We start from the raw sequence: 112515 nt of genomic DNA, 5'->3' as shown, positions 1-112515 counted from the left end.
GTCCGCCGATCTCGATCGGGGCGCTGAAGCGCGCGCTCAGATACACGCGGATGCCGTACGGACGCAGCGCCGCAGCCAGCGCCGCGGTCTTGTCCAGGTACGCCGGGGTCAGGCTCCAGGCGTTGGCATTGACGTTGTTCAGCACCGCGCCGTTGATACCGATCGAGGCGTTGGCGCGCGCGTAGTCGGTATAGCGCGGGTCCACGTAACCGGGCAGCTTCTGCCAGTCCCACAGCGAGGCGCCGGCGTAGCCGCGTTCGACCACGCCGTCCAGGTTGTCCCAGTGGTCGAGCACGCGCAGCTTCACCCGCGGCGCATCGCGCAACGCGAGCGGCGCCGGCGCCTGCCCGGTCTGCAGCAGGCGCAGGAAGCGGAAGGCCGCATACAGCGCGCCGCGCTCGCCGCCGCCGACGATCGCGGTCGCGGGGCGCCCGTCCACCACCACGCTGCGGATCAGGTAGCCCTCCTCGCCCAGGCCGCGCGTGTCCAGCCGAAGCCGCGCGATCGCCGGCGTGGCCGGGGTGCCGAGCACGATCGCGCCGGCGCGGTCGGCGCTGGGGGCAAGCGGCGGTTCTGCGCCGAGCAGGCCGCCCAGGCCGCGGCGCAGCTCATCGCGCGCGGCCACCTGCATCGGCGTGTCGGCGCTGGCCACCAGTTGCGTCGCCGCCGCGCGCCACGGCGCGGCCTGCGCCTCTGGCAGCGGCTGGTAGCGCAGCCACAGGTCGTAGCCATCCTCGGCCTGCGCCGCGGCGGCCGGCAATAGCAGCGCCAGCCACAGGACGGCGCAGCGCAGCCATCCGCCGCGCGCGGGGCGCTGCGGCGATTGCGCGCGCTGCGGCGTGACGATGGCGCTCATGCGTGCGCCCCGCTGCGCGGCGCCGGCGTCCGCCGGCGGTCGCCGCCCACCCGGCTTCCCGGTACCATGCAGGCCTCACTCGCATCGGGATCCACACCGTGCCGCGGCGCCGCCGCACACGGGGCTTGCGCAGGACGTCCCCGGTCGAGATCCACGCCCGCAAGCCAGCGAAGAGGCACATCTTGGAGAAGGTCAGGAAATCGGTTCGCCGCAAGAGCCTTGCCGTGACCATCGACGAGGTGGCCGCGCTCGCCAAGGTCTCGCCGATGACCGTGTCGCGGGTGATCAACGGCCAGGGCAACGTGCGCGACACCACCCGCGAGCAGGTCATGCGCGCGGTCGACACGCTCGGCTACACGCCGAACCTGGCGGCCAGCGCCCTGGCCGCCGCGCAGAGCACGCGGGTCGCGCTGATCTACAGCAATCCCAGCGGCGCCTACCTGGGCGAGCTGCTGGTCGGCGTGCTGCGCGCCGCCTCGCGCACCTCGATCCAGGTGGTGGTGGACTACTGGGACGACCTCGGCGCCGAAGTCGAACGCAAGGCCGCGCGCAAGCTGGCCAAGAGCGGTGTGGCCGGGGTGATCCTGCCGCCGCCGCTGTGCGAATCGGAGGCCGCGATCCACGAACTGGTGCGTGCCAAGGTGCCGGTGGTGGCGATCGCCTCCGACCGTTTCAGCGACCGGGTGGCCTGCGTGCGCGTGGACGAGTTCAACGCCAGCAAGGACATCACCGCCTACCTGATCGCGCAGGGCCATACCCGCATCGGCTACATCGCCGGCCGCTCCAACCTGTCGGCCAGCGCGCGCCGTTTCGAAGGCTTCCAGGCGGCGCTGGCCGAGGCCGGCCTGCGCCTGGACCGGCACCTGCTGCAGCCGGGCGACTACACCTACCGCTCCGGCCTGGACGCCGCCGAGAAGCTGCTGTCGCGGCGCCAGCGGCCCAGCGCGATCATCGCCAGCAACGACGACATGGCCGCCGCGGCAATCTCGGTCGCGCACCGGCGCGGCCTGGACGTGCCGCGCGACCTGTCGGTGGTCGGCTTCGACGACACCTCGGCCGCGACCGCGGTGTGGCCGGAACTGACCACCATCCGCCAGCCGATCGCGGCGATGGCCGACGCGGCGATCGACATCCTGCTGCGCAGCATCCGCAGCAAGGAACACACGGCTCGGGCAAGGATCGATCATGTGCTCGCTCATCAGCTGGTCAAGCGCGATTCGGTCGCCGCACCGGCCACCGCGCGCGCCGAGCGGCGCTGACGCGGCGGCGGTCGGCCTGCTCCGCATCAGCGAATCAGGTACTGGTTGATCAGGTTCTCGTAGGCTTCCTGGCGGCCGCTGGCCTGCTGGGGCGCGCCGGCCTTGGCCGCGTGCGCCGCCAGGTCCGCCAGGGTGCTGCTGCCGGCGGCGAACGCCGCGCCGGCGCCGCTGTCGAAGCTGCTGTAGCGCTCGGCGCGCCACTGCTCCAGCGGCGAGGCCGTCAGCAGCGCATGCGCAACCTCCAGCCCGCGCGCGAACGCGTCCATGCCGCCGATGTGCGCCAGGAACAGGTCCTGCGGATCGGACGACTCGCGCCGCACCTTGGCGTCGAAGTTCAGCCCGCCCGGCGCCAGCCCGCCCTGCCGCAGCACCACCAGCATCGCCCCCACCGTGTCGTACAGGTCGGTCGGGAACTGGTCGGTGTCCCAGCCGTTCTGCGGGTTGCCGCGGTTGGCGTCGATGCTGCCCAGCAGGCCCGCATCGGACGCGACCTGCAGGTCGTGCTCGAAGCTGTGGCCCGACAGCGTGGCGTGATTGGCCTCGATGTTGAGCTTGAAGTCCTGGTCCAGGCCGTGCTGGCGCAGGAAGCCGATCACCGTGGCGCTGTCGAAATCGTACTGGTGCTTCATCGGCTCCATCGGCTTGGGCTCGATCAGGAAATTGCCGGTGAAGCCGATGCTGCGGCCGTAGTCGCGCGCGATGGTCAGGAACCGCGCCATGTTGTCCTGCTCGCGCTTCATCTGCGTGTTGTGCAGGCTGGCATAGCCTTCGCGGCCGCCCCAGAACACGTAGTTCTCCCCGCCCAGCTCCACCGTGGCGTCGAGCGCGGCCTTGACCTGCACCGCCGCGCGCGCGACAACGTTGAAGTCCGGGTTGGTCGACGCGCCGTTCATGTAGCGCGGGTGCGAGAACAGGTTGGCCGTGCCCCACAGCAGCTTGATGCCGGTGTCGGCCTGGCGCTGCTTGGCGATGCCGACCATGTGCTGCAGATTCTTCTCGTACTGGCCGACGTCGTCCGCGTCCGGCGCCAGGTCGATGTCGTGGAAGCAGTAGTACGGCACGCCGAGCTTGGTGAAGAACTCGAACGCCGCGTCGGCCTTGGCTTCGGCGCGGCCCAGCGCATCGCTGCCGGCGTCCCACGGATAGGCGCGCGTGCCCGGCCCGAACGGATCGGCGCCGTTGCCGCAGAAGCTGTGCCAGTACGCCACCGCGAAGCGCAGGTGCTCGGCCATGGTCTTGTCGCCGATGCGCTTGGTCGCATCGTAGACCTTGAACGCCAGCGGGTTGTCCGAGGCCTTGCCTTCGAACGCGATGCGGCCGATGCCCGGGAAGTATTCCTTGGCGCCGATATAGACGGAGTTGCTCATGGGAGATGGAGTCCTGTGCAGTGGGAGGAAGAAGAGGACGCGCGTTGCCGCCGCCGGGCCGGCACGATGCCGGCAGCCGAGACGGCGGCCGACGCGGCCGCGAATGGATGGGGCAGTGCGCACAGCCACGGCTGGTGAGCGCCAGCGGCGACGCGCGGATGTTCGATACAGATGGCGCAGGCACCTTGCCCGCCGTGGCGGCGCGGCCTGGTGCCAGCGCAGGCGATGCCGAACGACGACCGACGGCCGCTGCCGCGAGCGAACCGTGACGGACGCAACGTTATGGTAGCGCTACCAGAAACCGGACTAAAAAAAGCTTCACTGCGGAGGGAAGCCGACGGGGCCATCAGATGCGTTCGCAAGCCGGGGACACGCCGACTTTACCCAGCCCATCGGCGAAACGCTTGCTGCGCTGCGCCATCCATGCGCATCGCGTGCGCACCACCCCGGTGCCGTGCCGTTGTCGGGATCACGCGCAGCGCCTCCTGAGCGCGGTGCGTGCTTCCATTGCAACGCGCCCCGCGTCGCGCCGACTACAATGCGCGCCGATGCCGTCCACGCCCCTGCCCCTGCCGCAACGCCTTGCCGATCCCGCCCCGCGCGAGCGGCGTACGCCGTCGGCGTTGGGCAAGCGCCTGTGCCGGCAGGTCGGCCAGGCGATCGCCGATTTCGGCATGATCGAAGCCGGCGACAAGGTGATGGTGTGCCTGTCCGGCGGCAAGGACAGCTACACGCTGCTGGACATCCTGCTGCAGTTGCAACGCAAGGCGCCGGTGCCGTTCGAGCTGGTGGCGGTGAACCTGGACCAGAAGCAGCCCGGCTTTCCCGAGCAGGTGCTGCCCGACTACCTGCGCGCGCTCGGCGTGGCCTGGCACGTGATCGAGCAGGACACCTATTCGGTGGTCAGCCGCGTGGTGCCCGAGGGCAAGACCCTGTGTTCGCTGTGCTCGCGGCTGCGCCGCGGCGCGCTGTACCGCTACGCCGCCGAGAACGGCATCAGCAAGATCGCGCTGGGCCATCACCGTGACGACCTCGTCGCCACGTTCTTCATGAACCTGTTCTTCCACGCAAAGCTGGCGGCGATGGCGCCCAAGCTGCGCAGCGACGATGGCCAGCACGTGGTGATCCGGCCGCTGGCCTACGTGCGCGAGGCCGACATCGCCGAGTACGCGCAGGCACGCGGCTTCCCGCTGATCCCGTGCACGCTGTGCGGCAGCCAGGACAACCTGCAGCGGCGCCAGGTCGGGCTGATGCTGCAGCAGTGGGACCGCGAGCATCCGGGCCGCATCGAGCAGATCGCGCGCGCCATGGGCAACGTGCAGCCGGCGCAGCTGGCCGACCCGGCCCTGTTCGATTTCCGCACGCTCGGCGCCGCCGCTGGCGGGTCCGCCGCCGGCTGGCCGCTGGACGACGGGGCCTGACGCATCGGCCGCTGAACCGCGCGTTGCGGTATCGGGGCGGGAGCGATGCGACAATGCCCGCTGCCCCACCCTGCGCCTGGCGCCGGGCCGTTCCGTTTTCCTTCTGCTGGATGCTCGATGTTCTTTCGCAACCTGACCCTGTTCCGCTTCCCCACCACCCTCGACTTCTCCGAGATCGACAAGCTCCTGCCGGAGGTCCAGCTCAAGCCGGTCGGCCCGCTGGAAATGAGCTCGCGCGGCTTCATCTCCCCGTTCGGCCGCGACGAGCGCGAGGTGCTGTCGCACCGCATCGCCGAGTTCCTGTGGCTGACCGTCGGCGGCGAGGACAAGATCCTGCCCGGTTCGGTGGTCAACGACCTGCTCGAGCGCAAGGTCGCCGAGATCGAGGAGAAGGAAGGGCGCCGGCCCGGCGGCAAGGCGCGCAAGCGGCTCAAGGACGACCTGATCCACGAGCTGCTGCCGCGCGCCTTCGTCAAGACCTCGCGCACCGACGCGATGCTCGACCTGCAGCACGGCTACGTCGCGGTAGACACCTCCAGCCGCAAGAGCGGCGAGAACGTGATGTCCGAGATCCGCGGCGTGCTGGGCAGCTTCCCGGCGCTGCCGCTGAACGCGGAAGTGGCGCCGCGCTCGATCCTGACCGGCTGGATCGCCGGCGAGCCCCTGCCCGAAGGCCTGAGCCTGGGCGAGGAGTGCGAGATGAAGGATCCGATCGAAGGCGGCGCGGTGGTCAAGTGCCAGCACCAGGAACTGCGCTGCGACGAGATCGACAAGCACCTGGAAGCCGGCAAGCAGGTCACCAAGCTGGCGCTGATCCTGGACGACCACGTCTCCTTCGTGCTCGGCGACGACCTGGTGATCCGCAAGCTGAAATTCCTCGACGGCGCCCTGGACCAACTGGAGAACGCCGACCAGGACGGCGTGCGCGCCGAACTGGACGCCCGCTTCGCGCTGATGAGCGCCGAAGTGCGGCGCCTGTTCCTGCTGCTGGAAGAGGCGCTGAAGCTGAGCAAGGCAGAGGCCTGAGGCAAGGCCGGCAGCGAGTCGCTCGACCTGGCGGCTCCCCTCGTCGCGACTGAAGTCGCTCCCACAAGGGAGCCCCAGCATGCCCGCTGGGTGCACTGTAGGAGGGACTTCAGTCCCGACTGCCGGAGCCGAGCAATTTTCCGGCCGCGTTCGTCGCGGCTGAAGCAGCTCCTACACAAGCCGCGCCTGCTGGTTGGGTGCACTGTAGGAGGGGCTTCAGCCCCGGCCAGCAGCTACCGAAGCCGGACAACTTCCTGACTTCGCTCGTCGCGACTGAAGTCGCTCCCACAAAGGAGCCCCAGCATGCCGGCTGGGTGCACTGTGGGAGGGACTTCAGTCCCGACTGCTGCCGGAGCCGAGCAATTTTCCGGCTGCGTTCGTCGCGGCTGAAGCCGCTCCTACACAAGCCGCGCCTGCTGGTTAGGTGCACTGTAGGAGGGGCTTCAGCCCCGGCCAGCAGCTACCGAAGCCGGACAACTTCCTGACTTCGCTCGTCGCGACTGAAGTCGCTCCCACAAAGGAGCCCCAGCATGCCGGCTGGGTGCACTGTGGGAGGGACTTCAGTCCCGACTGCTGCCAAACCGGCCGGCTTCCTGACTTCGTTCGTCGCGGCTGAAGCCGCTCCTACACAAGCCGCGCCTGCTGGTTAGGTGCACTGTAGGAGGGGCTTCAGCCCCGGCCAGCAGCTACCGAAGCCGGACAACTTCCTGACTTCGCTCGTCGCGACTGAAGTCGCTCCCACAAAGGAGCCCCAGCATGCCGACTGGGTGCACTGTGGGAGGGACTTCAGTCCCGACTGCTGCCAAACCGGCCGGCTTCCTGACTTCGTTCGTCGCGGCTGAAGCCGCTCCTACAGGGGCCGTGGCATGCGCTGCTCGGATCCCCTGCCGAACGATCGGGGGCGCCCGTGACGGAATTCAGCTGAAGCATGCGGCGCGATCGGTGCGCGCAGTCACCGTGCACGCACGCATGAGCGGTATGCTGTGCGCATGCCCGATTTCCTTCGTCGCCTGATCGCGCCGCCTGCCGCGGCGGTCGAACGCGACCTCGTCCGCCTGCGGTTGGACGAGCGCGAGATCGAGGTGCTGCGCGTGCGCGACCCGCGCGCGCGGCGGATCAAGCTCAGCGTCGACGAACGCGGCGCGCGCCTGACCCTGCCGCTGCGCGCCAGCCTGGTGTCCGGCGAGCGGTTCCTGCTCGAGCACCGGCACTGGCTCGGCGAGCAGCTGGCGCGCTACCAGGACGAAGACAACGAACCGGGCCTCGAACGCGGCGTGCCCGGCTGGCTGCCGCTGCGCGGCGAGCGCCTGCCGCTGCGCTGGAGCGAAGGCCGCTACGCGCACCTGCAGGTCGATGCCGAGGGCGCGCAGCTGCAGCTGCCGGCGCGCGCCGGCGATGCGGCCATCGCGCGGGCGCTGCGCGAGTTCTATGAAGCGCAGGCGCGCGCCGACGTCGGCCGCTGGCTGCCCAGGTACCTGCCGTCGCTGCCGCGCGCGCCGGCGCGGGTGCGGCTGAAGGTGATGTCCTCGCAATGGGGCTCGCTGGCGCCCGACGGCTCGATGGCGCTGGACCTGGCGCTGGTGCTGGGGCGGCCGTCGGCGTTCGAGTACGTGCTGGTCCACGAGCTGTGCCACCTGATCCAGGCCAACCACTCGCCCGCGTTCTGGCGCGAAGTGGAAGCGCGGTTCCCGGCCTGGCGCGCCGAGCGCGACTATTTCCACGCGCACGGGCGGCGCCTGAAGGCGCAAATGCGACGGTTGTTGAGCTAGCCGGGCATTCGGCTCCGGTCGCAGCAGGCTTTCTCGGCAACGCCGGTCGCGACGATGGTCCGGGGCGACCCGGGCCGCTCCCGCATGCCGTCATCGGCATCGGCCCAAGAACCGGCAGCGCCGACTTTGTTGCGTCGCTCACCGGGCCGGACTGCAGCGCGCGTGGATGCCGGGCAACGTCGGCCTGCAGATGCGACCGTACCGTCGGCCGACCGCTCGATCGGCGGTCGTTGGGCCAGCCGGGTGTGCGGCTCCGGTCACAGCGGGCCTTCGCACACCGGGCACGACCGGCGGCCCAGGGCGACCCGGCGCCTCGCCGTCATCAACTCAAGCCGACAACGGCAAGGCGCGCGGATGCCGGCAACGCCGGCCTGCAGATGTAGCCAGCCGTTCGCCGACCGGGCAGTCGGCCCACAGCGCGATGCCGCCGGGCTGATCCGGCAAACCTGTTCGGAGTGGGTGTTCGTCTCGATGCGACGCAGCGGCGTCGACAATGCAGCGACGGGTCGGATCGGCGGATTTCGCCTCAGCGCTGCGGAAGAAGAACTCCACGCGCAGCGCCCGGCAGGCCCCCTCTCCCCGCCTACCTCACACCTGGCGCGGCCTCCGGCGCCAGCGAGCGATACGGTCCGAGCGGCACTACGCCGGCATGTCATGACGCCGGGATCGGGCCGCGTACGCAAGACGTATCGCGTCTATGCCTGTTTTGTCGGCAGGCGTGGCGGGAACTTAAGCGAAATCTTTTCTACACACAAGCTTCACGGAGATTGTGCAGGTTCGTCATTCAGCGATAGGGAGCCTAGCCGGGCGGCGCAGGCCGGCGGCTCAGAGGAAGTCGCGCAGCAGCGCCGCCACCGCGGCCGGCTGTTCCATGTGCAGGTGGTGGGTGCCCGGTAGCACGTGCACGCGGCCGTGGCGCAGCCGCGCCGCGCGCTCGCGCCGCAGCGGCTCGGGGAAGTACGGTTGCGCCGGATCGGCGTAGATCACCTGCGTCGGGCACTCGATGCCGGCCAGCAGCGCCTGCACCTGCGCCTCGCTCAACCGCACCGCGGTGGGCAGGGTCAGGCGCCGGTCGCTGCGCCAGACGTAGCCGCCCTCGACCGGTCGCACCCCGCGTTCCACCAGCAGGCGCGCCGCCGGCTCGCTGAGCTGGTTGGCCTGCATCCGCGCGCGCACCGGCGCGGCCAGGTCGGGGAACACGCGCAGCGGCGCGGTGTTCGCGCGTCGCGTCGCGTCGACGCTGTCGCGCAGCCGCTCCAGCGTGCCCTCCACGGTCTCGGCCAGGCCGCCGAGCATCTCGATCGCGACCAGCTTGGCGACCCGCCGCGGCACCGCCGCGGCCAGGGTGCTGGCGATCGCCGCGCCCATCGAATGGCCGATCACCGCGAAGCGCTCCCAGCCCAGCGCGTCGGCCGCGTCCAGCAGCGGATGCAGCGCGCCGGTCAGCAGGTAGTCGGCGCCGGCAGGCAGCGGATCGCTGTGGCCGTGGCCGGGCAGGTCCAGCAGCACCAGGTCCAGCTGCGGCAGCTGCGCGCTCAGCGGCACGAAGCTGGCGGCATTGTCCAGCCAGCCGTGCAGCGCCAGCACCTTGGGGCCCTGCGGATCGCCGCTGCGCAGCCCGGCCAGCATGCCCACCCGCGACGGGCAGGCGAACGGACGCAATGTCATGCGGCGCGCGCGGCCAGCTGCGCCAGCGCGCGCGCGTGCGCCGGGGCGTCGTTGAGACAGGGGATGTAACGCACCTGCATGCCGCGCGCGGCGCAGGTCTCGACGAAGCCCATGGCCACTTCCTCCAGCGTTTCCAGGCAGTCGGTAGCGAAGCCCGGGCAGATCACGTCGACCCGCTTGGTGCCCTGCTCGGCCAATTGCCACAGGCTCGGCTCGGCGTAGGGCTGCAGCCAGCGCTCGGCGCCGAAGCGCGACTGGTAGCCGAGCTGCCACTCGCCGGCGTCCAGGCCCAGCGCTGCGGCGATCGCCTGCGCGCTGGCCTCGCAGCGTTGCGGGTACGGATCGCCGTTGTTGGCCACGCGCTGCGGCAGGCCATGGAAGGAGAAGAACAGGGTCTCGCCGCGGCCGTGCTGCGCCCAGTGCGCGCGCACGCTGTCGGCGACCGCTTCGACCCAGCCCGGGTCGGTCGGATAGTCCTCGATCAGGGTCACCGGCAGCTGCGGATTGCGCGCCTGCCAGGCCTGCACCACGTCCTCGATCGAGGCGGTGGTGGTGGTCGAATACTGCGGGTACAGCGGCAACACCACGATCCGGCGCACGCCGCCGTCGCGCAGCGCGTCCAGGGCCGGCGCCAGCGCCGGCGTGCCGTAGCGCATCGCCCAGGCCACGCGGTGGTCGGGCAGTTCGCGCTGCATGCCCTCGGCCAGGCGCCGGGTGTACACCGCCAGCGGCGAGCCTTCCGGCAGCCACACCAGGGCGTACTTCTCCGCCGAGCGCGGCGAGCGGCGCGGCAGGATGATCCAGTTCAGCAGCGGCCACCAGAACAGCTTGGGAATCGCCACCACGCGTTTATCGCCGAGGAATTCGGCCAGGTAGCGGGCGACCGCAGGCGCGGTCGGCGCCTCGGGCGTGCCTAGGTTCACCACCAGCACGGCGGTATCGGGTGCGTCGGACATGCACGCATTGTGGCAGAGGCGCCCGTCGCGCGCGTTGCGATCGTGTCTATCGAAACGATCGGCATGCCCGCACGCGCAGCGCCATCGCTCATTGCCGATTCATTGCGCTGTGACTAAGTTCAAGGACTTGCAGTATCTTGCTGCGGACCTATTTCGGAAGCCCGCCATGCCTCGCCTGCCGCGCATCGCCCTGTTGTTGAGCACCACGCTGTTCGTCGGCCATGCCGTGGCCGGCCCGGAAGAAGACGAGCGCGCGCGCAACGCGCTGCGCGTGCTGAGCGACATCCAGGAGATCCCGGAGCAGTCCATCCCCGACAAGCTGCTCGACGAGGGCCGCGCGATCGTGGTGATCCCGGACACGCTCAAGGCCGGCCTGGTGATCGGCGGGCGCCGCGGCCACGGCCTGATGTCGGTCAAGCGTCCCGACGGCACCTGGTCCAACCCGGTGTTCGTCAAGCTCACCGGCGGCAGCATCGGCTTCCAGGTCGGCGTGCAGTCCTCCGACGTGGTGCTGGTGTTCCGCAACGACCGCAGCCTGGACAACATCGTCAACGGCAAGTTCACCCTCGGCGCCGATGCCGGCGTCGCCGCCGGCCCGGTCGGGCGCAACGCCTCGGCCGCCACCGACGGCCAGCTCAAGGCCGAGATCTGGTCGTGGTCGCGCGCGCGCGGCCTGTTCGCCGGCGTGGCGCTGGACGGCGCCGCGCTGCAGATCGACGATGCCGCCGATCTCAACGTGTACGGCAGCAACACCACCCCGCGCATGATCTTCGAAGGCCGCACCACCAGCCTGCCGTCCAACGACGTGGTCGCGTTCCGCGACAAGCTCGAGGAAGCCACCTACGCGGCGCGGCAGAGCCGCGGCACCGACGGCGGCGCCACCCGCACCGCCAGCGCCCCGCCGCCGCGGCCGCAGCCCTCGGCGCAGGCCGCGCCAGCGACTGGTGCCGAACCCGCCGACGGCGCCAGCACCGCGCCCTTGCAGGCGCCGCCGCAGACGCCGCCGCCGCAGGGCGGCTTCCAGCCGGTATCCGAAGGCGAGATCCGCACCGAATCGCTCGACGGCAATCGCTAGGCGCCCATTCATTCCCGAATAGGCGGCGACGGCCTGACAGGCCGTCGCCCGGTGCCGCGTGGCGCAGTGCCTGACTGTGGCCAGTCGATTCCAGCCGCGAGCGCGGCTGACGGCCCGCCAGGCCCGCATCCGGCAGGGCGGCGGTGGCATGCGCCGGCCGCCGCGTCAGCGCCAGGTGTGGACAGCGCCACGTCTCCCCCTGTTCCTTGCCGCGTGCACGCGCAACAGCGGCACAGCCCACTCCGGAAATGCGTTGACACGCCTTCGGCGCGCCGCACCGAACGCACCGCGGCGCGGTGCGTTATCCTGCGCGTTCCTTACGACTTCTCTGCGAGCGGATCATGGGCGGTTTTAGCATCTGGCACTGGCTTGTGGTGCTGGTGATCGTGCTGCTGGTGTTCGGCACCAAGCGGCTGACCAGCGGCGCCAAGGATCTCGGCAGTGCGGTCAAGGAATTCAAGAAAGGCATGCGCGACGAAGACAAGCCCGCCGGCCAGCTCGGCGACGAGTCGCGCAGCGAACAGTCCCGCGAGACCCAGGCCGAACGCGACCGCGACGCGCGCTGATCGGAAGCCGCTGGCGTGTTCGATATCGGATTCAGCGAACTGCTGCTGATCGCTGTGGTGGCGCTGGTGGTGCTCGGCCCGGAACGGCTGCCCAAGGCCGCGCGCTTCGCCGGGCTGTGGGTGCGCCGCGCGCGCGCGCAGTGGGACTCGGTGAAGCAGGAACTGGAGCGCGAACTGGAAGCGGAAGAACTCAAGCGCAGCCTGCAGGACGTGCAGGCCTCGCTGCGCCAGGCCGAATCGCAGTTGCGCGACGGCGGCCAGCAGCTGCAGCGCGAGACCGAGGCGCTGCGCCGCGAGATCGACCCGACCGGGCCGGAGCCGTTCGCCGACGCCGCATCCGCCGAACCGCAGGCCCCGGCGCAGCCGGTGGAGCAGCTGCCGCCGGCCGGCGTGCCCGCCGTTGCGGAGCCGTCCGCGGCGCCGCAGCCCGCTGCGCCCACGCACGCCTCCACCGAACCGCGGCCCGTCCCGCACGACGCCGCGCCCGCAGCACCGGCACCTGGCGCCACACCGCCCAACGGCACTCCTGAGGCGCCGCGATGAATCCGGAAGCCGAAAGCAGCCTGATCGAACACCTGGTCGAATTGCGCGCGCGCCTGGTGCGCGCGCTGCTCGGCCTGGGCGTGGTGGTGCTGGCGCTGCTGCCCTTCTCCAAGCCCATCTACACCTGGTTGGCCGCGCCGATGCTGGCGCAGCTGCCGATCGGCCAGAGCGTGATCGCCACCCACCCGGCCGGCGCGGTGTTCGCCCCGCTCAAGCTGACCTTCTTCGTGGGCGTGTTCATCGCCGTGCCGTGGCTGCTGTACCAGGCCTGGGCCTTCGTCGCCCCGGGCCTGTACCAGCGCGAGAAGCGCCTGGCGCTGCCGCTGCTGGCCTCGGCAGTGCTGCTGTTCTACGTGGGCTGCGCCTTCGCCTATTTCCTGGTGCTGCCGGCGGTGTTCCACTTCCTGACCACGTTCAAGCCGGACATCATCCAGCTCACCCCCGACGCCGGCGCGTACCTGGATTTCGTGCTGGCGATCTTCTTCGCCTTCGGCGCCAGCTTCGAACTGCCGGTGGCGCTGGTGATTCTGGCCCTGCTCGGCTGGGTGACCCCACAGCAGCTGCGCGAAGGCCGCGGTTACGCGGTGGTCGGCATCTTCGTGCTGGCCGCGGTGCTGACCCCGCCGGACGTGGTCTCGCAGCTGATGCTGGCGATCCCGATGTGCCTGCTGTACGAACTGGGCATCATCGCCGCGGCGGCGGTGACCAGGAAGCCGCCGGAAGTGGAAGTCCGCGACTAGCGGATTTCCCGCTTGGCGCTGCCTAGCGTCAGTGCGTCTGCCGTGACCAAGCAGCTCCGGTAAAGCCCGTCGCGACTGAAGTCGCTTGTGTCTTACGCAGGTCTATCGTTGAGGTGAGAGCGGAGTGCGGCAGGCCGCTAAGTCGCAGTGCCTCACGAGCACGAGTAGGAGTCAGGGCCGCCGCACTCCGTTTCTCCTGCCAGCAAGCCCGAACAGTTGCCTGAGCCGCGAGCTCGAACCTACAAGCATGGGCATCGGCAGGAGATCTCTCGTCCCTGAGTTTACTGCGGAGAACGCCTATGTCTATGCAGCGCTTTGTCGGGATCGATGTCTCCAAGGCCGAGCTGGTCGTTCACGTCTTGCCGGATGGGCTGACCTGGACTCAGGCCAATACGCCCGAGGGGCACGCCGGCCTGGCCGAACGCCTGGCCTTGCTGGGATGCGAGCGGATCGTGCTGGAGGCCAGCGGTGGCTACGAACGGGCGATAGTGCAGGTGCTGACGCAGGCTGGTCTGCCCGCGGTCCGGCTGCCTGCCCAGCGTCCTCGTGCGCTGGCGCACGCGTTGGGACTCAAGGCCAAGACCGATGCTCTGGATGCGCGGTTGCTGGCTGTGGCGGCCCAGTGCATCCACGCTCAGCCCACCGCGGTGCTCCCTGCGCCGCTGCAGGCGCTGCGCGAACTGCTCCACCTGCGCAGCACCCTGGTCGCCCAGCGCGATGCGCAGCGCCGCTGCATGGAGCACGTGACCTGCAAGGCGGTGCGCGACCAATGGCTCGAGGTGATCGCGCTGCTGCAGCAGCGCATCTGTAACGTGTCCCGGCAGATCGCACAGGCGGGGGCTGCCTGCTCCAGCCTGCCCAAATTGCCTGGGCTTGGCCCGATCCTGCGCGCCACCCTGGCAGCCCGGCTCCCCGAGCTGGGCACCGTGCATCCGCGCAAGATCATCGCCTTGGTCGGGCTGGCGCCGTTCAATCGCGATAGCGGCCGCTGGCGCGGCCAACGCCGCATCCAGGGCGGACGCGCCGACGTGCGACGAGTGCTGTACATGGCCACGTGGGCCTCCATCCGCACCGGCTCCCCGCTGTCACACACCTACGCCCGCCTGACCGCCGCAGGCAAACCCGCCAAGGTCGCCATTGTCGCGTGCATGCACAAGTACCTGCGATGGCTCAATGCCATTGCCCGAGACCAGGCGCCTTACGCTCCTCCGGAGATCGCTTCTGCATGACAGTTGACTCCTACAGAGAGCGGGAGCCCCGCTTTTCCGAGTCCCCGGTCCCGAGTCCCGAGTCCCGGCTGCTCAGGCCACAAACACATTGGAAGGCGGCGGCGGCACCGCCGGCGCGGTATCGCCGGTGTGCACGAACATCTGCTTCCATGCCGCGTACACCGCGCCGGCCAGCGCCGGCATCGCCAGCGCCATCAGCAGCAATTGCGCGACCAGGGCCGCGATCGTCGGCCCGGCCAGCGCCTGCACCAGCAGGATCACCAGCACCAGGGCGAAATACAGCGCGAACATCGCGATGAAGGCCAGGATGAAGAACACCAGCATCGCCGGCAGGTTGTGCAGGCAGGCGCGCAGGCTGTTGCGCATCGCCGCCAGGCCACCGCGACCGTCGAACATCACCTGCGGGGCGAGCACGAACAGGGTCAGGGTCACCGCCACGAAGCCGACGAACACCAGCAGCAGCCACAGCAGGATGCGCATCGCCGGCAGCGTCGCCACCAGCTGCTCGACCTGCGCCGGATCCGGCTGGGCGCTGGACTGACCGAGTTCGTTGAGCTTGGTCATCACCGTCGCCAGCTGCTCCCAGCCGCTCTGGCCGACCACCACCAGGGCCAGGGCGCCCAGCGCCAGGCCGACCACCACCTGCGGCAGCAGCGCCACCAGCAGACTCGGCGCGCGGCCGTCGTGCACGCCCTGCAGGAGGTGCGCCGGCTGCGCGGTGCGGCCCTGGTCCACTTCGCGTACCGCCCACACCAGCCCGCCGAACAGCAATGGCCCGGCCAGGCCCAGCAGCAATTGCGCCAGCATGCCCAGGGTCGGGCTCAGCGCGCCCATCAGCAACGCCAGCAGCGCCGCCAGGCCCCAGATCACCCCCAACAGGCCCAGCGCCAGCGGCGCGCGGCGCAGCAGCGCGATCCCGCTCAACAGCCATTCCGCGCCGGCCGAGGCCGGCAGCTTGCGAATCTCGATCATTGCCAATCCGAAGTGGGGGGCGCCGTACGACGCGGCGCCTGCACAGATTATCGCGGTTTTGCCTGGCCGCCGGCGGTTTGCTGGCCGCGCGCGTGCTGAACGAAGCGCCGCAGCAGCTTGCGCGCCAATGGCGCGGCGCTGACCTCGCGGGCGATGGTACGGGCGCAGCGGCCGGCGCTGCGTAGACAGTCGGCGCGGGCGTGCACGTAGCCGCGCATGTGGTGGGTGGCGAATTCCGGGTGGAACTGCACGCCCCAGGCTGCCTCGCCCCAGCGGAAGGCATGGCACTGGTCCTGCGCCGAGCGCGCCAGCACGGTGGCGCCGACCGGCGCGCGCAGCACCGTCTGCAAGTGCGTGGCGTGGGCCGGGAAGCGTTCGGGCAGGCCGGCGAACAGCGGATCGTCGAACGCCGGCGGGTGCAGGTCGATATGCACGGTGCCCGATTCGCGCCCGGCCGGGTTGTAGGCGACCTCCCCGCCCAGCGCATGCGCCAGCAGCTGGTGGCCGTAGCAGATGCCCAGCAGCGGCGTGCCGTCGTGAGCGGCCTCGCGCAGCCAGTCGGCCGAGCGCTCGCTCCAGTCGGCGCGGTCGGTGACGAAGGCGGCCGAGCCGGTGACGATGATCCCGGCGAAGCCCGCGCGCGCGGGCAGCGCGGCGCCAGCGGCGACATTGGCGACCACGGTGTCGCGCTCGGCCAGGCCGGCGGCGACGCGGATCCAGTGCGGGAAGCGCCCATAGCGCCGCATCGTCGCCACCGGCTCGCCGGTCTCGAGGATCAGGAAGGGCGCGGCGGACGGACGGTAGGATCCCAGCGGCATGACCCGATTTAGACAGCATCGGCAGGCGCTTTTCAAGCCTCGCCGCGTCCGGCGCTATCATCGGAGCAGCATCGACTGCTGCGGCGCCATGGCCATTTCATCCTCTGCGATCGACCTGCCGCTCGTCCAGGCCTGGCTGCATGCGCGCTCGGTAGGGCGCGAACTGCCCCTGCCGGTGCCCGATCATGGCGGGCTGCGGGTGGATACCGGCCAGGCGCAGGAACGCATCCGCTACGTCTTCGCCGAACCGGTTGCGGGGCTGGCCGCATTGGCCGCGCGCATCGAGCAACCGCGCGTGTTCCTGAAGTTGTGCGGCAGCGCGCGGCAATTGGCCGAACACCTGCCGCCGCGTTGGCAGCTGCAGCCCATGCGCTGGGTGATGCAGAGCCGGTCGGCGGCGCCGCCTTGCTGTACCTTGCCGGCCGGCTATCGCATGGAACGGTCGGCGCAAGGCCCGGTCTGGACCGTGGCGATCCTGTGCGGCGGCGATGTCGCCGCCAGCGGCTACGCGATCGCCGCGGCGGGCGTGTTCGTCTACGACCGCATCGCCGTCGCGCCGGCACACCGCCGCCGCGGCCTGGGCCGCTGTCTGATGCAGGCGCTGGGATCGGCATGCCGCACGCCGGATCAGCAGATCCTGGTCGCCACCGACGAAGGCCGTGCGCTCTACCGCGCGCTGGGCTGGCAGGCACTCTCGCCGTTCGCGACCGCGGTGATCCCGGGGTAGGCGCCGCCTACTCGCGCGGCGGCAGCACCGACAGCACTTCCTCGATGGTGGTCAGCCCGGCGGCGACCTTTTCCAGGCCGGCGCGGCGCAGGCTGCGCACGCCTTCGGCCTGCGCGGCGCGGCTGAAGCCGGCCAGGTCCATGTCGGCGCGGATCAGCGTGCGCAGGCGCGGCGTCACCGGCAGCAGTTCGTACAGGCCGACCCGGCCCAGGTAGCCGGTGCGGCGGCATTCCAGACAGCCGACCGGAGCGTGCGTGTGCAACTCCTCCGGCAGCGCTTCGCCCGGCTCGCGCAGCGCGTCCCACTCGATGTCGCTGAGCGCGTGCGGGCGCTTGCAGTGACTGCACAGGGTGCGCACCAGGCGCTGCGCCAGCACGCCGTTGAGGGTGGAGGCGACCAGGTAGTGCGGCACGCCCAGGTCGAGCAGGCGGGTGATCGCCGAGGGCGCGTCGTTGGTGTGCAGGGTGGACAGCACCAGGTGCCCGGTCAGCGAGGCCTGCACCGCCATCTGCGCGGTTTCCAGGTCGCGGATCTCGCCGATCATGATGATGTCCGGGTCCTGCCGCAGCAGGGTGCGCACGCCGCTGGCGAAGTCCAGGTCGATGTTGGTCTGCACCTGCATCTGGTTGAACTCCGGCGCGATCATCTCGATCGGGTCCTCCACGCTGCACACGTTCACGTCGGGGGTGGCCAGGCGCTTGAGCGTGGAATACAGCGTGGTGGTCTTGCCCGAGCCGGTCGGGCCGGTGACCAGCACGATGCCGTGCGGGCGCTCGACCAGCGCCGACCAGCCGGCCGCCTCCTGCGCGCTGAAGCCAAGCTGGTCCACGCTCTTGAACGCCGCGTCCGGGTCGAAGATGCGCATCACGCACTTCTCGCCGAACGCGGTGGGCATCGTCGACAGGCGCATCTCGGTCTCGCGTCCGCCCGGCGAGCGGGTCTTGATGCGCCCGTCCTGCGGGCGCCGGCGCTCGGCCAGGTCCATGCGCCCGAGCACCTTGATCCGGCTGACGATGGCGGTCATCACCGCCGGCGGCACTTCCAGCACCTTGTGCAGCACGCCGTCGATGCGGAAGCGCATGCGCCCGGCCTCGCGCCGCGGCTCCAGGTGGATGTCGCTGGCGCGCTGCTCGTAGGCGTACTGCAGCAGCCAGTCGACGATGTGCACGATGTGGTGGTCGTCGGCGTTGACGTCGCCGCCGCGGCCCAGTTCCACCAGCTGCTCGAAGCTGGGCAGGCCGCTGCTCTGCTCGTTGCGCCCGTCCTTGGCGCCGCGCACCGAGCGGGTCACGCCGAAGAACTCCATCGTGTAGCGGTGCAGGTCCAGCGGGTTGACCACCGCGATCTCGATCCGGCGCCGCGCCAGGTGCTGCACGTCGGCCAGCCAGTCCAGCGCCAGCGGCTCGCTGGTCGCCACCAGCACGCGCTCGGCGTCCAGCGCCAGCGGCAGGATGCGGTGGCGGCGCGCGTAGGCGTGCGAGACCACGGCGGTGACCGCGGCCACGTCGACCCGGGTCGGGTCGATGCGCAGGTAGCGCAGGCCGCAGCGCTGCGCCAGCCATTCGGTCAGCCGTTCAAGGCCCAGTTCGCTGCCTGGCGGGCGGGTCGCGGCCAGTTTCAGGTTGGACAGCAGCACCAGCGGATGCACGTCGCTGACGGTGCGCGCGGACTGCGCCGAGAACTGCATGCGGCCGCGCTCGGCCGGCGCGACCAGGCCGTCGGCGAGCAACGCGGCGGCCACGCGCTCGAAACTCAGGCGCCCGGGCGGCAGCGACACGGCAGCGGGTACGGGCACGGCGGGCGGCTGCGCGGCAGGTCGCGAATCCATGGTCAGGTCCGGTGCGCGGAAGTCCCCGCAAGTCGGTCGCTATACTAGCGCACCCCTTTTGCCGGCCTTTGCTGCATGCCCGTCTCCCGGTCCGTTCCGATCACGTTCCAGGGTCTGATCCAGACCCTCAACCAGTTCTGGGCGCAGCACGGCTGCGTGCTGATCCAACCGCTGGACCTGGAAGTGGGCGCCGGCACCTTCCATCCGGCCACGTTCCTGCGCGCGCTCGGGCCGGAGCCGTGGAACGCGGCCTACGTGCAGCCCTGCCGCCGCCCCACCGACGGCCGCTACGGCGAGAACCCGAACCGCCTGCAGCGCTACTACCAGTACCAGGTGGCGATGAAGCCGAACCCGGACAACATCCAGCAGCTGTACCTGGATTCGCTCAAGGCGCTGGGCATCGATCCGCTGGTGCACGACCTGCGCTTCGTCGAGGACAACTGGGAATCGCCCACGCTCGGCGCCTGGGGCCTGGGCTGGGAGGTGTGGCTCAACGGCATGGAGGTCACCCAGTTCACCTACTTCCAGCAGGCCGGCGGCCTGGAATGCAAGCCGGTGCTGGGCGAGATCACCTATGGCCTGGAGCGGTTGTGCATGTACCTGCAGAACTGCGACAACGTCTACGACCTGGTGTGGACCTACGGCCCGGACGGTACGCCGGTCACCTACGGCGACGTCTACCACCAGAACGAGGTGGAGCAGAGCGCGTACAACTTCGAGCACGCCGACGTGGCCGAACTGTTCCACCGCTTCGACGCCTGCGAGCGCGAGGCGCAGCGCCTGGTCGAGCTCGGCCTGCCGCTGCCGGCCTACGAGCAGGTGACCAAGGCCAGCCACGCCTTCAACCTGCTCGACGCGCGCCGCGCGATCTCGGTGACCGAACGCCAGCGCTACATCCTGCGCGTGCGCGCGCTGGCGCAGGCGGTGGCCAAGGCCTACCACGCGCAACGCGAGAAGCTGGGCTTCCCCGGCGTGAAGCGCTGAGGCTGTAAAGCCCCTCTCCCTCCGGGAGAGGGGTTGGGGTGAGGGTCCGGGGCGAAGCCCTGCAGACCTGAATTTCCCAGAGCTCCGCCCGTACCCTCATCCGCCCCTTCGGGGCACCTTCTCCCGCAGGGAGAAGGGAACTGCTAGCAAGGTCCGACACATGAGCGCACTACATCCCCTGCTGATCGAACTGGGTACCGAGGAACTGCCGGTCAAGGCGCTGCCGGGCCTGGCGCAGGCCTTGTTCGACGGGGTGATCGCCGGGCTGGAGAAGCGCGGCATCGCGGTCGAGCGCGGCGACGCCAGGCCGCTGTCCACCCCGCGCCGGCTGGCGGTGCTGCTGCCGGGCGTGGCTGCGGAACAGCCGGAGCAGCGTTCGGAAGTGCTCGGCCCGTATCTCAACATCGCTTTGGACACCGATGGCCAGCCGACCAAGGCGCTGGCCGGCTTCGCCGCCAAGGCCGGCATCGACTGGACCGCGCTGGAGCGCACCAGCGACGCCAAGGGCGAACGTTTCGTGCACCGCGCGGTGACCCCGGGCGCGCAGACGACCGCGCTGCTGCCGGAGATCCTGCGCGAGGCGATCGCGGCGATGCCGATCCCCAAGCCGATGCGCTGGGGCGACCACGATTACGGATTCGCGCGGCCGGTGCACTGGCTGGTGCTGCTGTTCGGCAGCGAGGTGGTGCCGGTGCAGTTGTTCGGCGTGCAGGCCGACCGCATTAGCCGCGGCCACCGCTTCCTGCACGACGCACCGGTCGCACTGGCCCAGCCGGGCGACTACGTGGCCGCATTGCAAGCCGCGCAGGTGCTGGTGGATCCGGACGCGCGCCGCGCGCGCATCGTCGCCGAGGTCGAGCAGGCCGCGCGCCAGGCCGGCGGCAGCGCGCGCATTTCCGACGACAACCTGGAGCAGGTGGTGAACCTGGTCGAATGGCCGTCGGCGGTGCTGTGCCATTTCGAACAGGCGTTCCTGGCGGTGCCGCAGGAAGCGCTGATCGAGACGATGGAGAGCAACCAGAAGTTCTTCCCCGTACTCGACGCCGGCGGCAAGCTCACCGAGCACTTCATCGGCATCGCCAACATCGTCTCGCGCGACGTGGCCGAAGTGGCCAAGGGCTACGAGCGGGTGATCCGCCCGCGCTTCGCCGACGCCAAGTTCTTCTTCGACGAGGACCTCAAGCAGGGCCTGGTCGCGATGGGCGCAGGGTTGGCCAGCGTGACCTACCAGGCCAAGCTCGGCAGCATCGCCGACAAGGTACAGCGCGTGGCCGCGCTGGCCGAGGCGATCGCGCCGCTGGTCGGCGTGGACGCGGCGCAGGCGCGCCGCGCCGCCGAATTGAGCAAGAACGACCTGCAGTCGCGCATGGTCAACGAATTCCCGGAACTGCAGGGCATCGCCGGTCGCCACTACGCCAAGGCCGCCGGCGAACCGGGCGAGATCGCCCTGGCGATCGACGAGGCCTACCAGCCGCGCTTCGCCGGCGACGACATCGCGCTGTCGCCGCTGGGCAAGGTGCTGGCGATTGCCGAACGCCTGGACACGCTGGCCGGTGGCTTCGCCGCGGGCCTGAAGCCGACCGGCAACAAGGACCCGTTCGCGCTGCGGCGCAATGCGCTGGGGTTGGCGCGGACTATCATTGAGAGTGGATTTGATCTGAATCTGCGAGACGCATTAGGCGCAGCGGTTCATTCTTCCAGTACTGCCATGTTGTTCTCCAAAGCAGCCAAACAGCAGGCTGAGGCCGATAGTGCCAAGCGCAAGGGCGTAAAAGTCGCTGACGTACAAGTCGGAGGCGGGCACATGGCAAATGACCATGAAGTCGCAGCAGAAGTCTTTGACTTCATCCTCGACCGCCTGCGCGGCTACTACACCGACAAGGGCGTGCCGGCGACGCATTTCAACGCGGTGGCCGCCTTGTTCTCGGTCGGGGCTGAAGGAAGCGCGGCTTCTGTAGGAGCGGCTTCAGCCGCGACCGCCACCCACGGATCGCTGTACGACTTCGACCGCCGCATCGACGCGATCGGCATCTTCGCCACGCTGCCAGAGGCAGAGGCGCTGGCTGCGGCCAACAAGCGCATCCGCAACATCCTGCGCAAGGCAGAAGGCGCGATTCCTGCGCAGATCGACCCGACCCTGCTGCGCGAGCCGGCCGAAAGCGCACTGGCCGAAGCGGTGGAAGCGGCGATCGTGGAAACCGACGGCGCGCTGCGCCAGCACGACTACGTCACCGTACTGAACTTCCTGGCGCGGCTGCGGCCGCAGGTGGACGCGTTCTTCGACGGGGTGATGGTCAACGTCGACGACCAAGAGCTGCGCGGCAACCGCCTGGCCCTGCTCAAGCGCCTGGGCGACCGCCTCGGCAGCGTCGCGGCGATCGAGCACCTGTCGTCGTAAGCAGGCCTGCGGACAGTACATGTAGAGGCTGCGAAAGCGGCCTCTTCTTTTTTGTGGGAGGGACTTCAGTCCCGACGCTCGAAGCTGGCAGCGGCCAAGTGAAACAACGTCGGGACTGAAGTCCCTCCCACAGTGCCCGCGGCTAGCTATTACCAAGCACCTGCCGAGCGACTCTACTCGAGAGAGCCGCAGCCTCTGGCAACACCGCTTCCTGTGGGAGCGACTTCAGTCGCGACGAACGAAGCAGGCAGCAGCCACGGCCAAGTGAACCGCGTCGGGACTGAAGTCCCTCCCACAGTGCACCCAGCCAGCTACTTCCTAGCGCCCGCCGAGCGACTCTGCTCGAGGGAGCCGCAGCCTCCGGCGACACCGCTTCTTGTGGGAGCGACTTCAGTCGCGACGCGCGAAGCTGCAATCCCCGTCGTGCTGAGAAAAAAGCGTTCGGGGCTGAAGCCCCTCCTACAGTGCACTCGACCGGCCATGTAAAAGCACCGGGTTGAGCCCCTCTCCCCTCGGGAGAGGGGTTGGGGTGAGGGTACGGCGCGAAGCGTCTCGCGGAGTTTGGGGGCACGAGGCTGCGCTCGTACCCTCATCCGCCCCTTCGGGGCACCTTCCCCCGAAAAGGGGGCCGTGGTCCCGCAGGGAGAAGGGGACTCCAGCACATACGCACGCTACATCACAGTACCCGCCAATCGCGGCACGGTGCACAACCGCCGCTACGAATCCCCAATCCCCACTCCCCAATCCCCGCCTTCAATCAAACAACGCCTGGATCGCTGCCAACCCGGCCGTGGCGCGCTCCTTCTTGCGCTCGGCGTCGGCCACGGGGTCGGCGCCGTCGCGCTGCATCTCCTCGGCCGGGATCTCGTCGAAGAAGCGGCTGGGCTTGAGCCGGATGTGTTCGCCGAACTTGCGGGTCAGCTTGCTGTAGCTCATCCACAGCTGCTCCTTGGCACGGGTGATGCCCACGTATAGCAGCCGCCGCTCTTCCTGCAGGTTGCCTTCCTCCAGGCTGACCTCGTGCGGCAGCACGCCGTCCTCGCAGCCGACGATGAACACGTAGCGGAACTCCAGGCCCTTGGACGCGTGCATCGTCATCATCCGTACCTGGTTGCCGCCGTCGTCCTTGTCGTTGCGCGACAGCAGCGCCAGCTGCGCGGCCAGGTCGCCGACGGTGGCGCCGCGCGGGCCGCCCTCGAACCACTTGGCCAGTTCTTCCAGGTTGCCGCGGCGGCGCTGGAAGGTGGTCTCGTCCTTGCACTGGCTGCGCAGCTCGCGGATCAGGCCCGACTGCTCGGCGAGCTGGCGTACCACGTCGGCCGAGGACAGGGTCAGCGAGGCGGTGCGCAACTCGTGCAGGACGTCGACGAAATCGCTCAGGCCGTTGGCCGCGCGCGGCGGCAGCTGCTGCAGCGCACCCATCGACTCGGCCGCGCGCGACATCGGCAGATGCTTGGCCGACGCCAGTTCCGCCAGCTTGGCCAGCGAGGTGGCGCCGACTTCGCGCTTGGGCGCCTGCACCGCACGCAGGAACGCGGCATCGTCGTCGGGATTGACCAACAGCCGCAGCCACGACAGCACGTCCTTCACTTCCTGCCGCTCCAGGAACGCGGTGCCGCCGGTGATGTGGTACGGCACGCCGGCGATCTGCAAGGCCTTTTCCAGCGGCCGCGACTGGAAATTGCCGCGGAACAGGATGCAGAAATCGCTCCACGGCGCCTGCTTGGCGGCGCCCAGGTAGGCGATCTCGGCGGCGACCTTCTCCGCCTCGTGCTCGCTGTCGCGGCATTCCCACACGCGGATGCGCTCGCCGTCGGCCTGGTCGCTCCACAGGGTCTTCAGGTGTTCGTGCGGGTTGTGCGCGATCAGCGCATTGGCCGCGCGCAGCACGCGGTTGGAACAGCGGTAGTTCTGCTCCAGCTTGACGATCTGCAGCGCCGGATAGTCGCGGCCCATCTGCATCAGGTTTTCCGGGTTGGCGCCGCGCCAGGCGTAGATGCTCTGGTCGTCGTCGCCCACGCAGGTGAAGTTTCCGCGCGGGCCGGCCAGCATCTTCAGCAACCGGTACTGCGCGTCGTTGGTGTCCTGGCTCTCGTCCACCAGCAGGTAGCCGATGCGCTCGCGCCAGGCCATGACGATGTCCTCGTTCTCCTCCAGCACCTGCACCGGCAGGCGGATCAGGTCGTCGAAGTCCACCGCGTTGAACGTGCTCAGCCGCGCCTGGTAGCGCTCGTACAGGCTGGCCGCTTCCTGCTCGCGGTTGCTGCGCGCCGCGGCCATCGCCTGCTCCGGCGATAGCCCGGCGTTCTTGGCGCGCGAGATCAGGTTCTTGGCATCGTCGATCGCATCGGGCTTGGCGCCGTGCATCAGGTCCTTGATCTGTGCGGCGGCATCGTCGGCGTCGAAGATCGAGAAGCCGCGCTTCAGGCCGACCGCGGCGTGCTCGATCTGCAGGAACTTCAGTCCCAGCGCATGGAAGGTGCAGATGGTCAGGCCGTCGGCGGCGTCGCCGCGGATGCGCTTGGCCACGCGCTCGCGCATTTCCTTGGCCGACTTGTTGGTGAAGGTGATCGCGGCGATGCGCTTGGCCGGGTAGCGGCCGGTGGCGATCAGGTGCGCGATCTTTTCCACGATCACGCGGGTCTTGCCGCTGCCGGCGCCGGCCAGCACCAGCAACGGGCCTTCGCAATGCAGCACCGCGGCGCGTTGGGGGGGATTGAGACCGTGCATGAAGACTTCCCTGGGCCGCGCATTGTAACGGGCGCCGGCGGGCGGCGATGCCGGTGCGGGCGCGCCGGCGCTGAACGGGTTTTACCGGCCGCGGCCGGCCTGCGGCGGGGCCGGCCGCCGCGCTAGAATCGCAGCATGGCGAAACTGTATTTCTACTATTCGGCGATGAACGCCGGCAAGACCACGACGCTGCTGCAGTCGGCGCACAACTATCGCGAGCGCGGCATGCGCACCGCGATCCTGACCCCGCGCCTGGACCACCGCGACGGCAGCGGCGTGGTCGCCTCGCGCATCGGCCTGCGCGCCGATGGCAACACCTTCGTGCCGGACACCGACCTGCTGGCGCTGCTGCAGGACGACATCGCGCGCGACGGCGCGCTGCATTGCGTGCTGGTGGACGAGGCGCAGTTCCTCAGCCGCGCGCAGGTCTGGCAGCTCAGCGAGGTGGTCGACCGGCTGCGCATCCCGGTGCTGTGCTACGGCCTGCGCACCGATTTCCGCGGCGAGCTGTTCGAGGGCAGCCAGTACCTGCTGGCCTGGGCCGACGAGCTGCAGGAGATCAAGACCATCTGCCACACCGGCAGCAAGGCGACGATGACCGTGCGTGTGGATGCCGACGGCCATGCCGTACAGGACGGTCCGCAGGTGGAGATCGGCGGCAACGAGCGCTACGTGTCGGTGAGCCGCGCCGAGTTCAAGAAGATCATGCGCGGCGAAGGCCGCATCGATCCGCTGCAGATCGCGTTGCCGATTTAGCCTTCTGCGCTCGAGATAGCGCGTCAGGGCGTCGGCCGGTAGGACGATCGCCCCCGGTTGCGCGCGTTGGCCGCATGCGTAGGCGACAACCGCCGCGAGCGATGCACTGACTTGGTGCTTACCTCCGCGGCTTCGGCGCGACTGCAGGCGCGGATGCGCCGATCATGAACGGCGATTGACGACGCATGCGGGGCACGGGCCGCATAGGCCATCAGTCTATGGATCGCCGCCGCTGCGCACGTCTAGAATCGGCGGCGATCGCACTCATGGGAAGAGTTCTATGCATCAGTTCAAGGGATATGCCGTCGGCGGTTGCACCGCCCTGGCCATGGCGGTTCTGCTGGCGCTGCCCGGCACGGCCGCCGCCGCCGCCGACAATGCGCGTACGTTCGAGGACATTCCGGCGCAGGTGATGACCGACGGCTTCCTCGAGGCGCACTTGGACCTGTTCTACCGTCGCGCCGGGATCCGCGCCGACAAGAAGGGCGAGTTCGCCGAGGCCAAGAAGAACTACCAGCTCGCCGCGCGCTATGCCGACAAGCCGTCGCAGGCGCGGCTGGGCGAGATGTACTGGGAAGGCCAGGGCGGAGCGCAAGATCGCGCGATGGGGTTCCTGTGGATGGCACTGGCCTCCGAGCGCGGCTACGACGCGTTCAAGACGCGCAAGATGGAGTATTGGGAGCAGCTGACGCCCGAAGAGCGGCAGCGCGCGATCAAGCAGGACAAGAAGATGCTGGCCACGTATGGCGATGCTGTGGCCAAGCCGCGCCAGGAAGCAGTGCTGCGCCGCGAAGCCAAACGCAGCACCGGCAGCATGCTCGGCTACTCCGGCGCCTCCGGCGTGCAGATCAACGGCCCGCGCGGCGGCAGCATCGATCCGGAAGTGTTCTACGCCAAGGAATTCTGGGAACCGGCGGCGTACTGGAAGCTGCAGGACCGGGTCTGGGATGGCCGCACGCCCGGCCGCGTGGATATCGGCGATGTCGAGGACATCACCCAGGAAACCGCGCCGAAGCCGCAGGAGCCGGCCAAGCCTTGAGGCGCCCCGACGGCGCCGCTCCGTGCGCGGCGTTGCTGAAGCGTCGGGACTGAAGTCCCTCCCACAGTGCACCCAGCGGGTTGTCCGCGCGCCTCCTGTAGGAGCGGCTTCAGCCGCGACGAGCGAAGCCGGCCACTGTGCAGCGGCGCGAAAGTGTCGGAACTGAAGTCCCTCCTACAGTGCACTCGGCATGTTCGCCGCGAGCCCTTTGTAGATACCGTCTTCCCGTCTAACAGGCAATGGCCTTTTGAGGATCGAAGGGCGTGTTTGATTTGAGGACGCCGTAGGCAAGATGCAGCAACTTGCGCATGGCGGCGCAGACGATTTGCTTGCCGGCTTTGCCGCGTTCGCGCAGGCGCTGCTTCAGCGCACGGACGACCGGATTGTGGGTCATGGCGACCAGGGCCGGCATGTACAGGCCCGCGCGCAGCCGCGGGGAGCCGGTGCGGGAGATGCAGACCTGGCCCTGGCGCTTGCCGGACTCCTGCAGCCGGGGGTTGAGCCCGGCAAAGGCGGTCACCGCCGAGGCGTGGGCGAAGCGCTCCACATTGCCAAGTTCGGCCAGCATCAACGCCGCGCTGGTGTCGGCGATCCCATCGATGCTCACCAGCAGGTCGCGCTGCCCGCGCAAGGTCGGGTCCTGGTCGATCTGGTCGTCGATGGCCCGTTCAATCTGCGCGATGCGCGCCTGCAACTGGCCGATGTTCTCCAGGAGCGAGTCGCGCACCACCGGCGCGGCCACGTCCAGGCGGTTGCGCTCCATCTGCAGCATTTGCAGCAGGTCGTCCCGGCGCCGCACCAGCGCCTTGAGCTGCTTGAGCGCCGGCGGGTCGGGCTGCCAGGGCCGCAGCTGCGCCGCATGGCGCTGGCCGTAGCTGGCGATCAGCTTGGCATCGCTGCGGTCGGTCTTGACCCGGGTCAGCTGGCTGCGTGCATACAGCGCCATCTGCGCTGGGTTGAGTACGCACACGCGGTAGCCCAACCCATGCACGAACTCGGCTAGCGCCTCGTGGTAGGTGCCGGTGGCTTCCATCACGATCCAGCTGTCCGCCTGCGCGTGCGTCTGCAGCCACGCGTGCAGGGCCTGGAAGCCCTTCGGATCGTTGGGAAGCTTGGCCTTGGTGCGGTACTTGCCGTTGGCCAGGTCGATGGCCAGATCGAAACTGCGCTTGGCGACGTCAATGCCGACGACTGGGGACATAAGGACTCCTCCATCGGATGGGTGATCACGATCATCGCTGCGCCCGGTCCTGCCTTGTGGATGCGAGTTCACGCCAGCGGCGGACTCTGGATACCGTGCGGACACCACAGGGCCAGCAGATGGAGGGCGGGAGCCGATCTACAGCACAAGCTCGAAGCTTCAGGAGCGACTGGACTTCCCGCACCTCCCCCGATGATCAGTCGGAAGACATAACGCCTTCAGGGGCGCCATGTCCAGATACAAGGAGCGGCTTCAGCCGCGACAGGCGTTACCGATAGATCCTGTCGCGGCTGAAGCCGCTCCTACAGAGGCTGGTGAGACGGCACAACCCGCCAACCGGCAGGCTGTGCCATCGCGGCGCTGGCCACCCGAGGCCAGCCGGCGCCGCGTTACAGGAATACCGGCCTTTTGCGCATCAATGCCAATGCACGTCGACCGATACGCCGACGATGCGCGGCTCGTTGTACACCGCCGCCATGTAGTTCTCGATCACGCCCTTGAGGTTCTTCTCGTTGGTGATGTTGCGCGCGAACGCCGCCACTTCCCACGCGCCGTAGTCGCCGCTGTAGCCCAGCTTCAGCCCGCCCTCGAAATTGCCCTTGGACTTGAACTCCGCCGTGTCGTACAGCACGAAGTTGGTCTTGCCCTGCTTGTTCCAGTCGGTGGCGACGAAGAACGTGCCGCCGTCGGACACCGGGATGTCGTAGCGCGCGGCCAGGTTCACGTTGTAGGTCGGCGCGTTCGGCAGCGGGTCGCCGTCGATCTGGGCGAAGGTGTTGGCGCCGACCTTGATCGTCGGATCGTTCACCGTGCACACCACCACGCCGTTCAACGCGCACACCTGCGCATACACGCGCTTGTCCTGGATCTCGCTGTGCAGCAGGCTCAGGCCGGCGCTCAGCGACAGGTTCGGGATCGGGCGCCAGTCCAGGTCCGCTTCCAGGCCGTAGGCCTTGGCCTTGTCGGCATTGAACAGCACGCCGTTGCCGTTAGAGTCGTTGCCGTTGAGCTGGATGTCGTCGACGGTGTAGGTGAAGCCGGTGACGTTCAGGCGCAGCCGGTTGTCGAACAGGCTGCTCTTGATGCCCGCTTCCCACGACAGGATCGTCTCCGAATCGGCGGTGGTGAAGTCGGAGTTGAACACCGCCGAGCGGCCCTGGATGGTCGGGCCGCGGAAGCCGCGGGCGACCTTGGCGTACACGCTGACGTTGTCGTCGATCGCGTACATCGCGCTGAAGTCCCAGCTCGGCTGGGTGTCGGCCATGCGCACGTCGGTGCGGCCGCGGTAGGTGACTACGCCGGCGGCGGTGTCGGCGGTCTTGAGCAGCCGGGTTTCCTTGCTGTCGCGGGTCTGGCGCACGCCGGCGGTCAGGGTCAGCGCGTCGGTGGCCTTGTAGGTCAGCTGGCCGAAACCGGCCCACGAGGTGTTGCTGTTGCGCAGGCGCACCCAGTTGTTCGGGTTGCGCGCGGCGGTCTGCAGGAAGTACGCGCGCTGGTAGAAATCGGTGGTGTCCTTGCCGTCGAAGTAGAACGCGCCGGCCTGCCACTGCAGCGCCGCATCGCCTTCGCTGGCCAGGCGCAGCTCCTGGGTGTACTGGTCCAGATCGCGCACCTGGCCCATCGACTGGCCGAAGCCGTTGGCCACACCGTTGACCGGATAGTTCGCCGCCGCGCCGCCGTCGGTATCGCCGCGGCTGTAGCCGGAGGTGGTCTCGTAAGCGCTGATCGAGGTCAGCGACACGCCGCCGAAGTCGTACACCGCCTTGACCGAGCCGCCGTGGGTCTTGTACGCCTGCGGATTGTCGTGCGCCTCGTCGTAGGCGACCTGATCGCGCGGCACGTCGACCTTGTCCGAACCCTTGGTGATCGCATTGCGGAGAAACAGCGTGGAGGTGCCGTCGTAGTCGCGGGTGTGCGCCGAAGCCAGCAGCGAGAAGTTCTCGCTCGGCTTGAGCAGCAGCTGCAGGCGCGCGTTGCGGTCGTTGTAGCCGCCCATCGCGTCCTTCTTCGGGGTGACCGTGCCGTCGGCGCTGGGGCCGCTGTAGGTGTTGTCCACCCAGTCGTCGCGGTGCTGGTACAGCGCCGACACGCGGAACGACAGCACGTCGTTGACCGGCCCGCCGAAGCCGCCGTCGAGCGAGGTGGTGCCATAGCTGCCGTAGCTGGCGCTGAGCCGGCCGCTGTAGTCCTCGCTGGGCTTGATGCTGTCGAACTTGACGATGCCGGCGGTGGTGTTGCGGCCGAACAGCGACCCCTGCGGACCGCGCAGCACTTCCACCTGGTCCAGGTCATAGACCGGATTGGACTTCAGCACCACGTGCTCCAGCACCACGTCGTCCTGGATGATCGACACCGGCTGCGAAGCGCCGAGATAGAAATCGATGTTGCCCAGGCCGCGGATGTAGAAGCGCGGGAAGATGCGCCCGGTGGTGGTCTCGGCATAGAAGCTGGGCACCCGGCCGGACAGCGCCAGCAGCGTATCGTCGCCGCCGGCGGTGTAGTTGCGCATCGCATCGCCCTGCACCACGCCGACCGACACCGGCACTTCCTGCAAGTTCTGCTCGCGGTGCTCGGCGGTGACAGTGATGGTATCCAGCGAGGTCGCCGCATCGCCCGCCGCCGCGCCGCGCGCGGCCTGCGGTGCGGTACCGGCCAGCGACGGCGCCGCATCCTGCGCCACGGCCGCGCTGGCGATCGACGCCAGCAGCAGCCCAGCGCAGGCCTGCGCCAGGCGATGGCGGACCGGGGTGCCGGACAGGCGCGAGGAACGCGCGGCCGGACGGCTCGCGGAGAGATGAGGGTGCAACAGCATGAGGATTCCTTTGGGCGCTGGATGACGATTCCGTTCGGCTTGCGCAGCAGCCCGCGACGGCGCGCCATGATATGGCGTAGCGCGGCACGATATGTCATGTGTATTGCATCCCGGTTGCAATGCGGACGGGTGCTCGACGCTCGGCGCAGTCCCGTTGGCCATCGCCGCCGCACACGTGTGTTCGTGCGGCCTCGACCCGCTCGCGACCTGGCGACGACACGACGGCGACGGACGTTTCACCCGCGCAGGCCGATGCTCGGAGCGATCGTGCCGTCCCGCTGGAGACACCGCATGCGCACCACCTTGCTGGCCCCACTGCTGCTCGCCCTCGCCGCCTGCTCGCGCGACAATACCGAACCGGCCACGCACCCGCCGGGCGCCGAAGAGACCGCCAAGACCGACATGCTCGAAGCCGGCGCCAAGGCGCTGCAGGGCAACGGCCCGCTGGCCAAGCTCGACATCCACCTGGTCGGCTTCCACCCGATGAAGGACCACCCGCACCAGCAGATGGAAGCGCACCACTTCTGCCGCCAGGTCAACCAGGATTTCGCGCAGTGCGCCCTGTTCGACGGCGACAGCGCGCAGGCCAACCTGACCGGCGTCGAGTACATCATCTCCGAGACCCTGTTCCAGCGCCTGCCGCCCGAGGAGCGCGGCTACTGGCATCCGCACAATGGCGAGATCCTGTCCGGGCAGCTGTCCGCGCCCGGCTTGCCGCTGGCCGCGGAAAAGGAACTGATGCGGACCAAGATGAACAGCTACGGCAAGACCTGGCACACCTGGCATACGCGCGACGGCGCCGCTCCCGGCGACGCGATGCCGACCGGCGAGGCGATGCTGGCCTGGTCGTTCAACCGCGACGGCGAACTGCAACCGTCGCTGCAGGCGCGCCGCGACAAGATCGCCACGCACAGCGCGGCCGAACTGCGTGCCGACCGCAAGGATCTCACTGGACTGGCGAAGCCGCAGGAAGGCGTGGACCTGCTGCGCCCGGCGTTCCCCAACGCCACGCCGATTCCTGGCGTGGTGGATGCGCGGGCATCGAAGCCAAAGTGACGTGCGGTGCGGGCACGCGTCGTCGGGCAGGCGGAGCGGCCGATGGCGCGCGGCGCACGTGCGGATCCGATTCGGATGCGGATAGTGACGTGCTCTAGTGATGCTGCAGGAGCGGCTTCAAGCAGTCCCCAACCTCGGCATCGCACGGAGAGATGGAGTTGTTCGGATGCCTCCGCCGATGGCGTGTCCTCGGCCCAGTGTGGCCGACTCAGTCGCTATCGACGCCAACCACCGTCAACCGCAACGCAGGTTCCCCCTCGCCGGCCGCGACCTGCGACAACATGCCGGTGACCCGCACGATCTGGCCCGCCCCCTCCTCGCCCAGGTGCGCCGCCTGGTCGGCGCTCAGCGCCAGGCGCAGGCGACGCACCTCGTCATGGCCCGCCATCCGGCCATCGGCCGAAGGCGCCACGCACAGCCGCGCCGGCAGCACCAGCACCTCCTCGCGCGTCGCCGCGCCGTCGCCTGGTGCGGCACTGGCATGGTCATGGGGCGCAGCCCGCGCCCGCTCCAAGGTGCCGGACAAGGTCACCTTGATCGGCCCATAGGGCAGGCAATGCTTTTGCGCCGCCTGCGCGCCCGGTACGGCGCCCAGCAACAGCAACGAGAACAGCGACAACACGCGGATCGGCATCGGGCTACACGTCGGCAGGAAAGACCGCGCGAGCATACCCAAGCTTGATGGCGGTGGTACTGCAGATGCGGACACTACCGGTCCATCGCGAACGGCACAGGACAGCGCTAACGGGCGATCTGGAGAAGCAACAGGCCGGCAACCGAAGCCATCAGCGCTGCAACCAGCACCCGCTGGCCACGATAGTGACGCCGGATCGCGATGTGCTCGGGATCCGACAGATCATGGGTCGCGGGGATCTTCCGCAGGCGGAACAGGTTGACCGCGATCCCGAGCGGCGAGCCGCCGAACCTGTAGCCGTCGAGATCCGGCGACCGCAGCCGTTGCGGCGCTATCGCACTGCGGATCTTCCTGGCCAGCAGCCAGTCGTTGGCGATGATGGCGCCGAACAATGCGACGGACAGGCAGCTCAACAGCGGTATAAACATTTGAATGACCCCATTTTTGCGAAACCGGGCCGCGGGCGAAGAGGGTTCAGCGGAAAGTGCAGATGCGACCGTGCCGGCGCAGCCCATCGACATACTCACGTCGCGCGGCATCTTCGACTTCGGCGCAGCGGTTTGTAACCTGTCCAGGCTTGCGCGCACTTGTCACGCCATCCGCTCCGTTTTGAATCGGCAATCCCAGCATGAAAGACGATCAAGCGCGCTACGGAACTTCAAAGCGTTCGAGCGCCTGCTCTGCCGCCTGGCCCGGGAGAAAGATCTCCACGTTAAAAGGGGCGGAATCCGAGGAGGCGATGACCATCTTTTCGCCATGCAGGCCCTCGATCAGAACGCCCGCCAGAACCCTAGCGCTCACGATTGCATCAAGGGAGGCCGGGCCTCGTCCGGCATGGTGCGTCCATGGGTCCTCGCCCAATGTTGCGTGCACTGCGCCGCGTACCGCCCACTCATTACGCCGGAGCGCGGTGGCATTTTGAATGACGATGGCATGCGGCAAAGCACGCCAAACATGCTCGCTCGTCGCCTCACGCGCCATGGCGATTGGGAAGACATCAAATCGCGGACCGGCAAGCATCTCTACCGTGGTGAAGACAAGAGGGTCGCCTCCGATGTCGCGAAGCGCGACGAAGAAGTGCCAGTACCCATCGTGCTGGGCATAGGCGTCCACCGTGATTCCAATCAATGAGGAGGGATCGATCTCGGTGCAGAACGTTGCGGATGGCATGGGCGGCTTGAACTCCTAACGCCTGAAGCGAATCTTGCGTGATCGATGTCCATCAAAGCGCCACGCTACGCACATCGGTAGAAGACGTGCTGCGGCGCGACGCCAGCACCGACAGCAAGCCGTACGCTGCAGACTCGACAGCAGCGGACTTGGCCTGCGCGACAGATCAGATCTCATCGTCACGCAGGTCTGCCAGCCGCGCGATCCCGGTCGCCAGGAAACTGACCCCAACGAGGACCAAGGCCGCCTTGACGAAGGGCGAGTGCAGCGCGGTGAGCAGGGAGACAAGGCCGAGCGACAACAGGGGCAGCGATTGCGCCAAGGCACCGAAGTTCGATGCCGCTCGACCGAACAGCTTCCAGCGCGCGCAGCACAAGGGCCGCAAGCGGGATCGAGGATTGATCCATGTGACATGGATCATTCCGTACCCCAGCGCGAAGAAGACGGCGCTGCCTGCAAGGGCATAGGCGGAGGATTGCGTCATGCGGCGAGTGGCGGTCGGACCACGTGTCGCGGCATCGCCACTTCCTCGTCGAGCCGGCGGACGACTTCACCGCCGGCAGCCGCACCAGCCGCGCGCCAGGGTCTGCACGGGAGCGGGTTCATCGCCGGCCTCCTCAGACAGCGCTCGCGCGCAGCTGCACGACATTGCCTTCCGGATCGTGGCCGTCCAAGTGGAGTTGATCGCGCCACCGCCACGCCAAGTCGATGGGCTTGAAGGCGCCGCCGGCCGCTTCGGCGGCGGAACATGCGCGTTCCAGGCTCTCGACCAGGAACGAGCCCTTGATTGGCGTCTCGGCCCGCAGATGGTGCGAGCCGGACTCTGGACCCCGCGCGCGCTCGCCGGCCGCATGGACCACCGCGATCTCGTAGTGCGCATTGCCCACCACCACGAAGCAATCGCCCTGCTCCACCAGTTCCAGCGACAGCGTGCGCCGGTAGAACTCGGCCACCCGCTCCATGTTCCTGGCATAGATCACGGTCAGCGCGTGGACGGGCCGGGGCGCGTTCATGCGCTGCGCTCCGGCTCGAACGCCTGGTTCGGCAGGTCGTGGCCGCACCACGGGCAGAACCGCGCGAACGAATAGTCGCCATTGATGCACCAGCTCGGATCTTCGCCGCGGAACATCTCGAACGAAAACCGGACCTCGGCGTCGGGGCTCACCACCGCATGGAACATGTGGCTGCAGCAGTATTTCTGCGGGCGTTCGCGATGGGCCACGCGCTCCGGGAACTGCGCGTCCAGCCAGCTGCCGACCCAGCCCTGGCACGCCGGGCACGCTTCGATGTGCGTCGCGGCCACGTACGTCGCCTCGTCCGGGAAATGCTCCCGCTCGACCGCGATCATGCCCTCGATCGTCAACATGAGGGTGGCATCCTCGTCGATCCGGCTACGCAGTTGCACGAAGGTGTGCCTGGCGGTGCGGCATACATCGTCGGTTGTCATGGCGGCGTACGTCCAGTGCGCGGGTTTGGCCAGAGGCGATGCGCCGGGTCCGGCACACCGGATGCGGCGCGTCGGGACAAGATTACGACCAGCGCGACGACAGTGCCACCGGCGCTTCAGGCACCGCGCTCGCGAGGCGATCGATCGCGGCCGGCGGCCACGCTATGGATGAGCCGCCAGCGCTGTGGCAAGGAGCGCGCGAACCGGCAGCCCGGGAATCGCGCCGATCAGCGTGCGTACGGCGGCGCCCGTCCGCGCCCAGTCACCATTTTCCGAAGTACGACGAGATGTCGAAGTAGATCTTCCGCTCCTCGCCGGACGGCAACGACAGCGTGATCTCATCCATGACCGGCGGCCCGAACAGGAGCGCCTGCCCGGTCACCCGCGCGCCGGGATAGTGCCGATCGAGCCATTCTTTCTGTGCCCGCATGCCGGCGCCTTCGCTGTGCGCGCTGGACAGATCGACCGTCCGCTCCGGAGAAGAACCATCCCCATGCACGACAGCGGCGCGCGGTGCCGAGACGGGTGCGACGGATTGACACGCGGCAAGCGCGACCACCATGCCCACCGCGATGAAAGCGTTTCGCATACGTTTTCTCCCATGTGATTCGACCACGCCTGGCAGCACCCCTGCCGCCAAGCCTGACACGGCGCGGATGCCCGTCAATCCGCAGGCTCGGCGCGGCGGTAGGCCACGTGCTGCAGCCCGCACAGCGGCGCGGGCGCGGGCACAGACACGTGCACTTCGTCCAGGTCCCAGCCGTCCGGGAAATCGGCGATCACCTCGGTGGCGGCGCACGAGCAACTGTCGCGCGGCACTTCCCCCGGCGGGCCGTCGTACTCGAAGCGCAGGCGGACCACGCGATGCGCACGGTCGGCCTCGATCGAGGCCTGGCGCAGTTGCGGATGCACCTCGCCGAGCAGGCCACGCTGCAGGCTCAGCAGCAGCGCCACGGGGCTGGTGTAGTCGTCCATGACGCAAGACCTGGCGGGCCGCCGACTGCGGCATGCACGATCGTCTCCGAGCCGGCGCATGCCGTCAATCGCGCATGCGGATAGCGCCGCTCGACTGGCCGATAGGCAGCCCCAGCCCGTGTCAGCCCAGTCCCAGCGGATGGTGGAGATCAACGCCCATCGCGCACCAGCACCGCCACATACGACGCACAGATCGACCCGGCTACTGCGCCAGGTGTCCGTGTTCCACTAGCAGAAGCCTCCAGTGTCGCCAACGCCGGCAAGTGCCTGATGCCGCCAACCGCCGCTACGCTCGGCGCGCCTGCATCGGCAGCCACCCTTACTTCGGTTTCGCGCCAGCGTCAGCGCCCGGCTCGCCAGCCCAGGCTTTGAACAGCGCGTTGTCGCGCAGCGGCCGGTAGATCGGGTCCTGCAGTTCGATCCTCGCCCAGACCGGATTCTCGGATGCGAACACACCGAGTTGGGCGAGGGCATCGTCCAGCGCACCGAGCCGCATCGAGAGCCGGGCGGCGCGGCGCCAGATGCGGTCCCAGTGCCAGCTCAGATGCAGCGCCTCGGCGAGCGCCAGCTTGGCCTCGGCGATCTTGCCCCGACCGGCCAGGCGCTCGGCCTTGATCATCGCCTGGTGCGCGTAGTAACGGTCCAGCAGCCGGCGCAGATCCGGCACCGGGGATGCCGAGGCATCGACACGCAGGTCGATGTCTTCCCATCCGCCGCCCGGCGTTCGCACCAGCAACGCGGCGGACAGCCTGCCGGTGGTCTGGCCGCCCGCCTGCTCGCCCGCTTCCAGCGCCGACATCAGGCAGTTGGCCAACGTCGCGCGGCACGACAGGAATGCCGTCTCCATCGCCGCCAACACGCGCGCCGATGCCAAGCCGTTGCCCTGGACCGCGTATCCCTTTCCATGGCGGGCGCCCGCCCAGGCCGAAGCTGCCGCTTCCTCGCCCGTGTAGGTCGCCGACTCACCAGCGGCGCTCACGATGCCGACCTGGCGCGCGGCAGTCGTGGTTCCGTCGAAATTCCCGTCGTTCGCCAGCAGGTCGGACATCACGTCCGCAGGTGCCGAGCCGGCGGCAAGCCGCTCAAGCCCGCGCGGGCCATAGGTCGGATTGGTTTCGTACTGGGTCGCCAATGCCCCCACGCCGGCCTTGGCATGGATGACGCTCGCGCCGACCGCCAGGTTGTTGGTGGCCACTGCGGCGCCGCACGTTCCGTCCGGCGCGCACGCCACGACCGAGAATGTCGCGTTCGCGGCGAACGGGAACGCCAGGCAGCCCAGCGCGATGATCCATCGGGAACGAGCGTTCATTGCGGCGGCTCCGGAAGGCGAACGATGGGGAACGTCACCCGGATTGTGCATCCAACGCACGATCCCGTGAGCCGATTGCCTGTGCCGACGATCAGATCAGGAACTGGCCGCCGTGATTGTCGGACCAGTGGAACGACGCCCGGATCGCGTCAGCGTTGCCCTGGTATATCTGCAGACCAATGCGCAGCGGCCGGATCAACGCGTGCCGCGTACCGGCTTCAGGTTGCCTGGGCGGTGTCCGTCGCACTGGAAGCCGTACGACCGGTACGCCGCGGCCTGCTCTGGCGACATGTGCTTGAGCATCACGCAGACGGTGAAGCTGCCATATTGCTTGCCGTCGCGTTGATAGCCCCAGTCGCTGATGCCCGCGCGCGCGAAGCGCACCGTCTGCCCCGACTGCACGTTGCGCACGGTCTGCGGCTCGTTCGCCAGCACGCCACTGAACCCCTTCCCGTTCTGCTGGAACGGGATGACCCACATGTGTTCGGCCCCGTGCGCGTCGGAAAACTTCACCTTGAGCTTGAAGGTGTCGGCGCCGCTGGGCGGATTGCGCGCCAGGGCGAGGAAGTCATCCAGGGACGCCTGCGCCTGCGCGATCGCCTGGTTCATCTCCGCATCGTCGCTGCGTACCCGTGTGATCTGATCCGCCTTCGGCTGCGCAGCGGCAAGTGCGGGCAAAAGGGCCAAGATGGCGACGGCGATGAGACGCATGAACTCTCCTTAGGTCATGTAGATCGGGCGACGCCGCCGACGCGGCGCCGGGGCGGATGATGCCACGAACGCCGACACCACCGTGGTGCCATACGGCACCAACGGCCATCGCTACGTGGATCGCTCACCCATGTTTTCCCGCACATCTGCTGTGTAATGGAGCGGATGAAACGCCACCGCCGCATCCAACCCTGCCAGGCAGACGGCACTGGTGTACCGCGCGAGGAGCGCTTAGCCGAGCAGTTCGCCGGCAATCACCTTTTCTTGCCGGCAGCGGAGGCAAGGCACGCCTTGCGTAGCACGCGCTCCGAACGCATGACGTGCAGGACGAACACCTTGTGTCCATCGAACCGGTAGAAGACGCGGCAGGGCGGCTCGACGATCTGACGGTGGCGGGAACGGCCCAACTCCGGCGGGCGGCTGCCGCTCTCAGTCGGTCGCCTGGCGCTTGAGAGTGGTGACGAGTTCGGTACGCATGGAGTGACACTACAGTGTCACTTTGGGCCACAACAAGACGGACCGCCTCATGGCCATCCGGGCAACCGCAGTGGCTCGGAGCTCATGGCGCGCCTGAAGGCGCGGGATACCACGCCTCCAGCCCGACGGCGGATTGAGAGGCATTGGAGGTCGGTCCGCAGCTGGCCAGCGAGTAGTTGTCGTAGTTGACGCTCATGGTGCAGTAGAAATGCGTGGCAACCGGCTTCGTCTCGTAGCGGACCTCCAGCAGCGGTACCTTGTCCGGTCCGCACAGCACCGCCCAGGCCTCGCCTGGGACAGCGGCACCATCGGCCTCGCGCACCAAGACGTAGCGCCCCTGCAAGAACCGCGCGGACAACGAACCCGCATACAACCTGCCGCTCCGCGGTTCCTTGCCGATGACCGTGTACGACACGTCTACGGGTGCCGGCAAGTGCTCACGGGAGGTCCTGGCGCAGAACGCCTGAGGCTGCACAGGCGGCGCGGGAGGGTGTTGTGCCGCGGAGTGAAGCAAGAGGAGGAGCGGGATCATGTGCGCGTCCTTATCCGTGGATCATGCCGTGCCGTATGCAGCGGCGGGTTGGAAGCTTGTCACGCCTCGGATGGTACCGGGGAAGAGACGGATGGTGCGCTCTGCTGCTTCGGCGCCGTATTTGAACTGTCCATGTCGGAAAAGATCAACCACGGCCCGTCGGGCGCATCACGATGCAAAGTTAGGGTGAATTTTCCTGTGTCGTTGGGAGAATTTCCATATCCGTACGCGCCGATGATGTAGCCGCTCGTGTCTCCGGCATGAAACGCGAACGCACGTAGCCTCAATGAACCGCCCCCTTGGTTAGCATAGGCCGCCCGGATGGCCGGACGACCGCGGATGGGCAGACGATTGCTTTGCAGCACGAATCCGTCGTCTGCAAAGAGCGAGGCGAGCGCTGCCGCATCCCCTGCGCGCCATGCGCGCTCATAGTCGCGAAGTACACGGTCCAGTGGAGGTGGCAAGCGGACATCGCGGAACTCTGGGGATATGGCCGGATGAGGCGTGTTTTGTGCGACGACTGGCGCGGCCATCAGCATGAAGGCAATAACGGCAACAGCGAGAATGGAACCGTGCATGGATCGCGATCCTGCTGGAGTGTTGGCCGCCTAGCGGTTGGATAGAACTGGCCGCTAAGGGGGCCTGGGAAGACCGATAGAATGCGTTGGCGCAATACTCTCTAGAGCGACTGAATGATCGCGCACCACCACGCATATATCGCTATTGAGGCGAAGCAAGCGAACAATAGTACAAGCAGCCAAAAGCCGATGGGATTACTGTTCCGTCGACAGCGCCGACGATACGGAGAATGAGCAATCTCTCCGGACCTGACGCCAGAATAGATCTCTCGGCACAGGAACCATACAAGGCTCCAGCAGATGAGCGTGACCAAGATGAGCCGTGCGATTTGCATCATGTCATCCCAGCACTCCATGTGGCCGAGATCCCCAACGGCCAGATTGGGTGCGTCGCCACTCTGGACGCTCTTCGAGTAGCCAGAGAAAATTGTACTCTGACACCACTTCTGCCGCGCCAGGCTGGACGAGTAGTCCGCGTCCGCGACGTCACCATTGACCGCATTCCAGCTTGCCCCGGTATGTCTTGCCGCGCACGGTCAGCACCGTGTTCGCAGCTGAGCCCTTGAGCGTGAAGCTCGGTGGGAGCGTGGGGTCATCTGGATTGGTGTAGACGAGATCGATACGCGGAGCGTGCTGATCCAGTTTCGCGACCTTGTACGAGCCCGCAGGCAGACTGCGGGGTCCGCCGTTGCCGGGAACCAGCATCCCGCCAAGCTGGTCGTACCCCAGGAACTCCAGATCGGGCACGGGCGCGCCGGGCGGCGCGTAGAACATGCACATGGTGCTGCTGGCCGAGGCCGAGGATGCGGCGAAGAACAGTGCAGTGGCAAAGACAAATCGCATCGAGGCCTCCATGGCCGCCAACCGTTGAACCGGCCCCACCCGCGAAGCGGTTCGGTGAGAGTGCATGTCAGGAGTCGGCCACCACGAGGCAGCCGCTGCCCTCGAAGATGTGGCCAAGGGCTTCCCGCAACGCCAGGTGCTCCGAAGACGTCAACCGGAAGGATATGGTGAGAAGCTCTATGCCGGCCAGTGCCGCTGGCGCGTTTGGAGCAAACGCAATCTGCGCATGACCGGGCCGCAGCAGGAACTGCGAGATACCGCCATAGCCTGAAGTCTCCTGGCCGCACCACTCGACGTGATAGGTATCCATGCCAAGGACCACATCCCGCTCGTCGAACGCCAACGCACGCTGGAGCAGGAGATAGGTTGTGGAATCGAACGCGCGGTCAGCGAAACCGGCCAGATGGCACTCGCCGTCAGGGTGATCCACCACTACGCTTCTTGCTTCGAACTCGAATGACGCCATTCCGATGCCTGGTGTCTGAATCCTGCCCCCGCGAAGCGGCGTGGCTTGAATGGAAAAGTCGGATGGCCGCCCAACGGGCCATTCCGATGCATTTGCACGTTGCACGTTGCGTCCGCGCGTTCTTGGCTGGTATGGATGGCATCGACTGTAGACCAACGGGCTACTTGGGAACAATCAGCCTGGCCTCCTCGGAGTTGCCACTGAGGAAAATCACCTGTTGGCCGGGTCGAACTGGCGATCTCAGTGCGAACGTGATCTTGTTGCTGCAATAGCACGACGCAGCGAGGCCTGCGTCGGGGTCGATAGGGACCGGCCTGGTCCGGAGAAAGAGCGTGTTCGCCCGTTGGCTGACGCTCGGGTGGCCGGGTGTATCTGCACAGTTGAGCGAGGCAAAGACCTGAATGGAGCGCCTGTCGCTGCTGAGCGCCATCGTATCCGGTTGATAGGGGTCTCGCTCCTCGCACACGCCGAGGGATGCGAACGCGAACGGTACCTCTTTGGTTGTGGCGGCGAACCACACGTCTTGCGGCCATGTCGGGCGAAGGATGGTTGCGACGACCATTACCAGGACCGCGACTGCGATGACGGCACTGCGCGACGTGCGTCGACGTTCGGTCGTTCCCATGCGCTTAGCGCCTGAGCGACGTCGCGGGGCGAAGCGGCGGCGGCGCGAATGCATTCTTAGGACCGCGGCCGCAGACGCACCACCCGCTCATGCGTCCTCCATGGGAAAGAACAGATAGTCCCTGTCTTTCATACGGATCGACGCGTCAAGCTGGTGAACGACCTTGACGGTAATGGTGGGCGCCACGGAAGCCGCCAGGCCCCACCGGGGGCCGACCTCGATTGCCGAGACGGCCTGTGCAGCCGCTGCCTCCTCACCGGATGCTTCGATCCTCTTGGTGATGAAGAAGCCCTGGAGCTCCGGACATCCGGCGACGAGGACGTTTTCTCCCATCAGGAACACGGCGAAGTTCAAGTCGCTCTTCCTTGAGGCGGCGTTGCTCATCTGGGCCTATCTCCGCGTCAACCCGCGCCCCGAGGTGGCGCCGGGGTGGGCGCATCGTTGGCACCCGCCTTGTCCGGTACCGGCGTGAACATCAGCGGTGTGTGGTGGTGCCCGCTTTCGGCCGGCCACAGTTCGCCCGGCAGCGTGATGCGTGTGCCGAGCCGGGGGCGGAACAGCGCGTACTGCCCCGGCTCCAGCAGCAGTTGCAGGCGGTCCGCGGAGACCACGCCTTGGTCGGCATCGCGTACGCATACCTGCGCCGGCAGCCGCAGGACGAAGTAGGTCTCGGCCTCGTCGCCGTCCTGGATGCTTTCGTAGTTGGGCGGGCCTGCGAACGTGACCCGCTCGAGTACGCCGGTGAGCCGGACCACCGATGGCTGGCCGGGCAGGCACTGGGCATCCGCGTTAGTCGTTGCCGCGAGCAGCAAAGGCAGCAGACAAGCGAGGTATCGGGGCATGGGGACGAACCACTGGTGGACCGCCTCGACGCGGCGTACAACGATCGTCGCCGAGCCGTTGACTGCCGTCAATCAGCCCAAGGCCTGGGCGTACCTGGCCTTTGCCAACGCAGTGTGTAGGAACTGGAATCGGAGCGCAGCTTCAAGGCGCCGGGCACAGAGAAAAGTGCGCTCCTGCCCCATGTTCCAAACTCACGCTCACCACTCGATACGCAGATCCAATGAGCCGTTGATTTCCTCGCCCATGGTGTTGAGGTTCCAATACTTGCGGTTGAACAGGTTGTTGATGTTCCCGGTCACCACCGCGGCACGCCCGGCGAGCGTCATGGCGTACTGGAAGCCAGCGTTCGCCACGGTGTGGCCGGGGATCAGGATGCGGTTCTGGTCTTCGTAGTAGGCATCGCCGGAATAGCGGACGTTGCCATGCAGGCTCAGGCCGTTCACGGCGGCGGGTCGGTACTCGGCGTTGGCCAGCAGCTGGCGGCGCGAGGAGCCGGCAGGACGATTGCCCTGCAGTGCCGCGTTGCCCGGGGAAAGATCCTCCAGGCTCGCGTCCAGCCACAGGCCGCCCAGGCCCAGGTCGAGGCGGTTGGTGACGGCCAGGCTGCCGCTGAGTTCCAGCCCCCGGTACAGGGTCATGCCGTCCTGGGTCAGATAGCGCAGGCCGTCGCGCAGCTGATCGATCTGCGCCGCACGTTCCACCCGGAACGCCGCGGCGGTCAGGCCGATCTTCCCCGTCTGGTACTTGGCGCCGACTTCGTACTGCTTGCTGGTGGTCGGATCGAGGATCTCGCCGGCGTTGGCGTACGCGGGCGTGGCATCGGTGCCGACCCGTGTGCCCGGCTCCAACGACTCCACATAGCTGCCGTAGAGCGACAGCGCATCGACCGGCTTGTAGATCAGCGCCACCGTCGGCGTCACCACGGAGGTGGTGTAGCGGCTGTCCACGTCCGGGTCGCCGTCCAGGTCGCGCTGTTCGTAGTCCACGTGGCGCGCGCCGAGGATGGCTTGCCACCGTTCGCCGAAGTGCAGCGTGTCACTGACGAACAGCGCCTTCTGCCGCAGGTCCGAGCTGACCGGCGCCAGACGGTAGTCCGGCGTATGCGCCGACAGGAAGCGCTGGCGCTGGTACAGGTTCCCGTCGAAATCGTGGCTGTAATAGAACGCGTTGCTCCACTGGTCCCAGGTGCGCTGCTGGGACGCGCCGAACACCAGCTCGTGCTCGACGGGGCCGGTCGCGACGTTGCCGGTGACGACGAGCTGGACGACGCTGCTGCGCAGCACGGCCGCGAAGTCGTACACGTACCCCGCATAGTCGCCGGCGTCGTTCAGCAGGTTGGCGAACATCTTGTCCGATTCGTGCTCCCTGCGGCTCTTCCCCACCGTCAGGTCTGCATCCCACGCGTCGTTGATGCGCCATTTCAGGCCGGTCGTGGCGTGCAGCGTGCGGGAGGTGTACGACGAGTTGCCCACCCTGAAATTCTGGTACGCATAGGTGGGGTCCGGAAGGCGCTCGCCCTGGTAGGCGTCCCAATAGAAGTACAGCGGCTCGTGCTTGAGCGTGTTGTCTTCGTGGACGAGTTCCGCGTGCCAGGTCAGCCGCTCGCCGATCGGGTGGTCGACCGCCAGGGACACCATCTTCCGGTCGATGCCGGCGCCGTTGTAGGCATCGCCGTTCTCGACCGCGGCATTGAGCCGGTAACCCAGGGACTGCGGGCCGTCCAGCCGCCCGCCCGCATCGACCCGCGCGGAAAACACGCTGTCGTTGCGATAGCCCACCGTGGTCGCCAGCAGCGGCGCATCGGTGGGGCGCTTGGTCCGGTAGCTGATGATGCCGCCCGGCGAACCGAACCCGTACATGAAGCCGCCCAGGCCCTTCAGCGCCTGCACCGACTCCACGGCCTCCAGCGGGAACTGCCCGCCCCACTCCATCAGCATCGGCACGCCATCGACGTAATGGTTCTGCACCCCGATGCCGCGGATCTGCGTACCCCACCAGTTGGTGCTGGCCGACGGTTCGGCGGCGAATACCGCCGGATCGTTGATGAAGACCTGCCCCAGCGTGGTGGCCTGGCGCTTGGCGATCTCGTCCTGGCCGACCACCGTCACCGAGAACGGCGTGTCGAGCAGCCGCTTCGCGCCCAATGCGCCGGCGACCGCGGTCTGGTCGAGTTGCAGGCTGGGACGTTCGCCGTGTACCAGCAACGCATCCAGTTGCCGGACGTCTGCGTCCGCGGGGTGATCGCGCTGGTCGGTGGCCTGCGCCGCCGTGTCGGGATCCGCCTGCCCGGCCTCCTGCGCCTGCGCGCCGAACGCCGCGAGCAGCAGGCCCAGCGAGAGCGCGGTGCGCTGCGGCATCCACGCGCGAGTCGAGTGCTGAATCAACAAGTGACGTCCCCTGGGGCGAAGCCCGGCATGGGCGGGCGTCGCGCCCAGCCCCGATGTGTGTTTCGGAGCGGGATCTTACATGAGAATGCGTCGCAATTGCACGTTTGGCACCTACTCCTCGCGCTTCCATCAACTGGCTGGACGAAAACGGGAGACACGCGAGCCGCCAAGCGAATTGCAGCGGTGCGCAGTGTCCGCTTCAGTCCTCTTTGGCCACGCTCATCCACCAGCTCGTCATCGCGTACGCGCACGTGCAGCGTCTGGCCGATGGCGAAGTCCAGTTCTTCCAACCAGCGGCCGGACAGCGGGTGCGGCTTGCCTATTTGCCAGGCCAGCCGCGCAGAAGTCCCACTTTCCACAGCCAAAGTGCGTACGCCAGGAATGCCATCGCCAGTGCGACTGTCAACACGTTGAACTTGCCGTTGGCGCCGAACGCAACCGCGTACTGGACCAGGTAGGCGGCGAAGAAGATCGCCGCGAGCCTGCGCCCGAAGACCAGAAACACACCGCCCAGCGCCAAGGTGAACGGCAACGCCGTCTTCTGTGCCAGGAGAAGCAAGGGCATTTCATCAAGCCCATGGTCCTTCACGAACGGAGCACCAGGGTCCACACGCCGACGAACTGCAGGATGCAGAACAACGCAATGAGCACGCAGACGACATCGTGCAGCTTGCCGCGTGCCGTTCGCGCCTGATCGGTGCCGTTGTGCCGCGGGGCTTGATACGGGTTTTCCATGAGTGTCTCTAGCTGGTCCAGGCGTGGTGAGGCACTTCCGACTTGTGCAGTTGCGCAGCGAAGACTGGCCGCTTCCCCACGGCATAGGACGATCCTCGCCGAGTCGCTGACACCCGTCAATCAACGATATGCCTGGGTGCTAGCCGGTCGGTGACGACGATACCGTCCTATACTCTCAGTCTCGCAGACCATGAACGGAAGGGCCTGGATCATGACCGATCGCACGCGCCGAGATCTCATCGTTGCCGCCACCGCTTTGGCTGCCGGCGTGGTTGCCACCGGCTCCCGCGCGGCTACGTCCATGCCCGCCGACAACGCATTGTTCCCGCCGGTCGTGCACCACGTGTTCTTCTGGCTGAAGCATCCGAATTCCAAGGAGGATCTTGCCAAGCTGCTCGCCGGTTTGCGCACGTTGGCCGGCATCGACACCGTGCGAGGCATCCACATCGGCGTGCCGGCCGATACCGAGCAGCGCGGCGTCGTCGATGGCAGCTACAGCGTCTCGGAACTCCTGTTCTTTGACGATGTCGCCGGACAGAACGCTTATCAGGTCCATCCCATTCACAAGCAGTTCGTCGCCGATTGCGAGCACCTGTGGCAGCGCGTGGTCGTGTATGACGTCAAGGCCGCTGCGCCGTAGCTCGTTTGCAACTAGGAGTGCACTCTGACCCCATCCTTTGCCAATGCCTGCGCTAAAGGAAGCACAAGTTCGTCAGAAATTTCCGAAAATATTTGAAGATCTGAAATGCTCACATCCTGGCCTGATACTTGTTTAACGCTAGCAAGCCAACAAGCCTGCCTCTACCGCGTCTCCATCTTCAAGCAGGAAGCTGAGATCCTGTTTGGGGCAGATCTCAAGGCCGCCACGGTCTACGTGCACATCTACTAGATAGAAATCCGCGGAGCCCTTGGGGTAATAGCGGAAGTACTTCGGCGGATCGTGTGGAACAATACGGATTCCCGATGCAGCTTCTATGCCTGCCAAAAATTCGCCCAGCGTCGATGCGGGAAGCTCAAGGCCAGGTAGCTCTTTGGGCTCTAGAGTCACTTTGTCATGCGAAAACCGAGGGAATTCATTGGAGTAGAACCTTGGCATTTCAACCCTCGAAGATAGTGGATGCGGCAAGCATCTTTTGAATCAAGAACCAGGGTCAGAGTGCACTGTTTAGGGTTTCGGACGGATAGAAAGTGCACTCTGACCCTGTGGCTTGGTGTGGCTACCGATCGTCTGCGACAGACAGATATCCTTCGAGCGTGTTGGCACGTTCGCAGAGGCGGAAAATTTCGTTCTGCATGACTTGAAAGCTGCTCACGCTTTCGCTGCCATAAAGCGACGACTCAAAGGCCTCGCTGGTGCCGTGGAGCTCGAGCCAGGCGCGCTCGGCGTGAACCAGGTTGTCCTTGGACGTGTCACGCAGCTTGCTGAGGAGCGACTTGTACGCAGCATTCAATCGCGCATCTTGTCTCTTTTTCTCCGCAGATTGGCATGTGGCAAGCGCGATGTTGTCTGATTCTGCTTTTTCAATGCATCCATAGAACGCATTGGTAATTCCCTTGGGCGCTTGACCTTTGATGACCTGAGCGGTGCTTTCATATGCCAATGCTTGCCCGTTCACAAGAAGGGCAAGGCAGAGGACGAGTATCCTGGTTGCTGTTTTCATGCAGTACAAACCTCGATGGGCCAAGGGGTTCAAAGGCGGTGTCTGATCGGGTGGATGAGCGGATCGTCCCATTCGTCATCGGTAGGTCGGCCAGGATCAAGGTGAAGGCACCTTCGATAGTATTCAGGCAAGTCGGTTGCAGGAAGCGGACCGATTCAATCCTCGGTGGTCAGGCTTACCACCAGTTCGCCGTCGCGCACGCGCACGTGCAGCTTCTTGCCGATGGCGAAGCCCAGTTCCTCCATCCAGCGGCCGGCCAGGCGCAACGCGGGCATGCGCTTGCCGTTGGCGGCATGGCCGCAGCCGACGGTGCAGTGCTGCGGCGGGCGCGTGCGGCGCGGCGCGCGTTGCTGGCGGGCGAGATCGGCGGCGTCGGCCGCGGCGATCTGTTCGGGCGTCAGCATGGGAATGAGCTCGGAATCGACGATGGTCCAATTCGGGCAGCAGGTTGCCTTGCGCGTGGCACGCTTGCGCGCGGGAGCGGGACGGGATGACGGTGGATGCATGGCGAAGCCCTCCTTGACGGCCAGAAACCCGCCGCCGACCGGCGATGGGATGTCGGGAGGTTAGAAACCGCAGACAGACGGCGGGCGTATTTCCCCGAAGGGTGTTGTATTAGCCGCCCTCCCGACGCAGGCATCGCATCGGATTGCACCTGAGCATCTGGCACAAAAAAACCACCGGTTTGTCGGAGGTGGGTACCGCTGTCTGAGGAGTTTCTACGCTCCTTGACTTAGAGATTGCTACTCATTGAATGGCATGTCAAGCCCCAAAAAGCGACTTAGTAGCAAGTGTCTAATTTAATCTGACCCCATTATCCGCAACGACTAGCCAAGCATCAAGATGTGTAGCCTGCATCCGTTGTAATCCGATGTGTGTCTAGGAAAGTAACGCTTGATTTAAGCCATATAGCTAAGCGGTGTCAGCTTGCGCGAATTGTTATGCGTCACCCTTTAGGCCCCTTCTTCTTGTTGATCATCTTCGCAAGGGCCTTAGCTTTCTTGGCCTTCTGCATGTAGAGCTCCTGCAGCACGTGATCTATTAGCTCATATGCGTCCATCACATCATCGATCGTAACAATGCTGTCTGCATGACTTCCAGCATTCCCGAGCCATTTAATGGCAAGCAACAGCTCTCCAAGATCCGAGTGTTTAGGTGGAAGGAGGCTGATGCGAGAATGTAAGTTGAGAAATATCCTCCTTCCGGAACGAGTGTTGAAACGCTTCACACCCAACTCTGTCAACAAAGCTTCCAGAGCAACACGAACGTTGTTGGATGCAGCAGCGGGGCTGCTGAAGAACAAGCGAAATGACTCCTGCAGCGGTGAAGAGACGGAATCAGGGCATTCTTTGGGAATATCTATAAGACGCAATGGCGGCTCAAAATACTTCGGACGGAAAAAGTCTGCCCAGGTTTGTTCCGGCTCACCGGACTCGTCAATCTCTACATCGATATCAACACCACCGGTGCCAGAGTTAGCAACGAACTCGCCACAGTTGCCATTGCCGCATTGCAGAATGCCGGAGTACACGTACTCGATCCAGTCCGGGTCCCACGCCTCGTGGCTCCTCGCTTCTTTTGAGCCTTTGCGTTCCTCGGCGTGGAACTTTCCTTCCACGAATCGGAGTAGACCCTTATCGCAACGCGGACACGACCAATCGGGCGTATTCTCAGTCGTGAAAGGAATTTTTAGAGCTCGACGATCCATGATGCCCCCCTGTGATGCATAACGCATGGTTAAGCCGGACCGATTTGTGGCCGCGGTGATGGCACAGTCTAAGACGCCCCCGAGGCAGCGAAGCTGTCTCGGCGTAAACGAATTGTTAGACCCGTAAGTCAGGATCGTGCACCAAGCCATAGATAATGTCCATGACTAAAGTGACTTCACTGGGAAAATGGGTATTGCTGTGACCCTCGAAACCTACGGGGTACTCCCAAAAGGGAGAACTGAGGTCAGAGTGAATTTTTTAGAGTGCGGGCCGCGGGGAAGTGCACTCCGATCCCTATTTTTTTGCCTAACGTTTGAACTGGCCTGTGCGGCTCCTTGCGCAGGTCCAGTTGAATGATTTAGTCGGCTATCGGCGTCACCGAGTGCAGTCCGCTAACTTTGTTGATGAGAGAATCATACGAAAGGAGTATGTGCGTAGACGCGCTTGCGTTCTGTTGAAGTTGATTGAGCGTCCAAACAATTGCTTGTAGATCTGAGTCAGTCGTCAAAAGATGGTATGTGCCAAGAGCGATAGGCTCGGCTGCACCGGTTCTGCGATCATGCAGAGTCATGCCTTCCTGTGCACGGACGATGAGACAGGAACCTGCGACGTGAACGAAGTTCGGGCGCCTGCTCAGTGGAATCTCAGGATGCGTGCCGTAGTATTCGTTTATGTGCGCGAGTAAAGTCTCCGGCGCAATACCCTTTGAGGCGTACACGATTTTCACCGGCCAATCGTCATAGTTCTTGATTTTTAGAAGAACATTTACTCGTCCATCCAACGCTCTCGTCGGTGGGATGGAAGCGATGCCGCCAAGCGCATCAAAAAGTTCGGCGCGGTTTAGCGTTGACTTGACTGACACAACGCCGAGCGTACCTTCAACCGGCGAAAAGGATTTTCCGGAGCCATCCTTGTTGTGGAAATTAAAACGGGGGGCGGTGTCGGTAGTAATGATGATGTCGAGTTGCTTGGATTCGGCGCCATCATCATCGAATAGGAAACCACCCAATAATACGTTGCATTTCGATGGCGCGTGCTGTTTCAGAAACTCTGCATAGGCCAACTCGCGGGACATTCCAATATCTGTTGTATTCGCGAATACTGATGCCGCATCGGCTTCACCGCGAAGCACCTCGGCTACTTTTAGGTAGTAGCTGCGAAGTCGATCGAAGAAGTTCTGTGCCATGTGCAGATGCCCTAATGCCTGAATTAAGCCGCGCCGCGAAACGGCGTCGGCTTGGACGAATTGTTAGGCCGCGGGCAGCTCGAAGGTTCCCCCAAACGACGGATCGCACCATGCATATATGTTCTTGTCGAACCACGGCACGTTTGGGAACCAGCCTAGGCCAAGCGGCCCCCCATCTGCCCTAGTGATGTGTCCCGCGCTCTCTAGTTCTCGGAAGGCTGCGACGCTGAAGCGGATACCTTTGGGTCGTTCTTTCCGCTGAGCAACTGCCGCAATAACTTGTGCATTCAAATCCATAAAGACTCCAGTGATTTTGAAAAAGCGGCCTAACACCTGAGTTAAGTCGTAACGCGAAGCGGCGTCTTCTTGGACGATCGTTAGAAGCTACTGCTTAGCCACTAATGAGGACATCGTAGTAGTAACTCTCGGGGAAGCGGAGCAGGGTGGATTCCGGCAACAAGTATCGGGTCGTCTCGCGTCGATCTAATTGCACGCCGGGTGCTAGTGGCGTGCTGCTGTATTGATGGAGAACGAGAACCATAAGGCCGGCTAGCGAGTTCAGCGCATTCTTGAGAGTCGCTTCCGCATAGTGGCTGTCGCGTTCGTGCTTAACATTGTTGTAACTCCGCCACCAAGCTGGGTTCTTGTCATTGGCCCAGTTCGACCAAGGGCTAAGGGTTAGCCCATAGCGTGGCACTAGCACTTGTGTAGAGGCTATTTCCGGCAAGTTCTGCTTGAGCGCAGCGCGGTATTGGTCAATATTTCCACGAGGCAGGTCAACTGCGACACACTTGCAAAGCAGCTTCGCGACCACATCCGCTTCCGACGCGGCAGCGAATAGCAGGTGCGCGAACTCAATGGAGTAAGTGGTCATATTCGCCTCCGCGAACTCTACGTAGCGCGCAGTCGTCTCGAGATCGCGCTCGAGGGCGAGGAAGTAGTTCCAGTGGACCTTATTAGCGACGGATTCGATTCCCATGTTCAGCCACCTAACGCCTTAGTTTAACCCGCGCCGGCGAAGCGGCCTCGGCTTGAATGAATTATTAGATCTCATCCGTCTCATCACTGTCTGCATACCCTCTCTTGACCATGGCTGTTCCAGTGGCTCTCGATAGGCAAGCCACCCGACACGCATGTCAGCAGGCTGGATGAGGGTCGGGTCACGCTCATCATGCAGCCAAGGCAAACGTGTTTCACGTCCACTATCGCATTGGTTGTGCCGCACATGAATTGTCACTAACCAGTACCGGGGTTAGGGTGTACTTTCTAGAGTGCCGCGCACAGGGAAAGTCTACTCCGACCCCATTTACTACAGCGACCAAAGGGAGCGAGGTTTAGCAACATTTATGCATTTGATTGGAGCTCCGATTTTAGCGCTTTGTACAGGCCAGGTGCCGAATCTAAAACAAAAGCAATTTGGTTCTCTGAAACTCTTTCTCCGTGAACGGCATAGTTGCAAATGGCTATAATTTCCAGAACCCCATTAATGACGTTAGGGGAAATCCTTTCATTTTTCTGGAGCTCACGCAGAACCCTGTGCATTGGGTAACGACGTGGGTCAATGCCATTTAAACGAGAATATTCATTTATAAGCAATTCAAACGAGAGACGGACCTTGAATAGATCAACGGACTCTTTCTGAATGTCATGTGCAAAATTTAACTCGGGCAGGCCTGCTTTTCCGGCACCAATACCAAACTCCCTCAGGGTTTCTGCTATTTTCTGCCTTATGTCTGGTATTTCCGCATCGTTAGCAGGGATCGGTACTCCGCTGTTGATGTGAACATGACTCGTATTGGATGAAGAAACGTCAATCGATGATTGAAGCTCAACCTTCATAAGCGCCAATTGATGCGAGATGTCCTTCTTGAGCTGTTCAATGTCTTGCTTCAGTTCGAGACCGAACAGCTTCACGTCCTTGAATATGGGAGCAAGACAAACTGCCATCCACACCAAGAACACAACTACGTCGAAATACGTTGGATTCCCGCCAACAAGTTGATCTTGTCTCAAATAGAGATAAGCACCTAAAGCAATGACTAGGATTGCCCACCACACTATTTTAAAGTTGTTGGAGTTCAACATCGTTAGCTAATCTCCTAGAGATGCCTAACGCCTGAGTGAGGCCACGCCGCGAAGCGGCGTCGGCTTGGACGAATTGTTGGGCAGCTGGCTAAAACGGTTATGTCTTCGTCATCGAAGTCGAAGGGCGCCGGTGTTTCGCTCGCTTTGAACTCGTAAAGCTGTTTCTTGAATGGCGTAATCCAAGACTCCGGACCAAACCGAACCCGGGGTCAGAGTACACTTTCTAAGTGTTGAGTACGGATAAAGTGCACTCTGACCCGGTTTTCATGACCCCGGTTTTCTCTTTTCTGCCCTTTTTTCCTAAACCGCTTTTTTCCTAGTTTTTGCTCGCTAAGAATTCAGCGGATAGAGAAGAAATATTCTCCTTCTTGGGTCGGTTGCAAAGGAGGTGAACGTTTCTTCCGTTGAGAGAATGCGCGGAGGTGGATGGACTTCTTTAGCTTCCATTTGTCGTAAGTGGTAAATCAGAAGGATGAAAAGTCCTGCTACAGAACGGAATGTATTCTCAAGATTCGCCTCTTGAAAATGCCGTCCACGATTGTGTTTGACAGTGTTGTAGCTGGACCACCAATCCGGTGATTTGCCCGCGCCCCAATTCTCCCACGGTGTCACGGTCATGCCGGACCGGTCCATGGACACCGTGTGCTCTGGAATCTCAGGATAGGCAGGAAGTATCGCCTTCCTGTGTTCTGCGATGTTCTCGGTGTCTTTGCCTGTTATCTGATTGGTCAAGGCCTTGGCGACGACATCAACTTCCGAGCCTGCGGCGAGAATGATTCTTGCAAATTCGATGGAGTAAGCTTTGTTGTTGGCTGTGTTGAAATGTACATACCTAGATATGCGCAGGAAGTCCTCTTCGATTGCGAGGAAATAATTCCAGTGCGTATCGACTTCGATTTGGTTGATGCCCATCAGGATTCCTTTTCCACGAGGCCGTTCTCCACTTTTTATTTTGCATTTGAGCCTGACGGCTTGTTGGTGCGGCTCGCGTCGATGAGGACGAAGTCATTCCCCTCCTTGATCTTGAGTTCTTTCATCATCTTTTTGATCTTTGAGTATTCTTCATCCGTGAAGTGAAGGACAACCTTGATGGACTTCTTGGTTTGGTTGGCGTCCTTGTAGACCTCAACCTGCTTGGCAAGGTTTTGTTTTAATTTTGAGTTGCTTGCAAGCTTGAACTCTACGAGAGTGGCGTCCTTTGAGCCGCGCGATATTTTGTAATCTACAGGGCCTCGACCATTGTTCACCTCAGCGTTTACGTCATCGCTAGAGGCAAACCACGTCAGTCGAAACATCAACTGAAGGTCAACCTCACGCTGTACGGGTTTTCCCTTGATATAGAAAATTTTGTAGCCGTCGTTCTTCTCGATGACTTGCTTGAGGAACTGGACGCGCCGACTCGTTTCTTCGAATGTGTCGGTCGGAGTCTTGTAAAAGTTGTCGTCCTCGACAAGCTTTTCGATGAGATTCGAGACCTGGCTGATGAACTGTGACTCGGTTTCTTTGAGTTTCTCTTCGCTGACAGCAACGGCCTTGTCTCCGTTGTCCTCCTTGTACCGGATGTAATAGTCGATGATTTGAGGAAATGCACGGACGGCCCTAATGGCAGCTTCATTCATGTCCTTTTTCTTGGCATTATCGGGGATTTGGCGAAGAAAGTAGTCGTTAATTTGTGCGCGAAGCACGTCATTTGGTACGGCGTTGAGCACATCTTCAAAGTCAGACACAATGTCATGGCGGTTTATCCATGCTTCGTCTTTGGTGAGGATGTCCTTGGGGGTGAGAAGTACATAGTCGCCATCAATGTATGGAAGCTTGTATCGCTTTGGCATCCAGCGTCGTAGATCGTAGTTAAACTTTGCATGAGACACATCGACGGCTTTGATGCGATTACTCGCTAGATGCTTTTCTGCAAAAGTTTGGGTGTATTCGCAAAGATAACTTTTGATGAGATTTGTGGTGAAGTCGCTGATGGCATCTTTGCCAACACCATCTTTAATGAGGCATAGCTTCTCCAGGTGGCTTCCTTTCGTAATCTTTTCATCGCCAAAATTGCTAAAAATGGTGGACAGGTTCTCATTCATGGCAATGGCAAACTTCGCCCCCAAACCTGAGCCACTGTTACCAACCATGCTATAGCCAAGCCAATTTTGCTTCACTTCCTTGAAGGTGAAGAGATGTTTGATATGGCCTTCGCTAATTTTCCCATCCCCTGACAACCCCCTTAGAAACCGAATGTATTTTATGATCGCGTCATGTAAATCACGATACTCCTTCTTTTCGCTGTTAAATAGTAAAAAGGGGTCGATAAACAATGGAAGGTCGTTAATGAGCGAAACGTTGAAAGCCCCATATTCCTTAAGCGCTTTCGGCGAAACTGAAAAATAGTCAGAGAAATAAACTTTCATCGCCGTAATGTTCCCCTGTGATGTCCTTTTAAATGGATCTCTCTTTTCTCTCTTCCCCCTCACCCGCCTGAAGTAAGGTTAGAAGAAGCCTTTTCTTCAGCACTTTGGTGGAAAGCTCGGAAAAAGGGAGGCATGGTAGGCGTGGCATGGCTTGTCAAACAGAACCTTCGGCGGAAAAGGACTCAGGTTGACTTCTAAAGTAGCCCTGACCCTGTCCTCTCCCTAATGCTCTGACCCCAGTTCTCTTTAGCCCGTTTTCCCGCTTGCAAGGAATATCAGCCACCCTAGAACACCAAAACATACGCTCAACATGATTAGCGCAACCCACCATATATCAAATGGCTCTGCGCGACGCGCTACCAACACACCGGCAACGTATGTAAATCCGACCAATAAAGAAAATATTAATGAAAGAAGCAATACTTTCAGGCCACCACTGTCCAAATTTAAAATAGATGCCAGCGCGACAAACGCAAGTAAACCAGTCATGAAGGCCAAAAGCGAACTTGCGAATTGTGTTAACCGCTCCTCTATGTGATCAAGGCTAGATGTTAAGTAGCGATGAGTAAAGTTAAACCTGGTGAGCACTGTGATTGTGCAACCAATCGCTAAATAGGCGAAGAATACTAGGCCAAATGCATTAAGTGACATGAAGTCAGCTAAGAGATCTGACGCCCAATGTGCCTTTGACCAGCCTCGCTCCGTCGCTTTTCCTTGCCAGACAAGGAACAAACCGACAATTAACCCACAAAAGCCAAAGAATGGTAAGTCCTTCCTCAGCTCTGCTTGGAGGCGTGAAAAAGCTTCTTTTATTTCACGATCCATTTTCGGGTTCCTGGCGAGCTAGCAGGTGACTTAGCCACCACGAAGCGGCATCAGCATTAATATTTTTGCTACGAATATTAGCCTACTCCCGCGGCAAGTATGATGAGACCATTGCCCTAATATGCTCGGCATGGCTGTAGATATCATCTGGCGATTCAATATTAAAAATCTCTTCTTCTTTGTTCTGATTGAACAAACCTAACCTTAGCTTTTCCAAATTATTGAAGCGCAACCTGCAAATTGGCTTTCTGTTGTTATCATCGAGAAGAATCGCGCAATAGCTCATCGCATCTCTCATGACTACACGCTTGGTACTAACCAGCTCCCGCACAATTGCGCGCACAATATGGAAGCCTTCGACTTCTTCCTGAGTCGTTATCGACTGTGGTTCTGGCGTGGATGGCTGCGTCGGCGGCTCTACGGCAGTCGGTATCGACGCTTGGACCGGATCGGGAACCGATAAGGATTCTGGAGACATCGCGCCTTTCAGTCGCTCATTGATCTTCTCGCCCACAAGTTGGTCGAAGGCACGGCGGGCAATTAACGTAAACTGGTCCCGCACCGCCGGGGTGAACCTGCGTGTACCAATGAGATCGGACGACACGAGCCGGACGAACTCTTCGGATGGCTGTGCCATCCATTCGGCAAGTCGCGCTTGAATGGCACGCGTGTACTTCAACTCGTTTGCCGTGTTGAGTATCGCGTCCAGATCGAACGCGGTCTTCGCGAACTTCTTGAGTTCTTCAACATCTCGCTCCTTGAAGTCGAGGATGTTGAACTCGAAGAATGGCTTCTCGTCCATCTTGTTGGGCTGCTCCAGGTCGGTGAAGAACCGATAGAGCAATCCATTGGTGAGCACGCCAAAGCGCGCTTCGGTCACATGGAAGTAGCGAAAGAGTTGCGCCGCATGGTTGATGCTTAGGTCGCCGCCTGCCTTCTTGCACTCGAACAGGATGATTGGCTTGCCGTCGCGCAAGATGGCGTAATCGACCTTCTCGCCTTTCTTGGTGCCGATATCGGCAACGATCTCTGGCGTGACTTCGAGCGGATCGAAGACGTTGTATCCAAGGATCTGGATCAGAGGCATCACCATCGCATTCTTGGTGGCCTCTTCGGTTTGAATCATCGCGCGCGTACTAACGATGCGCGCCGCAAGCAGGCGCAGCTGGTCAACAAAGTCCATGGATGTCCCTTCCCCCCGAATTGACGACCCGTTGTAGCACGACGCAACGCGGCGCGGGGAGACAAATGTGGATTCTGTCTAGGAACCGCTTTCCTGGCTAACGTTCCTCCATTATCAGAGTGGTTGCCACTGATTTATTGCCTGCTTAATTAGTGCAAATCCATCGCGTTATTGCGCTTCGTTATCTCGTCCACCTCGCCATCGGTAACGATCCGCAAGCGTGCGCCCTTGCCGCCACTACCATCCGGCAAAGCCAACCGCACGTTCGCGATCCTCGGCTCCAAATCCCGCGGCGCCTCCAACGCAGCAAACGCCGCCCGCGCCACTTCCCGGCCACGCGCATCTTCCAGCACCACGAACCCCGCCGGTGCGTCCGCATGGCCAAGGCTGTGCACGGTAACTTCGATACCATCCGCGCTCACCCACACATCGCCACGCCCGATCCCCAGATCCGGCCGCTGCTCCACCGGCACCGCGGCAGGCGCGATGAGTTCGAACTCCATCACCACCGTCTTGCCGGCGGGAAATTCCACGTCCACCGCCCCGCTCTTCTCGAACGCGAACTCGCGCGTGGCGGGCTTGCCATCGATGCGCCCATCGCCATCGCGATCGAGGCCCGAGCGCATGCGCCATTGCCCGGCGGTGATGTTCCAGCCGGTCATCTGCGCCCGCTGCCCCTTGCCACCGAGGTTGTGGCCGATAACGGTAAAGCGATCCTGACGCGGTTTGGACAGCAGCAGCGCGACCTGCACGGCGCCTTCGGGATCGGCGAAGCGCCAACTGACGGTGTGGCCGGGGTAGGTCTGGTTGCGCTTGAGGGCCACGCCGCCCAGGCGGGCGCGCTGCAGGTTCACGGTGGGCGATTCGACGCGGTCGCTCCACCAGTGGCCTTCGGTGTTCATGTAGAAGGTCTGCAGTTTGTCGCGGGTCTCGGCGCGGTACAGGGCTTCCAGCCAGGCGGTGTCGCCGCTGGCCTCCCAGGCGGCGTGGTGGGCGAAGTCGGGGACGGCATCGGGTTTGGCGGCGGCCTTGGCCAGGTCGGTGCCCCAGCTGTCGCGCTTGCCGAGCAGGTCGAGGAAATTCTCGTTGAGCAGCGACAGGCCGGCCGGGCCGGCGTTGGCGACGCGGTAGTCGATGGGCTTGAGGTAGCGCGCCTCGCCGGTCCAGCGGTAGGCGGCCCAGAAGGTGTGCAGGGTGTCGGCGCCGCCGCTGCCTTCGAACAGTTCGCCGCCGCGGGTTTTGCCGGTTTTCCAGTTGATCTCGTTGGGCAGCGCCCATTGGCCCTTGGCGTTGGTGTAGGCGTGGGCCAGGTAGCCGTCGGCCAGGCCGGTGACGATGCGGCGGCTGTTGGGGTCGGCGTTGTAGCCGCCCAGCAGCATGGCCGGGTGCAGCACCGGGAACGAGTAGGGTTTCTGCCACTGCCAGTTCGGCTCGCGGTAGACCTTGCGCCCGCCGAACCAGTTGCTGGCGAACAGCAGGTGGCCTTGCGGGTTGACCTGGATGATGGTGTCGAAGGCCTTCAGCGTGCGCATCAGGCGCTCGACGGTGAGCGGGTCGCCCCAGTTGAGGTAGAGCATGGCGCTGTTGAGGTTGATGCCTTCCTCGTAGGCATGCAGTTCGTCGGTCTCGATGGTGGACAGGCCGTCGGTGAACATGCCGTTGCGGTAGTTGGCGTCGGACAGCGCGGTCAGCGAGGCATTGAGCTTGTCCGGGTCCACGCCCATCAGGGCGACGCCCGGCCATTGCTGGGTGAGGTCGGAATCGTCGGAGATGCCACCGCCGAAATCGCCGTAGGCCACTTGCCGCTCGTCGATCCACCAGCGGATGTAGCGGCGCGTGGCCTTGAGGTCTTCCAGTTGCCAGAACGCCCAGGCCGGCACGCCCTTGGGCGGGGTGGGCAGGTCGACCGGCAGCGCGCCCTGGTTGCCGTAGCTGATGTCGTTCCAGTATTCGCGGCCGAGCGCGTTGTCCGGGTCCACGCGCAGCAGGTCGCCGATGTCGGCATCCAGGCGCGCGTACAGCAGCTGGCGCTTGGAGGTGGTGTGTTCCTCGACCAAGAAGCCCCAGTTGTCCTTGACTTGGTTGAAGCGGTCGGCGATGTGTTCGGCCTTGGCCTGGTCGCGCGGCTTGAACAGCAGGCGCAGTTGCGCGCCGTCCAGCGCGCGCGCGTCGAAACCGGGCGCGGCGGAGGCGATGCTGAGCATCAGGCTGTCGTTGCCGAGGATGCGGTCGCGCAGGTCCAGCCACAGCGTGCGCGCCTGGCCGGGCTTGACCGACACCGAGACGTCGAGCATGTCGCGCGCCGGCCAGATCGGGTCCTTGATGCGAATGTTGAGCGGGATCAGGCCGTCATGGGTGGCCGGCAGGTCCAGCGCCGGCAGGTCGATGGCGATGCCGTCCAGGCCGTCGTGCATGTTCTCCCAGCCGTAGGACCAGCTGCGCATCAGCGGCTGATCCGGCGGGGCGTCGCCGAGGCTGGAGGGGATCAGCACGTGCACGATCGGCAGCGACGGCGTGGCGGGTTTTTCGGCGCCGCGTTTGCGCGCCGGCGCCTTGCTCGGCAACGCGACCACGGTGCTGCGTTCGGCCGGCGGGTAGCGGCCGGTGATGGTGGCGCGCAATGCGGCGAGGTTGGCGTAGTCCGGCGCGATGTCGCTGCGCACGGTGTAGCTGAGCGTGGCGCTGGGATCTGACGGCGGTGCGCCGGCGCCGACGTCGTAGGCCCAGATTTCCTGGATCGGGGTTTCCTGCGCGGTGTTGGTGAAGCGCAGGTGGCCGCCGCGGCGACGTTCGAACTGTTCCACGCTGCGCACGGTGCCTTGGCTGCGCTGGAACAGCGGCGCGGACGTGGCGCCGGCGGCGGCGTAGCTGGCCTGGCCGTAGGCGGCGCCACGCAGCTCGATGCGGTTGAACGGTTCGTCGGGCAGCGTGAGGTCCAGCGCCTTGCCGCCTTCGACGTAGGTGTTCCAGTCAGGCAACTGGAAATAGTCGTCGCGGCCGGGCAGGCGCGAGCGGTTGTAGACGCCGGGCCAGGTGGTCTCGGCGATGCCGTCGGTGGCCTTCCACATCCACTGCTTGAGATCCTTGGCGTCGGCGAACTCGACCTTGCGGATGCGGGTGGACGGTGCGTCCAGCGCAGGCGGTGCGTGGCCGTGGTCCCAGCCGTAGCGGTGCAGCCAGGCGTTGCGTGCTGCGTCGCCGCGCAGCGGTTCGGCGCTGCGCGGTTCCTGCTGGCGCGCCAGGGCGGCGGCGCCGGCGGTATCGAGCATGCGGTCGTAGATGCGGATCTCGTCGAAGTCGCTGCCGCGCAGGAAGTTGTAGCGGCTCTGCACCTGGTGCGGCGCCATCACCCGCCCGGCCAGGCCAAGCTGGTCGAGCGCGGCATCGAAATCGAGCGAGCCGCCGTCGGCGCAGGCCTGCGCGCACTCGGCGCGCGCGGCTTCCTTGCCGTCCACGTACAGGCGTACGCCGCGGGTTTCGTCCCAGGCGAAGGCGAGGTGGGTCCAGGCGCTGGCGGATGGGTTCTTGTCGAGGGTGAACGACGCGCGGGTGCGCGCCAGGTTGGCGTCGGTGACGAAGGCGTCGAAGCCGTGGCCGTTCCAGTCGATGCGCAGCCAGGCCATGTCCCAGCTGCTGTGGTCGGCGTAGCCGACGCGGAAGATCACGAACGGTGCTTCGCCGACCGGATAGCGCGAGCGCCAAAAGAAGGAGAGCGTGCCGCGCTGGGTGTAGAGGTTGCCGGGGGCGTTCCAGGCGAGGACGCCGTCGTCGGCCCATTCGATGGCGTTGCCCTTCACGCCGGTGGGGACCAGGGCGACCTTGTCGCGGAAGTTGGGTTTGGCGTCGCCTTGGGCGATGTCGGCGTCGAAGCCGCGGTCGGCGGAGACGCGGAACAGGAGGTCGGGGGCGGTGGTGGTGGGTGCGGGGGCGGCGTAGGCCGGGAGTGCCAGGCAGGACAGCATGGCCAGGCAATGGGCCAGGATGCGATTGCCTGTGGTGGGGGATGTTTGACCTGTCCGTGCGGAGCAGCGCGCGTGCGGGGCGATGTCGCGGAATGGTGGGTGCCTGTCGCGGCTGAAGCCGCTCCTACAGGGGGAGATGAGCCTTGTCGGTAAGGCACGTCGCGACTGAAGTCGCTCCCACAAGGGGGTCATGGCGCCGACGGCGCTGGCGGCAGCGCGGGTGGCGCTGCGGCGGATTGCCTCTTTCATGTCGCTCCTTTGCGATCGCCGTGCGCGCGTGCCGCCGCATGGCGATCCTCCCTACCCCCGATCCGGCGAGTATGCAGGCAGCGGCGCGCTGCCGGTGCCGCGCACGTGGCGCGACACCGGCGGGCGCAGACTTCAGAACTTGTAGCGCACGCCCAGCAGGTACTGGCGGCCAGTCTCGCTGTACTGCAACGGCAGCTGCGAGGTCGAGCCGACCCATTCGTCGGACGGTTCGTTGGTAAGGTTGATGCCTTCCAGGCTCAGCTCCAGGTGGTCGTCGATCTTCCAGCTGATCGAGGCGTCCACCGTGTTGACCGCGGTCATGCCGTGCACGTCGAAGCCGGTTTCGGTGGCCGGGACCTGGGTCAGGTAGTCGTCGCGGTGGGTGTAGGACACGCGCGCGCTCAGCTGCTCGCCCTGGTAGAACAGGGTGCCGTTGTACGAGTTCTTCGACAGGCCGGTCAGGTCGGTTTCCAGCGAGGCCGCACCGGTCGCGGTCAGGTACTGGATCTTCGAATCGACGTAGGTGTAGTTCAACTGCACGCCGAAGTTGCTCCACTTGCCCGGCAGGAAGCTGAAGGGCTGGGTGTAGTTGAGCTCGACGCCCTTCAGGTCGCCGCCGGGGGTGTTGAGCGGCACGGAGAACACGAAGTCGTCGTTGACGCCGGCGCCGGTGCCGTCGAGCAGGCTGGCGGGCAGGCCGCTGGCCGAGTACGGCTGGGTCACGCGGGTGGTCTGCACGAAGCTCTCGATGTCCTTGTAGAACACCGCCGCGCCCAGCATCGCACCGTCCTGGAAGTACCACTCGAAGCCCAGGTCGGCGGTCTTGGCGCGGATCGGCTCCAGGTCCGGGTTGCCGCCGCTGACGGTGCGCGCACCGCCGGAGACGTTGACGGTGACGCCCGGGGTCAGGCTGCCCAGGCCGGGACGCGACATCACCTTGGCCGCGCCGAAGCGCACCAGGAAGTCCGGCGAGATCTCGGCGACCAGGTTCAACGAGGGCAGCGTGTCGCTGTACTCGCGGTTGACCGTGGTCTGCACCAGCGCGCTACCGACCGTGGCGTAGCCGGTGGATTCCTGCTTGGTCTTGACGTAGCGCACGCCGAGGTTGCCGCTGACGGGGATCGAACCGATGTCGAACCCGAACTGGCCCATCAGCCACGCGCCGCGGTCCTTCTCCTCGACGCTGCGCGTATTCACTGCGCGCTCGGCCAGGGCGAAGGTGCCGGTGCCGCTGTAGATGTCCAGCGCATCGGCCACCGCGTTCAGATCCGGCACCACCCAGCTGCCCGGGCTGCCGCTGACGCCGCCGAGGTTGGCCAGTTCGGTCATGTTGACCGGCACGATGCGGGTGCCGGTGGCGAAGGTCGGCACCGACACTTCCGAGGCGCGGCGCAGTTCCTTGGTCTTGAACGTGTAGTCCTTGGCCAGCACGCCGCCGCGCAGGCTGAAGCCCGGGCCCAGGGTCCACTCGAAGTTCAGGCTGCCGGTGTCGAAGGTGTTTTCCACGTACTGCGGACGCAGGCGGATTTCCGCCAGGGTCCAGCCGTTGCCGTTGGTGGGATCGACGCCGTAGTTGAATACCGGCGAACGGCTGTTGCCGCGGTAGTCGTAGCTGTAGCCGTCGACGTTGAGCTTGTCCATGATGATCGTGGTCTGGATCGGGTTCTCGTGCTTGGAGCTGGAGGTACCGATCTGGCCGTCGATCTTGAAGACGTCGCTGAACCTGTGCTCGCCGTTGAGGGTGAGCTGCTTGAACACGGTATTCCACTCGTCGTAGCGCTGCTCGGAGCGGATGTCCACGTCGTCGAACTGCCCGTACAGCAGCGCGCCGGTGTTCGGGTCGATATAGCCGTCGCGCACGATGGTCTGCGGCTTGCCGCCCTGCGAGGCGCCGCGGCTGAAGGAGATCGCCTCGATGTACTTCTCGGTGCGCTTGGCGTCGATCTTGGAGTACAGGCCGTCCAGCGAGAACTCGGTGTCCTTGCTCGGCTTCCACTGCAGCGAGCCGGTCACGCCGGTGCGCTTCTGCTCGTGCTCCATCAGCGTGTAGCGCGGGAAACGCGGGTGGAACACATTGGCGCCGCGCGCGGCGGCGAACGGCGAGGTGGCGCTGAAGTTGCCGTTGCTCGGGCCGTTGGCCCAGCGCCCGCTGTTGCTGCCTTCTTCCAGGATCTGCCGCTCCGAGTACGCCACCGACAGCAGCGCGCCGAAGGTGCCGTCGGCCCAGGTGTTGGCGATCAGCCCGGCCACGCGCGGGTCGGCCTTGTCGGCCATGTCGTTGTAGCCGGCCTGGCCGTTGACGGCCAGGGTGAAGCCGTCGTAATCGAACGGGCGCGCGGTCTTCAGGTCGACGGTGGCGCCGAGCGAGCCTTCCTCGACGTCGGCCGAGGCGGTCTTGCGCACCACCAGCTGGGTGAACAGGTCCGAGGCGAACACATTGAAGTCGAAGCCACGGCTACGGTTGGAGCCGCCGGACTGGTCGGAACCGCCGACCGTGGTCAGCGCTTCCATGCCGTTGACCCGCACCCGGGTGAAGTCCGGACCCAGGCCGCGCACCGAGATGCTGCGGCCTTCGCCGGCATCGCGGGTGATGACCACGCCGGGGATGCGCTGCAGCGATTCGGCCAGGTTGAGGTCAGGGAAATCGGCGATGTCCTCGGCCACGATGGCGTCGACCATGCCGGTCTCGCCGCGCTTGAGGTCCAGCGCCCGCTCGACACTGGCGCGGTAGCCGGTGACGGTGATGGTGTCCAGTTCGGTGGCCGGTTCGGCGGACCCGGTGGCAGGCGCGACATTCTGCGCGGGGGCGTCCTGCGCCTGCAGCACGCCGGCCTGCAGGGCCAGGCCGATCGAAAGCGCGAGCAAGGTAACCGGTGTCTTCCGGCGTTCGGTACGAGATTGCATGTCTCCCCTCCCAAGGGTCCATGAACTGCGTTGGATTCGGTTTTGCCGCGGATGACACCGCTGGTCAAAACCGACGTTAACAGTTGCGAAACATTGCGGCATCTTGCAGCGCAGCAGAAAACGCCTTGGATTTGCAGGCCTTTCGGACCGCCGCCTGGCGCGGACGGCGCCGCCGCAAGGCTCGGCCCGGATTTGCCGCCAGGAAAAATGACACCGCTGGTCACGATATCTGGCCGTGGCCGCCGTTCCCCGGCATGCTTGGCGCCTTTCCGACGCTAAGGATCCTGCCATGACCGCCTCCCGCATCGTCTGCTTCGGCGAACTGCTGCTGCGCCTGGGTGCGCCCGGCCACGAGCGCCTGCTGCAATCGCCGCGGCTGGACGTGCACGTCGGCGGTGCCGAGGCCAACGTCGGCGTGTCGCTGGCGCATTTCGGCCACAACGTGGCGATGGTCAGCGTGCTGCCGGACAACCCGCTGGGCGACGCCGCCGCCGGCGAACTGCGCCGGCACGGCGTGGACACCCGCGGCGTGCGCTTCGTGCCCGGGCGCATGGGCCTGTACTTCCTGACCACCGGCGCCGGCCACCGCCCCAGCGAAGTCACCTACGACCGCGCCGGCTCGGCGTTCGCGCTGGCCGAGGCGGACACCTACGACTGGCCGGCGTTGCTGCGCGGCGCGCAGTGGCTGCACCTGTCCGGGGTGACCCCGGCGCTGGGCGAGCGCGGCGCGGCGGCGGCCCTGGCGGCGGCGCGCGCCGCACGCGAACTGGGCGTGCGCGTGTCGTTCGACGGCAACTACCGGCCCAAGCTGTGGGAGGCCTGGAACGGCGATGCACCGGGCATCCTGCGCCAGCTGCTGGCGCAGGCCGACGTGCTGTTCGCCGACTATCGCGACCTGGGCGTGGTGCTCGGCCACCAGTACCCGCAGGACAGCGCGCAGGCGCGGGTGGAAGCCGGCGCGCGCGACGCCTTCGCCGCGTTCCCGCACCTGCAGGCGATGGCCTGCACCCAGCGCGTGGCGCACAGCGTGGACCACCACAGCCTGGGCGCGATGCTGCTGCGCCGCGACGGCAGTGTGGCGCAGGCCCCGGCCGAGGAACTGACCGGCATCGTCGACCGCATCGGCGGCGGCGATGCCTTCGCCGCGGGCGTGCTGCACGGGCTGAGCCAGGGTTGGGACGACACCGCCACGATCCGTTTCGGCCTGGCCGCGGGATGCCTGAAGCACTCGGTGCCGGGCGATTTCCATCCGCTGGGCGAGGCCGATGTGCAGGCTTGCGTGGGGGCTTCGCGGTTCGATGTGAAGCGGTGAGGAGCCGGGATTGGGGAGTTGGGATTGGGGATTCGTAAGAGCGTTGGTTGCGGCGTTTTTGTATGTGGTCCGGCGTTGCTGGCGATTTGTTTTTCTGTCGCGGCTGAAGCCGCTCCTACAGGGGAGCGCGCCCGCTTTTTTGTAGGAGCGGCTTCAGCCGCGACAGGTAGACAGGGGTGAAGGGAAAAAACCAAGTTGCGGTTCCCGAAGCAGTGGCTGCTTTTTTCCACCGCGTCGCGACTGAAGTCGCTCCCACAGGTACGGTGGCGGGCTGTACAAGCGGCTGCAGGAGCCTCTTGTGGGAGCGACTTCAGTCGCGACGCGGGATTCCATCGAGCGCGACTGGTTCCAGGTGCAGGCCGGACCTTCATACGATTCGCGCCGTGACGATTTCATTGTCCTGTCGCGGCTGAAGCCGCTCCTACAGGAGCAGCGCGCGCTTTTGTGTAGGAGCGGCTTCAGCCGCGACAGACACCCAACGAAAAACGGCCGGCGTCAGGCGCCGGCCGCATCTCCACTTCCGAACGCCAATCCCGAATCCCGGCGTTCCTGCAACCTTCCGAATCCCGTTGTTTCTACAACTCGATCAATCGAGTGTTCCTACAAGTCGATGCAATCGAACTTCACGTCCGGATCGACGTCGGCGTCGTAGTCCACGTCCTTGCGCTCGAAACCGAACAGCTTGAGGAACTCGTGCTTGTAGCCGGCGTAGTCGGTGAGCTGGAACAGGTTTTCGGTGGTGACCTGCGGCCACAGCGCCTTGCAGGCGTCCTGCACGTCGTCGCGCAGTTCCCAGTCGTCCAGGCGCAGGCGGTTCTGCTCGTCGGTGGCCGGCGCCCGGCCGTCTTCGCGGTACATGCGCTCGCGGAACAGGCGGTCGAGCTGGTCGATGGTGCCTTCGTGCAGGCCCTTTTCCTTCATGATCTTGTAGACCATGGAGATGTACAGCGGCATCACCGGGATCGCCGCGCTGGCCTGGGTCACCACCGACTTGAGCACCGCCACGTTGGCGCTGCCGCCGCTTTGCTGCAGGCGCGCGTGCAGGCGCTGCGCGGTCTGGTCCAGGTCCACCTTGGCCTTGCCCAGCGCGCCGTGCCAGTAGATCGGCCAGGTGATCTCGGTGCCGATGTAGCTGAAGGCCACGCTGCGCGCGCCCGGGGCGAGCACGCCGGCGCCTGCGAGCGCGTCGATCCACAGCTCCCAGTCCTGCCCGCCCATCACGGTGACGGTGTCGGCGATCTCCTGCTCGGTGGCCGGTTCGATCGAGGCCTCGATGATCGCGTCCTTGTTGGTGTCGATCGCGGTGGCGGTGTAGGTCTGGCCGATCGGCTTGAGCGCCGAGCGCTTCACTTCGCCGGTGCCCGGCAGCTTGCGCACCGGCGAGGCCAGCGAATACACCACCAGGTCGACCTGGCCGCCCATCTCGGTCTTGATCAGCTCGATCACCTGCGCGCGCGCTTCGTCGGAGAACGCATCGCCGTTGATCGACTTGCTGTACAGCCCCTGCGCCTTGGCGAAGGTGTCGAAGGCCGCCGAGTTGTACCAGCCGGCGGTGCCGGCCTTCTTGTCGCTGCCGGGCTTTTCGAAGAACACGCCGAGCGTGTCGGCGCCGAAGCCGAACGCGGCGGTGATGCGCGAGGCCAGGCCGTAGCCGCTGGAGGCGCCGATCACCAGCACCTTCTTCGGCCCGTCGCTGCGCACGCCGCGCGCGCGCGTGGCCTCGATCTGCTCGAGCACGTTGCGCTCGCAGCCGAGCGGATGCGTGGTGGTGCAGATGAAACCGCGAACTTTCGGGTGGATGATCAACGTGGTGTCCTCTCGGCAAGATGCCCCGCGGCATCTTAATGTCTGCGGCGCGCGCGCAGAAGGGCCGGTGCAGCAGACGGCATGGTATGGACGTGGCGCGGCCTGCAGCGGCTGTCCTGGCGCGGACCTTGTGAGGCTGGGCGCTGGACTGGCGCGCTGATCGGTGGAGCGTGTTCCGAGCTTGCCGCTTTTGCTGCAGCCGTTGCGGATCTGCGCGTCGCGACGGAAGTCGCTCCCACAATGAAGCCGAAGCCTGGGTTACTCCGGCAGCGGGCGTTGTCCCTGGTGGGAGCGACTTCAGTCGCGACTGCATCCGCAGCCGGTCTCGCGACACAAGTGCCTGCCTGCCTGTCCGCTTAGATGATCCGCAGCGTGATCGCCTTGAGCACCGCGCGGGTGCGGTCGCGGGTGCCGAGCTTGTCCAGGATCGTGGAGACGTAGTTCTTCACCGTGCCTTCGGCCAGGAACAGGCTGCGCGCGATTTCCTTGTTCGAGTAGCCGCCGGCGAGCAGGCGCAGGATCGCCACTTCGCGTTCGTTGAAAGTGTCGCGCGGCGCGTCTTCGTCGCGATAGCGGTAGCGCGCGCGGACCGGGTCGGTGCTGACCGGCTGCAGCAGGGTCTCGCCCGCGGCCACGCGCACGATCGCATCGCGCAGGTCTTCGGGCGCGGCGTCCTTGAGCAGGAAGCCCTGCGCGCCGGCTTCGGTGGCGCGCAGCAGCAGGTCGGCGTCGTCGAAGGTGGTCAGCAGCAGCACCGGGGTGGCGTCGCCGCGGGCGCGCAGCCGCTGCAATGCCTGGATGCCGTCCATGCCGGGCATGCGGATGTCGCTAAGCACTACGTCCACGGCAGTGGTGGCCAGCGCGGCCAGCAGCGCTTCGCCGTCGTCGGCCTCGCAGGCTACGGCGATGCCCTGGGTCTGCAACAGCGCGCGCAGGCCGGCGCGCACCAGGATCTGGTCGTCGGCCAGGGCGATGCGCAAGCCGCTCACAACGGCAACCGCGCGGTCAGCAGCATGCCGCCCAACGGCGTGCGGCCCAGGTCGAGCCGGCCGCGCAGCGCGGCCAGACGCTCGCGCATGCCGGCGATGCCGTTGCCTTCCTGGATCCGCTCGGCGCGGCGGCCGTCGTCCTCGATGTCCACGCGCAATTGCCCATCCTCGTGATGCAGACGTACATGGACCGCATCGGCATCGGCGTGCCGCGCGGCGTTGGTCAGCGCTTCCTGCACCAGCCGCAGCAGCGCTTCGGCCAGTTGCGGATCGGTGACGCGCACCTCGGGGTCGATCTGCAACCGCAGCTGCGGCCGCGGGAACGGCGCGGCCAACGCGCGCAGCGCGGTTTCCAGATCCAGCCCGCGGTCGTCGCGCAACGACTGCACGACGTTGCGGATATCGGCCAGCAGTTCGCCGGACAGCCGCTCGACCACGCCGAGCTCCTCGCGCCGCGCCAGGTCCGGATCGGCCAGCAGCAGGCGCAGGTTGATCCGCAGCGCGGTGAGTTTGTGCCCAGCCACGTCGTGCAGCTCGCGCGCCAGGCGCAGGCGTTCTGCGTCGCGCGCGCTGTCGGCCAGCAGCGCGCGGGTGGCGAGCAGGTCGGCGTTGACCCGGGCCAGCGCTTGGCGCGCGATCTCGGTGGTGCGCGCGTAGTGCGCGGACAGCGCGGCGAAGGCGTGGAAACCAGCGTAGATCAGGGTGGTCAGCAAGGCGCGCTTGAAACCGGCCGTGGACAGCAGCAGGAACGTGCCCAGGTTGACCAGCAGCGCCAGCACCAGCACCCGGCGCGGCTCCCACAGCAAGGCCACCTGCGTCACCACCACCACCAGCAGCACCGGCGCGGTGCCGACGCCCGGTTCCAGCCACACCAGGGCCAGCCCCGCGGCGGCTTGCAGCCACAGCGCGGCGTCGCGCAGGCGCGGCGTGGGCAGGTAGCGGTAGCCGAGCAACAGCAACACGAACACGCCCGCCACGGTCCAACGCCAGGCAGGCGGTGCCTGCGGCTGCAGATGGAACGACCACAGCACAGTGGCCACGGTGGCCAGCCCGGCCAGGCGCTTGGGTTCGATCAGGTCGTGCAGGAAGCGGTGCATGCCGCGGATGCTGACCGTGCGGCGCGGCGGCGGCAATGGGGCGGACGCAGAAAGTGACTTCCGGCAGGTCGGATCGATGACCGGCGGCCACTGAACGGCCACGGCCGCGGCGCCACACTGGCGCCATGCCATCGCCGCCCTGCACCACGGCCCCCACCAACACGGGCACGGCGAAGGTTCATCCGGCTTGCGCCGCCATGGCGTACACCGACATCGCTCACCACGAGGACACGACGATGCACCTGACCCTGCGAAACCCCGACCTGCTGTTCGCGCTGCTGGGCGCCTGCTGGGGCCTGTACGAGGTGCTGCTCAGCCGCCGCCGCCGCGCGGCCGACGGCGGCGCGCGCGACCAGGGCACGCTGAAGATGCTGTGGCGGGTGCTGTACGCGGCGCTGGCGCTGGCGGTGCTGCTGTCCTTCCTCGGCCTGTGGCGCTATGCGCCGGCGCTGCAGGAACCGGCGCGCTGGACCGGGTGCGCGTTGCTGGCGGCCGGGCTGGCGCTGCGGCTGTGGGCGATCCGGGTGCTGGCGCGCTGGTTCACCGTGGACGTGACCATCCAGGAAGGCCACCGGCTGATCCGCCGCGGCCCGTACCGTTACCTGCGCCATCCTTCCTACACCGGCGTGCTGCTGTCGTTCTACGGGCTGGCGATCGGGCTGGGCGACGTGCTGTCGCTGCTGGCGATCGTGCTGCCGGTGACCTGGGCGTTCCTGCGCCGCATCCAGGTGGAAGAGGCGATGCTGACCCAGGCCTTCCCCGAGGAGTACCCCGACTACGCCGCGCACAGCTGGCGGTTGCTGCCGTTCGTCTGGTGAGACGCGGCCGATGCGCTGCGCTGGCGCCGGCAAGCGCGCCGGCAGCCAGGATGCGTGCCGGCGCCGGATGGGGGGCAACGTCGTAGCGCGTGGTCCGCGTCGAACTAGTCCTGCTGGCGCTGCTGGTCGTGCTGGTCGTGCTGGTCGCGACAATGGCGCGGTAATGGAGATGTGTCGCGATTGGTATGACCAATAGTCAGGCCGGCCACGATTGACCCGGCAAAGCGCTACGCGATCTAATTGGGCTTCCGATATTCCGCGGCAGCCATTGGTATGACCAATTCACCGGCGCCTGCAACGGCCGATGCTGCACCCAAACCAGCATCACGCCGTGGCCAGCGCGATCCTGCGCCCGAAGCGCCGGCGCCCGGCGGCGGCCGCCTCAGCGACCGGGTCGCCGCGCAACTGCGCGCGCTGATCGCCCAACGCGGGCTGCAGCCGGACGCGCGCCTGCCGGCCGAGCGCACCCTGGCGCTGGAACTGGGCGTGTCGCGCACCGCGTTGCGCGAGGCGATCGCCCAGCTCGCCAGCCAGGGGCTGCTGCGCGCCCGCGCCGGCGGCGGCACCTACGTGCAGCGCCCGCACACGCCCGAGGAGCGCGTGGTGGCGCCGCTGCAGCCGTTCCTGCCGCTGCTGCAGGGCGATCCGGAATACCGCTTCGACGTGCTGGAGACCCGCCATGCGCTGGAAGGCGCCACCGCCTGGCACGCCGCGCTGCGCGCCACCGACGCCGACCGCGCGCGCATCGCCGCCGCGTTCGAGGCGATGCTGCAGGCGCATGCGCAGGGCGATGCGGCCGCCGAGGCGCGCGCCGACGCCGACTTCCACCTGGCCATCGCCGAGGCCGCGCACAACCGCGTGCTGCTGCAGGTGATGCGCGGCCTGTTCGACCTGCTGCAGACCAACATCTCGCAGAGCCGGCACATGCTGTTCCAGTCGCCGCGCACCTTCGCCCCGCTGCTGGCGCAGCACCGCGCGCTGCACGACGCGATCCTGGCCGGCGAGCCGGAACGCGCGCGCGACGCCGCGCACGCCCATCTGGCGTTTGTACATACCGCCCTGCGCAGCCTCGACGAGGACGAAGCGCGCCGCGCGCGCGCCTCGCGCCTGCCCTCCTCTCCCTGACGACCGCGCCGATGATCATCTCCGCCGCTTCCGACTACCGCGCCGCCGCCCAGGCGCGGCTGCCGCCGTTCCTGTTCCACTACATCGACGGCGGCGCCTACGCCGAGCACACGCTGCGGCGCAACGTCGCCGACCTGGCCGACATCGCGCTGCGCCAGCGGATCCTGCGCAACATGGCCGAACTGAGTCTGGAGACCGAACTGTTCGGCGAGCGCCTGGCGCTGCCGCTGGCCCTGGCCCCGGTGGGCCTGACCGGCATGTACGCGCGCCGCGGCGAGGTGCAGGCCGCGCGCGCGGCGGCGGCCAGGGGCGTGCCGTTCACCCTGTCCACGGTGTCGGTGTGCCCGATCGAGGAAGTGGCGCCGGCGATCGACCGGCCGATTTGGTTCCAGCTGTACGTGCTCAAGGACCGCGGCTTCATGCGCAACGCGCTGGAGCGGGCCAAGGCGGCCGGCGTGACCACGCTGGTGTTCACCGTGGACATGCCCACCCCCGGCGCACGCTACCGCGACGCGCACTCGGGCATGAGCGGGCCGAACGCGCCGCTGCGGCGCATGCTGCAGGCCGTCACCCATCCGCGCTGGGCCTGGGACGTGGGCCTGCTGGGGCGCCCGCACGACCTGGGCAACATCTCCACCTACCGCGGCAGCCCGACCGGCCTGGCCGACTACATCGGCTGGCTCGGCGCGAACTTCGACCCGTCGATCGCGTGGAAGGACCTGGAATGGATCCGCGAGTTCTGGACCGGGCCGATGGTGATCAAGGGCATCCTCGACCCGGACGACGCGCGCGATGCGGTGCGCTTCGGTGCCGACGGCATCGTCGTCTCCAACCACGGCGGGCGCCAGCTCGACGGCGTGCTATCCAGCGCGCGCGCCTTGCCGGCGATCGCCGATGCGGTGAAGGGCGAGCTGAAGATCCTGGCCGACTCCGGCATCCGCAGCGGGCTGGACGTGGTGCGCATGCTCGCCCTCGGCGCCGACGCGGTGCTGCTCGGCCGCGCGTTCGTCTATGCGCTGGCCGCGGCCGGCCAGGCCGGGGTGGAGAACCTGCTGACGCTGATCGAGAAGGAAATGCGAGTGGCGATGACACTGACCGGCGCCCGGTCGATCGCCGAGATCTCGCGCGACTCGCTGGCGCGGGTCACCCGCGAGTCGGCGGTGTCGCCGTAAGCGGCTGGGCGCTGCGGTTCTGGGCGCTGCGGTTTCTGCCTGCGCAGGCAGTGGCCGCGTGATGCTTGCATCGGTGCAAGGTGCCGACATAGCTCGGCGTTTGCGGTTTCGATGGTGGATGCGCTCACGCTGCTGGGGTCGGCGCCACGGTTGGATCGAGGCTTCGCTCGTCGCGACTGAAGTCGCTCCCACAAAGAGCGGCGTGCTTTGCGCGAAGAGCAGCGTCCTTGCGCGGATTCGCGACTCGCGCACCACGTGTGGGGGGCGACTTCAGTCGCGACGCTGTTCGCCAGCAGCGGCGGGATTGCACGGCGCTGGCACGGGTCGCCTTTGCGGTGTTGCATGTGGATACGCTTGCGTTGCAAGGGTCGGCGCACACGGTTGGATCGGGGCTTCGCTCGTCGCGACTGAAGTCGCTCCCACAAAGAGCGGCGCCCTTTGCGCGGATTCGCGGCTCGCGCACCACGTGTGGGAGCGACTTCAGTCGCGACGCCCTTGGCCATCAGCCGCGGGAAACAGAACCGCTCCGGAACGACCGCCGGCTCAGCCCCCCGGCAGCCGTTGCTGCAGCGTCTCCATCTCCTTCCACGGATGTTCGCGCAGGCGCGCGGCGCGTTGCAGCGCCTTGGCCAGCGGGAACGCCTGCGGCGAGGCGATGCGCGCCAGTTCCTCCCAGCGCAGCGGCACCGCGACGGTGGCGTGTTCGCGCGCGCGCAGCGACCACGAGCACACGCTGGTGTTGCCGCGGCCATTGCGCAGCCAGTCGATGAAGATCACCCCGCTGCGCTTGGCCTTGCTCATCGTGGCCACGTAGCGGTCCGGCGCCTGCGCGGTCAGCGCCTGGGCGAAGGCTTCGCAGAAGTCGCGCGCCTGGTCCCAGCTCGCGCTGCCGGCCACAATCGGCACCACCACGTGCAGGCCCTTGCCCCCGGACAGGCGCACGAAGCTTTCCAGCCCGGCCTCGCGCAGACGCGCGCGGATCGCGCGCGCGGCGGCCTTGATCTGGGTCCAGCTCACGCCCTCGCCCGGGTCCAGGTCGAACACCAGCCGGTCCGGATGCTCGGGATCGTCCACGGTCGAACCCCAGGGATGCAGCTCCAGGGTGTTCATCTGCACCAGCTCCAGCAGGCCGGCCAGGTCGTCGATGTACAGGTAGTCCTCGGTGCCGCTCTTCTGGCGCAGCGCGATCGCCTGCACGTGGTCGCCGAGCGCGCGGTTGTTGTGCTTCTGGAAGAAGCATTCGCCGGCGGTCCCGTCCGGGCAGCGCAGCAACGACAACGGCCGGTTGGCGACCTCCGGCAGCAGCCAGGGCGCGATCGCGCGGTAGTACGCGGCCACCTCGCCCTTGCTGATGCCGGCGCCTCGGTAGACCACGCGCTCGGGATGGGTGATGACGACGGCGTCGGCTGCGCTGTCGGCACCGGTCGATGCCGGCGTGGGCACTGGCGTGCCGCGGCGTGCGGCGGCGCCTGCCGCGCCTCCACGGCCAGCAGCAGCGGACCCGGCCTTCGTCTTGACGCTGCCCGGCGGCTTGGCGCTGGCGACCTTGCGCGCCGCCGCCCGGCCTGGCGCCGCTTTCGCCGGTGCGGGCTTGGCCGATGCAGGCTTGACCGGCGCGCGCGGGGCCGGCGCGGCGTTGCCCGGCTTGCGGGTCCCGGCCGCCTCGGCCAGCTTCGATGCCTTGGTTGCCTTGGTTGCCTTGGCCGCCTTGGTCGCCTTGGTGGCCTTGACCACCTTGGCCGTTTTGACCGGCGCGGCACGGCCGGTACGGGCTGTCTCGCGTGACGGCATGGCGCCCTACCCCGCCTTGCGCCGCGCCGGCGCCTTGCTTGCGCTGGCCTTTTTCGCCGGCTTGGCCTTGGCCGCGGATTTGGCGGCGGGCTTGGCTGCCTTCTTCGCCGCTTTCTTGGCCGGCTTCTTGGCGGTCTTGCTCACCGGCAGCGCGTCGTCGTTGCCCTTGGCCGGGGTGCGCCGTTTGGCCTCCAGGCTCTTCTGCAGCAGCGACATGAAATCGACCACGTTGGTGGCGGCATCCTCGCGCTGCGGCGCGTCGGCGTCGTCGTCCACCTGGGCGGTGCCCTCCTGCGCCTTGATGCGCTTCTGGATCACCGCCTGCAGGCGCTCGCGGAATTCGTCGTGATAAGACGACGGATCCCACTTCCCCGACATCGAATCGATCAGCTGCGCGGCCATCTCGGTTTCCTTGGCGCTGATCCGGTAGTCGGCGGCCTTGCCGCTGGGCAGCGTGTAGTCCTCCAGGTCCACCAGTTCCTGCGGATAGCGCAGCAGGATCAGCACCAGCGCGTCGTCGTGCGGCATCACCGCCGACAGGTATTCGCGGGTACGGATCACCACCCGCGCGATGCCGACCTTGCCGGTGGCGCGCAGCGTCTCGCGCAGCAGCACGTAGCCCTTCTCGGCCTTCTTGCCCGGCACCAGCACGTAGGGTTTCTCGAAGTAGCGCAGGTCGATGTCGGCAGCGTCGACGAAGGCCTCCACTTCCACCGTCTCGTGGCTCTCCGGCGCGGCCGAGGCGATGTCCTTCTGCTCGACCACCACGTAGTTGCCCTTGCTGTACTCGAACGCCTTGACGATGTCCTTCCACGGCACCTCTTCGCCGGTGTCGGCATTGACCCGCTCGAACCGGATCGGGCGCTTGTCGCGCGCATCGAGCATGCGGAAATGCAGGTCGATGCGGCGTTCGCCGGACATCAGCGACACCGGCACGTTGAGCAGGCCGAAGGACAGGGTGCCGGTCCAGATCGGGCGCGCCATCAGTGCGCCTCCACGCGCAGCGCCGGCGCCGGCAGGTGGTCCAGCGCCTGCCACGCGTCCTCGATCACCGGCCGCGCCTGGCGCCAGTCCAGGTGCGATTCGCCGCGCACCTGTTCCCAGTGCGCGGCCAGTTCGCCGTCGGTGTCGGCCATCGGCGCGCGCGGCCAGCCGCCGGCGTGGGTGCGCAGCGCGAACGCATACGCCGGGCACAGGTCGCGCCACGGGGTGCCATGGCGGGCGCGGCGCTGGCGGTAGTCGGCCAGGCTGTACTGGCGGTAGTCCGCCGCGTCGTGCGGGCGCGAGGGCCTGTGGCGGCGCGGCGTGGCCGGCAGCGGGTCCAGGTGGGCATTGAACAGCAGCGGGTCGGGACGGTCGCTGGGGCACATGGCGGAAGCTCCGGGCGGCATCGGCGGCGGGGGGATGGCAGCAGTAGCGCCGGTGCCGTTAGCCGTTCGTGACAGGCGCGTGGAGGTCTCGCGATTCGCAGCGGCTTCACTGCCGCCGGGTTGAACTGGAGGCACCGTCTCCATCCCCTACCGACGGAGGAATCATGTCCACACCCACCGATCCGCTGCGCCAGGCCACCGACCCGGTCCCCGGCGAGCAGCGTGGCAAGCGCCACACCCAGGACCGCGAGGACCGCGGCGCCGGCGACAGTCCCGCCACCATCGTCGAACACGAACCGCGCACCGGCGCCGACCGCCCTGCCCCGGACACCGCGCCGGAGGACACCGGCAGCGATGCCGCGCACAAGCACCACACCGACGCCAACCAGGACGAAGCACTGGAAGAGACCTTCCCGGCCAGCGACCCGGTCTCGCCATTCGTGCCGTCCAAGGCGCCGTAGGCGCGGCCGGTGGTTGCTGTTGCCGCCGTTTGTGTAGGAGCGGCTTCAGCCGCGACCGGATGTCGGGCTACCTGTCATGTCGGGCTACCTGTCGCGGCTGAAGCCGCTCCTACAAAAGCGGTGCGCCGCGGATGCCGGGAAAAGCGGAGATCGTCGCAACTTGTGGGAGCGACTTCAGTCGCGACGGGCGTTACCGGTAAAGCTCGTCGCGACTGAAGTCGCTCCCACAAAAAACTTGCATGCCCGTGCCATCCGACGAGTCTCCGCACTCGATAGTGCACGCAGCTGCTGCTGCCCCCCGCTACACCTTCCCCGCCGCCTGCAACGCCAGATACTCGGCATCGTCGAACAGCCGCGAGCGCACCAGGAAGCGCACGCCCTCGCCGTTCTCCAGCGAGAACATGCCGCCGCGGCCGGGCACCACGTCGATGATCAGCTGGGTGTGCTTCCAGTATTCGAACTGCGGGGCGCTGATGTAGAACGGCGCGCCACCGATCTCGCCCAGCTGCACGTCGCGGTCGCCGACGATGAAGTCGTCCTGCGGGTAGCACATCGGCGAAGACCCGTCGCAACAGCCGCCGGACTGGTGGAACAGCAACGGCCCGTGCCGCGCGCGCAGCCGCTCGATCAGCTGCAGCGCCGGCAGCGTCGCCAGCACCTGCAGCGGTACGCCGGAAGCGGGCGCGGCGGCGTCCATCAGGCCGCCATGTCCAGCACGATACGGCCTTCGATCTGGCCGGCGCGCATGCGCGCGAACACCTCGTTGATGTTCTCCAGCGTGGCGGTGGCCACGGTCGCGGCGACCTTGCCCTGCTCGGCAAACTCCAGCGATTCCTGCAGGTCCAGGCGCGTGCCGACGATCGAGCCGCGCACGGTCACGCCGTTGAGCACCATGCCGAAGATGTCCAGCGGGAACTGGCCCGGCGGCAGCCCGTTCAACGACACCGTGCCGCCGCGGCGGACCATGCCGATCGCCTGCTCGAACGCCTTCGGCGACACCGCGGTGACCAGCGCGCCGTGCGCGCCGCCGATCTCCTTCTTCAGGTAGGCCACCGGGTCGGTGGTCAGCGCATTGACCGTCACCGTGGCGCCCAGGCGCCGGGCCAGCTCGAGCTTGGCGTCGTCCACGTCCACCGCGGCGACGTTCAGGCCCATCGCCTTGGCGTACTGCACGGCCATATGGCCGAGCCCGCCGATGCCGGAGATCACCACCCAGTTGCCGGGCTTGGTGTCGGTGACCTTCAGCCCCTTGTACACGGTGACGCCGGCGCAGAGGATCGGCGCGACCTCGACGAAGCCGATGTTCTTCGGCAGGTGGCCGACGTAGTCGGCATTGGCCAGCGCGTACTCGGCGAACCCGCCGTTGACCGAATAGCCGGAGTTCTGCTGCGCCTCGCACAGCGTCTCCCAGCCGCCCAGGCAATGCTCGCAATGCCCGCAGGCCGAGTACAGCCACGGGATCCCGACCCGGTCGCCTTCCTTGACGTGGCTCACGCCAGCGCCGACCGCGACCACATGGCCCACGCCCTCGTGGCCGGGAATGAACGGCGGATTCGGCTTCACCGGCCAGTCGCCCTCGGCCGCGTGCAGGTCGGTGTGGCACACGCCGCAGGCCTCGATCTTGACCAGGATGTCGCCGGCCTGCGGCCGCGGCACCTCCACTTCCTCGATCGTCAGCGGCTTGCCGAATTCGCGTACCACCGCGGCTTTCATCGTCTTGTTCATGTCGCACTCCTTCCCGTTGTTGCAATCCACACTAGGCGCCTTGCGGCGCCGCTGCCTTGATCGAGGTCAATCGCCATGGCCCCGTCGTTCCCCCTGCCCGCACACACCGATTGCCCGCACATCGGCCGGACGCGACGTGCGATAGAGTCCGGCCTGCATGACGGCATGGAGGCGGCGGATGCAGGCGGACAACGAGAACGACACGGTTGCCGGGGGAAACGCCGGTCGTCGGCATCCTCACGCGCCTCTCGTACACTGCGGTCCTGCGCGCTCGCCGGCCACGCCCGCCCCGCGGGCCGCCGCGCGTCGCTGGCCACTGTGCGCCTGAACGGTCTAAGGAAAGGAACGACACCATGAAGCAACGCTTGCTTACCGCCGCCTTGCTGGCCATGCTGCTGCAAGGCTGCAAGCCCTCGGAGTCCAGCGCGACCACCACCGCGGCCCCGGCTCCCGCACCGACGGCCACGGCCGCTCCGGAACCGGCGACAGCGGCCGCCACGGTCGCGGACCGCCCGGCGCTGCCGCAGGGGGCCTGCGAGAAGACAGAAGACGGGTTTACCGCGTTCCTGGAGGCGATCATCGCCGATCCGGCGTTGCGCGCCGCCTACAGCGCCCCTCGCGTCGAAGAGCGCGACCTGCGTGATCCGTCCAAGCTGGTGAATCGGCCCAGCGAGCCGTTCCGGTTGACCCTGATCGACTACAGCTGGTCCTACAACGAACCCAATCAGGACCCAGGCAAACTGGCCCGGATCAAGATGGATTTCAAGCAAGACGGCGATCGGATGCGCGTGGACTTCGTGAAGGCCGAGTTTTCCGCCGACGATGACGTCATCAAGACCTTCGGCGCGCCCGAGGCCTATGTGTTCGAGTACACGCAGCAGTGCTGGCGGTTGGCCCAGCATTTGCGTTGATCGGCGTGGTACCCGCCACATTGCGGGTACGGCGACAGGCAAGACCATCGACAAAGGAGAAGTACGATGCCCAGATACACAATCGTCGAGTCGGTAGGAAACGGCGTGCAGGCGGCTCACGACTACCAGGATCTCGAGCGCCATCATCCCACCCGCGGCAACGAGCGCGGCCGCGTCTACGCCACGGTCAATGGCGAGCGCGAGGAACTGCTTGGCAACTACAACGGCGCGGCGACCGTCTCGCGCGACGGCGACCATTACGTTTCCAAGGATTTCGTGCTGCAGGCCGGCAACGCCAGCGCCGTCCCGGTACCGGCCATCGCCAGCGGCTACATCGGCAGGGTCGATCCCAGCGACGGCATCGTGCAGATCTACGACAAGCCGGCCAACGATCCCAGCCGCGAGATGATCGCCCAATACCGGCATCTGGATCTGCGCAATACCCAGCTCGAAGCCGGCGACCGGATCGAATACGGGCAATCTGTGGGGATCCAGGGCGGCTTCAACAACGGCAATCCCAAGGCCTTCGGCAAGCACGTGCATGTGGACATCAACACCAGCTACCTGCCGCAGGCCGACCGCTACATCCGCGACATGGACAGCGGCGCGATCACCACCGACCACCGACCGCAGCAGGCCTCGCCCAATCTCACCGCTGCGGCCAGGGTGAGCGATATCTCGGGCAATGGGCGCACGGTGGCCGCGCCGAGCGGGGCAAGCGTGGCGAGCGCCGCGCCAATGGCCGATGGCGTCCTGCGCAAGGAGGAGCATGGCCCGGAGGTGAAAGCGCTGCAGGAGCGCCTCAACCAGTTGGGCTACACCGATGCCGATGGCAAGGCCTTGGGCACCGACGGCAAGTTCGGCGACCGCACCAAGCACGCGGTCGAGGCGTTCCAGCGTGATCATCATCTGGATGTCGATGGCATCGCCGGCAAGGACACGCTCACGGCGCTCCGGGAGGCGCAGGTACAGCGTCCCGGCGCTGCCGCCGCCGAACCGGCCGATGCGGCGCGCCCGCCGCTGCTGTCGGACAAGACCCATCCGCAGAACCCGATGTACCAGCAGTCCGTCGCGGCGCTGGAGAAACTCGGGCCCTCGGGCGGATTCAAGGACCGCGCCGAACTCGAGCGAGCGGCGGGCGCACTGACGCACGATGCCAGCATCAGCGGGATGACGCGCATCGATCATGTGGTCGCCAGCAACAACGGCAACGGCCTCATTGCGGTGGAAGGCAAGCTGGACGATCCCGCGCACCGCCGCGCCTTCGTCGATCGCGACCAGGCCACGCAGCAGACCCTCGAGCAATCCACGCAGAAGCTGCGCCAGGATCTGCCCGTCGCGGTCGAGCCGGAACCCGTGCGCGAAACGACGCGCGCGATGTCGGTCTAGGCCGTTCATCGCTGGCGCGCGGGTCGTCTGCGCATGCAGGACCCGCCGCGCGCCGACCGGCGCCGGCGGACGCGCTGGAGACGCGTTGGTACTGCCGAGGCCGGCAGTCCCAATGCTCCCGCGCCGCGCACGTCGCGACAGCACTCAGAAGAACCCCAGCGCCTTCGGCGAGTAGCTGACCAGCAGGTTCTTGGTCTGCTGGTAGTGGTCCAGCATCATCTTGTGGTTCTCGCGGCCGATGCCCGACTGCTTGTAGCCGCCGAACGCGGCGTGCGCCGGATAGGCGTGGTAGCAGTTGGTCCACACCCGCCCGGCCTGGATCGCGCGGCCCATGCGGTACAGGCGCGACGCGTCGCGGCTCCACACGCCGGCGCCCAGCCCGTACAGCGTGTCGTTGGCGATCGCCAGCGCCTCGGCCTCGTCCTTGAACGTGGTCACCGACACCACCGGCCCGAAGATCTCTTCCTGGAACACGCGCATCTTGTTGTGGCCCTTGAACACCGTTGGCTTGACGTAGAAGCCGCCGGCCAGCTCGCCGTCCAGCGCGTTGCGCTCGCCGCCGATCAGCACCTCGGCGCCTTCCTGCTTGCCGATATCGATGTAGGACAGGATCTTCTCCAGCTGCTCGCTGGAGGCCTGCGCGCCGACCATGGTGTTGGGATCCAGCGGATTGCCCTGCTTGATCGCGGCCACGCGCTCGAGCGCCTTTTCCATGAACCGGTCGTAGATCGATTCCTGGATCAGCGCGCGCGACGGGCAGGTGCACACCTCGCCCTGGTTGAACGCGAACAGCACGAAGCCTTCGATCGCCTTGTCGAGGAAATCGTCGTCTTCGGCCATCACGTCGGCGAAGAAGATGTTCGGCGACTTGCCGCCCAGTTCCAGCGTCACCGGGATCAGGTTCTGGCTGGCGTACTGCATGATCAGCCGGCCGGTGGTGGTCTCGCCGGTGAAGGCGATCTTGGCGATGCGCGGGCTGCTGGCCAGCGGCTTGCCCGCTTCCAGGCCGAAGCCGTTGACCACGTTGAGCACGCCCGGCGGCAGCAGGTCGCCGATCACCTCCATCAGCACCAGGATCGAGGCCGGGGTCTGCTCGGCCGGCTTCATCACCACGCAGTTGCCGGCGGCGATCGCCGGGGCCAGCTTCCAGCACGCCATCAGCAGCGGGAAGTTCCACGGGATGATCTGCCCGACCACGCCGAGCGGCTCGTGGAAGTGGTAGGCGATGGTGTCGCTGTCGATCTCGGAGATGCCGCCTTCCTGCGCGCGGATCGCGCCGGCGAAATAGCGGAAGTGGTCGGCGCACAGCGGCACGTCGGCGTTGAGCGTCTCGCGCAGCGGCTTGCCGTTGTCCCAGGTCTCGGCATAGGCCAGCAGCTCGAGATTTTGTTCGATGCGATCGGCGATCTTCAGCAGCGCGTTGCTGCGCTCGGTGGCCGAGGTCTTGCCCCAGGCGTCCTTGGCCGCGTGCGCGGCGTCGAGCGCGGCCTCGATGTCCTGCGCGTTGGAGCGCGCCACCGAAGTGAACACCTTGCCGCTGATCGGCGTGGTGTTCTCGAAGTACTGCCCGCTCTTGGGTTCCACCCATTGGCCGCCGATGAAGTTGCCGTAGCGCGACTTGAAGATGGACTGCGGATCGGTGGCGAGCGGCTTGGCGGTGGTGACGGCGTTCATCGGTGACTCCTGCGGCAGTGGGAAAGGAACGGGACATGCCCATCCGGGTAGGCGGTAACCGCAAGAGCGATGCCAGGTTTTCGTTGCTGCGCCGCGTCATGCGCTCGCGCCGCGGCGGATCGGCGCGCCCGCCCGGTTCCTGCTGCAACGCATCACGCGCGCCGATTGCGTGCGGGCGACGGATGTGGTGTTTATCGGAACACCCGTCTCAACACCTGTCGCAATTTGCGACAGTGGAGCCGCCATGGCGCACCCGCAATCGCACCACCAGCTCGGCCACGCACGCCGGATGTTCTTCGAGCGCGGCGGCGCCCCGACCGGCCAGGTGCCGGACACCATCCTGCAGTCGTGGCAGCGCTGCCAGCGCCTGGGCCTGACCGCGCAGCGCACGCCGCCGATCGAGCCGGTCAGCGCGCCGCGCCTGCGCGAATTGCGCGAGGCGCACGAGCGCCTGTGGCGGCTGGCTCGCGCCGAGCTGGAAGGCCTGGCTGGGGATGCCGCCGCCACCGGCAGCATCGTGCTGCTGACCGACGAGGCCGGCTGGATCCTCGACGCCGAAGGCAGCCCGGGCTTCCTCGACAAAGCGGGGCGCGTGGCGCTGATGCCGGGCGCGTGCTGGAGCGAAACCCAGGTCGGCACCAATGCGATCGGCACCGCCATCGTCGAGAGCCGGTCGGTGGAAGTTCACGGCGGCGAGCACTACTTCGCGCCGCACCAGATCCTCAGCTGCGCCGCGGTACCGATCTTCGATCCCTACGGCCAGCTCGCCGGCGTACTCGACATCTCCGGCGACGCCAGCGTGCAGCACATGCACGCGCTGGGCCTGGCGCGGATGGCGGTGGCCAGCATCGAGCACCGCTATTTCGACGACGGCATCGCCGGCTGCGAGTTGCTGCGCGTGCACCACGATCCGGCTTTGCTCGGCACCGCGCGCGAAGGCCTACTCGCGTTCCGCAACGGCAAGCTGGTCGCGGCCAACCGCGCCGGCCTGCGCCTGTTCGGGCTTGAACGCCACGACCTCGGCCGCGCGCCGTACGACGCCTTGTTCGAAGAACCGCTGTCGCGGCTGCGCCAGCAGGGCAGCGTGTTCGACCTGCAGGGCAGGGCGCTGCACGGCCGCGTCGACAGTGCCGGCGACGACCGCCCGCGGCGGCGTTCGCAGCAACCGCCGATCACCGTGTCGGCGGCCACGCGCGCGCAGCCGCACGCCGACGCGCCGCTGTTCGACGCCGTGCAGGAGCTGGCGCTGGAACGCGCGCGGCGCGTGCTCGATGCGCAGCTGCCGGTGCTGGTGCAGGGCGAGACCGGCACCGGCAAGGAAGTGTTCGCGCGCGAACTGCACCGGCGCAGCGCGCGCGCCGGCAAGCCGTTCGTCGCGGTGAACTGCGCGGCGCTGCCGGAAGGCCTGATCGAGGCCGAACTGTTCGGCTACGAGGACGGCGCCTTCACCGGCGCGCGCAAGCACGGCAATCCCGGGCTGCTGCGCCAGGCCGACGGCGGCGTGCTGTTCCTGGACGAGATCGGCGACATGCCACTGGCCCTGCAGCCGCGCCTGCTGCGCGTGCTGCAGGAGCGCGAGCTGTTGCCGCTGGGCGGCGGCAAGCCAGTGAAGCTGGATTTCGCGCTGATCTGCGCCACCCATCGTGACCTGGACGCGGCGATGGCCGAGCAGCGTTTCCGTCCCGACCTGTACTACCGCATCGCCCACCACAGCGTGCAGATCCCAGCACTGCACGCGCACCCCGACCGCCGCGCACTGGTGCAGGACCTGTGGGCGCGGGTGGGGCAGGGCCGACGCCTGAGCGACGCGGCGCTGGCCGCGCTGAGCGCCTATCCCTGGCCGGGCAACCTGCGCCAGCTGGTGGCCTGCCTGCGCACGCTGGTGGCACTGAGCGATGCCGGCACCGAGGTCGGCGCCGATGCCTTGCCGGCCTATCTGCCCGGCGCGGGACGCGGCCTGTCCGCGGCCAGCGGCGGCGCAATGCCGGGGCAGGGCGGAGCGATCGGTGCCGGGACAGGGGTGCGCCCGGGCGCGGTGGTGCAGGCCGCCGACCTGGACAGCCTGGCCCTGAGCGCGATGCGCCAGGCGCTGGACGCCTGCGGCGGCAACGTCGCCCGCGCCGCGCGCCAGCTCGGCGTCAGCCGCAGCACGCTGTACCGCCGACTCGGACTCGGCGCGCGCTCCAACTAGCTGTGTAGGAGCGACTTCAGTCGCGACAGGCGTCACCGGTGCGCCCGTCGCGACCGCTGCGCGCGCCGCACCGCTGCCGCGTCCGAACATGGCGAGCGACCGTCTTGCATGCCACGCATAGTCCCGGCTCCTTTGACTGGACCTGGAGACCTGCATGCACCGCCTGACTGACAAGATCGCCCTCGTGACCGGCGCGAGTTCCGGCATCGGCCGCGCCACCGCCCTCCTGTTCGCACGCGAGGGCGCCTGCGTGGTGGCCGGCGCCCGCCGTGGCGCGGCGCTGGACGCGCTGGTCGCCGAGATCGCCGATGCCGGCGGCCGCGCCGCGTGCCTGGCCGGGGATGTGCGCGAGGAAGCCTACGCGCAGGCGCTGGTGGCGCTGGCAGTGGAGCGCTTCGGCGGGCTGGACATCGCGTTCAACAACGCCGGCACCCTCGGCACGCTGGCCCCCACGACCGCGCTGGACGCGCGCGACTGGCAGGACGCCATCGACACCAACCTCAGCGCCGCCTTCTATGGCGCCAAGCACCAGATCCCGGCCTTGCTCGCGCGCGGCGGCGGCGCGCTGATCTTCACCTCCAGCTTCGTCGGCCACACCGTCGGCTTCCCCGGCGCCGCCGCCTATGCCGCCAGCAAGGCGGGACTGATCGGCCTGACCCAGGCGCTGGCCACCGAGTTCGGCCCGCAGGCGCTGCGGGTGAACGCGCTGCTGCCGGGCGGCACCGAGACGCCGATGGCGCACGCGATGAACGACAGCGCACAGGCGCTGGCGCAGGTCGCGCAGCTGCACGCGCTCAAGCGCCTGGCGCAGCCGGAGGAGATCGCGCGCGCGGCCTTGTTCCTGGCCTCGGACGACGCCTCGTTCATGACCGGCAGCGCGATGCTGGTCGACGGCGGCATTTCGATCCATCGCAGCTGAGCCGCTGCCGCGAACACGTGGAGGCGCGCGGGTCTACGATACGGAACGGACGGCGCCTCCACGAACGATCCGTGCGGCGGTGCCTGCGTTGTCCCATGGCATTGCCGCGCGGCGGTCGCGATGCGATCGATACCTGTGCGTGCAGCGTAGGAGCGGGCGCTCGCAAAGCGCGAATTGGCACCGACCGCCATACCGCACTGCGCACGGGAACGCGCGCCGATTCGTCCCTAAGGCAGAAGCCGCACGCGCTTCACGAACAGCAGTTGGTCGTCGGGGCCCGGGCCGGCGATGCGCTCGCCGTTGGCTTCGCTGGCGTAGTCCAGCGCGACCCGCTTGCCCTCGACCGCCTTCTTCAGCACGAACATATCGCTCTCGGGCGCGGCGACGAACCAGTCGCCGCAGCGGGCCGCGCAGTACGCTTCCACGTTCTGGCCATCGGCGGCGCGCACGACGATGCGCATGTCGTCGATGCCGCCACCGGCGACCAGCGTGCCGGTGACCGAGGCGGCAAGCGCGGTGGCCGGCGTGCTAGCGGCGAGGAGCAGGAACAGTGCGGTTTTCATCGGCGAACCCGGAGAGTGGGCGAGGGTGGCCGCGCGTCGGGCGAACCGCGCGGCCGCTGGTGCGACGGCAATCTCAGTGTGCGAAATCCCATTGCACGCCGACGGTATAGCCGCGGTCCGGACCCGGCTCGTAGTAGCGGCCATTGCCGTCGTTGACGATGACCGAGCCGATGTAGGCGTGATCGAGCGCGTTGTCGATGCGCGCGAAGGTGCGCAGCACGCCGTGCGCGGTGTTCCAGCGGCGCGAGGCTTCCAGGTTCAGCAGCGCGTAGCCGGGGGCGGTCGCGGTGGCCAGGTCGTTGGCCACGGTGTCGCCGGCGGCCACGCCTTCGACCGCGAACTGCCACACCCGCGGCTGCCACTGCCAGCGCGCGAACAACTGCTGGCGCGGTACGCCGGGCAGACGCGCACCGGCCGCCACCACCGCGGTCGGCGTGGCGCAGCCGCTGCTGGCGCAGGTCAGGTAAGCCTGGCGCACGGTCGCCTGCAGCCAGGTGTAGGACAGCTGCAACTGCGCGGTATCGCCCAGCGGCAGCAGGTAGCTGGCTTCGGCGCCCTGGCGGCGGGTGCGGCCGATGTTGCGGTAGGTGCTGCGGCCGTTGGTGTTGCTGGCCACCGCCAGTTCGTCGTCGGTGTTGGCGCGGAACAGCGCCGCTTCCCAGGCCGCACCGGCCTGGTCGCGCCATTTCATGCCGAGTTCCATGTTTTCGCTCCTGGCCGCGGACAGGTCCAGCGCCAGGCCGGCGCCGCCGTCGTTGCGGTAGCCCAGTTCGTTGAAGGTCGGCGTCTCGAAGCCGCGGCCGGCCGAGGCGTAGAAGCGCAGGTCGTCGCTGGCGCGGAACACCACCCCGGCCACCGGCGTGGTCGCCGAGTAGTCGGTGCGGCCGCTGTCGTCGGGATTGCGGCCGACGACGTAGTCATCGTCCGAGCGGAACCGCACCTGGCTGTGGCGCAGCCCGGCCAGCAGCGACCAGCGCGCGCCGAACTGCCACCAGGCCTGCGCGAACTGGTCCACGTTCTGCACCTGATCTTCCTGGTCGCGGCGCAGCCGTCCCTTCACCCCCAGCGTGCTGCCGACGAAGTTCTCGTAGCCGGTACGGTGCTGCTTCTGGCGGTCGGCGTTGGCGCCGACGGTGAACTGGAACGGCCGCCCGCCCAGTTCGCCCTGCCAGGCCCAGCGCGCATCGATGCCGCCGTAGTCGCCATCCAGGTCGATCAGCCCGCCGGCGTGCAGCGGATTGGCCTGCACCGCCACCGGCACCGCCAGGTACTGCTGCACGTCGCGGCGCCCGGCGTAGCCCATCAGCCGCCAGGTCTGCTGGTCCACCTGCTGGGTGAAGATCGCCCCGGCCTGCGCCTGGCGCGTGGACTTGCGCGTATCGAACTGGGTCGCCACGGCCGTGGCCTGCTGCGGATCGGCATCGAACTGGGCGCGGGTCAGGCCCAGCGGATCCTGCGCCCACGGCGCGTCCAGGTAGTTCAGCACCAGGTCCAGGCGCCGCCCCGGGGCCAGGTCGAAGCCGAACTTGGCGTTGATCGATTCGCGCCGCGCCTGGCTGTGGTCGCGGTAGCCGTCGGTGCGGAAGTGGGTGGCGGCGACGTTGTAGTGCACGTTGCCTTGCTGGCCCTGCAGCTGCGCACCGGTGCTGAACGTGCCGTTGCTGCCGACGGTGCTGCGCAGCCGCCACGGATCGTCCGGCTGGCCGTCGCCGCTCCACAGCTGCACCACACCGCCCGAGGAATTGCCGTACAGCGCCGAGAACGGGCCGCGCAGCACCTCGATGCGCTCGGCGCCCAGCAGGTTGAAGTGCGACAGCTGGCCCTGGCCGTCCGGCATCGTCGCCGGGATGCCGTCCAGCAGCAGGCGCACGCCGCGCACGCCGAACGCCGAGCGCGCGCCGAATCCGCGGATCGACAGCTGGGTGTCCTGCGCGTAGTTCTGGCGGTCGCGCGCCAGCAGCCCGGGCACGCCGGACAGGGCCTCGGACACCTGCACGCCGGTGCGGTCGCTGTCGCCCAAGCCGATCGAGGTCAACGAGGCCGGCAGGTCGAAATCGTCCACGCCGCCGACCCGCGCGGCCTGGACCTGCACGACCGGCAAGGTGGCGGGATCGGCGTCGGCCTCGGCAGCGCGGACGACGGGCGACAGCCCCAGGGCGCAGAGGCCGCAGAGCAGGGCGAGGGGATGGCGATTGGGCATGCGGCCATCATCGCGCATGCGCCGCCGCGCCGCACGCCGCGCGGCGCAAAGCCCCGCCACGCAAGGCCTGCGTTTGTTAGGATGGGGTGTTTGACCGCGCCGGCTCCGGTTCCTCCCGGCCCCCCACCCTTCGCCAACGAACGAGTACCGCCGTGTCCTTCTTTGCAAACGTGGAACAGGTCCCAGGCGACCCGATCCTGGGCCTGACCGAGGCCTACAACGCCGATTCGCGCCCGACCAAGGTCAACCTGGGCGTGGGCATCTATTACGACGAGAGCGGCCGCATCCCGCTGCTGCGCGCCGTCCAGCAGATCGAGCGGCAGCTGGCGCAGGACGCCAAGCCGCGCGGCTACCTGCCGATCGACGGCCTGCCGGCGTACGACCTGGCCACGCAGAAACTGCTGTTCGGCGCCGACTCGCCGCTGCTGGCCGCCGGCCGCGTCGCCACCTCGCAGACCATCGGCGGCAGCGGCGCGCTGCGCGTGGGCGCGGACCTGCTGAAGAAGCTGCTGTCCACCTCGACCATCGCCATCAGCAATCCGAGCTGGGAGAACCACCGCGCGGTGTTCTCGGCCGCCGGCTTCGACGTGGTCGAGTACACCTATTTCGACGCGGCCACGCACGGCCTGAACTTCGACGGCATGCTCGCCGACCTGAACAAGCTCGAGCCGGGCACCGTGGTGCTGCTGCACGCCTGCTGCCACAACCCGACCGGCGCCGACCTGACCCAGGAACAGTGGCGCACCGTCGCCGCGCTGCTGAAGGAACGCAACCTGTTCCCGTTCGTCGACATCGCCTACCAGGGCTTCGACAAGGGCATCGACGAGGACGCCTACGCGGTGCGCCTGCTGGCCGAGGCCGGCGTGGACAGCTACGTGGTCGCCAGCTCGTACTCCAAGTCGTTCTCGCTGTATGGCGAGCGCGTCGGCGCGCTGTCGGTGGTCTCGGCCACCGCGGCCGAGAGCAAGGCGGTGCAGTCGCAGGTCAAGCGCATCATCCGCACCATCTACTCCAGCCCGTCCACGCACGGCGCCGCGCTGGTGGCCGGGGTGCTCAACAGCCCCGAGCTGCGCGCGATGTGGGAGCAGGAACTGACCGAGATGCGCGAGCGCATCCACGCGCTGCGCGCCGGCATGGTGCAGAAGCTGGCCGCCCTCGGCGCGCCGGAGTTTGGCTTCATCCAGCAGCAGGCCGGCATGTTCTCGTACTCGGGCCTGAGCAAGGCGCAGGTGGACCGGCTGCGCGACGAGTTCGGCATCTACGCGGTCGGCACCGGCCGCATCTGCGTGGCCGCGCTGAGCCAGAACAACCTGGACTACGTGACCCAGGCCGTGGCCGCCGTGCACAAGGGCTGATCCGCCACGCTGCTGCAGTACGAAGCCGGAAGCGCAAGCGCTTCCGGCTTTTTTTGTGCGATGCGCACGCGAATCCGCGCAAGCCCGACTTTTTGTGGGAGGGGCTTCAGCCCCGACGCATGGCACCACCAGCACACGCCATCTTCCGCCAGCACACTTTCGCTGCGACAGGGTGACGCCATCGCCCGCCCGCTAATCGAAATCTCACGCAACAGCCGCGACAATAGGCGCATCTTCCCCACGAAAGGCTGCCTGCGCCCATGTCGCGAACCTCGCTGACCCGCTTCCTGATCGAAGAACAGCACGCCGGCCGCATCGGCCCGGAACTGCGCCAGCTCATCACCATCGTGTCGCGCGCGTGCAAGCGCATCTCCATCGCGGTCAGCAAGGGCGCCCTGGGCGGCGTGCTCGGCGACGCCGGCACCGGCAACGTGCAGGGCGAGGCGCAGAAGAAGCTCGACGTGCTCAGCAACGACATCCTGCTCGAAGCCAACGCCTGGGGCGGGCATCTGGCGGCGTGCGCGTCGGAGGAAATGGACCACAGCCAGCCGGTGCCCGACAAATATCCCAGCGGCGATTTCCTGCTGCTGTTCGATCCGCTGGACGGCAGCTCCAACATCGACGTCAACGTCTCCGTCGGCACCATCTTCTCGGTGCTGCGCGCACCGCCCGGCACCGACAAGCCCGGCGACGAACACTTCCTGCAGCCGGGCACCGCCCAGGTCGCCGCCGGCTACTGCATCTACGGCCCCAGCACGATGCTGGTGCTGACCCTGGGCCACGGCACCCACGCCTTCACCCTGGAGCGCGAGGAAGGCAGCTTCCTGCTCACCCAGGCCGACATGCGCATCCCCGAGGACACCGCCGAGTTCGCGATCAACATGTCCAACCAGCGCCACTGGGAAGCGCCGATGCAGCGCTACGTCACCGACCTGCTCGCCGGCAACGAAGGCGCGCGCGGCAAGAACTTCAACATGCGCTGGATCGCCAGCATGGTCGCCGACGTGCACCGCATCCTGACCCGCGGCGGCATCTTCATCTATCCCTGGGACAAGAAGGATCCGGGCAAGGCCGGCAAGCTGCGCCTGATGTACGAAGCCAACCCGATGGGCCTGCTGGTCGAACAGGCCGGCGGCGCCGCCAGCACCGGCCGCGCGCGCATTCTCGACCTGCAGCCCGAGCAACTGCACCAGCGCGTGCCGGTGTTCCTCGGCTCGAAAAACGAAGTGGCCGAAGCGGTGCGGTACCATGTGGAACACGACGACGCACGGGGCTAGGTCGTCGCCTATTGGCCATGCGCGACCAGGTTGCTCTTCCCGTTTCGCACGTGCATGGGCGTCTTCGAGAAGCCCGCCAGATCGGATGCTTATGCACGAACGGGTACCGACGGACTTCTTGACTCAGATGCTGAAAAATCGCTAGGCGCGTTATTTTCGAATAAAAGGGGGAACATCGAATGAAATTTACTTTGGGGTTGCTATTGCTTCTTGTGTCCGGCTTCGCCTTTGCGGACACCACTCAACGAGGAAAGATATCGCGTGTAGTCGTCGAAGGCAGTTACGCATCGGTGTGGGTTGAGAACCAGCCTACGAACAACGAATGCGCATCTGATGGCAGATGGGTGATAGATTTCTCAAGCGATCAAATCGCCAAAGAAAAATATTCGGCGGTCCTCTCGGCAGCAAGTTCCAGGACAACCGTAGTGCTTCAATACACATCGACCCAGGGATGCGGTGCTTTTGGAGCGAAGAAGGTCTACTACGTCGATCTTCTATACTAGTCATCCTGTTTTTTTCAGGAAAGCAACGATCAGTTACCCATTTTTACATGATCGCGTGCTCCCTCAAGCACTATTTTTCAGCAAGCAGCCAGTTCAAGCCCGGAGTCGCCTCGTGGCGACTTAACCCAAGCGTTCGGCGGCAACAGCGATGTCTATGATCCTGATGCATGCAACAGCCAAAGACATCGAGATCCTGCGTCTTTGGCTTAACGCGGCGCCCGATCTGGCTTGGATCGTCAAGACCGGGCAGTCCGGCAGCACGCACCATTGGCGCGCGATTCGGCAACTAGATCATGTCCATCCGCAGGAGTACGTCTTGTGGCACGTTTCGTCTGGCGACCTCAACATCCCATCTGGTGACCGAATGGTGCCCGATACGGTCGTAGCGGATCCTTTCCTCGGCTGGTCACAGCCTTTGGAAGGCACGCAGACTACACCTTGGTTTGGCGCCAACCTGCCAGGTCCATATCACCTTCGCTTCCACCCCCAAGGTCAAGAGCGTCCGGATTCTATTGGTCGATCCGAGTTCCATTGGGCACAGGGTCGATTCAAGTGCATCGGCAACCCGGCGTCGCCGGCTGCGAAGGATCTATGGCGGCAGCTTCAGAGATTTGTTGCAAGATCGAGCACGAGGCGCCCATGGCCTGATGTGGCGGGGCGGTACTCCGTCCACGTATTTCCCGATGCTCTTGAGCAGCACCTCGCAGGCCGCCATCTGGACGTCAATCCGTAAAACGGTCGGCGGCGCCACCAGCGCCTGCCGCGTGGCATTTTCGACTTGCAGACCAGCACCTGCATTTGCGCGTACCGATGTTCTTCGGCTGGAAGTAGCCAAAGCGGTGCGATGTCACCTGGAATATGACAAAGCGCTCTGGTGCTTATGTTCGAAGTCGTCCCGCGAAAACCGTAGAACGTGGCATCTCGTTCGGATGCGCGGGTTCGCCGATCGATGACGCAGGAAATTGACGGGTCTGCCGTTGTCGGAGAGGATGGCGTCGGGCCACGATCGCGCGGCCCGATCGCCGTCGAGCTGCCAGGAAGCGTGTCGCAATGGATGAAACAACGTTTTGGCGCATCATCGGCCTGCTCAACTGGAAACGCACCGGCGACGACGATGCGGTGCTCAAGCCGGCCGTGAAGGAACTGGCCAAGCGTTCGCTGGAAGACATCGCCGCATTCGAGGAGATCCTGAGCCAGAAGCTGTACGCCCTGGACACGATGGCCCATGCCAAGCAGATCGGTGCGGATGCCTACGCCGACGGCAAGCACTTCTCCGTGGATCTGTTCCTATACGCCCGTTGCTGCGTGGTGGCCAACGGCCCGGATTTCTATGCGTCCGTGCTGTCCGATCCGGCCGAGTTCCCGAAGGACATGGACTTCGAAGCCCTCCTGGAACTCGCGAGCGCTGCATACGAACTCAAGTCCGGCCAGGCGCCCGGCGCCTTCGACACGTCGGTGAGCTATGAAACTTTCAGCAACCAGGCAGGGTGGGCTGCGGCCTAGTTCATCCGATCCGATGCCGCTGCGTGGCAGGACTCATTTCAGGCGCGAAGAGCACATGGAAATCCGGCCGGGCCGTTCGAAAGCTGCTGGGCTTTTTGCTGCATTGCTGTTGCTGGCGTTCTCCGCGCCCGTATGGGCGACGACCCAATGTCCGCCGGAATTCGGCCCGAAGAATCCGCTCGTCAACATGCTGGGCTGGCTCGTCGTCGCGGTGGGCGTGGCCGCCGGTGGCTGGCTTTTCGCTTGGCTGGTCCGGCGTTCGCGCGGCATGCGCTGGTTTTGGCGCTGTGCCGTCATCGCGTCCGGATTTGCCGCGATGCTTGCCGTGTGGATCGGCGGTTTTGCGTTGGCGTTCGTCTACTTCTTCCTGCAATGCTAGGAAGGCGTTCACCTAATTTGATCAAGCCAATGCTGACGCTCAATGGTCGGCTCGACTCAGGCATCAGGCGGCCATGCTCAAAAGATTACTCGCCGTTCTGTTCGGAACAGCCGTTGTCGCATCGCCGGTTGCCGCTGGCCAGTGGCTGGAGGGCGGCCTCTACGTGACCGAGCGCGAGAACGGGAGTTTTGTCCCGCTCAAGATCCTCAAGCTGGACGATCACGGCGTCCATGTGCGTGTCTACAGCAACGTGTATCCCGAACCTCCCAAGGCGATCGACGAATCCACGCTGTACATGGCCGGCGCCGACAGGCCGGACGGCGAACCGTTGGGCATGGGGCATCTGCCGATCTCCAAGGCTTCCTTTTCCGGCTGGGAGGCGCACTTCGTTCAGCAGTCCTCGGTGACCGCAGAGGAACTGGAAGGCTATGAGATATGGCGCGAAGCGGAGGGCGGCTACTTCTAAGCGCACGATGGACCTCACGGTTCGCTTGGTTCGAGTGCCTGGCTCGCTAGGTCCGCTTCGGAACCGTGGATCGAGTCCACTTGGCATGCGAGTTTTGGTGCTCGACGGGACGTCCTTTGAATGAAAAGCACAATGCCGAAGCGACGCGTTCTAGCTGCTGTTTTCTCGGCTGCCTTGGCGCTGCCTGCTGCGGCCGTTGGCGCTCTCGCGACGATGATGGCCTTCCAGTCCGCGCGTTTGCCATATAACAGCGAGGGACGCTACTTTGACGGCGTCGTTGTCCATCATGACGGCGCCCAGTTCGTCTATGGCGCGCTGGCGCTTATCGCGTGGGCAATCACGGGTTGCGCAGTGTGGGCCGCTTGCCATTTGGCCAGACCCGGTACTTCGCTCCGATAGGGCTCGTCTAGTGGATCGGCTTAGCGCGCTTTTTGGCCGTTGCGGGCTACAGCGATCGCGTTTCACAGGCAGCTGCCAAACCCGGTATTTCAGTGCACGCTCGATGGCGCATGGGAGCAGTACGCCAAGTATCCGGAAAGGCCTAGAATCAGGCCGGGCGATCACGGCGATAATTGCCGGCAGCCCATCCCGCGCTGCGGCATGTCACTCACCATGCAGCAGGCCTCCATCCACGGAACTGAAGAGAGAACAGGACTGCCATGAACCAGACCGTCTTCCTCCTGTTCTTCTTCGCGACCGCGCCGATCGCGCTGATGCCGAGCGTCATTTCCTGGCTGACCCGGCACAAGGCGCGGCGGCTGATCGTGGCCGGCAATCTCGCGCTGTGGGTGCTGATCTTCTTTGCCGCCAGGAGCTTCACCCTCGGCACGTCCAGCAAGTTCCAGCTGCCCACGCTGCTGGCGTTGGTCGCCTGGCTGGTGTTGCTCGGCTACTCGATCCGTGGCGGTTCGGCGGCGTCCCGCAAGGGTTAGGTCGCCATCAGCTGCAGCTTCCTGGCGTCAGCGCAGCTGCGACGGCGCGGGATCGCTGGTAAGGTCGCGCGATGTCCGATTCCAATCCCGATTTCATCGAGGTCTTCGACGGCGCCATGTCCCGCGAGGACTGCGCCGCGATCATGCGCCGCGTGCGCGCCAGCGCGCAGCTGCAGCCGGGCGAGGTGGGCAGTGGCGTGTTCCCCGAGCTCAAGCGCAGCCGCGATCTGCGCATCAGCGGGCTGGAGCCGTGGCGCGACGTGGAGCAGCGGCTGCAACAGGCGGTGTTCGCCGGCCTGCTCGGCTATCTGCGCAAGTATCCGCAGGCGCTGATCTCGCCGCTAATGCTGCAGGTCCCCGGTGCCGACGGCCAGCCGCATCGGCTCGGTGCGGACGATTTCGCGCTGCTCGACGACGCGGCGCTGTCCAACCTGGCCCGCACCTGCCTGCGTCCGGGCGCGATCAACCTGCAATGGTACGACGCGGGCGAGGGCGGCTATCCGTACTGGCATTGCGAGCTGTACCCGCGCGATCCCAGTGCCGAGACCCTGCACCGGCACCTGCTGTGGACGCTGTACCTCAACGATGATTTCCAGGACGGCGAGACCGAATTCCTGTTCCAGCAGCGCAAGATCGCACCGCGCGCCGGCAGCCTGCTGATCGCGCCGACCGCGTTCACTCACACCCATCGCGGCAACCGCCCGCAGGGCGGCGACAAGTTCATCGCCACCAGCTGGATCCTGTTCCAGTCGGCGCAGGCGTTGTACGGCCGGGATTAGGCATTCGGGATTGGGGATTCGCAAAAGTGGGATGCGACGGCTGTTCGTCAGTCGGCCTTCGTCTGGTAGCGGGTTGGCGCACGTTCTCCTCGCCAGCCGGATCCGTTTCGGTCAACGCGGCAGCCCTTACGGCCGGAATTCTGGACAAGGTCAGCGGCTACCGCAGCAAGCCTTTGCGCGCTCTTACGAATCGCCAATCCCCGCTTTCCACAGCCGAATGGCTGGTCATCCCAAATCCCGGCCTCAAAACAACTCCCCCTGCGGCGATGGCGCACGCGGCGGCAGCGGCTTGACGAAGCGGCTGCAGTCCAGCGCCCGGCGCGCGCGTTCGGCGTAGCCCAGGCGCTTGTGCGCCAGCGCGAAGCGCCGCGCCAGCAGGTCGGCATAGACGCCTTCGCCGCGCATGCGCTTGCCGAAGGCGCTGTCGTAGTCCTTGCCGCCGCGCAGCTGCTGCACGGTGCTCATCACGTGCGCGGCGCGGTCGGGATGGTGCGCCTGCAGCCAGTCGCGGAACAGCGGCGCCACCTCGTGCGGCAGGCGCAGCAGCACGTAGCCGGCGGAGTCGGCGCCGGCGGCATGCGCCGCCTCCAGCACCGCTTCCAACTCGTGGTCGTTGATCCATGGGATCACCGGCGCCACCATCACCCCCACCGGCACGCCGGCCTCGTGCAGCGTGCGCATCGCGCGCAGCCGCGCATGCGGTGCCGAGGCGCGCGGCTCCAGCCGCGCCGACAGGCGCGGGTCCAGCGAGGTGACCGAGAAGTGCACGCTGACCAGGTTCTCGCGCGCCAGCGGCACCAGCAGGTCCAGGTCGCGCTCGACCAGCGCGTTCTTGGTGATCAGCGAGAACGGATGGCGGGTTTCCCACAGCACCTCGATCAGCCGCCGGGTCAGCTGCAGCTTGCGCTCGATCGGCTGGTAGGCATCGGTGTTGATGCCCAGCGCGATCGGGCTGGGCACATAGCCGGGCTTGGCAAGCTCGCGGCGCAGCAGGTCCGGGGCGTTGGTCTTGGCGAACAGGCGGGTCTCGAAGTCCAGCCCCGGCGACAGGTTCAAATAGGCATGGCTGGGCCGGGCGAAGCAGTAGCTGCAGCCGTGCTCGCAGCCGCGGTAGGGATTGACCGACTGCGAGAAGCCCACATCCGGCGACTGGTTGCGGCTGATGATGCTGCGCGCAGTCTCCTCGCGCACTTCCGTGCGCAGCCGCGGCGTGGCGAATTCCTCGCTGTCGTCGGGGTGCCAGCCGTCGTCCTCGGCCTGGCTGATGGTGCGTTCGAAGCGGCCGGGCAGGTGGCTGCCGGCGCCGCGTCCCTTGATGGCCGTGCTCATCGGCGCAGGGTACGCCGCCACCGTCTCAGCCACTGCGACGGCGACCGGACGACGCTGAATCTTTCAGCGCCACGCGCAGGAGTCGCGCGCGCCCCGTAGAATCCGCCGATGTTCGTATTCGCGACCCTGCAGAACACCTGGGACTGGCTCACCGGCATCCCCCATTTCGGCGCCTACGTCACCGCCGCCTATCTGCTGTACATCCTGTGGTTGAGCAGCTGGATCGTGCTGCAGAAACGCGAGCCGGCGGCGACGCTGAGCTGGGTGCTGTCGCTGGCGGCGCTGCCGTACCTGGGTTTCGTCATCTACTACCTGCTCGGCCCGCAGAGGGTGAAGCGGCAGCGCCTGCGCCGCGGCCGCTCGCGCTCGGGCATGGAGCACTACAGCAGCGTCTGCCCGGCCGACGCCGACTGCACCGAGCTGGCCAAGATCGCCCAGGCCACCACCGGGCTGGCGCCGAGTTCGGCAACCAGCGCGCAGTGGCTGGTGGACGGCGCCGCCACCTACGACGCGATCGTGCGCGACATCGCCGCCGCGCAGCACCACGTGCACCTGGAGTACTACATCTTCAATCCCGACCGCAGCGGCACGCGCATCCGCGACGCGCTGGTCGAGCGCGCACGCGCCGGGGTCAAGGTGCGCCTGCTGCTCGACGCGGTGGGCTCCTCGCAGGTGCGCAAGCGTTTCCTGCAGCCGCTGCTGGACGCCGGCGGCGAGGCGGCCTGGTTCCATCCCACCCAGCTGCTGCGCCCGTTCAAGTTCAAGCGGCCGTGGGTGAACCTGCGCACCCACCGCAAGATCGTGGTGATCGACGGCCGCATCGGTTTCACCGGCGGCATCAACGTCACCGACGAGGAGAACGAAGCGTTGCGCCCGGACGCGTACCGCGACCTGCACGTGCGCTGCGAGGGCCACGTGGTGCGCAGCCTGCAGCTGGTGTTCGTCGAGGACTGGCTGTACGCCACCCGCCAGGGCCGCGACACCTTCGACATGGCCAAAATCTGGCCGCACGACATGCCCGGCCGCGACGAGGGCGCGATCCAGGCGCAGGTGCTGGTGTCCGGCCCGGATTCATCGTGGGAAAGCATCCACCGCATGCAGGTCGCGGCGATCTACGAGGCGCAGCGGCGGGTCTGGCTGGTGACGCCGTATTTCGTGCCGGGCGAGGCCGCGCGCATGGCGTTGACCTCTGCCGCGCTGGGCGGCCTCGACGTGCGCCTGCTGGTGCCCAAGCGCAGCGATTCGCGGCTGGTGACGCTGGCGGCGCGCTCGTATTTCGACGAACTGCTGCAGGCCGGGGTCAAGATCTACGAGTACGGTCCGCGCATGCTGCACAGCAAGGCATTGATCGTCGACGAGGATCTCGCCATCGTCGGCAGCGCCAACTTCGACAACCGCAGTTTCCGGCTCAACTTCGAGGTGGCGGCGATGTTCCGCGACCGCCAGCTGACCCAGGAACTGGCCGCGCTGATCGGCCGCGAGATCGCCGACGCGGTGCAGGTGCGCGACGACCGCCAGCGCTCGCTGTGGCGCTACCGGCTGCCCGAGGCGCTGGCGCGGCTGACGTCGCCGCTGTTGTAGCGCGGCGGCGCCGGACGGACGGCCTGGAGGTTCACCGTGGAACCGGTCGCCCAGGCAGCGCTACACTGCGCCCATCCTTGGGGAGATCGTCATGTACTGGCTCTTTCTGCTGCTCGCGCTCGGTGCCTTCGTCCTGGCGTTCTCCACGCCGCATATGTCGCTGCTGGTGCTGGCGCTGCTGGCCGCGCTGGGATTCCTGCTGGCCTGGGCGCGCGGCTGGTACGTGGCCAAGATCGGCGACGCCAGCCAGCGCGACACGATGCCGATGATCGACCCGGCCGAGCTGCGCCGGCTGCGCGAGCAGGCCGAGGCGCGCCGTGCCGCGGCCGCAGCCGCCAGCGACGACGCGCTCTCGTCGTGAGCCCCGGGCGCCGATGACCCAGCTCAGCGTCAACGTCAACAAGATCGCGGTCCTGCGCAATTCGCGCGGCGGCGGGCTGCCGAGCGTGCTGGAGGCGGCGCGCGCCTGCCTGGACGCCGGCGCGCACGGCATCACCGTGCATCCGCGCCCGGACCGACGCCACATCCATGCCGAGGACGTGCTGGCGTTGGCCGAACTGACCCGCGCGCGCGGCGTGGAATTCAACATCGAAGGCAATCCGTTCGCACCGCCGCGGCCAGGCTACCCGGGGCTGATTCCGCTGTGCGCGCAGGTGCGCCCGGCGCAGGCCACGCTGGTGCCGGACGGCGATGGCCAGCTGACCTCCGACCATGGTTTCGACTTCGGCCGCGACAGCGTACGGCTGCGTCCGCTGATCGCCGAACTGAAGGCGCTGGGCTGCCGGGTCAGCCTGTTCGTCGATGCCGACAATCCCGACCTGGCGGTCGCCGCCGACCTCGGCGCCGACCGCGTCGAGCTGTATACCGGGCCTTACGCGGACGCGTTCGAGCGTGGCGATGCGGCGGCGCCGGCCGCCTTCGCCGCCGCAGCGCGCCGCGCCCAGGCCGCCGGGCTAGGCGTCAATGCCGGCCACGACCTGGCCCAGGCCAACCTCGGCGCGTTCCTGGCCGCGGTGCCGCAGGTGCTGGAAGTCTCGATCGGCCATGCGCTGATCGGCGAGGCGCTGTATTCCGGGCTCGACGCCACGGTGAAGGCCTACCTGGCGATCCTGTCCTCCGTCCGATAGTGGCCAGGCCACGGAGAGCATCGATGCCCCCGCCCGACAAGCGCTTCAAGGACCTGACGTTCTCGCGACGGCTCGAACTCGTGCTGCTGGGCTTCGGCGTGCTGTTTCCGATGTTCTTCATCACCACGGTCAAGCCGGTGTTCCTGCCGATCGCCGTGCAGCTCGGCTGTCTCACGGCACTGCTGCTGCTGCGCCGCGGCTGGCTCGGCGGCAGCTGGGGTCCCGCCGTGGTCTCCGCGGCCGGCTTCCTGGCCGCGTCCGTCGCCGCGTATGCGTCCTTGGGCTGACGCTCGGCTCGCAGCCGACGCCGCGTCGCGGATCTGCTGCATTCGCAGTGCCGGCCGCATGAGAACAGTCGGTCTCCTGCTGGTCGTTGCCTTGGGCTTGCCCGGCTGCTCCCCGGATACGGTGACAACGCGATACTCCACGTTGGCCGAAGCCCATGCCGATCACCTGTTCGAGCGAGGGTGGCTTCCCGACGTTCTCCCCACGTCGACGGTTCGCATCCGCACGTCGAACAATCTCGACCTCAACACTTCCGTGGGAGGGTTCGACTTCGTCCCGGCGCAGGCACCGATGCTCTTTCGCGCCTTGGTGCCCGGAACCAGGACGGACGCCCCATTCGAGGATTGGGCAGAAACCGTCCGGGACTATTCGGACCGGGAATTTTCTGCCTGGACCCACGAGAGCGGCGGCACCACTTGGGTCTTCTTCTGCCATGGCGGGAAGGGCCATTGCGACTACTTCGCGTGGCTTCTAGCGACGACTGATATCTCGCTCCACGCGGCATGGACCGGACGCAGCACGATGCATACCGCAGGTACTCGTCGGATGCCTGCAGGACATCGGATCGCTTAGAAGCTGCTGCTCGGCAAGACGCCACCGTTGCCGGTGGCGTTTGCCTGCTCGCCAGGATCCCCGCCGTGGAATCTACCGCTGCAGAAAGCCGATCTTTTCCACCTGTGCGTTCTTGGCCGCGGCCAGCACCTTGGCCATCGCCTGGTATTCGGCATCGGGGTTGGCGTCGATGCGCAGCTCCGGGGTATTGCCGGCGGCCTGCGCCATCGCCTCTTGCAGCCGCGGCTGCAGTTCGGCCAGGGGCAGGGGGCTGGCGTTCCAGAACAGCTGGCCGCTGGCGTCCAGGCGCAACTCGATCGGCGGCGGCGGCGCGAGCGGCCGCTGCGGCGTGTCGGTACGCTGCGGCAGGTTGACGGCGATCGGCCGCGTCACCAACGGTACGGTCACCATGAAGATGATCAACAGCACCAACATCACATCGACCAGCGGCGTGACGTTGATCTCCGCCAGCGGTCCCCGGTTCCCTGCGGTACTGAAAGCCATGGCCTGCCTCCTGTCCTGTGGTTGTGGTGTCGCGTCCCCAGCCTACACCCGGGAAAGGGGCCGTGCGAGGGGCCGGATCGCGACAGGCATTCCCGGCGCAACCCGTCGCGCCTGGGCTTTCTCACACGATAACGCTGGCGGCGCGCTTCCAATGCTGGTGGTTCCACGCCGGCGCCGAAGCAAAAAAAACGCCACCGTTTCCGGTGGCGTTGCAGTCGCGTCATGACTGAGGTGTTGCGGTCGAGCTTATTGCTGCACGAAGCCGATCTTTTTCATGTCCGAATTCTTGGCGGCGGCCAGCACCTTGGCCATCACTTCGTATTCGGAATCCGGATTGGCATCGATGCGCAGTTCCGGCTGGTTGGTCGGATCGCGCTGTACTTCGTTTTCCATCATCTGCGCAAGCGCCGTCACAGCCACCGGGCTGTTGTTCCAGAAGATCTGGTTCGACGCATCGATGCGCAGATCGATCGGCGGCGGCGGCTCCTTCAACTGCGGTGGCGGGTTGATCACCCGCTGCGGCAGGTCCACGTCGATCGGGTAGGTCATGATCGGCGCGGTCACGATGAAGATGATCAACAGCACCAGCATCACGTCGACCAGCGGCGTGACGTTGATGTCGGCCATGGGACCACGGCCGCCTCCTGAACTGAATGCCATGGCTCAGTTCCCCTTCTCTTTGGTCGCAACGAAACCGACGTCCAACATGCCCTGACCCTGCGCGATCTTGGTGATCTCGTTGATCGTGCGCATCTTGGTGGTGCGGTCGCCACGCAGATTGAGCGGCGGCTGCGGGGTCTGCTGGGCCGCGGTCGAAAAGCGCGATTCCAGGGCTTCCTTGGAGATCGGCTGATCGTTCCAGTACAGCGACCCGTCTTCCTTGACCGCCAGCGTGATCGGATTCGGACGCTTTTCGTCCTTGTCCGGATCCTGCTTGAGGTTGGCTTCGGGCAGTTCCACCTTGACCTTGTGGGACATCAGCGGTGCCGTGATGATGAAGATGATCAGCAGCACCAGCATCACGTCCACGAGGGGCGTGACGTTGATGTCGGCCATGGGGCCGCCGCTGTTACCACTACTGAAAGCCATAACGGGCTCCGTTAATCGTTGCGTGGACTACTTGACCGCGGATCAGCGAACGCGCGAACCAGTGGCGAAGAAGTCATGCAGGTCGTGGGCGAACGTATCGAACTTGGCGATCGTCGAGCTGTTGACCTTGCTGAAGAAGTTGAACGCGAACACGGCCGGGATCGCGACGAACAGACCGATCGCGGTCATGATCAGCGCTTCACCCACCGGGCCGGCAACGGCGTCGATCGAGGCGGAGCCGGTGGCACCGATCTTGATCAGCGCGCCGTAGATGCCCCACACCGTACCGAGCAGACCGACGAACGGCGCGGTCGCACCGACGGTGGCCAGCAGGGTCATGCCCGACTGCAGCTTGGTGCTTTCACGGGTCACGGCCTGACGCAGGGCGCGGTCGACAAACTCCGAACGGCTCAGGGTCTCGCCCAGGCCGGTGCCGGTGCCGGCTTCGGCACGCTGGTGGTGCGCAGCGGCCTGTGCGGCGTCGAGCGCGATCTTCGAGAAGGGCTCGCTGGACGGCTGCTCTTCCATCGCACGGATGGCGTCCTGCGCGTTCGGCGTGTCCCAGAACAGGCTGGTGACGCGGTCGGCCTGGCTCTTCAGGCGGGTGGCGCGGAAGATGTTGATGACGGTCCAGTACCACGAAGCCGCCGACATGATGATAAGGGTGATGAGCACCACCCAGGAGACGGCGAAGTCACCCGGCTTGGAGGTCATCTCGGTGATCAGGTGCTCGAAGCCCATCTGCGACAGGGCGTTCGATGCGTTGTTGCCCCCCGCAGCAGCGGCGATGAAAATTTCCTGCAGCATGACGCTTACCTTTGTTGTGTGTGGTGATGAGGGTGGTGCAAAGAGTAGACAGGGCCTGCAGACCGGCGGGTGCGCCGGGCTGCTGCCTTTGTATCAGTTCAGCGCGAAGTTGACCGGTACGCGGACGCGGCCGGCGGTCTTCTGTCCATTGGCGGTAGCGGCATTGAACCGCCACTTGCGCGCTGCTTCCATGGCGGCGCGGTCCAGGTCGCGGTTGCGGCTGGATTTTTCGACGGCCACGTTGGTGACGTTACCGTTTGCGTCGACGTCGATGATCAGGATCACCTCGCCTTCTGCGCCCGACCGGAATGCGGACGGCGGGTACTTCGGCGGGTTCATGTTCTTCGACGAGATATCGACGCTGGCGCCGATGTCGGTGGCTGCAGCCGGCGGCGACGGCGGCGACGGCGGCGTGGCGATGTCGCTCGGGCGCGGCTCCGGCACGTCGATCACCGGGGCTTCCGGCGGCGGCGGCAGCGGGGTCGGCTTCGGCGGCGCCAGGTTCTTGACCGGCGGCGGCGGCGTCTCCGGCGGCTTCGGCGGCGGCGGCGGCGGGGGTGGCGGCGGCGGCGGTGCGTCGACCAGGGTGACGACGATGTTGCGTTCCTTCTCCGCTGCCGCCTTCGGCGCAACGGCTGGAATCAGCAGCAACATCAGCGCTGCCAGATGCAGCGCGATTACGAAGGCAATACCGATGATGCGCGGCCAGCTGAGGCCGGAAGCTTCATCTCTGTCGTAATGCCGATTGATGACCAATTGTTCCGTCATGCGCCAATGACTCGTTTAGGGGGGCCGGGATTCGCGAAGAATCTGAATCCCAGTTCACGCGGTGTCACACCGCAGGAACCTCCAAGCTTATACCAATCCCTGTGACCTGCACTACTTTAAGCACTGGCTTTCGGGGGCTTTTTTTGCGTTTTACTTCAGGTTGATGATCTTCTTGGCGTCTTCCGGCTTCTTGACGCCCTTGGCCAACGCCTGTTGCGCGGCCTGCTTGGCTTCCGGAACGCGGCCTTCCTGGTGCAGCACCTTGGCCAGGTTCAGATAGGTCTCGCCGTCCTTGGACAGCGGCGCGGCCTTCTGCCAGTTCTCGATCGCCTGTGGCACCTGATCGCTGTAGTAGTAGGACTGCGCCAGCGCCAGATAGGTCTGGTAGTCGGGCTTGAGGATGCCCTTCTGCATGCCTTCGTTGATGACCGCGATGACGTCCTTTTCCTTCTTGTCGGTGTTGGCGTAGATCGAGTACAGCTGCTTGTACTCCTTCTCGTCGGTCAACTGGCCGGCGGCGCGCAGCTTGTCCATCACCGCGGCGGCCTTGTCCATCTGGTCGGCCTGCATGTACATGTTGGCCAGGTTGAGCTGCGCCTTCTTGTCGTTCGGCGTCTTGGCCGCCAGCGCTTCGGCAGCCTTAACCGCTTCGCCGGTCTGGCCGGCTTCGGCGTAGGAGGCCATCAGCAGCTGGTTCCAGCTGTCCTTGGGCTCCGGCGAGGCGGCAATGGCCTGCTGCAGCACCGGGATCGCTTCCTGGTAACGCTCGGTCTGGTACAGCGCCTGGCCCTTGAGGATCAGATCTTCCGGACGGGTCGACTTGGATTCGGCCAGGAACTTGTCCAGCGAAGCCAGGCCTGCGGCGGTCTCGTCGTCCTGCAACTGCAGCTGCGCCAGCATCAGCATCGACTGGAAGTGGCCGTTGTTGTCCAGGCCGTTGAACTGGATCGCCTGCTGCAGGTACTGCTTGGCGGCCTTGCTGTCGTCCAGGTTGTAGGCGGCCTGCGCGGCCAGCTGCGCGGCGATCGACTTGTCGTATTCGTTGGCTGCGCTATTGGCCAGGACCTCGTCGGCCTGGGTGCGCACGCCGGCGTAGTCTTCGCCCTTGTTGTAGGTGTCGATCAGCTTCTGCAGCTTGCTGCCGAGCTTGGCCGACGGCTTGCCGGTCGGCTCCTGGCGGGTGGCGTTGGGGAACATCACCGCGGCCTTTTCGTTCTTGGACTTGCGCGAGGAGCGCTGCTCGGAACGATCGGACTGGGCGACGGCGTCGGTCACCACCGCGCCGCCGAGGGCAGCAGTGATCACCAGGGACAACAGCGCTTGCTTGCGAATACTGAATTTCATGGATCACCTCGGTGGAACCGCCCGGAGCGGCACGGAAGACGGAGCGGCCATCCAGGGCCGAGCCAGCAAAACTAACAGAAACCTGTACGCCGTGAAAACGTTTTTGGGATGCATTGCCATGCCGACGGCGCGCGCCTGCGCCGTGACCGCGCAGCGATCATCCGCACTTCGGCGCCCGCCCGGCGCTGCGCGCCTGCGCATACACCGGCTCGAGCGCGGCGACATCGCGCTGCAGTTCGCCGATGCGGGCGCTGGGATCGGGGTGGGTGGACAGCCATTGCGGCGGGCGCTGGCCGCCGGCGGACATCATGTTCTTCCACAGGTCGACCGCCTGCGCCGGATCGAATCCGGCCTGCGCCATCAGCCGCTGGCCGACCACGTCCGCTTCGCTTTCCTGGGCGCGCGAGCCGGGCAGCAGGAACGCGGCCTGCGCGGTCATGCCGCCGACCTGGCCGACGGTGTCGCCGACGGCGTTGCCGTAGCGGGCGCCGGCCAGGGCGCCGAGCAGGCTGACGCCGGTCTGGGTGCCGATCTGGCGGGTGATACGTTCTTCGTGATGGCGTGCGATCACGTGGCCGATCTCGTGGCCGAGCACCGCCGCCAACTGGTCCTGGTTCTTGGCCACGGAGAAGATGCCGCTGTTGACGCCGACCTTGCCGCCGGGCAACGCGAACGCGTTGGGTTCCTTGTCGGCGAACACGGCGGTTTCCCATGCGGTGCCGCGCCACTGCGCCGGCAACTGCGCGACCAGCGCGCCGACCACGCAGCGCACATAGGCGTTGCGCTTGGGATCCTGGTCGATCGGCTCCTTGGCCTTGGCCTCGGCAAAGGCCTGCACGCCGAGCTGATCGAGCTCCTGCTGCGACACGCCGCCCACGACCTGGGTACGGCCAGTCGGCGATGTCGTCGTCGCGCAGGCTGCCAGCAGCATCGCGATCGATGCCCCCAGTACAACGTTTCTCATATAGGTCCCCCTATGACACACGTCGCAGTGTGATGGGAGGCGTCTTAACTTTTCGTCAAACGCAGCTTCAAGTCGCACCGAACCAGTACAACCCGGCGACGGCGACGGCATTGTTCAGGCCATGCGCGGCGATCGGCGCCCACAGCGTGCCGGTGCGTTTGTACAGCCAGGCGAAGGCCGCGCCCATGCTGCCGTAGATCAGCCACAGCTGCACGGTCTCGGCCACGCCATTGCCGGTGGTGCCAGGCAATTCGTGCACCAGCGCGAACGCGGCGCCGCTGAGCGCCATGCCCAGCCGCGGCCAGCCGGCATCCCACAGGCGCCCGAACAGCACGCGGCGGAACAGCAGTTCCTCGTAGGCCGGCGCGATCAGCACCGCGAACAGGAACAGGAACAGCGGCATCTGCGTCATCGCTTCGCGCATCAGCGGCAGGTTGGTCGGCACCGGCTTGATCCCCAGCTGCGCGCCGAGGTTGGACAGCACGCTGCTGCCAACGAACACCGCCACCGCCACCATCAGCACCCAGCCCCAGGTCGCGGGCGCGCGCGCGGCCCGCCACGAGGCGCTCCGCTCGGCGGCGTTGGCCGGGCGGCGCAGGAAGTACAGCAGCAGTGCCGCGGACAGGGTGCTGACCAAGGCGATCAGCAGCTGCGCCAGCGCGCCGGGCTGGCCGAGATGGGTGGCGACGACCGAGGCGATGCGATCGCTGGGAATGCCCTGCGCACGCAACTCCATGGTGACCTGGAAGCCACGCACAACGCCCCAGACCAGGCCGCACAGCACGCTGACGGCCAGCAGCACGACCGCGGCGAGCAGCACGTCGAGGACGAAGCCGAGCACCGGCTTGCGCCAGCCGGACGACGGCGCGGGACGGGGCAGCGAGGGCGGGGCGGTGGGGTGCGACGGCAGCGAGGTCATCGCGATCCTGGGCGAGTCAGGCTAAGGGAGCGGGAAGGACGCCGTCCCCCGGCAGGCGCCGGGGGACGGGCGATGCCGCGGTCAGATGTCGAGGTTGGCGACCTTCAGCGCGTTTTCCTCGATGAAATCGCGGCGCGGCTCGACCACGTCGCCCATCAGGGTGCTGAAGATCTGGTCGGCGGCCACCGCGTCCTCGATGCGCACCTGCAGCAGGCGGCGCGTATCCGGGTTCACCGTGGTTTCCCACAGCTGCTCGGCGTTCATTTCGCCCAGGCCCTTGAAGCGCTGGATCTGCCGGCCCTTCTTGGCCTCGTCGAACAACCAGGCATGCGCCTGCGCGAAGCTGTTGATGCTCTGGGTCTTGTTGCCGCGCACGATCTGCGCGCCCTCGCGGACCAGGCCGTTCAACGCCAGCGCGACCTCGCGCAGCGGGCGCAGTTCGCCGCTCTCGAACACCGCCATCGGCAGTACCTGGGTCAGCTCTTCGCCCATGTGGCGGCGCACCGCGATCAGGGTCGCCGGACGCTGTTCGGTGCCCGGCTCGAAGCGCAGTTCGTAGCGGGCGGTGCCCAGGGTGCCGCGGTTGAGCACGGCCTGCAGCGCATCCAGGCTCGGATGCTGCTCGCCCTCGGCTTCCAGCTGCGCCACGTCCAGCGGCGGCAGGTCGATCAGCGCGGTCAGCAGCGCCGGATCGTAGCGGTGCGCGTTGCGCGCCACCGCGTCGTTGGCACTGGCGAACAGCAACAGCAGCTTCTCCAGCGCGGTGCCGGTGATCGGCGGCTCGTCGCTGGCCGGGATCAGCGCCGCACCCTCGACCGCGCTGTTGGCCAGGTAGGCGTTGAGCGCGTTGTCGTCCTTCAGGTACAGCTCCTGCTTGCCCTGCTTGAGCCGGTACAGCGGCGGCAGGCCGATGTAGATGTAGCCGCGCTCGATCAGCTCCGGCATCTGCCGGTAGAAGAACGTCAGCAGCAGGGTGCGGATGTGCGCGCCGTCGACGTCGGCGTCGGTCATGATGATGATGCGGTGGTAGCGCAGCTTGTCCGGGTTGTATTCGTCGCGGCCGATGCCGGTGCCCAGCGCGGTGATCAGCGTGCCGACCTGGTCGGAGGCCAGCATACGGTCGAAGCGCGCGCGTTCCACGTTGAGGATCTTGCCGCGCAGCGGCAGCACCGCCTGGTTCTTGCGGTTGCGGCCCTGCTTGGCCGAGCCGCCAGCCGAGTCGCCCTCGACGATGAACAGCTCGGACAGCGCCGGATCCTTCTCCTGGCAGTCGGCCAGCTTGCCGGGCAGGCCGGCGATGTCCAGCGCGCCCTTGCGGCGGGTCAGGTCGCGCGCCTTGCGCGCGGCCTCTCGGGCGCGCGCGGCATCGACGATCTTGCCGGCGATGGCCTTGGCCTCGTTGGGATTTTCCTGCAGGAATTCCTGCAAACGGGCGCCGAACGTGTTCTCAACGGCGGGCTTCACCTCGGAACTGACCAATTTCTCCTTGGTCTGCGAGGAGAAGCTCGGGTCCGGCACCTTCACCGACAGCACCGCGATCATGCCTTCGCGCATGTCGTCGCCGGACAGGGTGATCTTGGCCTGCTTGGCGATGCCGTTCTGTTCGATGTAGTTGGACAGGGTGCGGGTCAGCGCCGCGCGGAAGCCGGCCAGGTGGGTGCCGCCGTCCTTCTGCGGGATGTTGTTGGTGAAGCAGAACATCGTTTCCTGGTAGGCGTCGGTCCACTGCAGGGCCACGTCCACGACGATGCCGTTCTGCTCGCCGGTCACCGAGATCACGTTCGGGTGCAGCGGGGTCTTCAGCTGCGCCAGGTGCTCGACGAAGCTGCGGATGCCGCCTTCGTACTCGAACACGTCCTGGCGGCCTTCGCCGCGCTCGTCCTGCAGGGTGATCTTGACCCCGGAGTTGAGGAAGGACAGCTCGCGCAGGCGCCGCGCCAGGATGTCGTAGTGGAATTCGACGTCGCTGAAGATCTCCACCGCCGGCTTGAAACGCAAGGTGGTGCCGCGCTTGTCGGAGGCCTCAAGCTGCTTGAGCGGGTACTGCGGCTCGCCCAGCTTGTATTCCTGCTGGTAGTGGTGGCCGTCGCGCCACACGTCCAGCCACAGGTGCTCGGACAGGGCGTTGACCACCGACACACCGACGCCATGCAGGCCGCCGGACACTTTGTAGCTGTTGTCGTCGAACTTGCCGCCGGCATGCAGCACGGTGAGGATCACCTCGGCCGCGGACACGCCTTCTTCCTTGTGGATGTCGACCGGGATACCGCGACCGTTGTCGGACACCTGCACCGAGCCGTCCACCATGATCTTGACCAGCACGTTGTCGGCATGGCCGGCCAACGCTTCGTCGATGGAGTTGTCGACGACCTCGAACACCATGTGGTGCAGGCCGGTACCGTCGTGCACGTCGCCGATGTACATGCCGGGACGCTTGCGGACCGCTTCCAGCCCACGCAGCACGGTGATCTTGCTGGAGTCGTAGGTGGTGTTGGCGGGCGAGGTTGGCGGATTCTGTTCTTCGGTCATGCGCTTGCCGTAGGCTCCACGAGTCGGACGACGGCGGGCAGTAACCCGGTCGCGCCGATGGATAGGGGATTGCGGCGAATTATAGCAGCCCCGGCCCTCCCGCCCCGCGCAGGCTAGGAACGGGCCAGGGCTTGGCCATGTTCCACGTGGAACCGAGCGATCGGCAGCGCCATGTCGGCCAGCGCCCGCGGGGTTTCGGTGGCGGTCACGAATACCTGCGCCGGCCCGGCCTGCAGCCGCTGCAACACGCGCCGCTGGTGATGCTGGTCCAGTTCCGAGGCCAGGTCGTCCAGGGCGATCACCGGCCATTCGCCGCGCTGCTCGGCATAGTCCTCGGCCTGGGCCAGCAGGCAGGCCAGGGCAGTGAGCTTGGCTTGGCCGCGCGATAGCGCGTCCCGGCCAGGGATGGTCGCGAACTCAAGGCTCCAGTCCGCGCGGTGCGGGCCGACCGAGGTGTAGCCGTACTGGCGGTCGCGTTCGCGGTTGAGCAGCAGAGCGTCGGCTAGCGGCACCTCGTGGCGGCGCCAGCCAGGGGCGAAGTGCAGGTGCTGGATTCCCAGCGCCGGCGCCAGTTCGGGTCCAAGTTCCAACAGCCGCTGCAGCAACCGTTCCAGGTACTGCTCGCGGCGCGAGGTCAGCGGTTCGCCGGCCTCGGCCAGTTCGTGGTCCCAGGCATCCAGGGCTGCGCCGCCACCGCCACTCTTCAGCAGGGCGTTGCGCTGCTTCAACGCCCGCGCGTAGCGGCGCCACAGGGCAAGAAAATCAGGTTCCACGTGGAACAAGCCCCAGTCGATGAAGCGCCGGCGGGGTTCGCCGCCGCCGCTGACCAGCACGTGGCTGCCCGGCTCGAAGGTGACCACCGCCAGGGCCGCGCATAGCGTGCCGAGGTAGGCCACGTCTTCGCCGTCGAGCCGGCCACGCCAGTCCTGGCCGCTATGGCGCAATCCAGCGCGGCGGCGGCGCGGCTGTTGGGGCTCGGTGCCGCGCTCCTGCCATTCGACGAAGACGTCCAGGGCATCCTGGCCCTGGCTGACCAAGCCGTCGCGGACCCGCCCGCGGAAGCTGCGGCCGTAGGCCATCAGGTGCATGGCTTCGAGGATCGTGGTCTTGCCGGCGCCATTGTCGCCGGTGATCAGGTTCAGCCCAGGCGCAGGCGCCAGTTCGAGCGCGGCGAAGCGGCGCAGGTGATGAAGGTCGAGGCGGGAGACGTGCATGCGGGGAATCGGGGGCGAGAGCGCTCGCACCGGGCGCACGCGGGTCGGTTCATAGGGGCAGGGCGGCAGCATACCCAAAGCGGTTGCGAACGTCCTGTCGCGAGTGTGGTTTGGCAGGTGGATCTGTTCGGTGTGGTTAGCGGACGCAGGCGTCTGGCTGCTCCTGCGAGGCGATGTAAGGAGCCCGTGCGCCGACCAGGAAGCGTCAGATGGCGTCGGGAGAGCGCGTCGCGACTGAAGTCGCCCCCACAGGAGGCCTTCCTGGGATCGGCGCCTGCCGAATCTGAGGCAAAAGAAAACCCGGCGCGAGGGCCGGGCTTTCTCAGCTGTGTTCCACGTGGAACACGATCATTGGGCTACCGTCAGAGACGCAGCGGCATCACCACATGGCGCGAGCGGGCGCTGCTGGCCTCGCGCACCAGGGCCGAGGAGTTGGCGTCGCGCAGCTGGATCACGATGAACTCCTCGCGCAACGCCGACAGGGCGTCGAGCAGGTAGTTCACGTTGAAGCCGATCGCCAGGTCGCTGACCTTGGTGTCGGCCTCGATCTCTTCCTGCGCCTCTTCCTGCTCGGGGTTGTGCGCGCTGATCTTCAGCTGGCCCGGCGAGACTTCCACGCGCACGCCGCGGTACTTCTCGTTGGACAGGATCGCCGCACGCTGCAACGCGGCGCGCAGCGCCTCGCGATCCAGCTTGACCTCGCGGTCGGCGCCGATCGGGATCACTGCTTCGTAATCGGGAAAACGGCCGTCGATCAGCTTGGAGGTGAAGGTGACATCGTCGCGCTTGACCCGCACGTGGCTGCGCCCGACTTCCAGCTCGACTTCGCGATCGCCGCCTTCCAGCAGCCGCTGCAGCTCGGTCACGCCCTTGCGCGGCACGATGATCTGGCGCTTGGCACCGCCGGCGTTCTCCAGCTCGGTCTCGCACAGCGCCAAACGATGGCCATCGGTGGCCACGCAGCGCAGGGTCTGGTCGCGCAGGTCGAACAGCAGACCGTTGAGGTAGTAACGCACGTCCTGCTGGGCCATCGCGAAGGCGGTGCGCTCGATCAGTTCCTTCAACGCCGCTTCCGGCACCAGAACCCGCTCGGTGGCCTCGACTTCATCCACCGACGGGAAATCGTTGGCCGGCAGCGTCGCCAGGGTGAAGCGGCTGCGCCCGGCCTGCACGGTGATCTTGTCGCCGGTCTGCGAGACGGTGATCTTGCTGCCGTCCGGCAAGGCCCGAATGATCTCGAACAGCTTGCGGGCCGGAATCGTGGTTTCGCCGTCCTGTGCGTCGTCGACCGCGATACGCGACACCATTTCCACTTCCAGGTCGGTACCGGTCAGCGACAGTTGCCCGTCGTGCACCTGCACCAGGAAGTTGGCCAGAACCGGCAAGGTCTGGCGGCGTTCGACCACATTGACGACTTGCGCCAATGGCTTGAGGAAGGCTTCGCGCTGCAGTGTGAAACGCATGTGGTTCCGTGCCCCTATGCTTTAAAAAGATATGGAATAAATCAAAAGCTTGGTGGTGATGGTAGAGCGAATTTCGGTGCAAAGGTAGCTTAACTATCTGTACCTAAAGGGTTTTTCGGCCCTTCAATCCCCGGTATTACTGCCCCTGGAGGGGTGGGGAAACCTGTGGATAGTTTTGCCGCCGTCGCCGCGCTGCACTTTATCCACAGTTTCTCCCGGATTTGTCGCGAAGTCATGCACCGATTTATCAAGCGCCGCCGGCGTGTGGTGCCGGCGGCGCCCGCACGCCGCGCTACTCGCTCAACTTGCGGATCAACTTGTCCCAGTCCTCGCGCAACTTGCCGTCGGTTTCCATCAGGTGCTTGATCTGCCGGCAGGCGTGCAGCACGGTGGTGTGGTCGCGGCCGGCGAACGCATCGCCGATCTCCGGCAGGCTGTGTTCGGTCAGTTCCTTGGTCAGCGCCATCGCCACCTGCCGCGGCCGCGCCAGCGAGCGCGTGCGGCGCTTGGACAGCAGGTCCTTGATCTGCAGGCCGTAGTAGTCGGCCACGGTCTTCTGGATGTTGGGGATGCCGATCGCCTGCTGCTGCGCGCGCAGCAGGTCGCGCAGCGTCTCCTGGGCGAACTCGGTGGTGATCGCGCGGCCGGTGAAGTTGGCGCGGGCGGCCAGCGTGTTGAGCGCGCCTTCCAGGTCGCGCACGTTGGAGCGCATCTTCTTGGCGATGAGGAACGCCACGTCGTCGGGGATCTCGGCGCCGCGCTCGCGCGCCTTGGCCAGCACGATCGCCGCGCGGGTCTCGAAGTCGGGCGGGTCGATCGCCACCGACAGGCCCCAGGCCAGGCGCGACTTCAGCCGCGGCTCCAGGCCTTCCACTTCGCGCGGATAGCGGTCGCAGGTCAGGATGATCTGCTGGCGGCCGTCGAACAGTGCGTTGAAGGTGTGGAAGAACTCTTCCTGGGTGCGGTCCTTGCCGGCGAAGAACTGGATGTCGTCGATCAGCAGCGCGTCCACCTGCTGGAACTGGCGCTTGAACTGGTCCATGGTTTTGTCCTGCAGCGCGCGGATCATTGCGCTGAAGAACTGTTCCGAACGCAGGTACATGACCCGCGCGTTGGGGTTCTGCTCGCGCATCGCGTTGCCGGCGGCGAACATCAGGTGGGTCTTGCCCAGGCCGGTGCTGCCGTACAGCAGCAGCGGGTTGTGCGCACGGTCGCCCGGCTTCTGCGCCGCCTGCGTGGCGGCGGCCAGGCCGAGCTGGTTGCTGCGGCCCTCGACGAAGTTGGCGAAGGTGTAGTGCGAGTCGAGGTTGCCAGCGAACGGCTCCAGCAACGGCGCCGGCGGCGTGCGCGCGGCGGCCGCGTCGTTGGCGGGCGGGGCCACCGGCTCGGGCGCGCGCGGCCGCGAGCCGACCTGCAACGCCACCTCGCCGCTGCCGGCGAAGTAGGTCATCAGCTCGCGGATCCGCGCCAGGTAGCGCTCGCGCACCTGTTCGACGATGAAGGCGTTCGGGGCGTACAGGACCATGCTGTTGTCATGGCGCTGTTCGGCTTGCAGCGGTTTCAACCAGGTGTGAACGTCCTCGGCTGGAAATTCAGCTTCCAGACGTTCCAGGCAACGGGGCCAAGCATCCAT

At 66.4% G+C, this 112515-nt stretch carries 105 protein-coding genes and 1 pseudogene (1 of these 106 only partly in view); 39 read left to right on the top strand and 67 right to left on the bottom strand.

Annotated features, from left to right (window positions below; all coding sequences use genetic code 11):
- Nucleotides 1-856, bottom strand: partial view of an alpha-glucuronidase family glycosyl hydrolase gene (locus NUG20_RS00530; protein WP_263396546.1) — the 5' portion only. 1349 nt of this gene lie to the left of the window's left edge; the window shows 856 of its 2205 coding nt (coding positions 1-856); the start codon lies at nt 854-856; its stop codon lies beyond the left edge, outside the window.
- Nucleotides 857-1038: 182 nt separating this feature from the next.
- On the opposite strand from NUG20_RS00530, the gene NUG20_RS00525 reads away from it, so the two are divergent.
- A complete protein-coding gene (locus NUG20_RS00525) occupies nt 1039-2115 on the top strand; it encodes a LacI family DNA-binding transcriptional regulator (RefSeq protein WP_263396545.1) in 1077 nt (358 codons plus the stop codon).
- A gap of 26 nt (nt 2116-2141) precedes the next feature.
- On the opposite strand, the gene xylA is transcribed toward NUG20_RS00525, so the two are convergent.
- The gene (gene xylA / locus NUG20_RS00520; protein WP_263396544.1) at nt 2142-3482 is read right to left on the bottom strand and encodes a xylose isomerase; all 1341 of its coding nucleotides are present in this window, start codon (nt 3480-3482) and stop codon (nt 2142-2144) included.
- A gap of 548 nt (nt 3483-4030) precedes the next feature.
- Between xylA and ttcA the strand changes: the two genes are divergently transcribed.
- The 3 genes from ttcA to NUG20_RS00505 all read left to right on the top strand — a co-directional run bounded on the left by ttcA (nt 4031) and on the right by NUG20_RS00505 (nt 7698).
- Entirely contained in the window at nt 4031-4903 is an 873-nt protein-coding gene (gene ttcA / locus NUG20_RS00515) for a tRNA 2-thiocytidine(32) synthetase TtcA (protein ID WP_263396543.1), read from the top strand.
- A gap of 117 nt (nt 4904-5020) precedes the next feature.
- Entirely contained in the window at nt 5021-5929 is a 909-nt protein-coding gene (locus NUG20_RS00510; protein WP_263396542.1) for a recombination-associated protein RdgC, read from the top strand.
- A gap of 989 nt (nt 5930-6918) precedes the next feature.
- Nucleotides 6919-7698 (top strand): YgjP family zinc-dependent metalloprotease, encoded by a 780-nt coding sequence (locus tag NUG20_RS00505; RefSeq protein WP_263396541.1) that lies wholly within the window; start codon nt 6919-6921, stop codon nt 7696-7698.
- An 825-nt stretch (nt 7699-8523) separates the two neighbouring features.
- On the opposite strand, the gene NUG20_RS00500 is transcribed toward NUG20_RS00505, so the two are convergent.
- On the bottom strand, nt 8524-9366 hold the full coding sequence (locus NUG20_RS00500) for an alpha/beta fold hydrolase (RefSeq protein ID WP_263396540.1): 843 nt from the start codon (nt 9364-9366) through the stop codon (nt 8524-8526).
- Nucleotides 9363-10322: a ferrochelatase gene (hemH, locus tag NUG20_RS00495; RefSeq protein ID WP_263396539.1), complete on the bottom strand. Its 960-nt coding sequence runs from the start codon at nt 10320-10322 to the stop codon at nt 9363-9365. The genes NUG20_RS00500 and hemH overlap by 4 nt, the downstream gene beginning before the upstream one ends.
- A 166-nt stretch (nt 10323-10488) precedes the next feature.
- On the opposite strand from hemH, the gene NUG20_RS00490 reads away from it, so the two are divergent.
- From NUG20_RS00490 to NUG20_RS00470, 5 genes are all read left to right on the top strand, one after another.
- Nucleotides 10489-11397, top strand: a complete 909-nt coding sequence (locus tag NUG20_RS00490; RefSeq protein ID WP_263396538.1) for a lipid-binding SYLF domain-containing protein — start codon at nt 10489-10491, stop codon at nt 11395-11397.
- A 341-nt stretch (nt 11398-11738) separates the two neighbouring features.
- A complete protein-coding gene (gene tatA / locus NUG20_RS00485) occupies nt 11739-11963 on the top strand; it encodes a Sec-independent protein translocase subunit TatA (protein ID WP_263396537.1) in 225 nt (74 codons plus the stop codon).
- 15 nt (nt 11964-11978) lie between these two features.
- A complete protein-coding gene (gene tatB, locus NUG20_RS00480; protein ID WP_263396536.1) occupies nt 11979-12506 on the top strand; it encodes a Sec-independent protein translocase protein TatB in 528 nt (175 codons plus the stop codon).
- Nucleotides 12503-13246, top strand: a complete 744-nt coding sequence (gene tatC / locus NUG20_RS00475) for a twin-arginine translocase subunit TatC (protein WP_263396535.1) — start codon at nt 12503-12505, stop codon at nt 13244-13246. The genes tatB and tatC overlap by 4 nt, the downstream gene beginning before the upstream one ends.
- A 305-nt stretch (nt 13247-13551) precedes the next feature.
- Nucleotides 13552-14475 carry an IS110 family transposase gene (locus NUG20_RS00470; RefSeq protein ID WP_263395115.1) on the top strand — a complete coding sequence of 308 codons (924 nt, stop codon included), beginning with the start codon at nt 13552-13554 and terminating at the stop codon, nt 14473-14475.
- Nucleotides 14476-14547: 72 nt separating this feature from the next.
- Here the strand turns inward: NUG20_RS00470 and NUG20_RS00465 are convergent, their stop codons facing one another.
- Nucleotides 14548-15447, bottom strand: a complete 900-nt coding sequence (locus NUG20_RS00465) for a BPSS1780 family membrane protein (RefSeq protein WP_263396534.1) — start codon at nt 15445-15447, stop codon at nt 14548-14550.
- A gap of 47 nt (nt 15448-15494) precedes the next feature.
- Nucleotides 15495-16265 carry a glutamine amidotransferase gene (locus NUG20_RS00460; protein WP_286038076.1) on the bottom strand — a complete coding sequence of 257 codons (771 nt, stop codon included), beginning with the start codon at nt 16263-16265 and terminating at the stop codon, nt 15495-15497.
- A gap of 88 nt (nt 16266-16353) precedes the next feature.
- Between NUG20_RS00460 and NUG20_RS00455 the strand changes: the two genes are divergently transcribed.
- A complete protein-coding gene (locus NUG20_RS00455; protein ID WP_263396533.1) occupies nt 16354-16992 on the top strand; it encodes a GNAT family N-acetyltransferase in 639 nt (212 codons plus the stop codon).
- 7 nt (nt 16993-16999) lie between these two features.
- Here the strand turns inward: NUG20_RS00455 and NUG20_RS00450 are convergent, their stop codons facing one another.
- Nucleotides 17000-18820: a GspE/PulE family protein gene (locus tag NUG20_RS00450; protein ID WP_263396532.1), complete on the bottom strand. Its 1821-nt coding sequence runs from the start codon at nt 18818-18820 to the stop codon at nt 17000-17002.
- A 75-nt stretch (nt 18821-18895) separates the two neighbouring features.
- On the opposite strand from NUG20_RS00450, the gene glyQ reads away from it, so the two are divergent.
- A complete protein-coding gene (gene glyQ, locus NUG20_RS00445; RefSeq protein WP_263396531.1) occupies nt 18896-19804 on the top strand; it encodes a glycine--tRNA ligase subunit alpha in 909 nt (302 codons plus the stop codon).
- Between the two features lie 160 nt (nt 19805-19964).
- Nucleotides 19965-22202: a glycine--tRNA ligase subunit beta gene (gene glyS / locus NUG20_RS00440; RefSeq protein WP_263396530.1), complete on the top strand. Its 2238-nt coding sequence runs from the start codon at nt 19965-19967 to the stop codon at nt 22200-22202.
- A gap of 753 nt (nt 22203-22955) precedes the next feature.
- On the opposite strand, the gene rep is transcribed toward glyS, so the two are convergent.
- Complete coding sequence (rep, locus tag NUG20_RS00435; RefSeq protein ID WP_263396529.1) at nt 22956-24932, bottom strand: DNA helicase Rep; 1977 nt, start codon at nt 24930-24932, stop codon at nt 22956-22958.
- A 135-nt stretch (nt 24933-25067) separates the two neighbouring features.
- Between rep and NUG20_RS00430 the strand changes: the two genes are divergently transcribed.
- Nucleotides 25068-25688 (top strand): thymidine kinase, encoded by a 621-nt coding sequence (locus NUG20_RS00430; RefSeq protein WP_263396528.1) that lies wholly within the window; start codon nt 25068-25070, stop codon nt 25686-25688.
- Nucleotides 25689-25968: 280 nt separating this feature from the next.
- Nucleotides 25969-26727, top strand: a complete 759-nt coding sequence (locus tag NUG20_RS00425; protein WP_263396527.1) for an SEL1-like repeat protein — start codon at nt 25969-25971, stop codon at nt 26725-26727.
- Between the two features lie 229 nt (nt 26728-26956).
- Here the strand turns inward: NUG20_RS00425 and NUG20_RS00420 are convergent, their stop codons facing one another.
- Both NUG20_RS00420 and NUG20_RS00415 read right to left on the bottom strand, forming a co-directional pair.
- Nucleotides 26957-27928 (bottom strand): IS110 family transposase, encoded by a 972-nt coding sequence (locus tag NUG20_RS00420; RefSeq protein ID WP_263396421.1) that lies wholly within the window; start codon nt 27926-27928, stop codon nt 26957-26959.
- Nucleotides 27929-28343: 415 nt separating this feature from the next.
- Nucleotides 28344-30740 (bottom strand): TonB-dependent receptor, encoded by a 2397-nt coding sequence (locus NUG20_RS00415; RefSeq protein WP_263396526.1) that lies wholly within the window; start codon nt 30738-30740, stop codon nt 28344-28346.
- 291 nt (nt 30741-31031) lie between these two features.
- On the opposite strand from NUG20_RS00415, the gene NUG20_RS00410 reads away from it, so the two are divergent.
- The gene (locus NUG20_RS00410) at nt 31032-31796 is read left to right on the top strand and encodes an OBAP family protein (RefSeq protein ID WP_263396525.1); all 765 of its coding nucleotides are present in this window, start codon (nt 31032-31034) and stop codon (nt 31794-31796) included.
- A gap of 208 nt (nt 31797-32004) precedes the next feature.
- Here NUG20_RS00410 and NUG20_RS00405 read toward each other — a convergent pair whose 3' ends face one another.
- From NUG20_RS00405 to NUG20_RS00310, 20 genes are all read right to left on the bottom strand, one after another.
- Entirely contained in the window at nt 32005-32430 is a 426-nt protein-coding gene (locus tag NUG20_RS00405; protein WP_263396524.1) for a hypothetical protein, read from the bottom strand.
- Between the two features lie 107 nt (nt 32431-32537).
- Complete coding sequence (locus NUG20_RS00400; RefSeq protein WP_263396523.1) at nt 32538-32969, bottom strand: hypothetical protein; 432 nt, start codon at nt 32967-32969, stop codon at nt 32538-32540.
- Nucleotides 32970-33078: 109 nt separating this feature from the next.
- Nucleotides 33079-33600: a hypothetical protein gene (locus NUG20_RS00395; RefSeq protein ID WP_263396522.1), complete on the bottom strand. Its 522-nt coding sequence runs from the start codon at nt 33598-33600 to the stop codon at nt 33079-33081.
- 166 nt (nt 33601-33766) lie between these two features.
- Nucleotides 33767-34084, bottom strand: coding sequence for a hypothetical protein (locus tag NUG20_RS00390; protein WP_263396521.1), 318 nt, complete (start codon nt 34082-34084; stop codon nt 33767-33769).
- 133 nt (nt 34085-34217) lie between these two features.
- A complete protein-coding gene (locus NUG20_RS00385; RefSeq protein WP_263396520.1) occupies nt 34218-34613 on the bottom strand; it encodes a VOC family protein in 396 nt (131 codons plus the stop codon).
- Nucleotides 34610-35047 (bottom strand): hypothetical protein, encoded by a 438-nt coding sequence (locus NUG20_RS00380; protein ID WP_263396519.1) that lies wholly within the window; start codon nt 35045-35047, stop codon nt 34610-34612. The genes NUG20_RS00385 and NUG20_RS00380 overlap by 4 nt, the downstream gene beginning before the upstream one ends.
- A 262-nt stretch (nt 35048-35309) precedes the next feature.
- Nucleotides 35310-35636: a hypothetical protein gene (locus tag NUG20_RS00375; protein ID WP_263396518.1), complete on the bottom strand. Its 327-nt coding sequence runs from the start codon at nt 35634-35636 to the stop codon at nt 35310-35312.
- A 74-nt stretch (nt 35637-35710) separates the two neighbouring features.
- Complete coding sequence (locus NUG20_RS00370; RefSeq protein ID WP_263396517.1) at nt 35711-36022, bottom strand: MafI2 family immunity protein; 312 nt, start codon at nt 36020-36022, stop codon at nt 35711-35713.
- A 319-nt stretch (nt 36023-36341) separates the two neighbouring features.
- On the bottom strand, nt 36342-37331 hold the full coding sequence (locus NUG20_RS00365; protein WP_263396516.1) for a DUF1028 domain-containing protein: 990 nt from the start codon (nt 37329-37331) through the stop codon (nt 36342-36344).
- A 195-nt stretch (nt 37332-37526) separates the two neighbouring features.
- Nucleotides 37527-38042 carry a YegJ family protein gene (locus tag NUG20_RS00360; RefSeq protein WP_263396515.1) on the bottom strand — a complete coding sequence of 172 codons (516 nt, stop codon included), beginning with the start codon at nt 38040-38042 and terminating at the stop codon, nt 37527-37529.
- A gap of 559 nt (nt 38043-38601) precedes the next feature.
- Entirely contained in the window at nt 38602-39051 is a 450-nt protein-coding gene (locus NUG20_RS00355) for a hypothetical protein (RefSeq protein WP_263396514.1), read from the bottom strand.
- 59 nt (nt 39052-39110) lie between these two features.
- Nucleotides 39111-39629: a YybH family protein gene (locus NUG20_RS00350; protein WP_263396513.1), complete on the bottom strand. Its 519-nt coding sequence runs from the start codon at nt 39627-39629 to the stop codon at nt 39111-39113.
- Between the two features lie 486 nt (nt 39630-40115).
- A complete protein-coding gene (locus NUG20_RS00345; protein WP_263396512.1) occupies nt 40116-40472 on the bottom strand; it encodes a hypothetical protein in 357 nt (118 codons plus the stop codon).
- 67 nt (nt 40473-40539) lie between these two features.
- Nucleotides 40540-40938 (bottom strand): Imm10 family immunity protein, encoded by a 399-nt coding sequence (locus tag NUG20_RS00340; protein ID WP_263396511.1) that lies wholly within the window; start codon nt 40936-40938, stop codon nt 40540-40542.
- Between the two features lie 160 nt (nt 40939-41098).
- Nucleotides 41099-41563 (bottom strand): hypothetical protein, encoded by a 465-nt coding sequence (locus tag NUG20_RS00335; RefSeq protein WP_263396510.1) that lies wholly within the window; start codon nt 41561-41563, stop codon nt 41099-41101.
- An 87-nt stretch (nt 41564-41650) separates the two neighbouring features.
- Nucleotides 41651-41947 (bottom strand): hypothetical protein, encoded by a 297-nt coding sequence (locus NUG20_RS00330; protein WP_263396509.1) that lies wholly within the window; start codon nt 41945-41947, stop codon nt 41651-41653.
- A 17-nt stretch (nt 41948-41964) separates the two neighbouring features.
- Entirely contained in the window at nt 41965-42405 is a 441-nt protein-coding gene (locus NUG20_RS00325; protein WP_263396508.1) for a DUF4431 domain-containing protein, read from the bottom strand.
- A 198-nt stretch (nt 42406-42603) separates the two neighbouring features.
- Complete coding sequence (locus NUG20_RS00320; RefSeq protein WP_263396507.1) at nt 42604-44763, bottom strand: TonB-dependent siderophore receptor; 2160 nt, start codon at nt 44761-44763, stop codon at nt 42604-42606.
- A 349-nt stretch (nt 44764-45112) separates the two neighbouring features.
- Nucleotides 45113-45382 (bottom strand): hypothetical protein, encoded by a 270-nt coding sequence (locus NUG20_RS00315; RefSeq protein WP_263396506.1) that lies wholly within the window; start codon nt 45380-45382, stop codon nt 45113-45115.
- Complete coding sequence (locus NUG20_RS00310) at nt 45379-45528, bottom strand: hypothetical protein (protein ID WP_263396505.1); 150 nt, start codon at nt 45526-45528, stop codon at nt 45379-45381. Before NUG20_RS00310 ends, NUG20_RS00315 begins: the two co-directional genes overlap by 4 nt.
- 211 nt (nt 45529-45739) lie before the next feature.
- Here NUG20_RS00310 and NUG20_RS00305 point away from each other — a divergent pair, with 211 nt between their 5' ends.
- Nucleotides 45740-46168, top strand: a complete 429-nt coding sequence (locus NUG20_RS00305) for a Dabb family protein (RefSeq protein WP_263396504.1) — start codon at nt 45740-45742, stop codon at nt 46166-46168.
- A 138-nt stretch (nt 46169-46306) separates the two neighbouring features.
- Here NUG20_RS00305 and NUG20_RS00300 read toward each other — a convergent pair whose 3' ends face one another.
- The 13 genes from NUG20_RS00300 to NUG20_RS00240 form a co-directional block, all read right to left on the bottom strand.
- Nucleotides 46307-46624 carry a hypothetical protein gene (locus NUG20_RS00300; protein ID WP_263396503.1) on the bottom strand — a complete coding sequence of 106 codons (318 nt, stop codon included), beginning with the start codon at nt 46622-46624 and terminating at the stop codon, nt 46307-46309.
- A gap of 121 nt (nt 46625-46745) precedes the next feature.
- A complete protein-coding gene (locus NUG20_RS00295; protein WP_263396502.1) occupies nt 46746-47189 on the bottom strand; it encodes a lysozyme inhibitor LprI family protein in 444 nt (147 codons plus the stop codon).
- A gap of 155 nt (nt 47190-47344) precedes the next feature.
- The gene (locus NUG20_RS00290; RefSeq protein WP_317852731.1) at nt 47345-47593 is read right to left on the bottom strand and encodes a SymE family type I addiction module toxin; all 249 of its coding nucleotides are present in this window, start codon (nt 47591-47593) and stop codon (nt 47345-47347) included.
- 542 nt (nt 47594-48135) lie between these two features.
- The gene (locus tag NUG20_RS00285; protein WP_263396500.1) at nt 48136-48807 is read right to left on the bottom strand and encodes a DUF4145 domain-containing protein; all 672 of its coding nucleotides are present in this window, start codon (nt 48805-48807) and stop codon (nt 48136-48138) included.
- A gap of 449 nt (nt 48808-49256) precedes the next feature.
- Nucleotides 49257-50084 (bottom strand): DUF6602 domain-containing protein, encoded by an 828-nt coding sequence (locus NUG20_RS00280; RefSeq protein WP_263396499.1) that lies wholly within the window; start codon nt 50082-50084, stop codon nt 49257-49259.
- A gap of 391 nt (nt 50085-50475) precedes the next feature.
- A complete protein-coding gene (locus NUG20_RS00275) occupies nt 50476-51063 on the bottom strand; it encodes a hypothetical protein (protein ID WP_263396498.1) in 588 nt (195 codons plus the stop codon).
- Between the two features lie 365 nt (nt 51064-51428).
- A complete protein-coding gene (locus tag NUG20_RS00270; protein ID WP_263396497.1) occupies nt 51429-52169 on the bottom strand; it encodes a hypothetical protein in 741 nt (246 codons plus the stop codon).
- A 330-nt stretch (nt 52170-52499) separates the two neighbouring features.
- On the bottom strand, nt 52500-53081 hold the full coding sequence (locus tag NUG20_RS00265) for a hypothetical protein (RefSeq protein ID WP_263396496.1): 582 nt from the start codon (nt 53079-53081) through the stop codon (nt 52500-52502).
- A gap of 35 nt (nt 53082-53116) precedes the next feature.
- Complete coding sequence (locus NUG20_RS00260; protein ID WP_263396495.1) at nt 53117-54577, bottom strand: DUF8370 family protein; 1461 nt, start codon at nt 54575-54577, stop codon at nt 53117-53119.
- A gap of 246 nt (nt 54578-54823) precedes the next feature.
- A complete protein-coding gene (locus NUG20_RS00255) occupies nt 54824-55402 on the bottom strand; it encodes a hypothetical protein (RefSeq protein ID WP_263396494.1) in 579 nt (192 codons plus the stop codon).
- 82 nt (nt 55403-55484) lie between these two features.
- On the bottom strand, nt 55485-56585 hold the full coding sequence (locus tag NUG20_RS00250; protein WP_263396493.1) for a type I restriction endonuclease: 1101 nt from the start codon (nt 56583-56585) through the stop codon (nt 55485-55487).
- A gap of 149 nt (nt 56586-56734) precedes the next feature.
- Nucleotides 56735-60547 carry a LamG-like jellyroll fold domain-containing protein gene (locus NUG20_RS00245; protein WP_263396492.1) on the bottom strand — a complete coding sequence of 1271 codons (3813 nt, stop codon included), beginning with the start codon at nt 60545-60547 and terminating at the stop codon, nt 56735-56737.
- Between the two features lie 381 nt (nt 60548-60928).
- Nucleotides 60929-63700 carry a TonB-dependent receptor gene (locus NUG20_RS00240; protein ID WP_263396491.1) on the bottom strand — a complete coding sequence of 924 codons (2772 nt, stop codon included), beginning with the start codon at nt 63698-63700 and terminating at the stop codon, nt 60929-60931.
- A 289-nt stretch (nt 63701-63989) separates the two neighbouring features.
- Between NUG20_RS00240 and NUG20_RS00235 the strand changes: the two genes are divergently transcribed.
- The gene (locus NUG20_RS00235) at nt 63990-65012 is read left to right on the top strand and encodes a sugar kinase (RefSeq protein WP_263396490.1); all 1023 of its coding nucleotides are present in this window, start codon (nt 63990-63992) and stop codon (nt 65010-65012) included.
- A gap of 600 nt (nt 65013-65612) precedes the next feature.
- On the opposite strand, the gene fabV is transcribed toward NUG20_RS00235, so the two are convergent.
- The 3 genes from fabV to NUG20_RS00220 all read right to left on the bottom strand — a co-directional run bounded on the left by fabV (nt 65613) and on the right by NUG20_RS00220 (nt 68904).
- Complete coding sequence (gene fabV, locus NUG20_RS00230) at nt 65613-66818, bottom strand: enoyl-ACP reductase FabV (protein ID WP_263396489.1); 1206 nt, start codon at nt 66816-66818, stop codon at nt 65613-65615.
- 356 nt (nt 66819-67174) lie between these two features.
- Nucleotides 67175-67807: a response regulator gene (locus tag NUG20_RS00225; protein ID WP_263396488.1), complete on the bottom strand. Its 633-nt coding sequence runs from the start codon at nt 67805-67807 to the stop codon at nt 67175-67177.
- A complete protein-coding gene (locus NUG20_RS00220) occupies nt 67804-68904 on the bottom strand; it encodes a sensor histidine kinase (RefSeq protein WP_263396487.1) in 1101 nt (366 codons plus the stop codon). The genes NUG20_RS00225 and NUG20_RS00220 overlap by 4 nt, the downstream gene beginning before the upstream one ends.
- 236 nt (nt 68905-69140) lie before the next feature.
- On the opposite strand from NUG20_RS00220, the gene NUG20_RS00215 reads away from it, so the two are divergent.
- The 3 genes from NUG20_RS00215 (at nt 69141) to lldD (ending at nt 72019) form a co-directional block, all read left to right on the top strand.
- Nucleotides 69141-69722 (top strand): methyltransferase family protein, encoded by a 582-nt coding sequence (locus tag NUG20_RS00215; RefSeq protein WP_263398576.1) that lies wholly within the window; start codon nt 69141-69143, stop codon nt 69720-69722.
- Between the two features lie 273 nt (nt 69723-69995).
- A complete protein-coding gene (gene lldR / locus NUG20_RS00210; protein ID WP_263396486.1) occupies nt 69996-70847 on the top strand; it encodes a transcriptional regulator LldR in 852 nt (283 codons plus the stop codon).
- An 11-nt stretch (nt 70848-70858) separates the two neighbouring features.
- A complete protein-coding gene (gene lldD, locus NUG20_RS00205) occupies nt 70859-72019 on the top strand; it encodes an FMN-dependent L-lactate dehydrogenase LldD (protein ID WP_263396485.1) in 1161 nt (386 codons plus the stop codon).
- Nucleotides 72020-72562: 543 nt separating this feature from the next.
- On the opposite strand, the pseudogene ligD reads toward lldD, so the two are convergent.
- The 3 genes and pseudogenes from ligD to NUG20_RS00190 all read right to left on the bottom strand — a co-directional run.
- Nucleotides 72563-73432 (bottom strand): annotated as a pseudogene (gene ligD, locus NUG20_RS00200) (non-homologous end-joining DNA ligase); the annotation flags it as partial.
- A gap of 384 nt (nt 73433-73816) precedes the next feature.
- Entirely contained in the window at nt 73817-74794 is a 978-nt protein-coding gene (locus tag NUG20_RS00195) for a non-homologous end joining protein Ku (protein WP_263396484.1), read from the bottom strand.
- A complete protein-coding gene (locus tag NUG20_RS00190) occupies nt 74794-75180 on the bottom strand; it encodes a hypothetical protein (RefSeq protein ID WP_263396483.1) in 387 nt (128 codons plus the stop codon). Before NUG20_RS00190 ends, NUG20_RS00195 begins: the two co-directional genes overlap by 1 nt.
- A 164-nt stretch (nt 75181-75344) precedes the next feature.
- Here NUG20_RS00190 and NUG20_RS00185 point away from each other — a divergent pair, with 164 nt between their 5' ends.
- Entirely contained in the window at nt 75345-75641 is a 297-nt protein-coding gene (locus tag NUG20_RS00185; RefSeq protein WP_263396482.1) for a hypothetical protein, read from the top strand.
- Between the two features lie 301 nt (nt 75642-75942).
- On the opposite strand, the gene NUG20_RS00180 is transcribed toward NUG20_RS00185, so the two are convergent.
- Together NUG20_RS00180 and adhP are read right to left on the bottom strand one after the other, a co-directional pair.
- On the bottom strand, nt 75943-76338 hold the full coding sequence (locus NUG20_RS00180; RefSeq protein WP_263396481.1) for a DUF779 domain-containing protein: 396 nt from the start codon (nt 76336-76338) through the stop codon (nt 75943-75945).
- On the bottom strand, nt 76338-77366 hold the full coding sequence (adhP, locus tag NUG20_RS00175; RefSeq protein WP_263396480.1) for an alcohol dehydrogenase AdhP: 1029 nt from the start codon (nt 77364-77366) through the stop codon (nt 76338-76340). The genes NUG20_RS00180 and adhP overlap by 1 nt, the downstream gene beginning before the upstream one ends.
- A 353-nt stretch (nt 77367-77719) precedes the next feature.
- On the opposite strand from adhP, the gene NUG20_RS00170 reads away from it, so the two are divergent.
- Both NUG20_RS00170 and NUG20_RS00165 read left to right on the top strand, forming a co-directional pair.
- On the top strand, nt 77720-78277 hold the full coding sequence (locus NUG20_RS00170; protein ID WP_263396479.1) for a hypothetical protein: 558 nt from the start codon (nt 77720-77722) through the stop codon (nt 78275-78277).
- Between the two features lie 66 nt (nt 78278-78343).
- Complete coding sequence (locus tag NUG20_RS00165; RefSeq protein ID WP_263396478.1) at nt 78344-79666, top strand: peptidoglycan-binding domain-containing protein; 1323 nt, start codon at nt 78344-78346, stop codon at nt 79664-79666.
- A 144-nt stretch (nt 79667-79810) separates the two neighbouring features.
- Here NUG20_RS00165 and adh read toward each other — a convergent pair whose 3' ends face one another.
- Nucleotides 79811-81340, bottom strand: a complete 1530-nt coding sequence (adh, locus tag NUG20_RS00160; protein ID WP_263396477.1) for an aldehyde dehydrogenase — start codon at nt 81338-81340, stop codon at nt 79811-79813.
- A gap of 244 nt (nt 81341-81584) precedes the next feature.
- Here adh and NUG20_RS00155 point away from each other — a divergent pair, with 244 nt between their 5' ends.
- Together NUG20_RS00155 and NUG20_RS00150 are read left to right on the top strand one after the other, a co-directional pair.
- The gene (locus tag NUG20_RS00155) at nt 81585-83531 is read left to right on the top strand and encodes a sigma-54-dependent Fis family transcriptional regulator (RefSeq protein ID WP_263396476.1); all 1947 of its coding nucleotides are present in this window, start codon (nt 81585-81587) and stop codon (nt 83529-83531) included.
- 154 nt (nt 83532-83685) lie between these two features.
- On the top strand, nt 83686-84450 hold the full coding sequence (locus NUG20_RS00150) for an SDR family oxidoreductase (RefSeq protein ID WP_263396475.1): 765 nt from the start codon (nt 83686-83688) through the stop codon (nt 84448-84450).
- A gap of 227 nt (nt 84451-84677) precedes the next feature.
- Here the strand turns inward: NUG20_RS00150 and NUG20_RS00145 are convergent, their stop codons facing one another.
- Entirely contained in the window at nt 84678-85013 is a 336-nt protein-coding gene (locus NUG20_RS00145) for a hypothetical protein (protein WP_263396474.1), read from the bottom strand.
- A 73-nt stretch (nt 85014-85086) separates the two neighbouring features.
- Complete coding sequence (locus tag NUG20_RS00140) at nt 85087-87213, bottom strand: TonB-dependent receptor family protein (protein ID WP_263396473.1); 2127 nt, start codon at nt 87211-87213, stop codon at nt 85087-85089.
- Nucleotides 87214-87365: 152 nt separating this feature from the next.
- On the opposite strand from NUG20_RS00140, the gene NUG20_RS00135 reads away from it, so the two are divergent.
- The 9 genes from NUG20_RS00135 to NUG20_RS00095 all read left to right on the top strand — a co-directional run bounded on the left by NUG20_RS00135 (nt 87366) and on the right by NUG20_RS00095 (nt 94407).
- Nucleotides 87366-88568, top strand: coding sequence for an amino acid aminotransferase (locus NUG20_RS00135; protein ID WP_263396472.1), 1203 nt, complete (start codon nt 87366-87368; stop codon nt 88566-88568).
- Between the two features lie 260 nt (nt 88569-88828).
- Nucleotides 88829-89845 carry a class 1 fructose-bisphosphatase gene (locus NUG20_RS00130; RefSeq protein WP_263396471.1) on the top strand — a complete coding sequence of 339 codons (1017 nt, stop codon included), beginning with the start codon at nt 88829-88831 and terminating at the stop codon, nt 89843-89845.
- A gap of 179 nt (nt 89846-90024) precedes the next feature.
- Nucleotides 90025-90348 carry a hypothetical protein gene (locus tag NUG20_RS00125; protein WP_263396470.1) on the top strand — a complete coding sequence of 108 codons (324 nt, stop codon included), beginning with the start codon at nt 90025-90027 and terminating at the stop codon, nt 90346-90348.
- A gap of 148 nt (nt 90349-90496) precedes the next feature.
- Nucleotides 90497-91081 (top strand): hypothetical protein, encoded by a 585-nt coding sequence (locus NUG20_RS00120; RefSeq protein WP_263396469.1) that lies wholly within the window; start codon nt 90497-90499, stop codon nt 91079-91081.
- A gap of 317 nt (nt 91082-91398) precedes the next feature.
- Complete coding sequence (locus NUG20_RS00115; RefSeq protein ID WP_263396468.1) at nt 91399-91851, top strand: DUF4240 domain-containing protein; 453 nt, start codon at nt 91399-91401, stop codon at nt 91849-91851.
- A 55-nt stretch (nt 91852-91906) separates the two neighbouring features.
- Entirely contained in the window at nt 91907-92230 is a 324-nt protein-coding gene (locus NUG20_RS00110) for a hypothetical protein (protein ID WP_263396467.1), read from the top strand.
- 73 nt (nt 92231-92303) lie between these two features.
- On the top strand, nt 92304-92696 hold the full coding sequence (locus NUG20_RS00105) for a hypothetical protein (protein ID WP_263396466.1): 393 nt from the start codon (nt 92304-92306) through the stop codon (nt 92694-92696).
- Nucleotides 92697-93355: 659 nt separating this feature from the next.
- Nucleotides 93356-93628 (top strand): hypothetical protein, encoded by a 273-nt coding sequence (locus NUG20_RS00100; protein WP_263396465.1) that lies wholly within the window; start codon nt 93356-93358, stop codon nt 93626-93628.
- Between the two features lie 71 nt (nt 93629-93699).
- Nucleotides 93700-94407: a 2OG-Fe(II) oxygenase gene (locus NUG20_RS00095; protein ID WP_263396464.1), complete on the top strand. Its 708-nt coding sequence runs from the start codon at nt 93700-93702 to the stop codon at nt 94405-94407.
- Between the two features lie 243 nt (nt 94408-94650).
- Here NUG20_RS00095 and NUG20_RS00090 read toward each other — a convergent pair whose 3' ends face one another.
- A complete protein-coding gene (locus NUG20_RS00090) occupies nt 94651-95736 on the bottom strand; it encodes a PA0069 family radical SAM protein (protein WP_263396463.1) in 1086 nt (361 codons plus the stop codon).
- 108 nt (nt 95737-95844) lie between these two features.
- Here NUG20_RS00090 and cls point away from each other — a divergent pair, with 108 nt between their 5' ends.
- The 5 genes from cls (at nt 95845) to NUG20_RS00065 (ending at nt 99302) form a co-directional block, all read left to right on the top strand.
- Nucleotides 95845-97317: a cardiolipin synthase gene (gene cls / locus NUG20_RS00085; protein ID WP_263396462.1), complete on the top strand. Its 1473-nt coding sequence runs from the start codon at nt 95845-95847 to the stop codon at nt 97315-97317.
- 91 nt (nt 97318-97408) lie between these two features.
- Nucleotides 97409-97678, top strand: a complete 270-nt coding sequence (locus NUG20_RS00080) for a hypothetical protein (protein WP_263396461.1) — start codon at nt 97409-97411, stop codon at nt 97676-97678.
- 13 nt (nt 97679-97691) lie between these two features.
- Nucleotides 97692-98444 (top strand): pyridoxine 5'-phosphate synthase, encoded by a 753-nt coding sequence (locus tag NUG20_RS00075; RefSeq protein WP_263396460.1) that lies wholly within the window; start codon nt 97692-97694, stop codon nt 98442-98444.
- Nucleotides 98445-98467: 23 nt separating this feature from the next.
- A complete protein-coding gene (locus tag NUG20_RS00070; protein WP_263396459.1) occupies nt 98468-98731 on the top strand; it encodes a hypothetical protein in 264 nt (87 codons plus the stop codon).
- 142 nt (nt 98732-98873) lie between these two features.
- Nucleotides 98874-99302 carry a YbbD-related protein gene (locus NUG20_RS00065; protein ID WP_263396458.1) on the top strand — a complete coding sequence of 143 codons (429 nt, stop codon included), beginning with the start codon at nt 98874-98876 and terminating at the stop codon, nt 99300-99302.
- A gap of 72 nt (nt 99303-99374) precedes the next feature.
- On the opposite strand, the gene NUG20_RS00060 is transcribed toward NUG20_RS00065, so the two are convergent.
- The 12 genes from NUG20_RS00060 to dnaA all read right to left on the bottom strand — a co-directional run bounded on the left by NUG20_RS00060 (nt 99375) and on the right by dnaA (nt 112515).
- The gene (locus tag NUG20_RS00060; RefSeq protein ID WP_263396457.1) at nt 99375-99785 is read right to left on the bottom strand and encodes an ExbD/TolR family protein; all 411 of its coding nucleotides are present in this window, start codon (nt 99783-99785) and stop codon (nt 99375-99377) included.
- A 246-nt stretch (nt 99786-100031) separates the two neighbouring features.
- Nucleotides 100032-100445: an ExbD/TolR family protein gene (locus NUG20_RS00055; protein WP_263396456.1), complete on the bottom strand. Its 414-nt coding sequence runs from the start codon at nt 100443-100445 to the stop codon at nt 100032-100034.
- Between the two features lie 3 nt (nt 100446-100448).
- Nucleotides 100449-100874, bottom strand: coding sequence for an ExbD/TolR family protein (locus NUG20_RS00050; RefSeq protein ID WP_263396455.1), 426 nt, complete (start codon nt 100872-100874; stop codon nt 100449-100451).
- 42 nt (nt 100875-100916) lie between these two features.
- Nucleotides 100917-101681, bottom strand: coding sequence for a TonB-system energizer ExbB (gene exbB, locus NUG20_RS00045; RefSeq protein ID WP_263396454.1), 765 nt, complete (start codon nt 101679-101681; stop codon nt 100917-100919).
- A gap of 93 nt (nt 101682-101774) precedes the next feature.
- Nucleotides 101775-102449, bottom strand: a complete 675-nt coding sequence (locus NUG20_RS00040) for an energy transducer TonB (protein WP_263396453.1) — start codon at nt 102447-102449, stop codon at nt 101775-101777.
- Between the two features lie 150 nt (nt 102450-102599).
- Nucleotides 102600-103793, bottom strand: a complete 1194-nt coding sequence (locus NUG20_RS00035; protein WP_263396452.1) for a tetratricopeptide repeat protein — start codon at nt 103791-103793, stop codon at nt 102600-102602.
- A 157-nt stretch (nt 103794-103950) separates the two neighbouring features.
- Nucleotides 103951-104757, bottom strand: coding sequence for a M48 family metallopeptidase (locus NUG20_RS00030; protein WP_263396451.1), 807 nt, complete (start codon nt 104755-104757; stop codon nt 103951-103953).
- Between the two features lie 67 nt (nt 104758-104824).
- Nucleotides 104825-105676 carry a CPBP family intramembrane glutamic endopeptidase gene (locus NUG20_RS00025; RefSeq protein WP_263396450.1) on the bottom strand — a complete coding sequence of 284 codons (852 nt, stop codon included), beginning with the start codon at nt 105674-105676 and terminating at the stop codon, nt 104825-104827.
- Between the two features lie 81 nt (nt 105677-105757).
- Entirely contained in the window at nt 105758-108205 is a 2448-nt protein-coding gene (gene gyrB, locus NUG20_RS00020; protein ID WP_263396449.1) for a DNA topoisomerase (ATP-hydrolyzing) subunit B, read from the bottom strand.
- 113 nt (nt 108206-108318) lie between these two features.
- On the bottom strand, nt 108319-109419 hold the full coding sequence (recF, locus tag NUG20_RS00015) for a DNA replication/repair protein RecF (RefSeq protein WP_263396448.1): 1101 nt from the start codon (nt 109417-109419) through the stop codon (nt 108319-108321).
- Nucleotides 109420-109781: 362 nt separating this feature from the next.
- Nucleotides 109782-110882 carry a DNA polymerase III subunit beta gene (gene dnaN / locus NUG20_RS00010; protein ID WP_179570245.1) on the bottom strand — a complete coding sequence of 367 codons (1101 nt, stop codon included), beginning with the start codon at nt 110880-110882 and terminating at the stop codon, nt 109782-109784.
- A gap of 292 nt (nt 110883-111174) precedes the next feature.
- Complete coding sequence (gene dnaA / locus NUG20_RS00005; RefSeq protein WP_263396447.1) at nt 111175-112515, bottom strand: chromosomal replication initiator protein DnaA; 1341 nt, start codon at nt 112513-112515, stop codon at nt 111175-111177.

Origin of the sequence: Xanthomonas sp. CFBP 8443, assembly GCF_025666195.1 — a bacterium.
Lineage (GTDB): Bacteria > Pseudomonadota > Gammaproteobacteria > Xanthomonadales > Xanthomonadaceae > Xanthomonas_A.
Note: the sequence above shows the minus strand (reverse complement) of the source record. Positions and strands in the feature narration are given on the sequence as shown.

Bases quoted from the DNA above. Each gene is read 5' to 3' on its own strand.
- xylA (WP_263396544.1), bottom strand. From the start codon at position 3,482: ATGAGCAACTCCGTCTATATCGGCGCCAAGGAATACTTCCCGGGCATC.
- ttcA (WP_263396543.1), top strand. From the start codon at position 4,031: ATGCCGTCCACGCCCCTGCCCCTGCCGCAACGCCTTGCCGATCCCGCC.
- NUG20_RS00510 (WP_263396542.1), top strand. From the start codon at position 5,021: ATGTTCTTTCGCAACCTGACCCTGTTCCGCTTCCCCACCACCCTCGAC.
- NUG20_RS00505 (WP_263396541.1), top strand. From the start codon at position 6,919: ATGCCCGATTTCCTTCGTCGCCTGATCGCGCCGCCTGCCGCGGCGGTC.
- NUG20_RS00500 (WP_263396540.1), bottom strand. From the start codon at position 9,366: ATGACATTGCGTCCGTTCGCCTGCCCGTCGCGGGTGGGCATGCTGGCC.
- hemH (WP_263396539.1), bottom strand. From the start codon at position 10,322: ATGTCCGACGCACCCGATACCGCCGTGCTGGTGGTGAACCTAGGCACG.
- NUG20_RS00490 (WP_263396538.1), top strand. From the start codon at position 10,489: ATGCCTCGCCTGCCGCGCATCGCCCTGTTGTTGAGCACCACGCTGTTC.
- tatA (WP_263396537.1), top strand. From the start codon at position 11,739: ATGGGCGGTTTTAGCATCTGGCACTGGCTTGTGGTGCTGGTGATCGTG.
- tatC (WP_263396535.1), top strand. From the start codon at position 12,503: ATGAATCCGGAAGCCGAAAGCAGCCTGATCGAACACCTGGTCGAATTG.
- NUG20_RS00470 (WP_263395115.1), top strand. From the start codon at position 13,552: ATGCAGCGCTTTGTCGGGATCGATGTCTCCAAGGCCGAGCTGGTCGTT.
- NUG20_RS00465 (WP_263396534.1), bottom strand. From the start codon at position 15,447: ATGATCGAGATTCGCAAGCTGCCGGCCTCGGCCGGCGCGGAATGGCTG.
- NUG20_RS00460 (WP_286038076.1), bottom strand. From the start codon at position 16,265: ATGCCGCTGGGATCCTACCGTCCGTCCGCCGCGCCCTTCCTGATCCTC.
- NUG20_RS00455 (WP_263396533.1), top strand. From the start codon at position 16,354: ATGGCCATTTCATCCTCTGCGATCGACCTGCCGCTCGTCCAGGCCTGG.
- NUG20_RS00450 (WP_263396532.1), bottom strand. From the start codon at position 18,820: ATGGATTCGCGACCTGCCGCGCAGCCGCCCGCCGTGCCCGTACCCGCT.
- glyQ (WP_263396531.1), top strand. From the start codon at position 18,896: ATGCCCGTCTCCCGGTCCGTTCCGATCACGTTCCAGGGTCTGATCCAG.
- glyS (WP_263396530.1), top strand. From the start codon at position 19,965: ATGAGCGCACTACATCCCCTGCTGATCGAACTGGGTACCGAGGAACTG.
- rep (WP_263396529.1), bottom strand. From the start codon at position 24,932: ATGCACGGTCTCAATCCCCCCCAACGCGCCGCGGTGCTGCATTGCGAA.
- NUG20_RS00430 (WP_263396528.1), top strand. From the start codon at position 25,068: ATGGCGAAACTGTATTTCTACTATTCGGCGATGAACGCCGGCAAGACC.
- NUG20_RS00425 (WP_263396527.1), top strand. From the start codon at position 25,969: ATGCATCAGTTCAAGGGATATGCCGTCGGCGGTTGCACCGCCCTGGCC.
- NUG20_RS00420 (WP_263396421.1), bottom strand. From the start codon at position 27,928: ATGTCCCCAGTCGTCGGCATTGACGTCGCCAAGCGCAGTTTCGATCTG.
- NUG20_RS00415 (WP_263396526.1), bottom strand. From the start codon at position 30,740: ATGCTGTTGCACCCTCATCTCTCCGCGAGCCGTCCGGCCGCGCGTTCC.
- NUG20_RS00410 (WP_263396525.1), top strand. From the start codon at position 31,032: ATGCGCACCACCTTGCTGGCCCCACTGCTGCTCGCCCTCGCCGCCTGC.
- NUG20_RS00405 (WP_263396524.1), bottom strand. From the start codon at position 32,430: ATGCCGATCCGCGTGTTGTCGCTGTTCTCGTTGCTGTTGCTGGGCGCC.
- NUG20_RS00400 (WP_263396523.1), bottom strand. From the start codon at position 32,969: ATGCCGCGCGACGTGAGTATGTCGATGGGCTGCGCCGGCACGGTCGCA.
- NUG20_RS00395 (WP_263396522.1), bottom strand. From the start codon at position 33,600: ATGCCATCCGCAACGTTCTGCACCGAGATCGATCCCTCCTCATTGATT.
- NUG20_RS00390 (WP_263396521.1), bottom strand. From the start codon at position 34,084: ATGACGCAATCCTCCGCCTATGCCCTTGCAGGCAGCGCCGTCTTCTTC.
- NUG20_RS00385 (WP_263396520.1), bottom strand. From the start codon at position 34,613: ATGAACGCGCCCCGGCCCGTCCACGCGCTGACCGTGATCTATGCCAGG.
- NUG20_RS00380 (WP_263396519.1), bottom strand. From the start codon at position 35,047: ATGACAACCGACGATGTATGCCGCACCGCCAGGCACACCTTCGTGCAA.
- NUG20_RS00375 (WP_263396518.1), bottom strand. From the start codon at position 35,636: ATGCGAAACGCTTTCATCGCGGTGGGCATGGTGGTCGCGCTTGCCGCG.
- NUG20_RS00370 (WP_263396517.1), bottom strand. From the start codon at position 36,022: ATGGACGACTACACCAGCCCCGTGGCGCTGCTGCTGAGCCTGCAGCGT.
- NUG20_RS00365 (WP_263396516.1), bottom strand. From the start codon at position 37,331: ATGAACGCTCGTTCCCGATGGATCATCGCGCTGGGCTGCCTGGCGTTC.
- NUG20_RS00360 (WP_263396515.1), bottom strand. From the start codon at position 38,042: ATGCGTCTCATCGCCGTCGCCATCTTGGCCCTTTTGCCCGCACTTGCC.
- NUG20_RS00355 (WP_263396514.1), bottom strand. From the start codon at position 39,051: ATGATCCCGCTCCTCCTCTTGCTTCACTCCGCGGCACAACACCCTCCC.
- NUG20_RS00350 (WP_263396513.1), bottom strand. From the start codon at position 39,629: ATGCACGGTTCCATTCTCGCTGTTGCCGTTATTGCCTTCATGCTGATG.
- NUG20_RS00345 (WP_263396512.1), bottom strand. From the start codon at position 40,472: ATGCGATTTGTCTTTGCCACTGCACTGTTCTTCGCCGCATCCTCGGCC.
- NUG20_RS00340 (WP_263396511.1), bottom strand. From the start codon at position 40,938: ATGGCGTCATTCGAGTTCGAAGCAAGAAGCGTAGTGGTGGATCACCCT.
- NUG20_RS00335 (WP_263396510.1), bottom strand. From the start codon at position 41,563: ATGGGAACGACCGAACGTCGACGCACGTCGCGCAGTGCCGTCATCGCA.
- NUG20_RS00330 (WP_263396509.1), bottom strand. From the start codon at position 41,947: ATGAGCAACGCCGCCTCAAGGAAGAGCGACTTGAACTTCGCCGTGTTC.
- NUG20_RS00325 (WP_263396508.1), bottom strand. From the start codon at position 42,405: ATGCCCCGATACCTCGCTTGTCTGCTGCCTTTGCTGCTCGCGGCAACG.
- NUG20_RS00320 (WP_263396507.1), bottom strand. From the start codon at position 44,763: ATGCCGCAGCGCACCGCGCTCTCGCTGGGCCTGCTGCTCGCGGCGTTC.
- NUG20_RS00310 (WP_263396505.1), bottom strand. From the start codon at position 45,528: ATGGAAAACCCGTATCAAGCCCCGCGGCACAACGGCACCGATCAGGCG.
- NUG20_RS00305 (WP_263396504.1), top strand. From the start codon at position 45,740: ATGACCGATCGCACGCGCCGAGATCTCATCGTTGCCGCCACCGCTTTG.
- NUG20_RS00300 (WP_263396503.1), bottom strand. From the start codon at position 46,624: ATGCCAAGGTTCTACTCCAATGAATTCCCTCGGTTTTCGCATGACAAA.
- NUG20_RS00295 (WP_263396502.1), bottom strand. From the start codon at position 47,189: ATGAAAACAGCAACCAGGATACTCGTCCTCTGCCTTGCCCTTCTTGTG.
- NUG20_RS00290 (WP_317852731.1), bottom strand. From the start codon at position 47,593: ATGCTGACGCCCGAACAGATCGCCGCGGCCGACGCCGCCGATCTCGCC.
- NUG20_RS00280 (WP_263396499.1), bottom strand. From the start codon at position 50,084: ATGGCACAGAACTTCTTCGATCGACTTCGCAGCTACTACCTAAAAGTA.
- NUG20_RS00275 (WP_263396498.1), bottom strand. From the start codon at position 51,063: ATGGGAATCGAATCCGTCGCTAATAAGGTCCACTGGAACTACTTCCTC.
- NUG20_RS00270 (WP_263396497.1), bottom strand. From the start codon at position 52,169: ATGTTGAACTCCAACAACTTTAAAATAGTGTGGTGGGCAATCCTAGTC.
- NUG20_RS00265 (WP_263396496.1), bottom strand. From the start codon at position 53,081: ATGGGCATCAACCAAATCGAAGTCGATACGCACTGGAATTATTTCCTC.
- NUG20_RS00260 (WP_263396495.1), bottom strand. From the start codon at position 54,577: ATGAAAGTTTATTTCTCTGACTATTTTTCAGTTTCGCCGAAAGCGCTT.
- NUG20_RS00255 (WP_263396494.1), bottom strand. From the start codon at position 55,402: ATGGATCGTGAAATAAAAGAAGCTTTTTCACGCCTCCAAGCAGAGCTG.
- NUG20_RS00250 (WP_263396493.1), bottom strand. From the start codon at position 56,585: ATGGACTTTGTTGACCAGCTGCGCCTGCTTGCGGCGCGCATCGTTAGT.
- NUG20_RS00245 (WP_263396492.1), bottom strand. From the start codon at position 60,547: ATGCTGTCCTGCCTGGCACTCCCGGCCTACGCCGCCCCCGCACCCACC.
- NUG20_RS00240 (WP_263396491.1), bottom strand. From the start codon at position 63,700: ATGCAATCTCGTACCGAACGCCGGAAGACACCGGTTACCTTGCTCGCG.
- NUG20_RS00235 (WP_263396490.1), top strand. From the start codon at position 63,990: ATGACCGCCTCCCGCATCGTCTGCTTCGGCGAACTGCTGCTGCGCCTG.
- NUG20_RS00220 (WP_263396487.1), bottom strand. From the start codon at position 68,904: ATGCACCGCTTCCTGCACGACCTGATCGAACCCAAGCGCCTGGCCGGG.
- NUG20_RS00215 (WP_263398576.1), top strand. From the start codon at position 69,141: ATGCACCTGACCCTGCGAAACCCCGACCTGCTGTTCGCGCTGCTGGGC.
- lldR (WP_263396486.1), top strand. From the start codon at position 69,996: ATGACCAATTCACCGGCGCCTGCAACGGCCGATGCTGCACCCAAACCA.
- lldD (WP_263396485.1), top strand. From the start codon at position 70,859: ATGATCATCTCCGCCGCTTCCGACTACCGCGCCGCCGCCCAGGCGCGG.
- NUG20_RS00195 (WP_263396484.1), bottom strand. From the start codon at position 74,794: ATGGCGCGCCCGATCTGGACCGGCACCCTGTCCTTCGGCCTGCTCAAC.
- NUG20_RS00190 (WP_263396483.1), bottom strand. From the start codon at position 75,180: ATGTGCCCCAGCGACCGTCCCGACCCGCTGCTGTTCAATGCCCACCTG.
- NUG20_RS00185 (WP_263396482.1), top strand. From the start codon at position 75,345: ATGTCCACACCCACCGATCCGCTGCGCCAGGCCACCGACCCGGTCCCC.
- NUG20_RS00180 (WP_263396481.1), bottom strand. From the start codon at position 76,338: ATGGACGCCGCCGCGCCCGCTTCCGGCGTACCGCTGCAGGTGCTGGCG.
- adhP (WP_263396480.1), bottom strand. From the start codon at position 77,366: ATGAACAAGACGATGAAAGCCGCGGTGGTACGCGAATTCGGCAAGCCG.
- NUG20_RS00170 (WP_263396479.1), top strand. From the start codon at position 77,720: ATGAAGCAACGCTTGCTTACCGCCGCCTTGCTGGCCATGCTGCTGCAA.
- NUG20_RS00165 (WP_263396478.1), top strand. From the start codon at position 78,344: ATGCCCAGATACACAATCGTCGAGTCGGTAGGAAACGGCGTGCAGGCG.
- adh (WP_263396477.1), bottom strand. From the start codon at position 81,340: ATGAACGCCGTCACCACCGCCAAGCCGCTCGCCACCGATCCGCAGTCC.
- NUG20_RS00155 (WP_263396476.1), top strand. From the start codon at position 81,585: ATGGCGCACCCGCAATCGCACCACCAGCTCGGCCACGCACGCCGGATG.
- NUG20_RS00150 (WP_263396475.1), top strand. From the start codon at position 83,686: ATGCACCGCCTGACTGACAAGATCGCCCTCGTGACCGGCGCGAGTTCC.
- NUG20_RS00145 (WP_263396474.1), bottom strand. From the start codon at position 85,013: ATGAAAACCGCACTGTTCCTGCTCCTCGCCGCTAGCACGCCGGCCACC.
- NUG20_RS00140 (WP_263396473.1), bottom strand. From the start codon at position 87,213: ATGCCCAATCGCCATCCCCTCGCCCTGCTCTGCGGCCTCTGCGCCCTG.
- NUG20_RS00130 (WP_263396471.1), top strand. From the start codon at position 88,829: ATGTCGCGAACCTCGCTGACCCGCTTCCTGATCGAAGAACAGCACGCC.
- NUG20_RS00125 (WP_263396470.1), top strand. From the start codon at position 90,025: ATGAAATTTACTTTGGGGTTGCTATTGCTTCTTGTGTCCGGCTTCGCC.
- NUG20_RS00120 (WP_263396469.1), top strand. From the start codon at position 90,497: ATGTCTATGATCCTGATGCATGCAACAGCCAAAGACATCGAGATCCTG.
- NUG20_RS00115 (WP_263396468.1), top strand. From the start codon at position 91,399: ATGGATGAAACAACGTTTTGGCGCATCATCGGCCTGCTCAACTGGAAA.
- NUG20_RS00110 (WP_263396467.1), top strand. From the start codon at position 91,907: ATGGAAATCCGGCCGGGCCGTTCGAAAGCTGCTGGGCTTTTTGCTGCA.
- NUG20_RS00105 (WP_263396466.1), top strand. From the start codon at position 92,304: ATGCTCAAAAGATTACTCGCCGTTCTGTTCGGAACAGCCGTTGTCGCA.
- NUG20_RS00100 (WP_263396465.1), top strand. From the start codon at position 93,356: ATGAACCAGACCGTCTTCCTCCTGTTCTTCTTCGCGACCGCGCCGATC.
- NUG20_RS00095 (WP_263396464.1), top strand. From the start codon at position 93,700: ATGTCCGATTCCAATCCCGATTTCATCGAGGTCTTCGACGGCGCCATG.
- NUG20_RS00090 (WP_263396463.1), bottom strand. From the start codon at position 95,736: ATGAGCACGGCCATCAAGGGACGCGGCGCCGGCAGCCACCTGCCCGGC.
- cls (WP_263396462.1), top strand. From the start codon at position 95,845: ATGTTCGTATTCGCGACCCTGCAGAACACCTGGGACTGGCTCACCGGC.
- NUG20_RS00080 (WP_263396461.1), top strand. From the start codon at position 97,409: ATGTACTGGCTCTTTCTGCTGCTCGCGCTCGGTGCCTTCGTCCTGGCG.
- NUG20_RS00075 (WP_263396460.1), top strand. From the start codon at position 97,692: ATGACCCAGCTCAGCGTCAACGTCAACAAGATCGCGGTCCTGCGCAAT.
- NUG20_RS00070 (WP_263396459.1), top strand. From the start codon at position 98,468: ATGCCCCCGCCCGACAAGCGCTTCAAGGACCTGACGTTCTCGCGACGG.
- NUG20_RS00060 (WP_263396457.1), bottom strand. From the start codon at position 99,785: ATGGCTTTCAGTACCGCAGGGAACCGGGGACCGCTGGCGGAGATCAAC.
- NUG20_RS00055 (WP_263396456.1), bottom strand. From the start codon at position 100,445: ATGGCATTCAGTTCAGGAGGCGGCCGTGGTCCCATGGCCGACATCAAC.
- NUG20_RS00050 (WP_263396455.1), bottom strand. From the start codon at position 100,874: ATGGCTTTCAGTAGTGGTAACAGCGGCGGCCCCATGGCCGACATCAAC.
- exbB (WP_263396454.1), bottom strand. From the start codon at position 101,681: ATGCTGCAGGAAATTTTCATCGCCGCTGCTGCGGGGGGCAACAACGCA.
- NUG20_RS00040 (WP_263396453.1), bottom strand. From the start codon at position 102,449: ATGACGGAACAATTGGTCATCAATCGGCATTACGACAGAGATGAAGCT.
- NUG20_RS00035 (WP_263396452.1), bottom strand. From the start codon at position 103,793: ATGAAATTCAGTATTCGCAAGCAAGCGCTGTTGTCCCTGGTGATCACT.
- NUG20_RS00030 (WP_263396451.1), bottom strand. From the start codon at position 104,757: ATGAGAAACGTTGTACTGGGGGCATCGATCGCGATGCTGCTGGCAGCC.
- NUG20_RS00025 (WP_263396450.1), bottom strand. From the start codon at position 105,676: ATGACCTCGCTGCCGTCGCACCCCACCGCCCCGCCCTCGCTGCCCCGT.
- gyrB (WP_263396449.1), bottom strand. From the start codon at position 108,205: ATGACCGAAGAACAGAATCCGCCAACCTCGCCCGCCAACACCACCTAC.
- recF (WP_263396448.1), bottom strand. From the start codon at position 109,419: ATGCACGTCTCCCGCCTCGACCTTCATCACCTGCGCCGCTTCGCCGCG.
- dnaN (WP_179570245.1), bottom strand. From the start codon at position 110,882: ATGCGTTTCACACTGCAGCGCGAAGCCTTCCTCAAGCCATTGGCGCAA.
- dnaA (WP_263396447.1), bottom strand. From the start codon at position 112,515: ATGGATGCTTGGCCCCGTTGCCTGGAACGTCTGGAAGCTGAATTTCCA.